Origin of the sequence: Campylobacter concisus ATCC 51562 (assembly GCF_000466745.1) — a bacterium.
Classification (GTDB): Bacteria; Campylobacterota; Campylobacteria; order Campylobacterales; family Campylobacteraceae; genus Campylobacter_A; species Campylobacter_A concisus_B.
This window is the reverse complement of sequence record NZ_ANNI01000009.1, coordinates 1-115343: the sequence shown is the minus strand read 5'-3', so window position 1 is coordinate 115343 and position 115343 is coordinate 1. Positions and strand designations below refer to the sequence as shown.

The following is a 115343-nucleotide window of genomic DNA, read 5'->3' as shown; positions in this document are numbered from 1 at the left end:
CATAAATGAAGATCTAAAAGAGATAAAACGAATTTACTCGCATCCGCAAGGGTATAATCAATGCCGTAAATTTTTAGAAGATCACTTGTTAAATGAGGTCGAATTTGTCCCAGCAAAATCAACTGCAGCAGCCGCATACATGGCCTCTATGGATAGAAATTCAGCCGCCATTTGTTCAAAGATCGCAGCTAAAATTTACAACGTGCCGATCATTTACGAGACGATCGAGGACAATATGGCAAACAGAACGAGATTTCTCATTCTTAGCGACTTTAAAAACGCAAGAGTTGAAAACTCAAAAACTTCGATCCTAGCAAAGACTGATCACAGTCCAGGACGTCTTGCTGATCTACTTCAAATTTTTAAAAATGAAAATATAAATATCACAAAACTTGAGTCACGCCCTATCAAACAGCGTGAATTTAAGTCAATGTTCTATCTTGATTTTGAGGGGCATATAGACGATGAAAAGGTACAAAATGCCTTTGAACTTGCAAAAGAGAGCGGCGCTGAGATAACGTGGCTAGGAAGCTATTTGAATGGAGATGAGTGATGAAATTTAATGATTTTTTAGATGATTTAGTTAATTATGAGGCTGGAAAGCCGATCGAACTTGTAGTTAGAGAATTTGGTATCGAGGCAAAAGATGTGATAAAGCTAGCTAGCAACGAAAACCCTTTTGGCACGAGCAAACGCGTAGAGGAGGCGCTAAAAGAGGTCGCTAAAAAAGCACATCTCTATCCAGACGATAGCTACTTTGAGTTAAAAGAAGGACTGGCTAAGAAATTTGGCGTAACTAGCAAAAATTTAATCATTGGCTCTGGAAGTGACCAGATCATAGAGTATGCACTTCATGCGAAGGCAAACAAACAAAGTGGCGTTTTGATGGCTGGCGTGACATTTGCTATGTATGAAATTTATGCAAAACAAACCGGAGCTAAAATTTACCGCACAAAGAGCGTAGAGCATAATTTGAGTGAGTTTTTAGAAATTTATAATGCACATAAAGATGAAATTTCTGTCATCTTTCTTTGCTTGCCGAATAATCCACTTGGTGAGTGTTTGGACGCAGATGAGGTCTTTAAATTTATAAAAAGCATTGATGAAAACACGCTTGTTGTGTTTGATTGTGCTTACAACGAATTTGCAAAATTTAAAGATAGCAAAAAAGAGATAAAGCCAAGCGAAGTGGTAAAATTTAAAAATGCTATCTATCTTGGAACATTTTCTAAAGCTTATGCGCTTGGTGGTATGCGCGTGGGATACGGCGTGGCAAATGAAGAGATCATAGGCGCTCTCTCAAAACTAAGAGCTCCATTTAACATCACAACTCCAAGCCTAAGAGCTGCGATAGTAGCACTTAATGATGATGAGTTCGTGCAGCAAACCATGCAGAATAATTTCGAGCAAATGAAGAGATATGAGGAATTTGCAAAGCAAAATGGCATTGAGTTTATCCCAAGCTATACAAATTTCATAACTTTTAAATTTAATGAGCCAAAATCAAGTCAGATATGCGAAAAGATGCTAAAAAAGGGTATAATTTTGCGAGATCTAAAAAGCTACGCCTTAAATGCGGTAAGAATCACCATCGGCCTTAGCTGGCAAAATGATAGAGTTTTTGAAGAATTAAAGCAAATTTTAAAGTAGGAATATGGATTTTAAAGCATTACTTCATCAAATAAGTCAAATTTATCAAAAGCTTTCATTAAAGCAAAAAATCGTTGCAGCTAGCTCGATCGTCTTGGTCGTGGCATTTTTGGTATTTTTAACACTTTATAAAAGCAAAAATGAAAATTTTGCAGGTTATAGCGTTCTTTTTGAAAATATTAGCCCAAACGATTCTGCCTTAATACTTGATCAGCTAAACAAAGATGGCATTAAATATAAATTGGCAAACGAAGGCACTATCCTTGTGCCAACGAGTGATGTCTATAAAGAGCGTATCGCTGTTGCAACTCTTGGAATACCAAAAGAGAGCAAAATCGGCTTTGAAATTTTTGACAAGCAAGAATTTGGTGCGACTGATGCCGAGCAGAGAGTAAAATTTCAAAGAGCGCTTGAGGGCGAACTAGCTAGAACGATCGAGAGTCTCTCTTCTATCCAAAAAGCGACTGTTCGTATCGCTATCCCTAAAGAGAGCGTTTTTACTGAGCGTCAAGCACTTCCAACAGCTTCTATCGTAGTCGAGCTAAAACCAGGCGTTAGCCTAAATGCTAAGCAAATTTTTGGTATTAAAAACCTTGTTGCTGCCTCTGTTACAAACTTGAGCACAGAAAATGTAAAGATCGTAAATCAAGACGGCGTCGCACTTGGCGATGAAGATGGTGAGTTTGATAGTGACGCTATAGCTCAGCAGATACGCTATAAACGTGAATTTGAAAATAATTACGAGCAAAAGATCGTAAATGTGCTAGCTCCTATCGTGGGCGGTGTGGACAAGGTCGTAGCAAAGGTAAATATCGACTTTGACTTTGATAAAAAAGATACAAAAAGCGAGGTTTATGACCCAAATAACGTCGTAAGAAGTGAAAGCAATATCGAAGAAAAGCGCCAAGGCTCAGCACCAAATGAAGTAGGTGGTGTCCCAGGTGCAGTTAGCAACATAGGCCCTGTTCAAGGGCTAGATGACAGCACTTTAAAAGAGCAGTACAACAAAAGCTCACAGCAGACAAACTATGAAATTTCAAAGAAAGTAACAAATGTCAAAGGGCAGTTTGCTAGCATAAATAGAGTGAGTGCGGCTGTCGTTATAGACGGACTTTATCAGAGCAAAAAAGACAAAGACGGCAAGCCAACTGGCGAGCTTGAATTTGCCCCACTTACCAAAGAGCAAAGAGAGTCAATCACAAATTTGATCAAGCAATCAATCGGCTATAACCAAAATAGAGGCGATGAAGTAAGCTTAGATAACTTTGAGTTTAAAACTGGCAAAGATATAAGCACTAGCGAGAAGATGGATGGCTTTGTGAATAACTATGTAGTGCCATTTATGCCGCTATTAAAATATATTTTTGCAGCATTGTTGCTTTATATTTTTTATAAAAAAGTCATTGTGCCATTTATGCAAAAGATGCTTGAAGAGACAAAAGAAGAAGAGGAGCAAGTTCAAGATGGTCTTGAGGATATTGAGGTAGATGCTGAAGATACGCTTGAGAAATTTAAAGCTGCTCGCAAAAAGGTCGAAGAGCAACTAGGGCTTAGTGGCGAGTTTAATGAAGATGAACTAAAATACGATGTTTTACTTGAGAAAATGAGAGCGGTCATCACAGAAAGAAATGAAGAGATAGCAATGCTACTTCAAGATATGGTAAAAAATGACAGCGACTTTAATATGCGTAAGGAAATTTGATGTCAATAAAGCTAAATGACAAGCAAAAAATGATTTATGATGATCTATCGATGCCTGAAAAGATTGCTATTTTGCTGATTCAGCTTGGCGAAGAGGCAACTGCTCTTATATTTTCTCACATGGATGTTGATGTCATCACTGAAATTTCAGGCTATATCGCAACCGCAAAAAACATAGACAAACAAGTCGCAAGTGCTGTGCTAGAAGAATTTTACGCGCTAATGCAGTCAAATCAATATATGAGAAGTGGTGGTTTAGAGTATGCAAAAGAAATTCTTTACCGCACATTTGGTCCAGAGGCTGCTCAGAAAATTTTAGACAAGCTTGCAAAAAGCATGGAAAACTCAAAAAGCTTTGGCTATCTTGATAAGATAAAACCACAACAGCTTGCAGACTTTATCATAAAAGAGCACCCTCAAACCATCGCGCTAATACTAGCTCACATGGACTCAACGAGCGCTGCTGAAACGCTTAGTTTTTTCTCAGATGAGTTAAGAAGCGAGGTTGTCATTAGAATGGCAAATCTTGGTGATATTAGCCCATCGGTAATTAAGCGTGTTTCAACTGTACTTGAAGGCAAGCTTGAAAGTCTTACATCTTATAAAGTCGAAGTTGGCGGTCCAAGAGCTGTGGCAGAAGTGCTTAATAGACTTGGACAAAAAGCCAGCAAAAGTACGATCGAACGTATCGAACAAAGTGATGATAAGCTTGCAACAACGATTAAAGAGCTTATGTTTACATTTGAAGATATTATCAACCTTAACGCAACTGCGATTAGAGAAATTCTTAAAAATGTCGATAAAAAAGACCTTATGGTCGCATTTAAGGGCTCAAGCGATGGCATCAAGGATAAATTTTTATCAAATATGTCTCAGCGTGCAGCAGAAGCCTTTAAAGAGGAGATGCAATATCTTGGTGCGGTGCGTGTAAAAGATGTTGAAGAGGCCCAAAGGCGCATAGTAGAGACAGTGCAAACTCTAGCTGATCAAGGTGTATTCCAAGTCGGCGAAGCAGATGAGATGATAGAATGAAAAGCAGCGTAATAACCAGTGAAACTTCTCCAGCTCACTTTATAGAAAACTACAGATTTAAAGTACTTGGAGTTGGAGAGCGAGCCGCAGATAGTGCTCCTGTATTGATAGAAGAAAATAATCTTAGTGAAGAGCTAAGCGAGCAAAATTTTGGGCAAAAGGGTGAAAATTTTGTTCCTCAAGCTAGCCACCAAACGCAGACAAACTCACAAAATCACTTTGCTCCTCAGGCTCAAAGTCCACAAATACAGCAAGGAGGTGAGTCGAGCTTCGTCGAAGAGTTGCTTAAAAAAACAGATGAGCTAAGCAGCAACATCATTAAACTTCAAATGCAAATAGAAAATCAAGAGAGCGAATTTGCTAAACGCCTTGAGGCTGAAATTTCTCGTGCTAAAGAAGATGGCAAAAATGAGGGTATCGCCCAAGCAAATGCGGCAAATGAAGCAAGGATAAATGAGTTAGAGGCTAGATTTAGCACTTCAGCTGCAAAGTTAGATGAGCAGTACGTTAAATTTGATGAGTTTTTAAAGAAGATCGAAGAAGAGCTTGGACAAACTGCTATAAAAATCGCAAAAGAAGTAATCGATAAAGAAATTTCAACCTCTTCAAATCAGATCGCTCATCATCTAGCAAGCTCGCTTATAAAAGAGCTAAGTAATGTTAAAAATATAGAAATTCGCGTAAATCCAGAAGATAGCGACTATCTAAAAGAGCAATTTAGTAAAAACGAACGCGTAAAAGTAAGTGCTGATGATGCTATAAGTAAAGGTGGTGTGGTTATTATAAGTGATGGTGGCAATATCGATGCGACTATGCAAACAAGGCTAGAAAAACTAAAAATGCTGGTAAATAATGAATAAAGACGTTAAAAGTTTAGATGTTAATGAACTAAACGCACTTTGTCATGACATCAGGGATAAAATTTTAGCCACTGTTAGCAAAAATGGCGGTCATCTTAGCTCAAATATCGGCGCAGTTGAGATCATTGTAGCGATGCATAAAATTTTTGATGTGACAAAAGATCCATTTATTTTTGATGTGAGTCATCAAAGCTATGCACACAAGCTACTAACTGGACGCTGGGAGAGCTTTGATACGCTTAGGAAATTTAATGGTATCAGCGGCTATACAAAGCCAAGCGAGAGTAAATTTGACTACTTTGTAGCAGGGCATAGCTCGACGTCCATATCTTTAGCAGTTGGTGCTGCAAAGGCGATAAAACTTAAAAACGAAGATCGTATCCCAGTGGCTGTCATAGGAGATGGCTCGCTAAGTGGCGGAATGGCGTACGAGGCGCTAAATGAGCTGGGCGATAGAAAATATCCTTGCGTCATCATCCTAAACGACAACGAGATGAGCATAAGCAAACCAATAGGCGCACTTAGCAAGTATCTCAGCCAGATGATGGCAGGGCAGTTTTATCAAAAATTTAAGGGTAGGGTTGAGAAATTTCTAAGTTATATGCCAGATTCGGCCGCCTATATGGCTAGACGTATCGAAGAGGGCATTAGACTCATCACCCCTGGCATGTTTTTTGAAGAGCTTGGACTTGAGTATATAGGCCCAGTCGACGGACATGACCTTTCAGCGCTTCTTAGTACATTTGAAACTGCCAAAAACATGAAAAAACCAGTCATCGTTCACGTACAGACACTAAAGGGCAAAGGATATGAATTTGCTGAGGGGTGCTATGAAAATTGGCACGGAGTTGGGCCATTTGATCTAAAAAGTGGCGAATTTATAAAAAGACAGTCAAACAAGTCAGCCACGGCGATCTTTAGCGAGCAGCTTTTAAAGATGGCAAGAGAGCACAGCGACATTGTTGGCGTAACGGCTGCGATGCCAACAGGCACTGGCATGGATGCCTTGATACAAGAATTTCCAGATCGTTTTTGGGACGTGGCGATAGCCGAGCAGCACGCAGTTACATCGATGTCAGCCATGGCAAAAGAGGGCTTTAAGCCATTTGTCGCGATATACTCGACTTTTATGCAAAGAGCCTACGATCAGGTCATTCACGATGCTTCTATTTTAAATTTAAACATCACGTTTGCGATGGATAGGGCTGGCATCGTGGGCGAGGACGGCGAAACGCATCAGGGTGCTTTTGACATTAGCTTCTTAAACGCTGTGCCAAACATGGTTCTTTTTGCCCCAAGGTGCGAAGAGAGCATGAAAAATGTTATGGAATTTGCCTACTCTTACAAGGGTGTTAGCGCATTTAGATATCCGCGTGGGGCATTTATCTTAAGAGATGAGTTTGAAGCTCAGCCACTTGAGTTTGGCAAGGGTGAAATTTTAGCTGACGCAAAGAGTGATATCGCATTTTTAGGCTATGGTAACGGCGTTGGTAGGGCAAATTTGGTCAGAAATTTACTTGCTGACAAGCTTGATGTGATATTGGTTGATCTTGTCTTTGCAAAACCACTTGATAGTGAGCTTTTACTAGGTCTTGCAAAACGCACTAAAAAGTGGTACATATTTAGCGATAGTGCTAAAAAAGGCGGTATTGGCGATATAGTAAGTGCATTTCTACAAGAAAATAAAATCTCAAATATAAGCGTCATTAGCTTCGAGTATGAAGATAAATTTATCCCACATGGTTCAACTGCTGATGTTGAAAAGTACCTTGGTATAAGTGCCGAGCAGATTACCAAAAATTTACTAGAAAATAATTAATATCATTTAATAAAGTAACGTTTAATATTATTTTTGCTAGCATAAGCCAAAATAAAAACAAGGAAAAGCACTATGCAATACGTATCATTATTAAAGCAATCTGGGCTAAAAGTCACGCCACAACGCCTTAGCGTTTTAAGAATTCTTGATCGCCACACGCATCCAACGATTGATGAGCTTTATGATGAAATTTTAAAAGAGAGTCCATCGGTTTCTCTTGCGACAGTTTATAAAAATTTAAATACTTTAAAAGACGAAGGTCTCGTAGTTGAAGTAAATATCGTCAATCAAAAGGCTAGATACGACATCTACGAATATCCACATATTCATGTTGTCTGTGAAAGCTGTGGAAGCGTCGAGGACGTGAGCTACGATGATGCTGAGCTTGGCAAATATCAAGAGGCACTAGAAAAGAAGATCGGAAATATAATAGAACGTCTAAACATCGTAGCTAGCGTAAAAAGCTGTAAATACTGTAAATAAAAATTTATGTTGCTATTTAGCAACATAAATTTCATCTTTCTTCTTGTAAAAATACTTTTAAAATAAGCCTAAATTTAGCATTTTTCTCATTGTTTTAAGCACTAACTTGCTAAAATGAACAAAAAATTTTGGAGAAAAATGTGAGTTTGGAGATAGAGCGTAAATTTTTACTCAAAAATTCTCAAATTCTAGATTTTTTAAAAGAAGCTGGAGTAGTCTTTAAGCATCTTGAAATTTCTCAATTTTATACCAAGATAACGCAAAATGAAGAGACCCGCTTCCGAAGTGAAGAGGATAAATTTATAAAAACTGTAAAGATTGGCAAAGATCTAATCAGAGAAGAAAATGAAGAATTTTGCGAAAAAACGGAGTTTAAAAAGGCTCTTAAAAACCGCATCGGTAGCGTCATCTTAAAAGATAGATATATTTTTAAACTAAATAACAATCCTTGCAATATCGATATTTTTAAAAATGAGCTAAACGGGCTTTGTACATTTGAGATCGAATTTAGCGATGAAAATGAGGCCGTCTTTTTCAAGCTGCCACCATTTTTAGAAAATTTTTGCCTAAGTGACGTAACTTGTGATAAAAGATATAAAAACAAATTTCTTGCCATCCATGCTAATGAAAATGAACAAATCGACTACAAAAGAGCCTATAAGATCATAAAAGAAAAAGAAATTCTGCCAAATTTTGCTGCAAATCTAAAAAGCGGCGAGGCGCTAAGAGTCCTTTTTGTTAGTATTTTTAAAGTAATAATAAGGCTAAAAAACCAGTATTTGATAGATAAAGATGAAGAGGTTTTGCATGAGCTTCGCGTAAATTTAAGAAAGGTTAGATCGATCCTTAAAATTTTTAGTGGCGTTTTTGATGAGAAAGTGACACTTTTTTTTGGCGAGAATTTTAAAATGCTTGCAAACTCGACAAACAAAAAGCGAGATTTGGATGTATTTTTGAGCTTTTTAAACGAGCAAAAACATGCAAATGAGCCTATCTATTTTGTGCAAAAGGCTCTAGATTTAGAGTATGAAAATGTAAAAAGCTACCTTGGTGACGAAGAAAACTATGCATTTTTAAAAGAGTGGGAGATATTTTTAAACGAGGGTGAATTTTATAAGTCAAAACTCTTTGACGTAAGTCTTTCGCGCCTTGGTTCGTTTAAGCTTAGAACGCTTTTGGTTTTAGCTCAAAAAAGGCTAAAAAGCCTTAATCAAGACTGCCCAAACGAGAGCTTTCATGATCTTAGGATAGAGCTTAAAAAGATTAGATATACATACGAGTTTTTATGTGAAATTTTCTATTTTGAAGGGCTTAAAAAGTATGAAGAGAAGCTAAAACAGATGCAAGAAATTTTTGGTAATCTTCAAGACTATGACGTCTGGCTCGGTATCCTTAAAAGACTTCCAGAAATGCCAGATAAAGAGAGACTCGAGAGTAAAATTTACAAGCAAATTTATAAAAGTAGAGAAGAGATACTAAAAAAGCGTCTTAAATTTATAAAAGCAACTCGCAAAATTTCAAGAAATTTAAAAATTTACTACATATAAAAGGGCAAATTTATGCAAAAACAAGAAAAAATCGTTGATATGTTTAACCAGATCGCTCCGACTTATGACGTCGCAAACAGAGTGCTAAGTCTTGGCGTGGATGTGAGCTGGAGGAAATTCGCCTGCAGATATATGCTAGAAATTTTTAAAGAAAGAAGCATAAATATCGTCGACGTGGCTTGTGGTACTGGCGATATGATGGGGCTTTGGAGTGAAATCTCAAAAGAATTTGGCGTGCAGATAAAAAGCCTTACTGGCATCGATCCATCAAGTGGCATGCTAAAAGAGGCGAGGGCGAAATTTCCAAATTTTAAATTTATAGAGGCCTACGCTAATAATACAACGCTTGCAAGCGGTGAGGCTCAAATTTTAAGCATAAGCTATGGCATTAGAAATGTGGTTGAGCGAAAGGCTGCGCTTAGAGAGTTTAATAGAGTGCTTGCTCTAAATGGCTACGTAGTCGTACTTGAATTTACAAAACGCCAGAAAAAGGGGCTTATAACCTCGCTAAGAGATTTTTACCTAAGTAAAATTTTGCCAAAAATTGGTGGCTTTATCTCAAAAAATAAAGAGGCGTACGAGTATCTGCCAAGCTCGATAGAAAATTTCTTGGACGCAAAGAGCTTTTGCGACGAGCTAGCCACGGCTGGTTTTGAGATAGAGCTTTGCAAGGGCTTTAGCATGGATATCTCAACACTATTTATCGCTAAAAAGGTAAGAGAAATCAATGCTTAGTGTTTCTGAGCTAAACGAAAAAGCAAAGGCGCTGCTTGAAGCGACACTTGACTACGTCGAGGTAAGTGGCGAAATCTCGCGCCTTACTAAGCATGCTTCTGGGCACTGGTACTTCACGCTAAAGGATGAGAAGTCAAGCATCTCAGCTGTGATGTATCGCATGAACAACCAAAAGGTGAAATTCTTACCAAAAGATGGCTTGAAGGTCAAAATTTATGGCAAAGTGACCATTTATTCGCCAAGCGGGTCGTATCAGCTAGTGGCTAGTGCGATGCTGCCTGATGGCGAGGGTGAGCTTGAGCTTGCGTTTAGGCAGCTTAAAGAAAAGCTCGAAAATGAGGGCCTTTTTGACATTGCTGCAAAAAAAGAGATACCAAATTTACCTAAAAAAATAGCCCTTGTCACAAGCGCTACTTCAGCGGCACTTCAGGATATGTTAAAGGTCGTGACGAGTCGTTGGAAATTAAGCGAAATTTATATCTTTGATGCCTTAACTCAAGGTGAAAATGCCCCAAGCTCGCTCATAAAGGCTTTAAAAAGAGCTGATAGATACGGCGTTGATGTGATCGTTTTAGCTCGTGGAGGTGGTAGTAAAGAGGATCTTTGGTGCTTTAACGACGAGGACTTAGCACGTGAAATTTACGCTACAAAAACGCCAGTCATAAGTGCTATCGGACACGAGATCGACTATGTTATAAGCGACTTTGTGGCAGATCGTAGGTCGCTTACGCCAAGTGCAGCTATGCTAGATCTTTTGCCTGATGAAGAGGCGTTTTTTCAGTATCTTGATAGGCTCAGCGACGATCTTGATAGCGCTTTAAGCTTAAAGATCACCAAAAAGCAAAATCTGCTAAATTTACTACTTTCTAAATTTTCATCAAATGCCCTAAAAGCTAGGATCGAGCTAAAATTTAGCGAGGTAGCAAACAAGCAAAACGCTCTAGTAAATGCCGTGCAAAGAAAAATTTTAGTCCTTGGCTCGGCCCTTGGCTCGCTAGAGAAGGCTTATGAGATGAGAGAGCTCTTTTTTGAGAGCACGAAGGGGCTTATCGAGGTTAGAAAAGATGGCAAGAGAGTTGATCTTAGGGATTTAAAAATAGACGATGAGATAGAGCTTGTCTCGCAAAATACACATAAAAAAGCAATTATCAAGGAGTAAAAATGAGTAGAAAAATTAACTTTAGCGCAGGTCCAAGCGCGATACCACTAGATGTTTTAGAGCACGCAAAGGCCGAATTTACCGACTACAGAGGCGAGGGCTACTCGATCATGGAGATCAGCCACAGAAGCAAGACCTTTGAGGAGATCCACTTTGGCGCGATGGATAAGATAAGAAAGCTTTACGGCATCGGCGATGAGTATGAAATTTTATTTCTTCAAGGTGGTGCACACTTGCAATTTAGCATGATACCGATGAATTTATATCAAGGCGGCAGGGCCGAGTACGCAAATACTGGCGTTTGGACAAACAAAGCGATCAAAGAGGCAAATGTGCTTGGTGTAAATGTGGATGTCGTAGCAAGCAGTGAGGATGAAAATTTCTCTTACATCCCTGATGTAAAATTTAGTGACGATGCCGACTACGCCTACATCTGCTCAAACAATACGATTTATGGCACACAGTATAAGGCTATGCCAAAGACTAAATCGCCCCTTGTTGTCGATGCTTCGAGCGACTTTTTCGCTAGGCCGCTTGATTTTAGCAGTATCGGCTTGCTTTACGGTGGCGCTCAGAAAAATGCAGGCCCAAGTGGCGTGACTATCGTCATTTTAAGAAAAGACCTAGTTGATCGTGTGAGCAGCCAAAATATCCCTATGTTTTTGCGCTACAAAACGCACGTAGAGGCAAACTCGCTTTACAACACACCGCCAACTTTTGGAATTTATCTTTTAAATTTAACTATGCAGCACCTACTAGATCTTGGCGGACTTGCCGAGGTTGAGAAGATAAATGCCAAAAAAGCAAGCACGCTTTATGACATCATAGATAGCTCAAATGGCTTTTACGTAGGCCACGCTAAAAAATCAAGCAGATCAGATATGAACGTGAGCTTTACGATACCAAAGGATCATGCACTTGAGCCAGTTTTTGTCGAAGAAGCGCTAAAAGAGGGCATGCTAGGGCTAAAAGGTCACAGACATCTTGGCGGTATAAGAGCCTCTATCTACAATGCCGTTAGCCAAAGTGATGTTGAAAAACTTGGTGAGTTTATGAGAGAATTTGCAAGAAAACATAGCTGATGAATAAAACAAAGAAAGCTTACGATGAAATTCCTTATTTCTCGGCCGCATTTAGCGACTGCTCGCCAGTTAGGATAGAAGCGGTTGCTAAATTTCTGGGACTTAAGGCAGCTGGCTTAAAAGAGGCTAGAGTGCTTGAGCTTGGCTCATCATACGGTGGCAATATCTTGCCATTTGCCATTTCGCATAAAAACGCAAAAGTTGTTGGTATCGACATCTCAAGCCATCAAGTGGCTGAAGGTAACAAAGTAGCAAAGCAGGTAGGTTTAGAAAATTTTACTCTGCTTGAGCGAAATTTTTTACACATGAACGAAAGCGATATAAAAGAGCTTGGAAAATTTGACTATATTATCGCTCATGGCGTTTATAGCTGGGTGAGCCCAAATGTAAGAGATGCGTTGCTTGCAACGATTAAGGCACTACTTAGCAATGACGGCATCGCTTATGTTTCGTATAATACCTATCCTGGTTGGAAGAGTCTTGATATTTTAAGAGATTTTATGCTTTTTGTAAGCTCAGGCAACGATAGCAAAGAAGCACTTGCTCGCGTAAAAAGCGAGTTAAATTTCTTGCAGGATTATTTGAAATTTAGCCTGCAAAGCCAAAGTGATGTCGTATACAAAGATAGCATGAAGCTGCTTTTAACACAGCTAAATTTCTTACAAAGCATCATCGCAAAGGGCAATGATTATTATATATTGCATGACTTTTTAGAGGCTAGCAACGAGCCAATCTACTTTCATAAATTTGCTAAACATATCGACAAGCACGGACTTTGCTACGTAATAGATGCTTCGCTAAATGATATCTTCGCAAGCTCGACTGGGATTTACCGCTTTGACGCGCACATCGAGCAAAATTACAACTCTCGTATTAAAAAAGAGCAGCTAAACGACTTTTTGTTTAATAGATCATTTAGAAAAAGTCTCATCGCTCACAAAGAGAGGCTTGGCGGTGCTGAGGACTTTGAAGCGGTACTTGGAGAGAGCGAGCTTGATAAGATTTATTTTGCATATTTTAGCGAGCAGCCAAGAACAAAAACGCAAGAAATTTTAAGCAAAAGATATCCACAAAGCCTAAATTTAAGCGAAGTAAAAACGGCACTTGGTGAGAATGCAGATGAAGCTTTTGTGGGACTGCTTGAAATTTTAAATGATCAAAACACTAAAATTTCTTCTTCAAAACTCAAAGCACTTATCTATGAGCCTGGCAAAACTAGACTAAAGCTTAGAGCTGCTGCGTATCTTGAGTATTTTTTAAATGCTAGCTCACCAGTTATCTCTTTGGCAAATGAGCTAAATGGCAAGCTAAGCTTAAGCCATGAAGAGATCAAAATTGCTTTAAAATTTGATGGCAAAGCTAGTTTAAAAGATATCGCAAAGAGCGTAAATTTAAGCAAAGACGAGCTAGATAAGCTTGCTTTTAAATTAAGTGAAGCCTACTTTTTTGAAGAAATTTAAGACTAGCTAGCCTAGCCTTAAATTTTTGATTTAGCCAAATATCATATCCTTTAAGATTAGAGTTATCATCGCTATGTAAAAGAGTAAAAACCACTTTTTAAGTGCTTTTTTATCCATGGCTTGTGTCTTTTTGGTGCCAAAGTATGCGCCTATTAGCGAGCCAAGACCTAGAAAGGCACCTTCTAAATAAGAAATATGGCCGCTTAATGAAAGTGAGATAAAGCCAGAGAAGGCTGCAAACATCACAAAAAATACTCCCATTGAAACGGCTTTTTTTAGCTCATAGCGTAAAAAGCCAACCAAAATAGGAGCGATAAAGACGCCCCCGCCGATGCCAATACTAATGGCAAGAGCACCCACAAAAAGACCAACTAAAAATAGTAAAAAAAGTGAGTTATTTGCGTTTGAGCCGTCGCTATTTGGCATAAAATATAACTTTAAAAGGGATAAGATAAATGTTGCAAGCAAGAGTGACTCAAGTAAAATCGCTGGCGCATATGAAACAATAATGCCACTAAAACTAGCTCCAACTAAGCCTCCAAACCCTAAAACTACGCCACGATTTAGTTTTAAAAAACCAGCTTTGTAGTTTAGATACGAGCCAAAAGTCGCACTAAATATCATTTGCATGACGCTTATGCCAATAGCGGTTTTTATGTCATATCCAAAGGCGACCATTATAGGAACAACGACTGTGCCGCCACCGATACCAAAAAAGCCAGCGATGTATCCAACGCCGATACCGATTATAAAAAGTTCAACAAAAAGCATAAATTTCCTTTTATGAGTGCCAAATTTTAGCCAAGCGGTGTTAAAAAAATAGTAAAAAGGTGAAATTTGGGCATAAATTTATAAATTCGATAAAAATTTTAAAAACTAAAAGCGAACTTTTTTTATAATCATCAAAAATTTAAAGGAAAAAAATGCTCTTAGAACAACCACTGTTTTATTATGAAGTGATTAGAGAAAAATTTAAAAATAGCTACCTAGCCGAGGATAAGACACAAACGATTATAGGCATTGATTGCGAATACATCGATGAAAAGGACATGGATTTTTATGGGCTTAGAAGTTATTTTGATACAAATCGTAATAAATCATTAGCTCCATTTGCAGGTCTCTTTGGTGTTTTTGCTTATGATGGCGTGAGATATTTTGAATATATCGGAGAAGAGAAAGCTAAAAAGTATGAATTTCCAAAATTTATCTATGCCGATGCTAAGGCCTATCTGCACTTTGATAAGATGAGTAAAATTTATACATTTTATGGAGATAAGAATAAATATTATGACTTTTTGCTTGATGCAAAAGTTGAATGCAAAAGCAAAGAGCAGAGTAAATTTAGTATAAAAACTGATCTTGGTAAAGAAAAGAAACACTTTGAGGATATGGTTGAATTAGCAAAAGAGTATATAAGAAGTGGCGATGTCTTTCAGGTGGTGCTTGGTGAATTGCTTGAAATTTCAACGAATATGAGTAGTCTAGACTTTTATAAAAAGCTCTCACTTACAAATCCAAGTCCATATATGTTTCATTTTCCTACACCTTATGGCGATGTGGTTGGCTCTTCGCCAGAGCTTGTTTTTGAGATGAAAAGTGAGCAAATTTTTGTAGCTCCGATCGCAGGCACAAGACCTAGAGGAAGCGATGCAAATGCAGATGCGGCACTTGAAAATGAGCTTTTAAGTGACGAAAAGGAGCTGGCTGAACATAAAATGCTAATCGATCTTGCTAGAAATGACATTGGCAGGGTTTCAGAGCCAAAAAGTGTATCCGTAAAAAATGCGATGCATATCCAAAAATATGAAAAAGTAATTCATATTGTAAGTGATGTCTATGGCAAGTGCGCCAAAGGTTTTGATCTTTTTGATGTCTTAGCTAGCATATTTCCGGCTGGCACGCTAAGCGGAGCCCCAAAAATAAGAGCTATGCAGATAATCAATGAGCTTGAAATTTCTGAGCGAAATATCTATGGCGGCGGCATTGGATTTTTACATTTTAATGGCGATGCTCAGGTTGCTATTCTTATTCGCTCGGCCATCTTTGTGTCAGGTGAAAATGGATTTAGTGATGTATTTGTAGGGGCTGGAGCTGGTATAGTTTATGACTCAAAGAGCGAAAGAGAATACGCTGAAATTTGCCATAAGCGAGCAAGCGTGCTAAATGTATTTAAAAATAACGCAAAAGAGTTTTAAGCGTTAAACTTAATAAATTCATAAGAGCTTTTAGCGTAGCTAGTGCCCATAGAATCGATTTGTTCCCTTACGGTAGCTGAAAGCTCTGCTTTTGTGATATTTTTAGCTAACACTTTTACAAAAGAAAATTCACTTCTTTCTTGTGCGCCAAATATCAGCACTCTTGTATCAGCCTTTTGGCTTTGTCTTATCTTATCAACAACTCTTGTTAGCTCTTCGTAGTTGAAGTCTTTTACATTTTCATCTATAAGAACGATGCCGTAAGTTTTGGTTTTTATCTTTGTTAATAGCTCATCAAAGCTATTTGTGGTTTCAAGTGTGTTGTAAAATTCTCCTAAAGCTGAGCTAAATATTTTATTTTCCATTGGCGATTTCTTAAATAAAATAATATTTTCGCTTTTTGCTAGATAGCTTTCGTCTATTGCGATCTCGCCAAAATTTGGTAAAAATTTTCTAAAAATTTGAGCCAGTTCGTCGCTATTTATTGGCGTTTTTATATAGGCATTGAAGTATTCTTTGACACTGTCTCCATCTATATTTGAAGTATTTGAAAGCATTAGTATAATTGGAATTTTTGCATTTTGTATGGCTGTTTTTATAAGATCAAGATTTTTTTGAATGCTATTTTTTTCAGCTTCAAAAAATTTCGAGCCAACAAATATAAGGTCAAAATCGCCCTGCTTTATGGCTTGTTTTAGATCTTTTTTATTGCAAACTCCAACAACTTCGCAGTTAAATTTACTAAAACCACTTGCTGTTATATCTATGTAAATTTCATTAGTATCGCAGATTAAAATTTTTGGTTTATCGTTTAAATTTTTATTCATAATATCAGCTTCGCCTAAGCAAAGTAGCCTTGTGATGCTTAATGGAGTTAGCGGATCTTTTAAAATGAGCGGATTTTTAATATCTTGACCTTGCTTATTGGTGTTTCTTAAAAATATAGCATCATAATTTTTTGTAATAGATGGACTCGTGCTTGTTAGCATATCCACTTTGAGCCCAAGGTCTTTTGTAGTTTGTTTAAAAGCTTCGTTGTAAGCGACATTTGCGTCTTGTAAGAATGCTAATTTATGATTGCATTTTATATCAAAGTCTTTATAGTTTGATGTTGTCTTAAAGATGACTACAAATTTAAACTCATTGCCAATACTTGGAAACGAGTTAATCTCCAGCTTACTTTCTAAATTTTTTAAATAAATTTGAGCGATTTTTAGATAAAACTCGCTCTCATCATTATTTAAACTATTCTCATCATCTGAAAATATATCTGAAATTTGCTTTTCGCTCATGGCAGCTGAGCTATTTTTTATGCTAAAGCTTACAGAACAAAGTCCGCTTCTATCAAACTCTTTTTGAACTTTTTTGATAGCGATGATAATGTTTTGATGTCTTAAAGACATTGATAAAGACGCCAAAAAGATAGAGTTGAATGCGGTTTTTAATGAATTTAGATTTCCTTCTAGTTCATTTGTAAGGCTTGGATCAAGATAGCTTATAAAATTTATCTTTTTGCTTTGCGAATAGACGATATTTGCTTGCAAAATTTCTTCAAAGCTTTTTTGAGGATCAAATATCTCGGTTTTATTGCATTCGCTATATTTTTTAACATTTGAGATATTTTTAGCATTGTTATAAAGCGAAGTCATGATATTTGCATTTTTTTCTATCGTGTCTATAAATACTTGCTTTTTGCTATTATTCGTTTCTATTTTTAAAGCCGCAGTCGATGTAAAAATTTCCTTATTGATAGACTCTAGCTTCTTGCTCACGGATAAAATATATCTATCTTTTATCTGAAAAAAGCTGCTATCTTTTACATAGGTTTCTTTTAGATCTTCATAAGTTTTTATGAGCTTTGATATAGCATTATCCGCACTTGTCTCTTTTGATGATAGGATATAACTCGATATGTATTTTGATTTATCGATAAGCACCTTTAAAAATTTCAACCTAGCAGAAATACCAAGCAAAGACAAAATGAGCAAGCCACAAAGCAAAAACTCAAAAAAGGTCTTTATGCCAAAGCTTATTTTTTCACTCTTGGTAAGTTCTATTAGCTCATTTTTTATGTTTATGGCACTATCTAATAAAAGTATAAATTTATCATCTTCATACTGTTTGATTAAGATAATATCTTCGATATTTAGCTTTTCAGAAAATGCGATCTTGGCTTTATCTTCTCTTATCTTTTTAGCTTGATAGTTGGCTTCAAACTGGTTAAAGTCTTTGTAAATATTCTCTTTTAACTTACTTTTTGGAAGCATATCAAGATTTGGCGTGCTGTCTTTTACGGAATATATATTTTCCCTCACATTACTGTTTATTGAAAATAAAGGGCCATTTATAAAGATGTTTTTTACGTAGTATTTAGTGTTGTTTGCTAAAGAGAGTTGATTGTAAATTTTACTTAAAGTTGTGGCATAAGCTTTTATTATAAGCGGAAAGTCTCGGTCTAAGTCTTGTTTAAAATCGCTATCTATTTCTCCATTTATATTTTGGAAAAATTCGTAAAATAGTTCATCAAATTTATCATTTTGGTTTAGATTTGCTAGCAATTCTTTTAATTTATTTATATTTCGTATCTCAGTGCGATCGTCTTTTCTTATAGAATTTATAAATTTTTGTGTATTTTTTAAGGTGTTATCCCGCAACCTTTTTATATCTTCTTGGCTTTTGCCTATTAGCGTATCGTGCTCTTGTATTACGGATTTTATAGTTTGAAATACTAAGGACTGCTTATATAATTTTTCATTTAAATCTTTTAGATCTGTGAATTTTTTATAGCTTTCATTTCCGCTATATGCGCAAAAGATCGCTGAAATTATTATTGGCGCTAACAATATATAAAATTTATTATTTTTCATGGATACTCTTTTTGCTATATTTTTTGACAATATTTTCTATCTCAATTAGTCTTTTGGTAAAAAGAGACATCTCTTTCATTTTTCCATTTTGATTGTTATCTAAAAAAGCGTTAAGCTCATTTGCAAGGTTATTAAGCTTTAAATTTAATGCAGCTTCCCTTATCTCATCTACGTATTTTTTGAGCATTATCTCATCTTTTGCGATTATGGCTGATTGGATTTGGATAAGAATTTCTCTTGCGTTGCGTAAAAATATATTTAAATAGGATGCAAAATCTTTTTTATTTAAATTTAGTATTTTAAGCGATGTTTCAAACCAGGAATCATCGATAAGTGATTGTGTCTGTGTATCAAAAAGATACCATGCGTTTAGTTTAAAAACAGGCAGTCTTAATGTAGGTTTTACTTTTACTGCTGCTATTAGGTTTTGGTTGTTTATTATGTCTTGCCTCTCTAAAAGCACGATAAAAAATTTCTCACCATTTTTTAAAATGGCATTTTGCAATCTTGCTTCTAGTAAGATCGCACCACCATCTTTTCTTTTTAAATTTACTCTAGCGCTATTATCTTTCGTATTTTGTAAAAATTCCAAGAAGCTGTAGTTTGTACTTTCTTGGCTTGTTATGACTAGCTCACTTATATCTTTGTATTGCAACAAAAAGTCATCCAAACTATCAAAACCTAATAGCTCAAGTGAATCTTGCGTTATCGCAGATATTTTTAAATTTTCATCATATATTATCACTTCAAATTTCCTTCTTTGAGCACTGCAAGCTTTTCTGCTACGCTTTTGTTTGTTATTTTTGCCACTTCATCTAAATTCGCTTCGCTGATTTTATCAAAACTTCCGTAAAAGCTGATTAATTTCGCGATACTTCCTTCAGATACGCCAGCTTGCTTTAGAATTGATCTTTGCATATCGTTTTTCTGCCTTGTTTTTCTGTGAAAGCTGATGACAAATCTATGGCTCTCATCACGCATTTTTTGGAAAAACTGAAGCTTTTTATCGCTCGTACTTAGGCTAAAGCTACCATTTTTTGTGTAAATTTTATCCTTTGCCTCGCCTTTTGCGCGGTGAGCTTTGGCATCGATCTTCTCTTTTGAAATGGCTATCACATCGACATTTGCGCCACTGCTTGCTAAAATTTCACAGGCTAAGTTTAAAAGCATTTCACCACCATCAATGACCCAAAGATCAGGTGGGCTAAGCTTGTCAAATCTAAGCGCTCTGGCTGTCAAACTCTCTTTCATCTGATCGTAGTCGTTTTTGGAGTTTAAGTGCATGTGGCGGTAGTTTTGCTTTGCCCACTCGCCATGCTCGTAGCGCACCATCGCTCCGACACTTGCCTCGCCAAAAAGGTGTGAGTTGTCGTAAGCCTCGACCACGTAAGGCGTGTGAGCTAGGTCAAAGTACTCTTTTATCTCGTTTAATAGCACGTTATCGTGCGTTTTTAGATATTTTTCGATGCTAACTTCAGCGTTTTTTGTAGCGATCTCACAAATTTTACGCTTATCGCCTATTTTTGGGCATGTGATGCTAAATTTACGCCCAAATCTCTCGTTTAAAATTTCCTCCACCAGCTCGCTATCTTCAAAGCTCTCATGCACATAAATTTTGGTGCTAATTATCGGCTGACCAGCGATAAAGCTTTTTAAAATGGCTTGCTTATAAGCCTCGTTTATCTCATCTTTTTGAGCGTTTTTGGCCTGCGTGATGTCAGTTTTTACGCCAGTTATCTTGCCACTTTGCACGCTAAATCTCACCGCACAGATCATATCGTGCACGCAAGCGACCGAGTAGGCTTCAAAGTCCTCAAGTTTAGCAAGATCAACTTCAACCTTTGTTTGCATATTTTTAAGTGTTTGTATCTTATCTCTAGTCGCAGCTGCTTGCTCGTAGTCTTCAGCTTTGGCGTAGTTTAGCATGAGCTCTTCAAGGCGAGCGATGAGCAAATTTGGATTTTGTAAGGCTGCGATAGCTTCGTTTACGATCTTAGCGTAGTTCTCTTTTGAAATTTTGCCTTCACACGGGGCGTAGCAGCGTTTTAGCTGATAAAAAAGGCAAGCTTTTTTGCCTTTGATGCAGGACTTTTTCTGAACGAGATTGTAATTTAGATAAAGCGCCTCAAGTAGCTCTCCTGCTCCACTAAAATATGGCCCAAAGTAGCGTATATTTGAGCCTTTTACTACCTTTCTAGTGATCTCAAATCTTGGAAAATCATCATTTAAATTTATAAAGATATAAGGGTAGGTCTTGTCGTCACGAAGCAAGATGTTGTACTTTGGTTTTAGCTGCTTGATGAAAGAATTTTCAAGTATGAGTGCATCTGCCTCGCTTGGAGTGACGATGTATTCAAGATGCACAGCTTCGCTTATCATCTTTGAAATTCTTGGGCTTAGTTTTTCAGCCGGAGCTAGACTTGGGGTAAATTTAAAGTAGCTTTTGACCCTGTTTTTTAAAATTTTGGCCTTGCCAACGTATAAAAGTCTATTTTGCGCGTCAAAATACTGATATACTCCAGGCTCGTTTGGAAGCGTTCTTATCTCGTCTATTAGCATCTTGCCTGCTCATTTTTCTTGAGCAAAATTTCTCTTAGCTCTTCAAATTTTTGGTGTATTTGTTCGTCTTTTGCTAAATTTTTAAACTCGCCTTTACTAGCTGGCGCATAAAAGATGGTACTTTGCTCTTTTTGATTAAAAAATTTTAAAAATTTGCTCACGACAAATCTTATATTTTCTTCTTTTTTGTTTTTTGTATAGTTGATTTCGTTAATGGGCTTTGGAGTAAGAATGCTGTTAAAAACGCTATTTTTATTAAAATTGCAAAAGGTTTTTAATAACCTTTTTATATCATTTATACTACTATCACGCCTAAGCTCTAAAAGCCCAGTGGGATGAGTAAGAACAAAGGTCAAAACACCTTCTCTAACGTAGCAAAAAGCTATGTAAAATCGTTTTGCTTTCCCCATAAGCTCTAAAAGCTGTTGGCACTCATTTGCCATGCTTAATTTTTCTTTATACAAAGGATTTTCGTGAATAGTATTTATCAAAAATTTAGCGTTTTTCATGGGCTTATCTTATCATCTTTTATTTTAATTTTTACTCTTTTTGCATTTAGCGGTTGTGGCTATAAAGATGATCCATTTTATGGAAATGCTCCCGTAAAAGAGAAGAAAACTGATAAGATAAACAAAATCTAGTAAAATTTTTCGTATTTAAATAAAAATGTAATGTAAGCTTAATAATTTTAACTAACCTAATTTTTAGGCTCATTTAAGTAATATACCAAGATTTTTTATTCTACAAGGAGAGTATAATGAGGTTTTTTGGACTTCTAGGCTTGTTTTTCGCGATGGCTTTTGGTGCTGATGGAGAAACCGCAGCTATTGACTTAACTACTACGTGGGCAGGAATTTTATCACTTATAATTTTTGTTGTTGGATATTTTTTCATAGCAGCAGAAGAAAATTTCCATATCGACAAAGCAAAACCTGCTATCTTTATCGGTACGTTTATGTTCCTGCTTATCGGCGTTTATATGCTTATAAATGGCATGGATGTGCATTCGCTTGAACATGAGGTAAATCACCTGATTTTAGAGATCGCTCAGATCGTATTTTTCTTGATGGTGGCGATGACATTTATCGAAGCACTTATCGAAAGAGATGTATTTAATGCACTTAAATATAATCTCGTATCAAAAGGTTATACTTATAGAAAACTATTTTGGCTAACTGGTATTTTGGCATTTTTCATAAGCCCAGTAGCTGATAACCTAACAACTGCGCTTATTCTTTCAACCGTTCTTTTAACGATAGATAGAAATAATACAAATTTCTTAGTTGCTGGCGCGATAAATATCGTCGTTGCAGCAAATGCAGGTGGAGCATGGAGCCCATTTGGCGATATCACTACGCTTATGGCTTGGGCTGCTGGAAAAGCACCATTTGTCGACTTTTTCGCACTTTTCCCAGCATCTATCACTGGCTGGTTTGTAACGGCATTTTTACTTTCTCGCGTGGTGCCAAGTACTGCACCGCATTTTGATGTAGCAAACGAGCCAAAAGTGGTTATGAAAAAAGGTGGCAAAGCGGTTATCTTTATAGGCGCATTTACTATCTTTTGTGCAGTTATGATGCATCAGCTTTTCCACTTGCCAGCGATGTGGGGCATGATGTTTGGTTTCTCGCTGCTTAGTCTTTATACTTACTATTTCAAAAAAGCTCACAAAAATGAAGAACCAATGCATGTATTTCACTATATGTCAAAGATTGAAAACAACACACTATTTTTCTTCTTTGGAATTTTAGCTGCAGTTGGCGCCCTTCATTTTGCTGGATTTTTAAATTACGCTGTATCACTTTATGATAAATTTGGCTCAACTGCTGTAAATATCGGCGTTGGATTCCTTTCAGCGATCGTTGATAATGTTCCAGTTATGTCAGCTGTTTTAAAAGCAAATCCAGCAATGGGAGCTGATGCAGGCGAGGCAATGAGTCAGTGGCTATTAGTGACACTAACTGCTGGTATCGGTGGTTCGATGATCAGCTTTGGCTCAGCAGCTGGTGTTGGAGTAATGGGTAAATTAAAAGGAATTTATACCTTTGGCGCACATATGAAATACGCTTGGATGGTGGTTCTAGGATATATCGTATCGATCATTGTTTGGTATGTGCAGTTTGAAATTTTTCATATCTATTTTTAAAAGGTTATAAATGAACAATACGATTATAGTTTTGGATTTTGGTTCGCAATACACTCAGCTAATAGCTAGAAGGCTAAGAGAAGAGGGTGTCTACACTGAAATTTTGCCATTTAATGCAAAGCTTAGTGAGATAAAGGCGAAAGAGCCAAAAGGTATCATTTTAAGTGGCGGTCCAGCTAGTGTTTATGCTAAAGATGCTTATTTTTGCGATAACGGCGTCTTTGAGTTAAACATCCCTATACTTGGCGTTTGCTACGGCATGCAACTACTTGCTCACACACATGGGGCTGAGGTTTTAGCAGCTGATCAAAAAGAGTATGGCAAGGCAGAGCTTAACGTTATTAAAGAGCATGAGCTATTTAAAGATACACCTTCAAAACAAATCGTATGGATGAGTCATAGTGACTATGTAAAGGACTTGCCAGAAGGCTTTGAAGTGATCGCTGTTAGTGAAAATTCGCCTTATTGTGCTTTTGGCGATGATAAACGTAAATTTTATGCGATCCAGTTTCACGCGGAGGTACAACACAGCGAATATGGCACGCAAATTTTAAAGAATTTTGCTAAATATATCTGCGGCTGCGAGAGCACGTGGAACATGGGAAGCTTTGCTAAAAATAAGATAGAAGAGATAAGAAAAACAGTAGGTACTCACAAGGTACTTTGTGCAGTTAGCGGTGGCGTGGATAGCTCTGTAACCGCGGCACTTTTAGCAGCTGCTGTGCCTGAAAATTTGATCCTTGTCTTTGTTGATAACGGACTTCTTAGAACAAACGAAAAAGAGCAAGTTGAAGCTACATTTAGAACAAAACTTGGCGTTGAGCTAGTTAGCATAGATGCGAGCGAGATCTTCCTTGGGCGCTTAGCTGGCGTCGTCGATCCTGAGAAAAAACGCAAGATCATAGGCGAGACATTTATAGAAATTTTTGAAAAAGAGGCTAAGAAGCACGGCGATGTGAAATTTTTAGCTCAAGGCACCCTTTATACTGATATCATCGAAAGCTCAGTAGTTGGCTCAAGTAAGACGATAAAGAGCCACCACAACGTTGGTGGTTTGCCTGATTGGATGACATTTGAGCTAATAGAGCCACTAAGAGAAATTTTTAAAGATGAGGTTAGAAAGCTTGGTCTTGAGCTTGGGCTAAGCCGTGATTTAGTATTCCGTCATCCTTTCCCAGGACCAGGCCTTGCTATCCGCATAATGGGTGAAGTAAATAAACCAAGCCTAGAACTACTTCGCAAAGCTGATGTGATCTTACGCGATGAGCTAAAGAGTACTGGCTGGTATAACAAAACTTGGCAGGCGTTCTGCGTACTTTTAAATGTAAATTCTGTTGGCGTTATGGGTGATAACCGCACTTATGAAAACGCTGTTTGCGTGCGCGTGGTCGATGCGAGCGATGGCATGACTGCTAGCTTTTCAAGACTCCCTTATGATTTACTTGAAAATGTAAGCCGCCGCATTATAAACGAGGTAAATGGCATAAACCGCGTAGTTTACGATATCTCGAGCAAGCCACCTGCAACGATAGAGTGGGAATAGTGCATATTAAGCAATCTATAGTTTTGTAGGTTGCTTCTTGCTGGTTTAGTGGGAGTTATGGTTATGAAAAAAAATAGTAAAATTTTATCCATAATAGCCTATTACTTGTCTGAATATGACTCACGAGCAATTAATGACTTGGGGTTTAAGAATACGGCTCAGGCTTTTGAAGAAATTTCTTTACTTTTTGGTAGAAATAAAAATTATATAAAATTAAGAAGAGATGAATTTGATGCTTTGCCTGATAGTTCAAGTCACCGTAGGGGTTGGAAAAATAGACCACCTGCCAAAGAAGTTATTAGTATTGCAGGGTATTTAAAGGGATTTTCATATACTGAATTAACTCAACTTGCAAAATCTTTTTTAAAATATGAAATCAATTTAGAAACAGTCGTTGTAGAACAATGCGATGTTTTATGCGATTCTGAAACTGATGTAGAAAATATTATAAATTTTAAAGATAATGCTTCTGTAATTAAGCTAAAAGAAGGACTGACGGCTGTAAGGTTTTATAATAGGAATATAATAACCAGTCTAAAGCTTTTATATAAAGGTAAATGCCAGATTTGCAATAAGGTACCATCTGATTTAACTGATATTTCCGAAGCTCATCATATAGAATATTTTTCTATAACACAAAATAATGATGCAAATAATATAATAATTCTATGCCCAAATCATCACAGATTAATACACAGATTGAATCCAAAATTTGATTATGAAACTTTAAGTTTTTTATTTCCAAATGGAGCAGTAGAGAGTGTTGCAATAGATTTTCACTTGGGTCATTTGAAGTGAGGATTTAATTTTGCCAAAAATAGATAACCCTTATCAACAAATCGTCCAAAAATTTTTACTACAATGACGTGTAAATTTACGAAAGGAAGAAAAATGAGTAAAATTTACAATCTAAACGCCGATACGAAAGTCGTCGCGAAAAGTGTTGTTAGTAAGAGAATTTTTGATTGCGAGAATGCTCATGTCGATGTATTTGCTTTTGATACGGGCGAGGAGCTAGATCATGAGATGCTGTTTTGTGATAGCCTTGCATGGGTTGTAGAGGGCGGCGCTAGCCTATACTACGGCGAAAAGCAGATGCATATAGGCAATGAGCAAGCTTGCCTGATAGAGAAAAAAGTGTGGCGCAAGCTAGTTTTTAACGAACCAACGAAATATATTTCAATTGATTTTAAGGAGGATTTAGTGATAGATCATTTACCTAAGGCAGCTATTTTTAGCTTAGTTGATGCAGTGGAATACGAAAAAGGCAAAATCGTGAGCAAAACGCTCGTAAAGAACGAAAACGGCTCAATGTCATTACTTAGTTTTGACACAGACCAAGAGCTCTCAACTCACGCAGCTCCAGGCGATGCACTACTTATCGCACTTGATGGTGAGATGAAGCTAACTATTGGTGATGAACATTTTGATATCAAAAAAGGCGATACTATCGTGCTTCCAGGTAAAATACCACACGGATTAAAGATAAAAGATAAATTCAAAATGCTGTTAATTGTGACCAAAGACAAAATGTAATACCAAGCCCTATATTTAGGGCTTTTTCTCTATAATAACAATAGTAAATTTATACTTAATAAAGCAAAAAGTAAAACCATAATATAATCGCTCCAAAAAAAGAAAAACTATGAAAAAAGAAAATTCCAAACTATTTTTATTGCTATTTTTAGGCGCTCTCTCTGCCTTTGGACCATTTGTTACAGACCTTTATTTGCCAGCACTTCCGGCTATTACTGAGTGGTTTAAAACAAGCGTCACAGCTACACAATTAACGATCACGACATCGATGGCAGGCTTAGCCATAGGTCAGCTCATAGTTGGCCCAATAAGTGATAAATTTGGCCGAAAATTGCCCCTTACCATCTCGCTCATCGTCTATACGATAAGCACTATTTTTATATTTTTCTCGCAAAATATCCAGTTTTTTATCTTTATGCGCATCATCCAAGGACTAGCAAGTGCCGGCAGTTTGGTTATTTCAAGGGCTGTTGTTAGTGATCTTTATAAGGGTCATGAGATGACTAAATTTTTTAGCCTTATGATGGTCGTAAATGGTCTAGCCCCGATACTCTCGCCAATAGGCGGCAGCTTGCTACTTAAATTTACCGACTGGCGTGGTATCTTTATGGCACTTACTATCATTGGTATCTTGCTTTTTATCGCAAATTTTTATTTCAAAGAGAGCTTGAGTCAGTCAAATCGCTTAAAAATGCCTTTGCTAGTGACTTATAGTGTTTTTGGCAAAATTTTAAGAAAGAAAAAATTTATGCTTTTCGTAAGCATTCAGACATTTTCGATGGCTGCGATGTTTGCTTATATAGCGTCATCTTCGTTTATTTTTCAAGAATTTTATTCTCTAAGTCCAGTAAGCTACAGCTTTTGTTTTGCTTCAAATGGTTTAGGGCTTGTTGTAGGAGCAAGACTTGCCAGTCTTTTAAATGAGAGAAAAGCGCTTAAAACCGGGCTTTTTGGCACCTTGTTTGCTAGCATTTTTATTGCTTTCATGCTTTGTTTTAAATTTGAAGTGATCGGCGTCATTATCGCATTTTTCTTATTACTTCTTTTTACAGGATTTGTCTTGCCAACTGCTTCATCGCTAGCTATGAACGAAGGCAGAGAATACGCAGGCTCAGCCTCAGCGATACTTGGATTTTGCCCATTTTTCTTAGGTGGCGTCGTCTCTCCGCTAGTTGGGCTTGGTGATATATTTTATTCGACTTCTATTGTTATTTTAGCCTGCACATTACTTGCTCTGATGTCTTTTTTAAGGTTAAAAAGAGTTGCGTAAAATTTATCTTATTTCAAACACAAAAACGACTGATGAGAGTGTTATAAATTTAAGCGTTAGCAAGATCGAGTTTTTAAAATTTGAACTAAATTTAAGTGACTATGGCGTACTGGTAGCCACTTCTAAAAATGCTTTTAATGCATTAAAATTTAATGGCATTTTGCCTATAAATTTACTAGTTTTTGCCATCGCAAATAGTTGTGCGGCAGCCGCAAGAGAGTTTGGATTTAGCGAAATTTATACCGGAAAGAACGCTCACGGAGATGACTTCGCAAGGGAAATTTTGCCACTTTTAAAAGGTAAAAATGTTCTTTATCTAAAGGGTAAAGATAGTGCTTCAAATTTCTTAGAAATTTTGCAAAATGGCGGAGTAAATATAAAGGCAATTGTCGCTTATGAAAATGTCTTAAATCCTTGTAAAATGGAGCTAAAACCACCAAAAAACAGTATCTTGATCTTTGCTTCTCCACTAAATGTCAAAAATTTTCTTAGTAATTTTGGCTGGGATGAGAGCTATCAAGCGATAAGCATTGGAAAGGTCACTGCAAGAGAGCTAAAATTTACCGAGCCAATAGTGAGCCAAAGTCAAGATATAAACGCCTGTATCGCGCTTGCCAAAACATTACTTTAAGCAAAAAATTTATATAATTTTATTGCCTGAGTGAAGCGAGTCAGCATTTTACGGGGTCCAACACTTTTTTGTTAGCGAAAAGGTATGGGTGCCTTGTGATGTGGCTTCGTTTGAGTCTGAAAAGGCGAGAAGTTGCAACCGTTTGGTATCCATCTATTTGCAAGATTGGCTTTGTTTATGGGCCACTCTTCTATGCGACGCCCACTCGGGTTTTTTAAATTTACGGAGATAATATGAACATTCTCATAATAGGAAGTGGCGGCCGCGAATACGCCATTGCTCTAAAACTAAAAAGCGAAAAAAATATAAATTTATACTTTGCGCCCGGAAATGGTGCGACCTCACGCCTTGGTGAGAATTTAAACATAAAAGACTTTCATGAGCTAGCAAATTTTGCCAAAAAAAATAGTATCGAGCTAACTATCGTGGGACCTGAAGCGCCTCTTAGCGAAGGCGTGGTGGATATCTTTAAAAAAGAGGGCTTGCTTATATTTGGACCAAGCAAAGCAGCTGCTAGACTTGAAGCCAGCAAGGCCTATATGAAGGACTTTTTAGCTAGAAATAATATAAAAACTGCAAGATATTTAAATACAGATGATAAAGAAAAAGCATTTAAATTTATTGATACCTTAAGCGCTCCGATGGTCGTAAAGGCCGATGGTCTTTGTGCTGGAAAAGGCGTAATAATCGCAAACTCTAAAGATGAGGCCAAAGAGGCAGTTAGTGACATGTTAAGCGGAGCCAGCTTTGGCGAGGCTGGTAAATTTGTGGTGGTTGAAGAGTTTTTAGATGGCTTTGAGCTGAGCTTTTTTGCTATTTGTGACGGCGAAAATTTTGTAAGCTTGCCAGTGGCACAAGACCACAAACGCTTGCTTGATAATGACGAAGGTCCAAATACTGGCGGTATGGGCGCTTATGCTCCAAGTCCACTTGCTTCAAAAGAGCTGATAAAAATGGTCGAAGAAGAGATTGTAAAGCCAACTTTAAAAGGGATGAAAAACGAGGGCAGTCCGTTTTGTGGAGTACTTTTTGTGGGACTGATGATCGTGAAAAATGAGCCTTATGTACTTGAGTTTAACGTGAGATTTGGCGATCCTGAGTGCGAGGTATTGATGCCATTAATTGACGGAAATTTAAGCGAAATTTTACTAAATGCTGCAAAGGGCGAGCTAAAGCCTATTAGCTTAAAAGATGAATTTGCAGTTGGCGTTGTGATGTCTAGTAAGGACTATCCGTATAAAAGCAGTCCAAAAGCTAAAATTTCAGTTTTAAATGATGTAAAAGATGCTCACATCGCTTATGCTGGTGTTAGTGAGCAAGATGGAGAAATTTATGCAGATGGTGGCAGGGTATTAGTCTGTGTGGCCACTGCCAAGAGCATAAAAGAGGCACGTGATAGAGCTTATGAGCTTTGCGAAAATGTAAAATTTGACGGAGCGCACTATAGAAAAGATATTGCCTGGCAGGCATTAAAATGAGTATGCAGTTAGTTGAAAAACTTGAAAAAGAAGAAATTTCGCTAGCGCCATTTTCAAAAAGAGTGCTAGCCTACTCAATTGATGAATGTATCGTTTCTTTTTTGTTTTTGATCATTTACTGGGATACCTTTTTGTCGGTTATGAGCTATGATGAAGCCAGAAATTTGACTTTAAATTTCTTTTGGCAAATAGTCGCACTAAAGATTATTTATCATACATTTTTTGTTTGGTATTATGGCGCGAGTCTTGGGCAAATGCTAACAAAGACGATGTGCATTAATGTAGAAATTTTAGATAGACCAAATTTTATTTCAAGCTTAGTAAGAGCGATTTTTAGGTTGGTTAGTGAAGCTTGTTTTTATCTTGGTTTTGCATGGGCATTTGCAAATCCAGCTAGGCAAACTTGGCAAGACAAAATAGCAAGAACAGTGGTGGTAAATGCGTAAAATTTTATTTTTAATTCCAATTTTTGTTTTAAGCTTAAGTGCAGATATGCAAGATGTGCAGCTTTTAGCCGATGATGTAAAGCAAGATAAAGGCATCGTAACGGCCAATAAAAATGTTGTTGTATATTCACAAGATTATCTTGTGACAGCTGATTGTGCAGTTTATGATCAAAATAATTCGGTTATCGAGCTATTTGGTAACGTCAACATGATGAAGGGCAAGAGTGAAGTCTCTCGCTCAAACTATGCAAAGCTAAATTTAAAAAATAATGATACTGCTTTTGAATCGCTTTTTATGATGAATAAAGACATGGAAGTATGGATGAGAAGCGATGAGAGCAACTCTGATAGTGAGTACTATAGAGTAAAAAAAGCGATGGTTTCAAGCTGTAATGTCCAAGATCCTGACTGGAGTATCACTTCAAGCTCAGCTATGCTAAATAAACAAAGCAAATTTTTACACCTTTTTAACCCAGTCTTTCGTATAGCTAATGTGCCAGTTTTTTATTTGCCATATTTTGGTTTTTCAACAGATACCACAAGAAGAACAGGTCTTTTGCCGCCTGAGCTTGGATACGGAAAATCTGAAGGTTTTTATTACAAGCAGCCGATTTATTTTGCACCTTATAATGAATGGGACTTCGAGCTTGATCCGCAGATAAGAACAAACAGAGGTGCTGGAATTTATGGTGCGTTTAGATTTACTGAGTCGCCTGATTCAAGTGGCGAAATCAGCTTTGGTATGTTTGACGATAAAAAAAGCTATCAAGATAGACAAAGAAGTAAGATTTCAAATAAGGCTGAACTAAAAAATAAAACACATAAAGGCATTGGACTAAAATACGAAAGAGATAAGCTTATAAGATACCTTAGTGAAGCGGATTTACAAGAGGGAATTTGGATAGACGCAACGAAGCTAAATGATATAGATTATTTAAATTTAAAGGGCAGGGATGATGATTATGATTCGCTTGTAACTTCTAAATTTAACTACTTCATCGCAAATGACGATCATTATTTTGGTGCTTATGCAAAATACTACATAGACACTGAAAAGATTGGCTCAAAAAATGAGAACAAAGACACGCTTCAAGAGCTTCCATCGCTTCAGTATCATAAATTTACAGATGATATTGTCTTGCCAAATATCTTATATTCACTCGATCTTCAGTCACATAGATATGATAGAAAGATAGGCGTTAGAGCGACTCAGTATGAATTTACACTTCCAGCTTCAGTGCATGTGCCACTGCTTGATGATAGCTTAACATTTTCATTTTATGAGTATCTATACGCTTCAAGAATAAATTACGAGAATAAGATAAATTCATTTGATGATAAAAGAGAAGATAAACATACAAATTTTGTAAATAATTACCACAAATTTACCCTTCACACTGACCTTGCAAAAGTGTATGAAAGCTTTTATCACACTCTAAATTTCGGGGCCGAATACCTGCTGCCAGGCTATAGAAAAGGAAATTTAGATGATGAGTTTATCTATGATAAAAATCTAAATGAGTATGAAAATTTCTTGACTCAAGAGCAGAGTAAGGAAGAAATTTCTGGTTATCTGACTCAGTATTTCTTTAACTCTAATGGTAGAAAGATTATAAAACATAGTATTTCTCAAGGATATTACACAAAAGAAGATGAATATTCGAATTTAAAAAATGCTATCTATCTATATCCATTTGAAAATTTAAGCCTTTATAATAAGCTTGAATATTCACACAAGAGCAAAGAGCTTAAAAAGGTACAAAGTGGATTTTCATACACAAATGATCTATTCTGGCTAAATATGCTTCACACCATGAAGAAAAATGATAGCAAAATAAAAAATAGTGCGACAAAAGATAGCTATTTTACAAGTGGTCTTGGAGTAAAATTACCTCATCAATACAGCCTTATTGGCGGCTGGCAATATGATATTGAGCGAAGCTACACAAAAAGCTGGAGAGTTGGCGTACTTCATCAAAGAAAATGCTGGAATTACGGGATAATTTATCAACAAGATGTCGAGCCAACAACAACAATAAATGGCTCAGCATCAACTAGAAAAAATGGTATTTATTTCACGATAAATTTCTATCCAATGGGCGGTTTGCACTATGACTTTTCGCAAAGCAGCACAAAATCGAGTGCCAACTAAATGATAACGGCTAAATTTAAGGATCAATTAGAAGCAGCTAGCAAGCTAATTGAAATTTTGCCAAAAAAAGAGCTCGTAGATAAAAAGACGATAGTTGTTTGTATGTCGCTTGAGTCAGTTATACTCACAGATGCGGTTTGTAGAAGTTTAAATTTAAGCTACGAGATGCTCTTTAGCGAGCCAATACCTGCGCCAAATAATAGCGAATGCGACGTTGCAATAGTTAGCGAGACAGAAGATATAGTATTAAATGATAAACTTATAAAAGCTTTTAATATAAGCTATGACTATATTTACGGCGAAGCACATAGAAAATATGAAGAGAAAATTTTAAAAAACGTTTATAAATACCGAAAAGGAAATTTGATAGGAGAGCTAAAAGATAAAAATATTTTACTAATCGATGAGGGGTGCGAGACTGGTATGACGGCACTCATTTGCATAAAGACGTTGCTTGATGTGAAGGTAAAATCCATCTCATACGCAACGCCAGTGATTGCTACTGATGTCTTTACAAATTTAAATGATATGGTTGATGAAATTTACACGATAAACAAGATCGTTGATTTTATCGATGTGGATTCGTATTACGAGAAAAAGATCGAAGCTACGAGTGAGCGTATCATGTCAATATTAGAAGAGAGCCCTTATTATTTGCCGTTACAAAAACAACAAGGAGATAAAAATAATGCAATATAGTATAGAAGTCAATAATCAGGTTGAAATTTTTGACCTTAATAAAGTAGCAAAACAAGCTAGCGGAGCGGTACTTTTAAGGGTAAAAAATACCGTAGTTTTAGCAACTGTTGCAAGAGAAGACACGCAAGTTGAGGAGGATTTTTTACCTCTAACGGTGCAGTATATAGAAAAAGCCTACGCCGCTGGTAAAATTCCTGGCGGTTACGTTAAGCGCGAGACAAAGCCAGGCGACTTTGAAACGCTAACAGCTCGCATCATCGATAGATCTCTTAGACCGCTCTTTCCAAAAGGTTACGCATATCCAACTCAAATAGTTGTAATGGTGCTTTCAGCTGATCCTGAGGTTGATTTGCAAGTTGTAAGTCTAAATGCGGCTTCAGTTGCGTTGTATCTTAGCGACATCCCAGTAAATCGCCCAGTTTGTGGCGTGAGAGTTGGCTATATAGATGAAAAATTTGTGATCAACCCAAGCAACTCTGAACTAAAACAAAGTGCGATCGATCTTTATGTAGCTGGAACAAAAGATGAGCTTTTGATGATTGAGATGAGAAGCTTACCTCAGCAAACTACGCAGCTCATCCCTATGGTTGCGATTGAGCCGATGATAGATCCGAGCTTAAGTGATAGCATGGCTCAAAAACAGCTGATGAATGAATTTAGCGAAGATATGATGGTTGAGGCGATTGATTTTGCTGGTAAGGCGATACTAAGAGCTAGCAGTGCTTACGAAGAAGCTTTCAAAGAGCATAAGAAAGAGGACGCTGCGCTTGAGCTAAAACCTGAGATAGAAAATGAAAATATCGCTATTTATATCGATAAATTTTATAAAGCTGAAGTCAAAAATGCTATCAACCAAATGGCAAAAAGCGAGCGCGCGAGCGAACTTAGCAAGATCGCAAAACAAATTTCAAGTGATGAGGTCGCTCAAAAAGAGGGCTGGGATGAGGCTGTCATCACAAATGTCCTTGGCAAATATAAAAAGAAAATCGTTAGAGAGCAGATCATAAACGAGGGCGTAAGGGCCGATGGACGTGGTCTTGAAGAGGTTAGGCCTATTAGTATCGAAACAAATGTGCTTCCAAATGCACATGGCTCATGTCTCTTTACAAGAGGACAGACACAAGCCCTAGTTGTCACTACTCTTGGCACTGACAGCGACGCTCAAATGTATGACATCCTCACTGAAAAAGTACCTTTTGTAGAGAAATTTATGTTTAACTACAACTTCCCAGGCTTTAGCGTAGGTGAGGCAAGCCCACTAAAAGCTCCTGGTAGACGTGAGCTTGGACATGGAAATTTAGCCAAACGTGCCCTTGCACCAAGTATCGATCTAGCTTCACCATACACAATAAGAGTTGTTTCAGAAATTTTAGAGAGCAACGGCTCAAGCTCGATGGCTAGCGTTTGTGGTGGCTCGCTTGCACTTAGAGCAGCTGGCGTAAATACTTTAAAACTTGTCGCAGGTGTCGCTATGGGATTAATATTTGAAGGCGATAAGCATGCAGTGCTAACAGATATCATGGGACTTGAAGATCACGATGGCGATATGGACTTTAAAGTAGCAGGCACAAGTGATGGCATCACAGCGCTTCAGATGGATATTAAGCTTGGTGGCATTAGCTTAGAAGTGCTAAAAGAGGCACTTTATCAAGCAAAACGTGGTAGAGAGCATATCTTATCTTTGATGACAGAAGCGGATAAAAATATAGAAATAAATGAAGATGTGCTTCCAAAACTTGAACTATTTAGTGTTGATCCAAGCAAGATCGTAGATATCATCGGGCAAGCTGGCAAGACTATAAAAGAGATCATTGAGAAATTTGAAGTTTCAATCGATCTTGATAGAGAAAAAGGTGAAGTTAAAATCGCAGGTGGTGCAAAGAAAAATGTCGATGCTGCAAAAGACTACATCATCTCTATCACTTCAAAAGATAATGGACGCTCATTTGGCAAAAAGCCGTTTAAACACGACAAAGAGCGTTCAAAACCAAATTTTAATATCGGTGATGAGTTTTTGGGAACGGTAAAGAGCGTAGTTGATTTTGGTGTGTTTATCGAGCTAAAAGATGGCATTGATGGCTTGCTTCATATCTCAAAGATAAAAACTCCATTAAATGTAGGTGATCAGGTCAAAGTGTGTGTGAGCGAGCAAAAAGGAAATAAAATTTCGCTCTCTTTAGTTGAATAAATTTTAAAGGACAGATGATGAAATACAAAAAGTTGCTTTTTCCAATAGGAGCTGGAGACGATATCGAGCCAAGAATTTATGGTGCCCTAAAGGTTGCTCAGTGGTTTAACACACACATGGAAATTATGACTTGCCAGCTTGATCCAAGCGTAGTTTATAATATGAAAATGACGCTTCGTGGAGGAGTGCTTTTTGAAGAATTTCTAAAATCAGCTAAATCTGAACTAGCTGTAGAGCATGAAGAGAATGAGAAAATTTTTAATAAAATTTGTGCCGAACTTGGCATAAAAGTAACTAGTGAAATCATTGAAGATGTTTGCACTGCAAATTTTACTATTCACAGTGGCAAAAGAAGTGCGATAGTGGAGCAAGAGAGTAAATTTTGCGATCTAGTGGTGGCTGCTGTGCCGCTTGATGGAAAAATCACTGGCACATTTGAGTCAGCTGTTTTAAAAAGTGGTAAAAATGCGATTGTAATCCCTAGAAAAATGCGTGAGTTTAAAGCCGATAATATCCTTGTGAGCTGGACTGGCACGACGCAAAGCTCAAGGGCATTAACAGGCTCGATAGATCTTTTAAAAAAGGCGAAAAAGGTTCAGTGCATTACCTCAAAAGCAAGCCTTGGCGATAATGCTGAACTAAATCTTAAAAAGCTTGAAGAGTACTTCAAAATTCATGGCATATCAGCCACTTTTGAAGTGATCGCTACTACGATGATACCTGGTGAAGCGCTTTTAAAAGCAGCTATTGATAGAAATGCTGATCTAATCGTTGCTAGCAGATATGGTGAAAATGGTCTTATGGAAATGGTGCTTGGTGGCACTTCAAGATTTTTCTTGGAACACACAAATATCCCAGTTTATCTATAATGGATTGCGGCTTAGTCCGCGATCTAATTCTTTTTCATTTTATAGATTTTAAATTCCATTCACTCACAAGAATTGACTACTAAATTTTGGCTTCACTGACCGCTTAGCTCAAATTTTAGAGCCGAAATTACTCGTTTATAAAAATTTAAAATTTACAAGACCTTGATAGCATAGTGCGTCAGATGGCAGCGCGCTTCGTTCTTAGCCACAGACTGAAAAATATCTAAATTTTAAAGCTCCCATTAAGTTTTCATCAAGCACCTTATTAGCCAAAATTTTGTAAAATCCACTCATTAAAAAAGGATAAAAAATGAGTGAAAATTCTAGCTTTACGCACCTACATTTACACACCGAATACTCCCTACTTGACGGAGCGAACAAGATAAAAGAGCTAGCTCACGTGCTTCATGATAGAGGCGACACAGCAGCGGCGATTACTGATCACGGCAATATGTTTGGAGCGATAGATTTTTACAAGGCGATGAAAAAAGAGGGAATAAAACCGCTAATTGGCATCGAAGCTTATGTGCATAATGGCGAGCAGCTTGATGATAAGAGTACTAAGCAGCGCTTTCACCTTATACTAATCGCCAAAAACGAGACTGGCTATAAAAATTTAATGTATCTTAGCTCCATGAGCTACATCGAGGGCTTTTACTACTATCCTCGTATAAATAAGAAAATCTTAAAAGAGCACAGCGAGGGCTTGGTTTGTAGCTCTGCTTGCTTGCAGGGCGAGGTAAGCTGGCATCTAAATTTAAGCGATCGTAACGTCAAATTTGGCGCAAAGGGCTACGAGAGAGCAAAAGAGGTCGCGCTTGAGTATAAAGAAATTTTTGGAGATGACTTTTATCTTGAGATCATGCGTCACGGCATCGGCGATCAAAAACGCATTGATGATGACATTTTACGCATCGCCAAAGAGACTGGCATAAAGGTCATCGCCACAAACGATACTCACTACACTTTTAAAGAGCGAGCTGACGCGCATGAGGTTTTTATGTGTATCGCGATGAACAAAACTTTAGATGATCCAAACCGACTTCGCCACAGCGTCCATGAGTTTTTTGTAAAAAGCAAAGAGCAGATGAATGAGCTATTTTTAGATATCCCTGAAGTGATAGAAAATACCCAAGAGATCGTGGATAAGTGCAATCTTGAGATCAAGCTTGGCAACCCAACTCCGCCAAATTTTAAATTTACACTTGAGTATGCTAAAGAGAGAAATTTAACACTTCCAGAGCCTGAAAATAGATATAGCTTTAAAAACGATGCTGTTTTTTTTGAGTATGAATGTAGAAAAGGTCTTGAAGAGAGGCTAAAATTTGTCCCTGAAAATTTACATGACGAATACAAAAAGCGCCTTGAGATAGAGATTGGCATAATCAATAAAATGAATTTCCCAGGCTATATGATGATCGTTTGGGATTTCATAAATGAGGCCAAAAGTAGAGGTGTGCCAGTTGGTCCAGGACGTGGTTCTGCGGCTGGTAGCTTGGTCGCTTACTCGCTAAAGATCACTGACCTTGATCCAATCCCATACAACCTACTTTTTGAGAGATTTCTAAACCCAGAGCGTGTTAGTATGCCAGATATCGACGTGGATTTTTGTCAAAGTAGGCGTGGCGAGATTATCGACTATGTTACACAAAAATATGGAAAATTTAACGTTGCTGGCGTTATTACATTTGGTAAATTGCTTGCAAAAGGTGTTATAAGAGATGTTGCTAGGGTTTGTGATATGCCTTACGCCGAAGCCGATGCGATGGCAAAGCTAATACCTGATGAACTTGGTATTACGCTAAAAGATGCTTATGAAAAAGAGCCAAAGATAGCTGAGCTAATAAACCAAAATCCAAAGGCAGCTAAAATTTGGAAATTTGCCCTTGATCTTGAGGGGCTAAACAGAAACGCCGGTCAGCATGCAGCAGGTGTCGTTATCTCAAATGAGGAGCTGTGGAATAAAACTCCGCTATTTCGTCAGCCAAACAGCCCAGAAGATCGATATGTTACGCAGTATAGCCTTAAGTATCTTGAGGATGTGGATTTAATTAAATTCGACTTTCTTGGACTAAAAACACTAACGGTTATCGATAATGCCATAAAGCTGGTAAAACAACGAACTGGCAAGGATATCATTTGGGAGCAGATCGATAAAAACGATTCTAATGTTTATAAAATGATACAAAGCGGACAAGCGATAGGAATTTTCCAAATCGAGGGCGAGGGCATGAGAAAGCTAGGAACTAGTTTGCGTCCAGACTGCTTCGAGGATATCGTCGCGATGCTAGCGCTCTACCGTCCAGGACCGATGGAGAGTGGTATGCTTGATGACTTTGTCAAAAGAAAACATGGCGAGGCCGAGATAACCTACTCATTTAAAGAGCTTGAGCCAATCCTTGCGCCAACATACGGTGTCATCGTCTATCAAGAGCAAGTTATGCAAATCGTTCAAGCCATAGGTGGCTTTAGCCTTGGTGGAGCGGATCTTGTGCGCCGTGCGATGGGTAAAAAGATCAAAGAAGAGATGGACAGGCTAAAGGGTGAGTTTGTAAAAGGTGCTGAGGCAAAAGGGCTAAATGGACAAAAAGCAGATGATCTTTTCGAGCTAATTGTAAAATTTGCAGGATATGGCTTTAATAAATCTCACTCCGCAGCTTACGCCTACGTCACATTTCAGACGGCTTATCTTAAGGCCTATTATCCGGCTGAATTTATGGCAGCACTTCTTACAAGTGAAGAGAGCAACGTCGATAAGATCGTTCGCTATATCGATGAGATAAAACGCATAAATATAGATACTTTACCGCCATCTATCAACAAATCAACTAAAGAATTTAGCGTCGTTAAAAATGGCGATCATGACGGCATTATCTTTGGGCTTGGTGCGATTAAAGGTGTTGGTGGAGCGGCTATTGAAAACATTATCACTGAGCGTGAAGCAAATGGCGAATTTAAAAGTATGGACGACTTTGTCTCAAGGATCGATCCATTTAAAGTAAATAAAAAGGTTTTTGAAAGCCTTATAAAAGCTGGATGTTTTGATGAGTTTGGCTTTAGTCGCAAGATGCTTATGCAAAATGTAGAAAATATCATAGAAGCTTGCAAAAGTGCTGCTCAGATCCGTAAAAATGCAGTTGAGAGCTTGTTTGGCGAAGATGAGAGCATGAACGATGTGAAGATAAATTTTGTCACTATAAATGACGAATTTGACATCAAACAAATTTTAAAATTTGAGCAAGAGAGCGTTGGTATCTACCTCTCAGGCCACCCGCTTGATGATTATAAAGACGAGATCAACAAGATAAAATACACTCTAAGTTCAGAATTTGAGAGCTTGCCGCAAAGTGCAGAAATTTTAGTCGTTGGCAAGATCGAAGACTTTAGCACAAGGATAACCAAAAGTGGCAAGAAAATGGGCACTATAAATGTGCTTGATTTTCATGGAAATATCGAGATCGCAGTCTTTGAAAGAGAGCTTGGCAACATCGAAGATATAGTAAAAGATGAAGCAAAACGCGACCTGCCTTATGCTTTTAGGATAAATATCACAAAAGATGATCAATTTGTAAGGACAAATTTAAACGAGGTTTATAGCCTAGAAGATGCACAAAATCTTGATTTTAAGACAAGAAAGCTAAAACAAAACTATAAATTTAGTAAAAATGAAGAGGCGAGCGCGCCTCAAAAAGCAAGAGAATATGCCGAGCTAGAGGTACTTTTATGCCTTAGTGAGCTTAGCAAAGATAAGATCACTAACCTTTATAATCTTGGCTATAACGAACATATAAAAAGTGGTACAAACAATGATAAGCGTCTTGTTATTAAGATAAAAAATGAAAATACGGCTCAAATTTTTGTCTATAAGACAAAATTTGTTGTAAATGACAGCTTTAAAGAAAAAGCACTTCAAGCAATAGCTTGCTAAGACCTCGGTGAAGCGATGTTTTTAGATAAGCTTGGCGTAGATAAAAGTAACTGGAGCGAGCTTTTTAGCGCATGTGTTGGCAAAGCGACATTACTTCAAAAACGTGCATTTAAGCTACTTGTTGAAGGTAGCAATTGGCAGGTTGATTTTGATAGTGGTAAAATTTACTTTGATGGGCGTGAGTTTGACATGCAGTTTATTGGCTCTGAAAGCTTCTCGTCAAATACGTGGCTTTGGGGTTATGAAAATATAAATGGCTTTGATGAGCGGCTACTTGAGCTTGCAAATAAAGCACGTGCGTTTGGCGAGAAATTTGGACTTAGCGCATTTAGCACGCCACGATTTGAGCTGGATGAAAATTTTAATGGTTATACGATTAGTATGGTTCTTTGCACCGCTTTTGATGAGCAAAATTATTATAGGATAGAGTACGAGGGAGGAGCGGCGTATGTGGCTTTTAGAGCGGATGTGGTCTTTGAAGAGCCAGTGCTAGCAAATGAGATTTTGAGCGTAGTAAATGAGTGTATAAGCAGTTACGAGCTAGATCACAAAATCTTTATAAAAGGACTTTTGCTAAGCTGTGATATGAAATTTAGCGAAAGTCCTAATGAAATCGTAGCGAATAAATACGAGCTTAGCTTTAAATTTGACGAGCTAAATAGGCTCATAAATATTTCAAGTAAGCTTTAAAATTTAATACTCTTTACCACATCAGCGCCAAGTGCTAGCTTCATATGAAGAGAAAACATCTCGTGGTAAAAATCGCCATTGTGTCCTGGTATGTCATATGTTTGTGTAAGATCAAACGGCACGATAACTCTTGCTTTTTTATTGTATTCATTGGCTCGTAGTTTAAGATAACTAACACACTGATAAACGCACATATCAGTGCAATCTCCGGTAATAACAAAAGTGTCAATTTGTGGGTTTTGCTCTAAAAATTTCTCAAATTCTTTATTAAACGCAATGCTTAAAGAGTTTTTATAAAATGTCTTGAACTCTTTAAAAAAGCTTAGATTTTCTATCTCTTTTACGGTTTTTATCTCATTTGTATCAAGTATAGCATGTGGCAAAAAGTTTTCAAATTCTTTTGAATCACTGGTGTGCCTATCTTCTATAAGGATAAAATTTCTAAAGCCAAAATCTCTCCACGCTCTATCAAAAAGTGTCGCGATCCCTTTTGATAAGGCGGCTACTCTTTGACTAGCGAGCGCGCCACTGCCAGCAAATGCTTCTATCATATCAATACAGATAAATGCAACGTTTTTTGCTCCATTGTTTGAAATTTCTCTCAAATCAAGCGTTTGAAGAGATTTTTTAAAAGCCTCAAGTTCGTTTTGTATGTTCATTCTTACTCCTTTATTGGTAAATTTATGCAAAATGTTTTTGGATTTAGTGTGATCTCGATACTGCCTTTGTGAGCCTCTATGATCTGTAAGCAAAGATGTAGTCCAAGGCCGTTTCCTTTTAGCTTGCTACTTTTAAATGGCTCAAAGACTATGGCTTTATCTTTGATAGGCTCGCCACTATCATAAACGATAAATTTATGCTCACTTGGTGTTTTTTCATAGCTTAAAATAATCTCTCCTTCATCATCATCGCTCTCTTCGATGGCATCAATAGCGTTAAATAAAATATTTTGAAAGACGATGGCTAGTAGATCAAGGTCGCCCATATATTTGCCATCTGGAAATTCTAGGCTAAATTTAATATCCTTTGAATAGTCGTAAAAATTTATAGCCTCTTCGCACTCTTTTTTAAGCTGCGAAAAGTCAAAAATTTGTGCATTTATGTTAAGTCCCTTTGTAAAAAGTAGAGTGGCTTTGATTATGCGTTCGACTCGCCATGTAGCTTTTTGTATTTGATTTACGATAGGCTTTGTGCGTTCATCAGCTCTTTTAAGTAGAGTTGAAGCTAAAAGCGAGATAGAGCCTACTGGATTTCTGATCTCGTGGGCTAGGTGAGCTGCTACTTGACCCATAGAGGCAAGACGCTCGGTGCGTTTTTCTACTGTTATGTTTGTTGCAGAGATTATTAGTTTATTGTCTTTAGAGCTTGTTTTAAAAAGATAAATTTGCCCATCTACATTTATCTCGCCCTCTTTTTTTGGTATCTCTTTAAAAATTTTACCAAGTCTTACTGCTTCCGAGTTTTGTAAAAAAATCTCATCATTTTCATCTAATACCCAGATAGCATTTGGCAAAATTTCTACAATATCTTTAATGAAATTTTGCAAGTTTGCATAAGATGATGTTAAATTTTTATATTCATTTTCTATCAGATAAGTCTGCTCTATCAGGCTTTTTAAGCCAGCTTGGATATCGTGTTCGTTCATTTTAAAAGTTCCTCAAAATCGCTAATTTCATAAAGCTTTAGCCTTTCATCCTTTAAATTTCTTAGCTCGCTACTAAATCCACTCTTTGAAAAAAGAGCAATAATATCTGGCTTAATATTTAGTTTTTCGCATTTTTTTAATAGTAAATTTAGCACGTTTTTACAAACCTTTCTCTCTTTGTATTTTGCCTCGCCGACTATGATCTTGCCGCCTATATTTAATAGCATATCAAGCTCTATATTCCTGCTCCAAAAGCTACTTAAAAATATGCCATTAATCAGAAATTTTTTTGCCATGAGTTCACCGCATAAAATTTCAAATCCAAGGCTTGCATATTCGTCAAATTCCTTTTTTATAATGGCTAAAATTTCATCATTTTTACCAGCTTTTAGCAAGCTTAAATTTGGCTCTATAAATCTAAACCAAAACCTTGAAAAATGGCTATTAAAATGTATTTTATCCTCAACTTTATAGCCCCTTTCTTCTTTTTTTAGCATTTGGTTTTTTGATCTTTTTGGAAGTACTTCTCTACTTTTTTCAAGCAGTAAAAAATTCTTTTCAAAAAGCTTTGCGTAGACTTTGCTAGCTAGGCTTTGAGGTAAAATTTTATTTACGCTAAATTTTTTTCTATCGCTTCGTGCGAGTTTTATGAGGGCAGATTTTATAGCATCGTTTGTATCGGACTCGAAGTAAAATTTTGGCATTAAGGCTAAGAAATTGTTTAAAATTTCAGCCTCGATTGCTTCAAAAACATCATAATATGAGTGCTTTAAATCAAACTCATCAAAGACGAGATGAAATTTAATAAGTTCATTTATATCAAGGTGTTTCATTCGCTCAAATGTTGATTTTAAAGCTTTTATATCGGCTCCTTTATTTGGGCATTGTAGTATATTTTAGCTAAAGTATTCTATAATGCTACGCAAAAAACAAGGGTTGTGAATTGGTAAATTTAGAGCATATTAGAGAAAATATAATTTTAAAAAATGGCATTTATTATTTTGACTTTACAGCTTCAGGACTAGCTTATAAACCTATCGAAGATGAGATGGTAAAAATACTCCAAACATACGCAAATACGCACTCTATCAGCTCATCAAACGCCTATAAAACCGCTCAAACTTATGAAGATTCAAGACGTGAATTAAAAAGCTTGCTAGGACTTGATGATAGTTTTTATCTTTTTGCTTGTGGCAATGGATCTACCGGTGCGATAAAGAAATTTCAAGAAATTTTAGGAATCTATGCATCGCCAGCGCTCAAAAAAAGATATGCCCTAAAGCCAGATGAAAATTCTCCGCTCGTAGTACTTGGACCTTATGAGCATCATTCAAATGAGATAAGCTTTAGGCAAGCACTTTGTGAGGTTGAGCGTATCAGGCTTGATAAAAATGGAGGGATCGACTTTAATCATTTGGAGCAAATTTTAAGGATAAATGTCGGTCGTGAGATCATCGCAACTTTTAGTGTGGCTTCAAATGTGACTGGGGTTTTGAGCGACTACCGCAAAATTTATACTCTTATAAAATCTTATGGTGGCATTGTGGCATTTGATGCTGCAAGTTTTAGCGCTTATGGAAATATTGATTGTGACTATTTTGATGTTCTTTTTTTATCTCCTCATAAATTGCTCGGTGGAGTTGGAAGTTGTGGGCTTCTTGCTATAAAAAAGATACTTGCAAACTCAGATGAGCCGACATTTGCTGGTGGTGGAACAGTAAGTTATGTCAGCAAAAACTACGCTATATTTGTAAAAGATAGTGAGCAGCTAGAGGAGGCCGGCACTCCGCCTATTTTAGGGCTTATAAGGGCAAATTTGGCTTATAGGCTAAGAAATGAGATAGGATTTGAGGCAATATATGAAAACGAGAGCGAGCTTGGAGAGTATTTGGAAAAAAGACTAGCAGAAATTCCTGAGCTTACCTGCTATCATCCAAATAACATAAAGCGTTTGCCGATATTTTCTTTTAATGTGACTGGTGTTTCGCCTTATGAATTAGCCAAAGTTTTAAGCAAAGAATATGGCATTCAAACGCGTGCAGGATGTTCTTGCGCTGGGCCATATGGACATGATCTGCTTCATTTAAAAGAAGATGCACTTTTTACTCATAAGCCAGGCTGGGTAAGGGCTGGCCTCCACTATACGCATACGCTAAAGGACGTGGATTATTTAGTAGATGCATTAAAAAATAGCATTAAGAAGTATTCAAGTATTTGGAAAGTCGATGATCCTTTTAGTGTTGATAAAATTTCAGGTTGTATGGGAGATAGATGAAAAATATATTAATCATTGCAGGAAGTGATAGTGTTGGTGGCGCTGGCGTGCAGGCTGATATTAAGACATGTGAGGCATTTTCTTGCTACGCAGCGACAGCTATTACGGCTCTTACGGCACAAAATACAAATGGCGTTAGCAATATCTTTGCTACAAATGTTACAAATCTAAATGAACAGATCAAAATGGTAGACGAGGAGCTAAACATAGATGCCATAAAGGTTGGTATGCTTTTTAATAAAGAGCTTATATCTTGCGTTGGTTCTTGGCTTGAAAAATTTCATAAGCAAGGCATTAAAATAGTAATAGACCCAGTTTGCGTAGCAAAATCAGGCTCAAAGCTTCTTGAGGATGATGCGATAGCAAGCTTAAAAGAGCTTTTTAAATTCGCAGACATTATTACGCCAAATATCGATGAAGCCAAAGTTTTGGAACTTGATAGCAAAAATTTACCTTGCGATATGATCTTAAAGCGAAGCATGGTTGCAGAAATTTGTGAAGATACTCTTTTTAAAAAAAATGGTGACGTGCTTAAATTTAAAGAGCCACTAATAAAACCAGAGATCATGCACGGGGCTGGATGTAGTTTTGCAAGTGCGCTGGCCTGCTTGCTAGCAAATGGACACACAAAAGAAGAGGCTATAAAACTAGCCAAAAAATATATTTTAAATGCTATTAAAAATGCAATTACGACAAAATTTGGCAAACGTCTACTAAATCATAAAGTTGGCATAAGTGATTGAAATTTACGCGATTAGCGACGATGTGTTGATGCCTGAAAATTTAGCCTTGCAATACACTAAAGAAATTTTAGAGTGTGGGGTGAAATTTTTTCAATTTCGCTCTAAAAAAATACCCAAAGATGAGAGGCTAGCCGGTGAAATTTTCAACCTATGCGAAAAATTTGGAGCAAGATTTATCGTAAATGATGATATTTTATTTGCTGCTCATATAGGGGCAAAGTCCGTGCATTTGGGAAAAGATGATGCGAGTATAAAAGAAGCGTTTGAAATTTTAGGAGATGATGCTTACGTGGGAGTTAGCTGCTATGATAGCTTGGAGCTTGCCCTTAGGGCAAAACAAAATGGTGCTAGATATGTGGCTTTTGGAGCAATGTTTAAAAGCCCAACAAAACCAAATGCGCCACTTTGCAAGGCTCAAACTATATCACAAGCAAAAGAAATGGGAATGAAAGTGTGTGTTATAGGAGGCATAAACTCTAGTAACATTGCAAGTGTCGCTAGAGTAAAGCCAGACATGATCGCCTTAATATCCGCTATCTATAAAGATGGCATGATAAAGAAAAATATAGAAAATTTACAAAGAAATTTATTGCTTTAAAAGATACTTGTTTTGCAAGATTTTTTATGAAAATTTAATTATAATCCCTGCTTTAAATAAAAGGAAAACATTGCTAAATATCGATGAAGTAAGAAAAAATATCATTTTAAAAGAGGGCCTTTACTATTTTGACTACACGGCTTCAGGTCTTGCTTATAAGCCCATTGAAGATGAAATTTTAAAATTTTTAAAAACCTACGCAAACACTCACTCAGATAGTAGTTCAAGCGCGGTATTAACGCAAAAATGCTATGAAAATGCAAGAGCTGAGCTAAAAAGCTTATTAGGCCTTGATGATAGTTTTTATCTTATTGCGACTGGTCAAGGAGCAACGGCTGCGATAAAGAAATTTCAGGAGATAGTGGGAATTTATATCTCACCAGCTACAAGAGCTTTGGTCGGCGAAGCAAATTTAAGAAATTTAAACTTGCCATTAGCGATCATTGGCCCTTATGAGCATCACTCTGTTGAAGTTAGCTTAAGAGAAGGGCTTTGTGATATAAAACGTATAGAGCTTGATGAAAACAATGAGATAGATTATGCGATGCTTGAGAATACATTAAAGCAAAATGCAAAAAGAAAGATAATAGCTAGCTTTAGTGCCGCCTCAAACGTCACTGGCATTAAAACTGATTATAAAAAAATTTACTCGCTGATTAAAAAATATAATGGCATTTTAGCACTTGACGTGGCCACTCTTAGCGCTTATGAAAATGTTGATTGCAGATATTTTGACGCGTTATTTCTATCGCCTCACAAGCTGCTTGGTGGAGTTGGGAGTTGTGGGCTTTTGGCTATCAAAAAAGAGCTTTGTAAAAATTTGCCTACATTTGCAGCAGGAGGCACAGTCAAGTACGTAAGCAGGACATCACATGTTTTTACTAATGAAGTTGAAAATTTAGAAGAGGGTGGCACGCCACCGATAATACAGCTAATACGTGCAAATTTAGCCTACAAGCTAAGAAATGAGATCGGGCTTAATAAGATAAAAGAGGCTGAATGTGAGCTAGGCGAGATGTTTTGTAAAGAACTAGAAAAGATAGATGAGGTGATAAATTATTGTCCTGAAAATTTAGACAGATTGCCTATTTTTGCATTTAATGTAAAAGGCATTTTGCCTTATGATTTTGCTGCTAGTTTAAGTAGCGAATTTGGCATCCAAACACGTGCAGGCTGTGATTGCGCTGGGCCGTATGGACATGATTTGCTTAATCTAAAAGATAATACCATTTTTGACGCAAAGCCTGGTTGGGTACGTGTTAGCATTCACTACACACATACAAAAGAGGATATAAAGTATCTTATAAATGCTATAAAATCTTGCATCAAAAAACACAAAGAAATATAGAGTAAAAACTATAAGCTTGATACTTGCAGAGAAAATTTTAGAAGTGAATTTTTATAAAGCTATAAGTTCTATCAAATCTAAAAGTTAGCAAATTTTGCAAAATTCCAAAAAGTACCATAAATGTAACAAAGCTGCTTCCACCGTAACTAAAAAATGGCAGTGGCACGCCCACAACTGGTGCAAAACCGATCGTCATCGAGACATTTACACCCACATAAACGAAAATAAGTGCAGCAATCCCCGTGGTGGTAACTTGTGTAAAATAGTCATTTTTTAGGCCGTAATTTAAACTTAAAAGATGTGTTATAAGCGCCCCATAAAGCCCAAGCAGAAACAATCCACCATAAAAGCCAAAACGCTCGATATTGTAGGCAAAGATAAAGTCGCTAGTGGCGATTGGTAAAAATTTAAAGTGCGTCTGCGTCGCCTCATCTTTTGGCTTGCCTTTTAGTCCGCCGCTGCCTATGGCGATGATACTTTGTTTGACGTGATAGCTTGGCTCTTCAGCTATGAAATCGTGAATCCTCTTTTTTTGATAGTCATGTAAATTTTCATACAAAACCGGTGCCAAAAAGCCTATCGCAAGGATGATAGTGATCCAAATTTTCTTATTTACGCCGATGACAAAAAGAATAGTGTAGCCAACTATCAGAAGTATGAGTGCAGTGCCAAGATCAGGCTCTTTCATGATGAGCACAAATGGTAAAAGTATATAAAAACTAAGTCTTAAAAAATCTTTTACTCTGTATCCATTAGCTTCTGGAGGACGCTGTTTAATGAGATAGGCTAGCATCAGCAAAAATGCTGGCTTCATGAGCTCCGAGGGCTGAAGTGTGAAGTGAACGAAAGGAATTTCTAGCCAGCGCCTAGCTCCTAGTTTGCTAACGCCAAAGAGATCGACACTTAAAAGTAGCACGATACAGACCCAGTAAAACATCGGAATGATCCAGTCGATACGTCTAATGGGCAGTAAAAATGCTACACAAAACGATGCAAAACCTATACCAAAATACACAAGCTGTTTGTTTGCTAAAATGTCGTTTGCTTCGGAAACTAGGATGTATGAAATTATGATAATTGGGATTATTAAAAACGGCTGAATAAAATCAAAATGTGTTAAAATACGCCGATCTAGTTTTATCAAGAAGCAAACCTTAATTTTTGGGCTAGATTATATCACAAACAAGGCTTTGATTTTGGTTAAATTTAACGTTTTAAACAGCTCAAGACTCGACATAGCAGTAGCACATGAGCTTCAAATTTCACGTAATCAAGCTTTAAATTTGATAAAAGACTCCCTTGTAAGCGTAAATTTAAAACCAATCTCAAAACCAAGCTTTTTGTTAAGTGAAAACGATGAAATTTGCGTAAATTTTGCCCCAAAAAAAGAGATACAAAACGAGTATGAAGTAAATTTTGATATCCCAATCATCTACGAAGATGACGATCTCATAGTGCTAAACAAGCCCCCACAAATCGTCGTTCATCAAGCTCCAAGTGTAAAAGAGGCGACACTTGTTGAATGGCTAAATAAAAAGGGCTTTATGCTCTCAAATTTAAATGGCGACGTAAGAGCTGGCATCGTCCACCGACTAGATAAAGGTACTAGCGGTGCTATAGTCGTTGCTAAAAATAACTTTGCTCACGCAAAACTTAGTGAGCAGCTAAGTGATAAGAGTATGGGACGAATTTATCTAGCGCTAACCGACCTGCCATTAAAAGAGGATGTCATCATCGATAAGCCAATCGGTAGAAATCCAAATAACCGCCTAAAAAAGGCGATTGTCGCAGATGCTAAATTTGCAAAAAGCGCTTTTGTAAATTTGCTAAGCGAAAATGGCATAAATTTAATAGTAGCAAAACTTTTCACAGGTAGGACTCATCAGATAAGAGTGCACCTATCTAGCATAAACCGCCATATTTTAGGCGATGATTTATACGGATTTAAGAGCCAAGGCGATAAAATAAGCAGGGTTATGCTTCACGCTTATATGCTCTATTTTATCCATCCAAGAACTGGCAAAAGGGTAGAATTTACCGCAAAAACGTATGATGACTTTAACCAGATAATTTACAAAAAAATTCCCAAGGAGATTTTTGATGAAAAAATTTGCCCTACGCATATTGACACCATTTTTAGCAGCTTTTTTAGCGGGATGCGGCTCTAGCGTACCGACTCAGCAAAGCATGTCACTACCTACGATTACAAGTTTAAAAACTATTTCAGATATGACAGAAGTTGGCTTCGAGTGGAATCCAGTGACCGATGAGAGCGTTGTTGGATACTATCTCTACCGCTCAAATCCAAATGATGCGAACTCAAAAATGCAACTAGTTGCAAACATAAAAGACCGTTTTGCAACGCACTACGTGGATCGCAACCTAGCTCCAGAGACAACTTACTCGTACCAAATGAGAACCTACTCAAGTAACGCCATCTCTCAACCGGGCACGATCGCAACAGCAACTACAAAGCCACTGCTTGGCTCAGTACCGTTTTCGCAAGCTATCACAGGGCTTCCAGGACGTGTGAAAGTGATCTGGAGACCACATCCTGATAGCACAGTGGCAAGCTATATCATTCAAAGAAGCGATGCAGGAGCTAATAAATTTAGCCAAATCGCAGAGGTAAATGGCAGACTAAATGCCGAATATATCGACACAGAGGTAAAACCTGGCAAGTCTTATGAGTATAGAATTTTAGTTAAAACTTCTTCAGGCGTTGTCTCAAAACCAAGCCAAAACATAAGTGCAACGACAAAGGAGTTACCCTAAATCAGTAACGAATCTTCAGGCAACAAAAAATGCACCAAAAAAGATAATTTTAACTTGGGATTACGTGCCGGCTGAGGATTTTGCTTATTTTAAGGTTTATAGAACAGTGAGTAAAATTTTGCCTTACACATATCTGGCAAAAACGACTAGCAACACCTATGAGGATCTCATAAACACAAATGCAGCGACGAGGTATTACAGAGTCACGGCAGTCGATAAAGACGGCCTTGAGAGCTTAAAACAAGAAGAGCCAATCGTGGGGATAACGCTTGGTGCACCAAAGACTCCAAATATTGGCGCTAGCTACGATGGTAGCGGAGTAAATGTAAATTGGAGTGCAGTTGATAGAGCTAGTTCGTACACTGTTTATAGAAGCGGTGCAAGCGAGAAAATTTTTAGTGGCATAGATGGTACTGGACTTAGAGATGATAGCGTGCAAAAAGGGGCTAGCTATTCTTACAGCGTCGTAGCTATCGATGAGTACGGCATCGCCTCTGATAAGTCATCAAAAGCAGAAGTTAGCATAAAATAATGCCAAATTTCATAGCTTCGTCCTTAAAAGAGCTCTCGTTTCCATTTGGTAATGACAAAGTCAAATTTCTTTGGCAGGCAAATGGTCGAAACGAGAGGCTCATCTACACAAAAAATGAAGAAGATAGCTTTTTTCTAGTCGTAAAGCATGGTAAAAATGGCGTCGTCGTAAAGGGAGAAAAGCTTACAAAACCAGCTAAAGTTGGTCTTTTGCAAGAGGCACTGGAGCTTTTTAAGGAGCAAAATTGCAATGACGTAATCAGCCAAGCATTTGCTGTAAAAAAGACAAATTTGACTAAAAAAGTGAGTGAAATTTTAAGCCTTGAAGAATTTGTGCCAGCGTTTTACGAGCTAAAAGATAAATTTAAAGAGATTTTCATAGAGATCGGCTTTGGTTCTGGCAGACACTTGCTTTATCAAGCTAAAAATAATCCAAATACCCTAGTTATCGGAATAGAAGTCTATAAACCGAGCATCGAGCAAGTAGCAAAGCTAGCCAAGACAAATGCCCTAGAAAACGTACGTCTAATCAATACTGACGCCAGACTTTTACTCTCGCTTATTGGCTCAAATTTAGTTGATAGAGTCTTTTTACACTTTCCAGTGCCGTGGGATAAAGCAGAGCATAGACGCGTGGTCTCATCGGCGTTTGCGCTTGAGTGCGAGAGGATATTAAAAGTAGGCGGCAAATTTGAGCTAAGGACTGATAGCAAGGAGTATTGCGATTTTAGCTTGAGTAAATTTTTAGAGCCTACAAACTCAAAAATAGAAGCTTTCAAAAATAGAAATTTAGAGGTAACTAGCAAGTACGAAGACCGCTGGAGACGCCAAGATAAGGATATTTATGATGTCATTTATACTTGTGAGGTCAAAAGTAGCGAGAGTGTTTTAGCTGGAGATTTTAGCTTTAAAGAAAAGACAAACGTAAAAAATATCATTAAAAATTTTAAAAATTTCATCATTAAAAAAGAGGATTATTTTTTACATTTTGAAGAAATTTACACCATAAATGAGGGTGAAATTTTGCTAAAAGTTGCTTTTGGAGCATTTAATAAACCTGAGCAATGTTTTATCAAAATAAGCGATGAAAAAAGCGAATATTTTATAAAAAAACCGATCTTAATTCGTGAGAATTTAGCAGCACACGAGCTTTTGAAGGAGTATTTGGCTGATGCAAGAGATAATTAGTGCAAGGAATTTGAGCCTAGCTTATGAACGCGATGAAATCGTAATTAATAGCGTCAATTTAGATATTTATGCAAATGATTTTGTCTTTATCACAGGCAAGAGCGGAAGTGGAAAAAGCACACTTTTAAAATCATTTTATGGAGAAATTTCACCTCTTGCTGGAGAGCTAAATGTCTGCATGACGCAAATGGATGATATCGATGACAAAAGACTTTGTGAGCTTAGGCAGCGAGTTGGCATTATATTTCAAAATTATCGCTTGATAAATGAATGGAATGTGGAAAGAAACGTCATGTTGCCCCTCATCATCAAAGGTATCAATCAAAATGTGAGTAAAAAGCAAGTGGCTAAACTTTTAAAACATGTAAATATGCTTCATAAAGCTGATAAATACCCTCGTGAGCTAAGTGGCGGTGAGCAGCAAAGAGTTGCCATGGCAAGGGCTCTAGCACACAATCCAAATTTGCTCTTATGCGACGAGCCAACTGGAAATTTAGACGAATACTCAAGTGATGTCATCTGGTCGCTTTTAAAATCAGCTAGGGAATTTTTAGGCACAAGCGTCGTTGTGGTGACTCATCACATTCCCTCAACGCTTCGTATCCCATACCGTCACTTTGTTATAGAAAATGGAGGCGTGCATGAGATCGCTTAAAAATCATCTTGGATTTATCCTGCCGCTAATCGCGCTTTTGTTTTCAGTGCAGTTTAGTCTCACTGCCGATAAGGTTGTGAGAGATTATGAAAGGCTCATGGGAAATGACTACAACATCGTCATAGTTTCAAGTAAAGAGCTTAGTGATACTATTTTAAAGCCTGTGGTTAGCAATCTATCTAGCCTTGAGCCACTAAGCCCGCAAAAGATCATCGACCGCCTCTCAAATGACATCTCTGCTAAAAATTTATCCATACTGCAAAATGCGCTACCTAAATTTTACTCACTAAAACTTAGTGAATTTCCGACACCGCAGTACATGGATGAGCTAAAGCAAAAACTTTTAAAATTTGATGGAATCACAAAGGTTGAGACATTTTCAAAGACTCACGATAAGGTCTTTAAAATGCTAAATTTAGCAAAAAGCATATCGTATGCTTTTATGGCGATACTTTGTGTGGTTGGGCTTATGCTTATGCTAAAGCAGGCTAAAATTTGGCTATTTGAGCATAGAGAGCGCATTGAGATTATGACACTTTTTGGAGCACCTTTTTGGCTAAAATCAGCCATGCTCTATAAATCAGCCATGGTTGATAGCCTAGTTGCTACCATTGCAGTCGGTGCATTTTTCTTTTTCTTGCCCAGCATTGAAATTTTTAGAGAAAATGCCGCAAGCATCGATGTGGTTTTGCCTAGCCTTGATCCTTCAAGGGATATTTTTATTTTATTTGGCGTGGCTATGTTTTTAAGCATTTTTGCTGTTAGTTTGGTGATGAGTAAGGCTAGAAAAAGCACGATATGAGAAAAGGAATTTTTATATTTTTGCTAGCTTTTAGCTTAGCTTTTGCGTCAAATACCAAAGAGAAGATCAAAGACTCCAAAAACTCGCTAAGATCGAGTCAGGCGATGAGTGAGCAGCTTAGTAAAAAGCTAGATGATTTGGCTGGTGATATCGTAAATGGCGAGAAAAAACTTCGTGGTATAAGTGGCGATATCACAAATTTAAAGGGTCAAATTTCAGTCCTTGAGACAAATGCTTCAAAAGCACTTCTTGAACTTGATGATCTAACGAAACAAAACAAAGAGCTAGAACGCACACAAAAAGAGCTAGAGCAAAATATGATAAGGATCATCGCAGAAGATTTGTCGTTTGATCTTTTGATGTCTGCAACTGAGGGCAAGCAAAGCGAGGAGAGCATTATCTCATCTCAAATTTTAACCAAGCTAAATGCTATTACAAAAGAGGATTTTAAAAGACTTAGCCAAAACTATGAAGATACGATCGAAAAGATAAAAAATAAATCAAACAAAATAAGCGAGATAAACTCAAGCATCAAAAACTATAGACGCAAGCAAAGTGACTTGCAAATTTTAGAAAATACACAAAAAAATACTATAAACGGACTAAAACGAGATAAAGAAATTTATAGCAAAAAGCTAGCCAAGCTTCAAGCCCAGCAAGATGAGCTAAGAAAGACGCTAGAGCAGCTTGCTATCATGCAAAAACAAGAAGATGAAGCCGCACGTGCAGCTAGAGAAAAACAAGAAAAAGCAGCTGCAAGCAAAGGTGGTAAAAAAGGCGAAAAAAGCCAGCCAATGGGTGGAGGCTATCAAACAAGCTCAGTCAAAAAATATTCAGGTGCAAAGACAATCGCTCCTCTTGATAGCTACACTGTAAAGCAAAAATTTGGTAACTATGTAGATCCAATATATAACATCAAAATTTTTAATGAGTCAGTCACGCTTCGCTCAACCACGCCAGATGCCAAGGTCAAAAGCGTGCTAAATGGCAAAGTGGTCTTTGCAAAAGCAACTCCAATGCTTGAAAATGTAGTCATTATAGAAAACGAAAATGGCATCCACACGATCTACGCTCACCTAAGTCAGATCGCACCGACGGTTAAAGTAGGCTCAGTTGTGCAAAAAGGCTACGTTATAGGCCGAGTTAGAAACGATCTAACCTTTGAAGTAACGCAAAGAAACTACCACATCGATCCACTTGAGATGATCTCAAAATAGCCACTTTGCAAGTGCTATTAACTAAATTTAAAGCCTTTTTGGCTAGAATGCGTGAATTTTAAGGAGCAAGACAATGAGTAAAAGAAAACGCGTATTGGTTAAATTTTCAGGCGAAGCTTTAGCGGGGGAGAATGGTTTTGGCATAGATACGGCGGTGCTTAAATTTATAGCAAATGAGATAAAAGAGCTTGTCGAAAATGGTATCGAGGTTGGCATCGTAATAGGTGGTGGTAATATTATACGTGGTGTGAGTGCTGCAAAAGATGGCATTATTAAACGAACGAGCGGTGATCACATGGGCATGCTAGCAACTGTTATCAACTCAATCGCGATGCGTGAAGCTTTAGAGCGAAGCGGGCTTGAAGTAAGAGTGCAAAGCGCGATCAAAATGGAAGCGATCTGTGAGACTTTCATCGTTGGACGTGCACAGCGCCATTTGGAAAAAGGTAGAGTTGTCATCTTTGCTGCAGGTACTGGCAATCCATTCTTTACAACTGATACAGCAGCCACATTAAGAGCTATTGAAATTGGCTCAGATATGATCATAAAAGCTACAAAGGTTGATGGCGTTTATGATAAAGACCCTAAAAAATTCAAAGATGCAAAACTTTTAAAATCACTAAACTACGAAAAGGCAATGAGCGATGATATCAAGGTTATGGACGATACTGCTATAGCTTTAGCAAAAGATAACTCACTGCCTATTTTGGTTTGTAATATGTTTAAGGCTGGAAATTTATTAAAAATAATAAATAAAGAAGAAGCAGCCCTATATTCAGTAGTAAAATAAATTTTAAAAAGGATAAATATGAGAACAGAACAAATAACAGCAAGAGCGTTAAAGCAAGTTGGTGATGATAGATATAAACTTTCACTTATCGTAGCAAAGCGTGCAGAAGCACTAGCAAATGGAGCAGTAGTGCTTGTAGAAGCCGATACTTCAAAGATGAAATTTGCTGACATTGCGCTACTTGAAGTAGCTGAGGGTAAAATAGGCTTAGAGGCAATAGTTGAAGGAAAATAGTCTTTTTTTAGAGCAGCTAATAGAACAAATTTTACCTTGTAAAAATGTTTCAGAAGCTATAACGCTGCTCTTTTCTCTTTGCGAACGAAGCGAGAAATTAGACAAAGCTATAGATAGCTGTGTCACATCTCATGCCGGTCAATATCGCAAAAGTGGCGAGCCATACGCAATCCATCCTATATTGGTAGCATCAATAGTAGCAAATATGGGTGGAGATGAGAGTATGGTCATAGCTGCACTACTTCACGATGTAGTTGAAGATACTGAAGTTACGCTTAGTGAAGTCCAGGCTGAATTTGGCGATGAAGTGGCAAAGCTGGTTGAGGGGCTTACAAAGATAGTTGCTATAAGAGAAAACAAGCTTGCAAGCTCAAGTAGTAACGAAAAACTAGCAAGTTCGGCGCTAACTTTTAGAAAAATGCTTTTAATCTCCATTGAAGATGTTAGAGTTCTTGTGGTTAAGCTTTGTGACAGACTTCATAATATGCTAACCCTTGATGCGTTAAAGGTAGAAAAACAAAAACGAATTGCTGAAGAGACGCTTATGGTCTATGCTCCGATCGCTCATAGGCTTGGAATTTCATCGATTAAAAATATACTTGAAGATCTAAGCTTTAAATATGCGATGCCAGAAGAATACGCCAAGATCGATAGCTTTTTAAATAAAAATAAACAGCAGCTTAGCCTTAAACTAAATGCTTTTTACGAAAAAGTAAATCAAATTTTACTTGAAAATGGCTTTATTGAGGGTACTTTTGAGATTCAAAAACGTATAAAGCATTACTATTCTATTTATTTAAAAATGCAAAGAAAAGGTATTTCGATTGATGAGGTGCTTGATTTGCTAGCTATTAGAATTCTTGTGCAAAAGCCGCTTGATTGCTACCTTGCGCTTGGAAATTTGCATATAAATTTTAATCCTCTTATTTCGAGATTTAAGGATTATATTGCACTTCCAAAGCAAAATGGTTATCAAACGATACATACAACTATTTTTGATAATAAGAGTATTTTTGAGGCACAAGTTCGTACTTACGATATGCACAAAACCGCTGAATACGGTGTCGCAGCTCATTGGAAGTACAAAAATGGTGAGGGCAGTTTACTTAATCCAAAGCTTGACTGGCTAAACGACATTGGTATGCAAAACAATGAAGCTGAAAGTAACGTCGAAGAGCTTTATGAATATGCAAAAGATAGTCTTTATATAGAAGATATTGCGGTCTATTCGCCAAAAGGTGAGGTTTTTACACTTCCGCGCGGGGCTACTGCACTTGATTATGCTTATGAGATTCACACAGAGATCGGACTTTACGCAAAAGAAGCTTATATAAATCGTGTCAGGATGCCACTTTTAACGGAGCTAAAAAACGGCGATATTGTAAGGATCGTAACTGGTGAAGAGGCAAAATTTCGCTGTTCGTGGATAAATAGCGTTCGAACTGGTAAAGCAAGGGCTACGATAAGGACATACTGCAAGCAAAAGATAAAAGATATAAATTATAAAATCGCAGTTGATATTTTAAAGTCGGTTTTTGGCGTTTCGAAAGATAGAATTTTAGACTGGATAGAGCATGAAAATTTAGGCAAAAAAGTTTTTCGTGCTGCAACTGAAAGCGAATTTTTGCAAGAGGTCGTAAATATGCTTAAAAAGTATATAAAAAAAGAGCGTCCTTTTATGATCTCTTTGGGCGACAAATATCAGGTTAAAAAGCAAAAATTTGAAAATATCGTAATCTATTCAAATCATAAAATTTCAAATGTCGAGTTTGACTATTGTTGTAACCCAAAAAGAGGCGATAGTATAGTTGGCTTTAAAAATGGGCACAATGTGACAGTGCACCACAAACTTTGTGAGCGTGCCGGGAAACTTATGGATAAGGGCAATGAGATCATCTTTGTCAAATGGACTAGAAATGCCCCACATAGATATAAAATTTTATTAAATCTTGAGAACCGAAAAGGCGCGTTGGCTGAATTTTTAACATATCTTGCTAGACTAGATGTAAATTTGGCTACAATCTCGCTAAATGAAGCAAATGACCTTAGCGGCGATACATTTGAAATAAGTGTTGAGATAGCCGAAAATATCGATGCAAACGAGCTAAGGGAGAAGATCAAAGATAGATATAAGATTATAGATTTCGTTTCGCAAAGCGATCCATACCATAACTAGGAGAAAGATAATGCAAGATATAGCTGAAATTTTACAAGAGATAAAACGCGGTGTTGCCGAGATTATTGATTTTGAAAGAATTGAGACTTTAATAAAAAACTATTATGAAAAAGGTGAAAATTTCTATGTAAAGGCTGGTTTTGATCCAACTGCTCCAGACCTTCACTTAGGACACACAGTCGTTTTAAGCAAGATGGCTTTGCTTCAAAAACATGGCGCGATCGTACAGTTTTTAATAGGCGACTTCACTGCTCAAATAGGCGATCCAACCGGTAAATCAGTAACTAGAAAGAAGCTAGATCAAGAGACGGTTTTAAAAAACGCTAAAACCTATGAAGAGCAAGTTTTTAAAATTTTAGATCCAAAAAAGACCGTGATAATGTTTAACTCAAAATGGTCAAATGAGCTTGGAGCTGCTGGAATGATAGAGCTAACTAGCACATTTTCAGTCGCTAGAATGCTAGAGCGCGATGATTTTGAAAAAAGGATAAAAGCTGGCAGTCCAATTTCAATTTGTGAATTTATGTATCCGCTTCTTCAAGGTTATGATAGCGTTGCGATGAAGTGTGACATCGAGATGGGCGGTACGGATCAAAAATTTAACCTTCTAATGGGTAGAACCTTACAGCGGACATATAATGTTGGCAAAGAGCAAGCTGTCATCATGATGCCACTTCTTGAGGGGCTTGATGGTGTAAATAAGATGAGCAAAAGTCTTGGAAACTATATCGGTGTAACTGAAAACGCAAATGATATGTTTGCAAAAACGCTTAGTATAAGCGATGAGCTAATGTGGCGTTGGTACGAGCTTTTAAGCACAAAAAGCCTTGGCGAGATAGAAAATTTAATGAACGATGTAAAAAACGGCAAGTATCATCCAAAAAAAGCAAAAGAGGACCTTGCGTACGAGATAACAGCGAGATATCACGGCGAGGAAGCTGCAAAAGCTGCGATGGCTGAGTTTAATAGCGTACACTCTCAAAATCAGCTCCCAACTGACATCAAAGAATTTAGTCTAAAAGCACCAGTTTGGATCGTGGAAGCTTTATCGCAGTGTGAGTTAAGTGAGTCAAATTCTCAAGCAAGACGCGACATAAAGGCAAATGCGGTTAGCATTAATCAAGAAAAGATTAGTGATGAGCAGTTAAAATTAGAGGCAGGTGAATATATCTTGCAAGTCGGTAAGCGTAAATTTGCAAAAGTAAAGGTTGAATAGATGGAGTTAAAGCCATTAAAAATAGGAAAATATGAGATAAAGTATCCGATATTTCAAGGCGGTATGGGGCTTGGTATCAGCTGGGACAAACTAGCTGGCAATGTCAGCTTAGAAGGCGGCCTTGGAATAATCAGCTCAGTTGGCACAGGATATTATGAAAATCGTAAATTTATAAACAAAGAGCTAAATGCAAAGCCATTTGGAAGTGAAAATTTCTACTCAACAAGAGGTCTTAGAGCAATTATTGAGAATGCACGAAAAATTTGTGGAGATTTGCCACTTGGCGTAAATATAATGTACGCTGCAAATGACTACGCAAGAGTGGTAAAAGATGCTTGTGAAGCCGGTATAAATATCATTGTGTCAGGTGCTGGACTACCTACGAATTTGCCAGAATTTACACAAAATTTTAAAGAGGTTGCACTAGTTCCTATTATCTCAAGCGCAAAAGCACTAAAGATCATCTGCAAACGTTGGCTACAAAGATATGACCGTTTACCAGATGCTGTCGTGCTTGAGGGGCCACTAAGTGGTGGACATCAGGGCTTTACTTACGAGCAGTGCCTTGATCCTGAGTTTTCGCTATTTAATCTAATCCCACAAGTAAAAGCCGAGATAAAAGAGTGGGGCGACTTTCCGCTCATAGCAGCCGGCGGAATTTGGGATAAAAATGATATCGAAAAAGCAATATCGCTAGGTGCAGACGGCGTTCAGATGGGTACACGCTTCATCGGCACTCATGAGTGTGACGCGGATATTGGCTTTAAGGAAGTGATACTAGCAGCCGAAGAAAAGGACATAGAGCTTATAAAAAGTCCAGTTGGCTATCCAGCTCGTGGGATTAGAACAAATTTGATAAATTTGGTAGAAAAAAGGATGGGACCAAAGATCCAGTGTATAAGCAACTGTGTGAGCCCTTGTCAAAGGGGCAAAGGTGCTAAAGAGGTTGGATATTGCATCGCTGATAGGCTGTTTGACTCATTTAGTGGCAAAAAAGAGACAGGGTTATTTTTCACGGGAGCAAATGGGTATAAACTAAAAGAGCTAATAAGCGTAAAAGAGCTAATGCACAAGCTGGTACATGGTGAATGAAACGAGCGATAATTCTCTTTTGTATTGTTTGTAATTTTCTTTTTGCTGCGACAAATTCTGATATATTTGCAAAATTTGATAAAAATTTTGCCAGCTCAAGCAGAAGCGCAAAGATCAAATTTCACAACGATATAAAAGATATTTATGTCGACGCGATCATCAAAAATGACAAAAATATAAAAAAACAAGCACTCACAAGACTCATAACTAGCTCAAAATCGCTTGGTTTTGATTCAAGTGGGTATATAAAAGATCTAAATGCATTAAATGGCGTAAAGAGCGCTAGCATGCCTAGTACTGCTACTTTGACGCTGCTTAGTGCAACCAAGGTAAATGACACTTTAGTACTTAAGTTTAATACAAAAATCGATACTGCAAAACTAAAAACATCCTTTTTAAAGCAGCAAAATACATATAAAAATATTATGGATATTGATGGTAGATTAAATGGCAATCCGCTAACTTATAAAAATTTCATATCTGATTACATTCACATCTCGCAGTATGATAAAAACACTGTTAGAGTTATTTTTTCTGATAAGATCCAAAAGACTATAAAAGCAAATGTAACAGGTGATCTGCTTGTAATCAGCGCTCAAAATTTTATCTCAAACGAAAATGTAAAAGCACCACTTCATAAAACTAAAAACAAAAATGAAGAAGTGCCACACAAAGAGCCTGAGCCAAATTTAAAGCCTCAGCCTGCACAAAGTGAGCCAGTGGCAGCACCTTTGCCACCAGTTGCGACTGGTAAATTTTCACGCAACAAAACGATCGTCATCGATCCGGGTCATGGTGGCACTGATCCAGGTGCAGTAAATGGCAAACTGCAAGAAAAAACAGCCGTTTTAGGCGTAGCCAAAAAGCTTGGCGACATACTAAAAGCGCGTGGCTACAAGGTCTTTTTTACCAGGTCAACCGATGTCTTTATAAATTTAAGAACAAGAACAAAATTTGCAAATGATAAGATGGCTGATCTATTTGTTTCCATTCACGCAAATGCCGCTCCAAATGCCACAAAGGCAAAGAGCATGCATGGCATCGAGACATTTTTCTTATCGCCTGCAAGAAGTGAACGTAGTAAAAACGCAGCCGCGCTTGAGAACAAATCAGATATCGAAGAGATGAATTACTTTTCACAGCAGACATTTCTAAATGTACTAAATCGCGAGAAGATCATCGCGTCAAATAAGCTTGGCATCGATATCCAAAAAGAAATTTTAGCAAGTGCTAGAAAGGTCTATGCTGCAAGTGATGGCAGTGTGAGAGAGGCGCCGTTTTGGGTACTTGTTGGCGCTCTTATGCCAGCAGTTCTTGTTGAGATTGGCTATATCACGCATCCAGTCGAGGGCGAAAATCTCTTTAATGATGCATATCAAAATGCCCTTGCAAACGGCATCGCGAATGGCATCGATGGATATTTTGCAAAAAATAGATGAAAAATGCAAATTTAAGCTTTAAAGGACAAATTCCATTTAACGAGGAGTTTGGCGATATATATTTCAATACCGACAAACCTTGGCTTGAGAGTGAATTTGTCTTTGCAAGTGCACTTGATGAAATTTGGCAGAGCAAAGATAGCTTCATAGTCGCTGAAACTGGCTTTGGTGCTGGGTTAAATTTTTTCACGCTTTGTAAGAAATTTAAAAATAGCTCTAAAAAACTTCACTTCGTTAGCATCGAAAAAAGCCCCATAAAAAAAGAAGATATTTTAAAAATTTATGAAAATTTAGGTATTTTTAAAGCTTATGCTAAAAAGCTGGTCTCGCTCTATCCACCGCTAATTTCAGGCATACACCGTATAAATTTTGCTCTAAATATCACACTTGATCTTTGCTACGGCGAGGCTAAAGAAATTTTACCTGAGCTTGATTTTAGTGCTGACATCTGGTTTCTAGACGGCTTTGCTCCAAGTAAAAATGGCTCGATATGGAGCGAAGAAATTTTTAGACAGATCGCAAGACTAAGTAGGGTTGGCACGATTGCTAGAACCTACTCGTGTGCAAAAATAGTAAAAGACGGGCTAAAGGGCGCTGGCTTTTTGCTAAGCCTAAAAGAGGGTTATGCTAGAAAACGCCAGATGAGTAGCGCCGTGCTAGAGAAAAAGGATGAAAATTTAAAGGATGCTTGGTTTGCGAGATGCGAACCAGTTGCTAGTGTAAATGGTAAAACAGCGCTTATCATAGGAGCTGGCGTGGCTGGACTTGCAACAGCTGGCGAGCTAGCCAAAAATGGCTTTAAAGTGGTGATCGCCGAGGCAAATGGTGAAGTGGCTACAAATGGCTCAGGCAATCACTGTGGTGCTTTGATGCCACTAGTTACAAAGCCCGGGGTAAATTTAGGCCGCATGCACTTAAACGCATTTTTGCAAGCAGTGAGATTTTACAAGGCAACTTTGCCAAAAAGCCTTATTAAATTTAGTGGCTGCATCGACTACGCATTTGATGATGAGCTCATCAAAAGATATGGCTCGTGGCAAACTCAAAGCGTAGAGGATATTTTTAAATTCGATGAGAACTTAAAGCCATATCCTGGGGTATTTATAAAAGATGGTGCATACGCTAGACCAAGAGAAATTTGTAAATTTTTATCAGGTAGTTTTGAAATTTTACTTAATCACGAGTATGAGAGCAGAGCACATCTGCAAAACAGCAAAATCAGCGTTAAATTTAAAAATGGTAAAAATTTAGAGACCGATATTTTAGTCTTTTGCACTGGCAGTAAGAGCAGTGAAATTTTTAAGGGCTACGACATGCAAATAAGCAGTGTCCGAGGCCAAGTAACCCACTTAAAACCAGTGCTAAAAAATGCCATGCCGCTAAGCGCAAAAGGCTACATCTGTCCAGCCGTAAAAGGTGTGCAAGTTATCGGCGCTACTTATGCCAGAAATGAAATTTGCGATACGCCTAAAGTTGAGGATAACGCTAAAAATTTAAGCGATGTAAGCGAGTTTTTTGACACCACAAAAGCCGCCATTATCGGCTCACGTGTGGGATATAGGAGCTATAGTGGAGACAGATTTCCGATAATTGGCGCCTTGCATGATGAGGAATTTTACAAGCAAAACTACAAAGGGCTATTTTGGAGCAAAAATAAAGATAACAATCCAAAAGCAAGCTACGAAAAAAATGTCTTTGTAAATTTTGCTCACGGCTCGCGAGGTCTTTGCACAGCGATACTTGGAGCAAATTTGATAGCTGATCTTGCGCTTGAACGCCCACTTTGCATAGAAAGATCGCTATTTCACGAGCTTCATCCAGCTAGATTTTTGATAAGAAAACTAAAAAAGGGATTAAAATTTTAAGAAGGAATTAGCAGAAATTCCTAGCACAAGATACTAGGAATTTCTTGTAAGTTTAGGCTTAAAGCCTTGTTTTCATCTTTTCAAATTCATCTTTTATGACTTGCTCGTGAGGTTCGCTCGTCATTTTATTTATCGCGTCTCCCCAGATACTTACGCTAACGATCGCTATGCAAGACGCTATGATGCCAGGTAAAATTTCATAAACATAAACGTTTAGCCCTGACGTGATCCAAAATATTACGGTCGCGCCTCCAGCTATCATACCGGCTAATGCTCCAAGTGCACTCATGCGCTTCCAGTAAAGGCTAAAAAGTAGCACTGGTCCAAAGCTCGCACCAAATCCAGCCCAAGCGTTGCCAACGACTTTTAGAACATTATCTGTTGAGATAAAAGCAAGCATAGTAGCAACTATAGCCACTACTACGACAGCATAGCGACTGATCGCTGTTTGTGTATTTTGACTAATCTCTTTTTTATAGAATGCAAAGATAAAATCCTTTGTTACCGAGCTAGATGTAACTAAAAGCTGACTTGAGATAGTACTCATGATCGCTGAAAGCACAGCTGAGATGATAATGCCTATAAAAAATGGTGGGAAAAGTAGCTCGCCAAGCTTTAAAAACACCGTCTCAGGATCACTAAGCCCGCCCCTTTGACTAAAGTAGACAAAGCCGATAAGTCCGCTCATAATCGCACCAAGCAACCCAATGCTCATCCAACCAATGCCTATTCTTCTTGCTTTAGCAAGCTCTTTTGAATCGCGTATCGCCATAAATCTAACAATGATATGTGGCTGGCCAAAATAGCCAAATCCCCAAGCCATAAGTCCTAAAATTCCCCAAAAAGTTTGATCTCTAAATGGATTTAGGTGATTTGCATCAAGCTTGCTTATCTCTTTTAGTAAATTTGTATCACTTGGCAAGTCTAAATTTAGATATGCTACGACTGGGATCGAGACTAGGACACAAAACATCAAAAGCCCCTGAAATGCGTCAGTTATACTAACTGCTTTAAATCCACCAAAAAATGTGTAAAAGACCACAATAACAAGTGTAAAGACCGCTCCGTAGGCAAATTTTAAACCAAAAAAGCTCTCAAATGTCTTTCCTCCAGCGATGATGCCGCTACTTACATAAAGTGTGAAAAATATCAAAATGATAAGACCAGAGATGATTCTTAAAATTTTAGTCCTATCTTTAAAGCGATTTTCTAAAAAGTCTGGTATCGTGATGCTATCACTCGCAACCTCAGTATAAATTCTAAGCCTCTTTGCTAAAAATAAATAGTTGCAGTAAGCTCCAATGATAAGACCGATTATCATCCACACATTTGCTATGCCAGTTGCGTATAATGCTCCGGGCACGCCAAGTAGCATCCAACCACTCATATCAGAAGCACCAGCACTAAGTGCAGTAACCACTGGACCCATTCGACGGTTATCTAGCAGATACTCGTTCATACTTGCATTTTTATCGTAGAAATATCGTCCGATAAAGAGCAAAAAGCCAAAATAGATGGCGATGGCTAAATAAGACCCAAAGCTCATAAATTTCCTTTCAAATTAAGATAAATGGCTTATGTTAATATAAATTTTTTTAAATTACAACATTCGGCGCCGATCCTTAAACGCTTTTAAGCAAAATGATATAAATTTTTTCGTATTATTTAAAGCCATATTTTAAAGAGAAGGACGAAGTTGAAGGCTCAAAATTTAGCTAAATTTCTATTTTTTATAATTATCGTTTCACTTGGAGCATATTTTTTCTATCCAAGAGATCTTAGTGAGGCTCAAGAGATCGCTTATATCAAAAGTTACGGAGTGACTTTAGGACTTACGATAGGTGGTATTGCCATAGGCATAACACTTGGATTTACCTTGGCGTTTATTAAATTTTTAAATATCAAAGTCTTAAATTTTATAATTGATGAATATATCGATATCTTACGTGGAACACCTGTAATACTTCAACTTTTAATATTTTCAGTTGTCATTTTTGCAACATGGAGTGATAATTTTTATGTAGCTCTCATCGCACTTGGACTAAATAGCTCTGCTTATGTGGCCGAGATCGTGCGAAGTGGCATAAATAGCGTCGATAAAGGACAAATGGAAGCGGCTCGTGCGATGGGCCTAAACTACTATGTTTCGATGCGCGAGATAGTTTTTCCACAAGCTACAAAAAATATCTTGCCAGCTCTTGCAAATGAGTTTATATCGTTATTTAAAGAGACATCAGTCGTTGGTTATATAAGTGTCGTTGATATTACGATGCAAAGTAAGAGCTTGCAAGCGGTCTTTTATAGTCCAGAGCCAGTCATTTTTACAGGCATTGTCTATTATGTGAGTGTTAAATTTTTTACACTTTTGACAAAACTACTTGAGAGGAGATTAAACCGCCATGATTGAGATTAAAAATTTAAACAAAAGTTATGGCGATTTGCGAGTTTTAAATGATATTAGTGTAGATATAAAAAAAGGTGAAGTTATAGCGATAATTGGTCCAAGCGGTGGCGGTAAAAGTACGTTTTTACGTTGTATAAACCGCCTTGAGGAGCCAGATAGCGGGCACATAAAGATAAATGGCGAAGATATTTTAGATAAAAAATCAGATATAAATAAAATTCGCCAAAAAGTGAGCATGGTTTTTCAGCACTTTAATCTTTTTGCAAATAAAAACGTCTTGCAAAATTTAACCCTAGCTCCAATAAAAGCTGGGATTTTGGATAAAGAAAGTGCAGAAAAAAGAGCTGATGAGTTGCTAAGAAGTGTTGGACTAAGCGATAAGAAATTCGCCTATCCACACAAGCTTTCAGGCGGACAGAAACAACGTATTGCGATCGCTAGAAGCCTAGCGATGGAGCCAGAAGTGATACTTTTTGATGAGCCGACAAGTGCGCTTGATCCTGAGATGATCGGAGAGGTGCTTGATATTATGAAAGATGTTGCCGCAAGGGGCATAACGATGCTTGTGGTTACCCATGAGATGGGCTTTGCAAGAAATGTGGCAAATAGAATTTTCTTTATGGATAAAGGCAAAATCGCAGTTGACGATACACCGAAAAATGTCTTTACAAATCCGCAACATGAGCGCTTAAAAGAGTTTTTAGGCAAAATTTTAAATCATTAAAGGGGTAGAAAATGAGTAAAATTTTAAAATTTTTGATGGCAAGCTTGGTTTTATTTTTACTAGGTTGTGGCGATGACGCTAACAAAAAAAATGCAGTAAATAATGCCGAAGAAGCTAGTAAAAATGTAGTTTATAAAGTTGGCTCGAGCGCTGATTATCCACCTTTTGAATATCTTGATGAAAACAATAAAATTGTTGGCTTTGAGATAGATTTATTAAATGAGATCACCAAAAAAACTGGAATAAAATTTGATGTTGCAAATATGAGCTTTGATGGACTGATATCAGCATTAAAAATCGGTAAAATCGATATTGCTATAAGCGGAATGAGTGCAACTGACGAGAGAAGAAAATCGGTTGATTTCACCAAGCCATATTATTTTTCAGAAAATTTATTTATCCGCAAAAAAGGCTCAGATGTAAATAAAGACAACCTTAAGGATAAGAAAATTTCAGCCCAAGTAGGAACATTGCAAGAAGAAGCAGCCAAAAGCATAACTGCCAAGGCGATACCTGCTGAAAATGTAGCAGCTGCTATCATGTCACTAAACGCTGGTAAAATCGACGTTGTACTAACTGATAGTCCGATAGGGGTTGAATATTTAAAACAAAATCCAGATTTGGAAGAATTTTTAAGAGTTCCTGATGGCACGGAAGGATTTGCGATGGCGTTTGATAAAGGCAAACATACTGAGCTTATCAAGAAGATAGACGCAGCGATCGATGAGCTACAAAAATCTGGTGAATTTGACAAAATGCTAGATAAATATGGATTAAAGAAATAAATCTAAATACAAAATTTGCAGAGAAGCAGGAATTCTCTGCAAAAACTCACTTTTTTCTAATTTTTAAAATTTAATATCTTTTAAAAGTAAAATTAATAAAATGACTTAATTATTTTCAAGGAGAAAAAATGAAGCTTCTCAGGATGAGAACGGCATTTATTTTAAATGTGCTATTTTCTATTTGCATGTATCACAATTTTGTTAAAAAATTCTACACTAGCATAGATAAAGAGAAAAAATTCCTACTATTTAGTAAAGTCAAATATAAAATAAAATTTTACATAAATAGACTAATCAATATTTTTTATAAAAACAACCAAATGCATTTTTTGGTTGATAAATTTTAAGTATTAAAGTCGTATGACTTTATTTTTGAAGCAAATATTAAGAAAAACTAAAAGGAGAGAAAATGAATAATCTAGGTATTAAATCAAAGATTATGGCGATAGTTATCGTCAGTCTTATTGGCCTTGGTATCATGAGTGCATACATGCTAAATGGTATCTTAAAGACTCGCTCAAAAGCAGAGTTTAGCGAGAAAATCGTGGATACAATAATAAATCAAAATAATTTTATCCATGAGATGCAAAAAGAACGTGGATTTAGCTCAGGTGTGTTAGCAGGAGGGGATAATAAAAATTTATTAGAGCAACGTAAAAAAGTAGATGCTGCGCTTGATAAGCTTGAGGAGAAAAATGAAATAGTTTCAGAGATAAATAGTATCCGCTCAAATGTAGATCAAAAAAGTGGCAATGATCTAATTAGTCGTATAACAAAAATTTTAAGAAAAGAGGTTATCGCTATAAATGGATATAGCGATAAGCTCGAGCCTAGCTTGGTAGATGATCTAAAGCGTATCATTATTGTTGGTGAGATAAAAGAGTCTTTTGGTATTTTGCGTGCTGCTTTAAATGGGGTTTTTACTAAAAAGAGCATAAGCAAAGAGGACTACAATAAAGTAGTTGCACTAAATAGCGTTATAAATAAATTTATGCAGGACTTTGACGAATACAATCCAAAAGAATTTAGTGATGAATTTGATGCCATCGCTAGAAAAAAGGCAGATTTTATAGATGCTATAAATATTATTAAAAATGTAGTTGCCACTGAAGATGCATCTTATGATGCAGCGAGCTGGTTTTCAAAGATAAGCATTTCAATAGATGCATTGAGAGAGCTTGAACTTAAACTACTTGATAATATGCAAAAAGATGCAAGACGTATTAAGGGCGATGCAAATACCGAACTTATTATAAGTTCTATTGTGATTGCGATTTGTATTTTGCTTATGTTGCTAGTATCTACATTAATAGGTAAAAACCTGATCTCTGGTATAGATCAGACTAAAAATGGCTTAGTTAGATTTTTTGACTTCTTAAATTATAAATCTAATAAGGCTGAATTTTTAGATCGTAGTGGTAGCGACGAGATCGGACAGATGAGTGCACTGATAAATGAGAATATCAAACAAATCGAGGCAAATTTATCTGAACAAAATAATTTCATTAAAGAAGCAAATACTTTTGTAAATCAAATCGGCAAAGGTAACTACGTAGCTCAGCTTAACGCAGATACTTCAAATCCTGCACTTAGCCAGCTAAAACAAACTTTCAAAGACTTACAAATCGCACTTAAACATGCTATTGCGGAAAATGGCGATGATGTGTTAAATCTACTAGAAAGCTTTAAAAAACAAGACTTTACTAAAAGGCTTGAAGATGATGGCAAAATGGCGGTTGGTATAAACGCTCTTGGTGAAGAGATAGCCAAGATGTTAAGAGCAAATTTAGATCAAGCTCATGTGTTAGAAGAAAAGGCTGAGGCTTTAAGTCAGTCAATGAAAGAACTAACTCAAGGCGCAAATGTACAAGCAAACTCACTTCAGGAGTCTGCTGCCGCAGTAGAGCAAATGTCAAGCTCAATGAATGCAATATCTCAAAAAACATCTGATGTTATTAGACAAAGTGATGAGATCAAAAACATCATAACTATTATTAGAGATATAGCTGATCAAACAAATTTACTAGCTCTTAATGCTGCGATCGAGGCAGCACGTGCAGGAGAACATGGTAGAGGCTTTGCGGTTGTTGCAGATGAGGTTAGAAAACTAGCTGAAAGAACTCAAAAATCTCTAACAGAGATCGAAGCAAATACAAACGTACTAGCTCAATCAATCAATGAAATGAGTGAATCTATAAAAGAGCAAAGTGAAGGAATCAATATGATAAATCAATCAGTTGCTCAAATAGACACACTTACAAAAGAGAATGTAGTAATTGTCAATAAAGCAAATGAAGTAACATCTGATGTTGACGACATGGCTAAGGCGATAGTAAACGAAGTTAGAAAAAATAAATTTTAATCTTTGACTTACTCTTAGAGCTCCTACTATTCTATCCCTTAAAATAATTAAGGGATAGAACTTATCTATAAAAATTTATATGCTACTTTGCTATACGATTATTTATAGCATTTTTCTTTTATTACGGATTTAAACAATTTTTAATAGAGAAATACTGATAATTAAGCCACTAAATCACCTTAAAGGACACTATTATGAAAAAGATCTTTGCTCTTTTACTCACAGCTTTTGTTGCTCTTTGTGCAAATGAGCTAAAATTTGGCACAGCGGCGAACTATCCGCCATTTGAATATATCGATGAGAACAACAAAATAACAGGCTTTGATATCGAGCTAATTGATGAAATTTCAAAGCGTGCAGGCTTTTCATACAAGATCATAAATATGAGTTTTGACGGCCTCATCCCAGCACTTAAAGCCGGCAAAATAAATGGCATTATAAGTGCGATGAGTGCGACTTCAGATAGACTAAAGTCGATTGATTTTACAAAGCCATACTATCTAACTGAAAATCTTTACCTAAAGAAAAAAGGTAATGACGCACTAAAGGCTAAAGAAGAGCTAGCTGGCAAAAGAGTTGGCGTGCAACAAGGCACCGTCCAAGAGCTAGCAGCAAATGCTATAAATGGCGTAAAAGTAGTGCCTTCAGAAGATACTGTGCCACTCATCATGGGATTAAAAGTTGGTAAATTTGACGCAGTCATCCTTGATAGCTCTATCGGATATGGCTTTATCAAGAAAAATCCAGAACTTGAAGCATTTTTCAAAGAAGTTGATGGTAGTGAGGGCTTTTCAATAGCTTTTGATAAAGGAAAAGAGAGTGCGTTAATAGAAAAAATAAATCAAATTTTAGATGATATGAAAAAAGACGGAAGCTGCGAAGCTTTACTTAAAAAATACGATCTAAAATAATCTTCTAGCCTGCAAATTTGCAGGCTTATGCTAAATTCTGCTTTGTCTATCGATTAAAATTTAAAAGGAAAATAATGAGAAAAATTTTGTTGCTTTTTTGCCTAGTAATGGGTCTTTTTGCGCTTCAAAACGATAAAGATATGTTAAATGGAGAGCTAAAAAACGGGCTAAAATACTATATCAAAGAGAATAAATTTCCACAAAAAACAGCTATTTTTTATCTTGTTATAAATTCTGGTTCAACTGATGAAAAAGATGGCGAGCAAGGTCTTGCTCACTTTTTGGAGCACATGGCGTTTAATGGCAGCCGTGACTTTAGTAAAAATGAGCTCATTAAACAGCTTGAGAGCCTTGGTGTGAAATTTGGAGCCGATCTAAACGCGCAGACGAGCTACGATCAGACGAGTTATGTCTTAACGATTAATGTAAATGAGAAAAATTTACAAGATACGTTTAAAGTCTTTTCGAATTGGATAGATGGCGTTAAAATCGATCCTAAGGAGCTTGATAAGGAGCGTGGCGTCATAATGGAAGAAGAGCGTCAGAGAAATACGCCAGGATATAGGCTTTATTTGGCTCAAGTAAAGGATATTTTTGAGGGCAGCATCTATCTAAAAAGAGTGCCAATAGGCGATATGAACGTCATCAAAAGCGTAGATGCTAAGCACATGCAAGAATTTTACGAGAGGCTTTATCAGCCAAGATTTATGAGCTTTGTCGCTGTTGGCGACTTTGATAAAAATGAGATAAAAAACTTAATCGAAAAAAGCTTTAGCCAAGCAAAAAATACAAATTCTTACATTCATCCAGAAAAAAATATCAGCTTTAAAAGTGGTTTAAATATTTTTAACTATGACTCAAATGAAACTGGAATGGAGATAGTTAGGCTTAGCTATTTTGATAAATTTAGTCCGGTTTTAAATGAGGCTGACGCAAAGAGAAATCTAGAAGATGCACTTATCGCAAGCCTAATAAATATGCTTTATGAGCAAAAAAATGCAAATAATTCATCAAATTTAAGTACTGATTTTATAGCTCAAACACTTCAAGCAAAGCAGAAAATTTATAGTTTTGAAACAAATGTGCTTGGAGGCGATTTTAACGCAAGCCTTAAAGATATGCTTGGCGTTATAAAAGGCATTAAAGAGTTTGGCTTTAATAAAGATGATTTTGAAGATGTAAAAAAGGCGTTTGCGGCAAATGTATATGCAAAATTTAAACGCTCAAAGACTAAAAAGTCAAGTGCTTACGCAGGACAAATTTTAAATATGATAGAAAATGGTGGCTTTGTGTTAAGCGATGAAGATGAAAAAGAGCTTAGTTTAAAGCTGTTAAACGAGGTTACATTAGCTGACGTGAATGCTAGATTTAGAGAAATTTTGGCCATTTCTGATGAGCGTGTAAGAATTTTTAGCAAAGATGGCTTTAAGCTTAGCAAAGATGAGTTTTTAAAGCTTTTTGCCAAAGCGCCTGCTTATAACACAAACCTATCTGCTAGCAACAACGGCAAGAGCCTAGGCAATGAAAATTTAGAGCCAAAAGAGATAAGCTCAAGAAACTTTGATGAAAAAAATGGAATTTATACCTATAAAATGCAAAATGGCTCGCAAGTTATCTTTAAGCCACTAACTACCAAAAAAGATAGCGTTTTGTTTGCGGCCATCAGCAAAGGAGGCACATCAAATTTGACTGATCCAAAGCTTGGTAGCTTCGCGGTGGCGCTCACAAATGAAAGTGGTGTTGGTAAATTTAATAACTATGAGCTCTCAAAGGCACTAAATGGAAAGATCGTAAGCTATGAAAAGGGCATAGAAGTGCTCACACAGGGCATTTATGGCTCGTCAAGTACAAACGACCTTGACTCGCTGCTAGCTGTTATAAATTTAGAATTTAACGCTCCAAGAGCCGACTCGCACGTGCTTGAGAGGATAAAGCAAAGAGCAAAGGATGAGCTAAGCAAAGAGCAAAATTTGCCTGAATATAAATTTAGTACCGAATTTAGCAAGTTTTTTTATAAAAACAATAAACGTGTCGCGCCGCTTGAGATGGCTGATATCGATGCGTTAAAGCTAAATGAGCTAAAAGAGATCATCAAAGATAAATTTACAAACGCGGCCTCATATACTTTTGTAATCATCGGCGATACCGACGAGCAGAGGCTTTTGCCACTTGTTAAAAAGTATATCGCCACCTTGCCAAAGCTTGGCGAAGCTGAAAATTTTAAAGACGATGGCGTGCGAAGTATCAAGGGTCAGCACACCTTTAAAAGGGAGTATCAAAGCACAAAAAGAAGCGATGTTGGCATAAATATCATAAATTCTGATGCGAAATATAGCTTTGAAGGAGTGATTAGGCTAAGGGCATTAAGTGAAATTTTAAAAACGGCGCTTCGAGAAAAGATCAGAGAAGATAAGGGCCAAACATATGGCTTTAGCCTAAATACCAAGCTCGCACGCTATCCTTTTGAGCATTCAGATATGCTAATTAGTTTTACTTGTGATCCTACAAACACGGACAAGATCATCACCGAGATAAAGCAGATAATAGCTAGCATCAAGAGTAGTGGCGCGATCTTGCCAAAGCATTTGGAGGATTTTAAGGCACAGAGTGAAATTTCTATAAAAAAAGATTACGAAAAGCCTGAATTTTGGCAAAAGCTCATCATCTCAAATAAAATTTTTAACACGCCACTTTATACGGCTGATGAGTACATAAGTGCGGTAAAAGCCATCACAAATGACGACATCAAAGAGGCTGCAAAGCTATATCTTGATGAGAAAAATATGGTGATAAGTATAAATAATCCAAAGTAGAAAATTAAGGGGCAAAGCTGGCTAGCTTTTTAATTTAGCCTGAGTAGAAATTTGGTGAGCCAAGCTGGCTTCAAGAAATTTAAATATAAATAGAATTTTAAAGAGCAAAGCTAACTCTTTAAAATTTAAGACTAAGCAGAAATTTGAGAAGTCAAGTTAGCTCTTTAAATTAAGCCTAAGTGGAAATTTAGCGGATCAAGTCAGCCCCTAAAATTTCAGCCTAAAGCCAAAGCTAAGCGAGAATATCCTTTGGCTTTAGCTTGTTTAGCTTTTGCACTAGATCATCAAAGCTCGCTCCATTTTCGACCTCTCGCCTAATAAATTCCTCAAAAAACTCACGTTTTATATCTTTATCGGTGTATGTCACGCTCTTTTTGGTAACTTGCATAGGCTTAAATTTCTCTTCTTCTATCTCTTCATCGCCATTTTCTCTAACTGGCGTAAGAGCGATATTTTGAAGCACATCGGCGATGCTCTCGCCCTTTTTATAACTTGTTTTTAGAAATTTTAAAAACTCATCTTTGCTATTTTTATCAGCGTAGCTCACACGGTGTAACATAGGCTGACCTAAGAATTCTATACGTTTTTTATCCGAGCTTTGTTCGTAATGTAAAGCCCCGTCTTTAAAAGAAATTTTCACATTTGCGTGCTCGCCAAGTATCCTTTCGGCGGTAAATTCCAGCCATTTATCTTTAAACTCATCGATACTTAGATCAGAGTCTAGCAAATTTGTAGCCTCGCGGCTTAGATAAAGAGCACCAAAAGCATTGTTAGTTATTTTGTTATTTACGTTCATTTTGTGATTTTTGATGAACTCATCTACGCTAAAGCCGTTTTTCTCGCTAGTGGTGATGGAATTTAGTCGCCAAAGCTTCGTGCTATCAATGAAATTTTTAAGGCTAGAGATTTCATCTTTGCTCGCTCCGCTATCAAGGCCATTTATCTTGCCCCAGATAGAAATTTTATCATTTGATGAGTAGCCAGAGAGTGGTAGATGCTTGATGTCCGCAGTTTTGGTGGGAATTTCTACTTTATTTAAATTTGCATTTGTGGCTTGGCGCTTACTAAAAGTGTCTTGATAGTTAAAGCTTTGATTAAGTCCATTTAGTGCGTTTATCATGTCAAATCCTTTAACACAATATCGGCAAACAGATTTAAATTTTAAGTGGATTATTTTTTATTGCGGTATTTTTCAAAAATAGCGATCATTTGGTATGAGTTTTGGGCGATTTTAAATTTATTTGGATTTTTACCAAGTAGCTCTTCTCTTAAAGAGTCGATAAATTCCCTATCTTTTTTGCAAGCCTCAAAGCTTACTCGTCCCCTAAGTACGGCCATAAATATAATATCAGCAGTCGCATTTATCATCTCAAGCATTTTTTCTTCGCTCATTTTTGTGGATTTTGCCCTTTTTAAAGCAAATATTATTCCTTTACGCTTACAAAATTTACTATTTTTACATCTTGGCTCTCTTTGCAAGCCTCCAGCGCGGCTGCATTTTTCACCATATGAGCGCTTTTCATATGCTCTTTTTGGCTTGCAAGATCTTCCCAAATTTCCATAAAGCAGTATTCGTTTTTACCACCCGCAACTATGCCACACTCGTAGCTTATGCAGCCTTTATCTTTTCTTGAAGCTGGCACGATCTCTTTTAAAATTTCTTCAAATTTTGCTTCACACCCAGCTTTTAACTTTACATTTACATAAAATCCAATCATCTGCCCATCCTTTAAAAATTTTTGGCTAAAATAGCGCAATTTAGACGCAAGTTTGCGTATTACATTACAAGGCCTTTAAACGATGAAATGATACAAAACCCTAAATTTATAATTTCTAAAACCAACCAAAAACAATAAATTTAACCAAAATTGGAGAGAAAATGAAAAGACGAGACTTTTTAAGATTAAGCGCATTAGGCGCGGCTAGCCTTCAAGCAAACGAGCTTGGAAGTGCAGAACAAGCGTTATTTGACAAAAAAAGCGGACTAAGCGCAAATAAATTTGGCGCATTTTATGTAAGAACTATCGCAGGGCGCGTGGTCGAGACCGTGCCATTTGAGGGCGATGCGTGCCCAAATGAGCTAAATAACGCAGTCATTGACTATATCCAAAACGAGAGCAGAGTAAAATATCCATTTGTTAGAAAGAGCTTTTTAGCCAATCCAAACAACCCAAAACCAGAGCTTCGTGGCAAAGAGGAATTTGTGCGTGTGAGCTGGGACGAGGCTATAAAGCTAAGTGCAAAAATTTTAAAAGAAAATTTTGATAAATACGGCGCTGAAGCGATCTATGGGCAGGTTTATCAGTGGGGTAGCCTTGGTAAGGTTGGTCACAGCCAAAAGACCGCAAAAAGGCTACTTAACGTGCTTGGTGGCTACGTAAATGAGCTAGGTGGCTACTCCTACGGCGCAGCGACTGTCATCATGCCTCACGTCACTGGCTTTGTCGATCCTGCGCTAGCGCCAACAAAGTGGGAGGCGATCTTAAAAAATGCCAAAACGATCGTATTTTGGGGCACAAACCCAGTAGTTTCAAACAAGATCGCCATTGGCGTGCCGCTTCACAACTCATATAAATACTATGATGAGATCAGAAAAAAGGCAAGAGCGGCGAGATGAAAATTTATAGCGTCGATGTTTATCACAACGATAGCGCAAAATACTTTGACTCAAAATACCTTGAAGTCGTGCCTTGCACCGATACGGCGATGATGATAGGTATGTGTAACTACCTTTATGAAAAGGGACTTTACAGCAAAGAATTTATAGAAAAATACACAGTTGGCTTTGATAAATTTAAAGAGTATATGCTTGGCAAAACTGATGGGGTAAATAAAAATTTAGCTTGGGCAAGCAAAATTTGTGGTGTGAGCGAGCAAGATCTTGCGAAATTTAGCGAGGATCTAGCTAAAAATGATTCAGTGATAATTAGTGGCTACGCCATTCAAAGACAAGATCACGGCGAGATGGCATACTGGGCGCTTGTGACGCTAAATGCGATGCTTGGCCACATCGGCAAAGAGGGTTGTGGCTTTGTCACAAATGACGGCATGCACAAAAACGCTGATGAAAGCTTCATAGCGCCTAAACTAGCGGCGTTTGAGACGAAGGTACCTCAAAAATTTATTGATAGCGGGCTGGTACCAAAGACAAAGGGCTACGAAATGCCAAACTCAAGGCTAATAGATGCACTTCTTAAGCCAGGCAAAGAGATAACAAGAAATGGCAAGAGCTATAAACTGCCAAAGATCAGAGTGATGTTTAACGCAAATGGCTCGACTTTCACAAGGCATCCTGACGCAAATAGAGCGATAAAAGCTATGCGAAATGTTAATGCTATCATCACTTGCGAGCCATTTTGGACGAGCACGGCTAAATTTAGCGACATCGTCTTGCCAGCTGCGCTTGAGTACGAGCGAACAGACATCGAAATGGCAAACTCTACAAGTGAGTATCTATTTGCGATGAAGCCACTTGTTAAGCCATTTGGTGAGAGTAAGAGTGACTTCGAGATCGCAAGACTGATCGCCAAAGAGTGGGGCAGAGAAGAGGCATTTAGCGAGGGCAAAAGCGAGCTAGAGTGGGTCAAGACAATATATGAAGATGCCGTTAAAAAGGCTACCGAGCTTGGGTATGAGAACATGCCTAGCTTTGAGGAATTTTGGGAGAAGGGATATTTTAGATTTGACAAGGTCGATGAGAAAAAACGTTACTTTACAAACTACAAGAAATTCCGCGACGATCCAGTGGCAAATCCGCTAAAAACGCCATCTGGCAAGATAGAAATTTACTCTGAGACGGTTGCTGGCTTTGGCTATGATGACTGCCCACCGCATGCAGCTTGGCTTGAGCCATTTGAGTGGCTGGGCGCAAAAAATAAAAAATATCCTATCGCAATTAGCGGCGCGCACTCTAAATTTAGGCTTCACTCACAGCTAAATAACTCCGTGCTTCGCAACTTTAACGAGATCGCAGAGCGCGAGCCAGTGCTTATAAATCCAAAAACAGCTGAGGCTAGAGGGATAAAAATGGGCGACGTGGTGCGTGTGTTTAATGATAGGGGTGAAATTTTGTGCGGTGCCTTTGTGACCGAGGATGTACCACAAAATGTCGTGATAGTAAGCGAAGGTGCTTGGTACGACCCTGAAAAACCGGGCGAAAAGAGCCTTTGCTTGCACGGAAATTTAAATGTGCTCACAAAAGATGTGCCATCAAGCAAGATGAGCCAGAGCAACACCGCTCACACAAGCCTTGTGAATGTTGAGAAATTTAAAGGCGTGCCAAAGCGCGTGACTGCATTTGACGCACCAAAGATCGGCATAATGCACGCATAAAATAAAAGCTATCCTTAAATGGATAGCTTCTAAGCTTTAAAAATTTTTATTTATCTTAGTAATAATGAATTTTCACAAAGCTCTTCGATCTTTGAAATTTGCTCTTTAACTCTTTCTTTTAAGCCATCAAGCATTGCTATTTTTAAAGTATAAATTTCATTAAAATCTCTTTTTATATCAAGCAAAATTTTATTTAAAAACGAGCTATTTGAGCACATTAAAGCTTCAAATTCATAAAGGCTAAACGCATCAAGCATACGCTCATAGACGTCTTTTGCACTTGGAATATAAAGTGGCGTATTCATCTGCAGATGCGATTCTAGCGTCTTTTCTATCTTTTGTTTTATAAAATAAACCGCGAGTTTGAGTGCGTTTTCATAGTTTGAGGCTAGCTTTATATCAAGCTTTTCAAAAAACAAAGAGACCTTTTGTATAGCCTTAAATTTGGCAGTTTCATACTCTCTTAAAAAATTTTCATATGTCCGTCCGGCATAGGTGTTTATGGATTTTGTTTCATAAGCCAAGACTTGATCATCAAAGCTAGCGTAATTTTCATAGCGAGATTTATATATTAAAAATTTATCCTCTAAATTTTTATAAAGCTCATTAAATGCTGAGGTTATTGCATTTTCTAGCTCTTTTAGATCTTTTTTGTAGCGTTTAAAAAATTTATTAAAAACTACATCTTCGTAGATAAGTTTTGAAAAGACTTCGTCGCTATCAAGACTTATTACCTCAAAATTTTCACGCTTATAAATTTCTTTGTTTAAAAGCGTCTTTGAAGCGTTAAATTTTGTCTTTGAAAATGGCTTAAGTAGCTTAAATACCTCATCGGCGGCAAGTTTTATGACTTCACTCATTTGACTATATCTTAAAGCGATCTTTGGTTTAAACTCCTCTTTTATCGCATCTAGCCTCTCATCTAATGAGCCATTAAATTCATCTAAAATCAACCGCGCATTATCATAAATTTCTAGATGTTTTTCTTGCTCGTTAGTTAGGAGTTTTACGATCTTTTTTGCCCTTGCTTTTATGAAATTTTCTTTAAAGCTCTTGTCTAAAAAGTATTCTTTAATAGCCTTTAGAGCTTCGTTAAAATTTGAAGCTTCAAGTAAGCTTTTGTCATTATTTGTGATGCCAAGGAGTGCTTGCTTTGATGAGATAGCGATGATATCCTCAAAAAGCTCGCCATAAGTTTGCCTAGCGTGCTTTAGCAAACTTTCAAGCTCCTCCTCGCTTAGCTTGTCTTTTTGGTTGATTAGGCAGATCGCTTTTAGATCATTTGCTTTTAAAATTTCTTTGATACTTTCAAGCTCGCTTGCCTTTGCGGCGTTATTTGCAAGGCTTAGCCATATCGTGCCACTAACCTTTTTTAGCGTATTTTTTGTCTCTTTTGTATCAGCATCTCTTAGCGAGTTTAGGCCAGGAGTGTCGATGAAATTTATCTCTTTTAAAATTTCACTTGGCGCATAAAGCGTCATACCAGAAACTTGCTCGCCTAACTTATTTAGCTCGGCTAGATCGCTACTTGCTAGTAGGCTTTCGCTACCATTTATAAATTTCACGCTTAGAAGTGGCATCTTTGCAAATTTTAGCCTCACAGCTTTTGCGGTGACTGGAGTTAGTCCTGATGGCAAGATATCTTGACCAAGAAGTGCGTTTAAAAACGTTGATTTTCCACTTGAAAATTGACCGATAACAGCTATTAGTGGTGGCTCATTTAGAGTGTCTATTAGTAAATTTAAGCTCTCTTTTATCTGCTCGCTTATATGCAAGCTAGGATCGTTTAGATCATTTACGAGCCTAGCTAGCTCGCCTTTAAAATCATTTGTAAAAACCTTAAAATATCTCGCTTTGTAGGCATTTATAAACTCATTAAACATTTTTAATATCCTCTAAAAGTGAGTAAATTTCATCTTGCAAGGAGGTCTTTTGTTTAAGCTTTGAAATTGAGCTTTGATTTTGTAAATTTAGCTCATTAAGTTTTTCATTGAGCACTAAAAGCCTTTGGTTTAAAGCCTCTTTTTGACTCATTTCATAAATCTTTACTCGCTCTTTTAGCAGCTTTTTTTCATGTTCTGTTAGCGTCTCACAAAACTGCGATATGCTTTTATTGTTAAGTAAATTTTGTCTTAAACTCAAAAGTGCCTCATCTGGCTCATTTTTGCTTAAAATTTTAGCTTCAAGCTCATCTAAAAGCTCACTAAAATCAAGCTCCACGCCCATTTGCTTTAAAAAGTCATTTATACTAAAAATTTTATTTTCACTTACCTTAAAGCCATCAAAGCTTAAAGCAATATTTTGCTCGCATGACTTTGTCTGCACCAAAGTTTCATTTCTGGCCTCTCTCATAAGTGCCGCAACTCCGTCACAAAGTGTAGTTTTTGCTATTTGTGTAAGACGTTTTAGGTTTAAATTTTCTCTTTTATTTTTGCAGTAAGCGATCTCACTTTTAATCTTTTCGTTTAGATTTTGAAGTAATGCTTCAAGTCCCATTTTATAGATATCTTTTGCATTTTTATCATCTAGTTTTTTTAGCTCGCTTTCTAAAAGCCTTTCAAGTTTTGTGAAATTTTCATTAAGAGAATTTTTGATATTTGCTTGCTCGTTTTGCAAAGCTTCTAGCTCTAAACCAAATGCTTTAAGCTCTAAAATTTCAGCCTTTGCGGCTTCGAGTTTTGTTTTTAAAATATTTTGCAATTCTTTTTGATATGAGCTTAAAATGAGAGCTGATTTTTTAGAGTCTTTACCAAAAAGCACATCGTAAAGATACTCTTTAAACTCCGGCACGCCACTATTTAAAGCACCATCAAGATAAGCCTTTGCACTAAGGGCAAAATAATCTATCTTAATGTCATTTATCTGCTCGCCAATCGCCTTTTTTGCGTAGTTAAGCGTTTCATTAATATCCTTTGCGTCTAACTCATCAGCGTGAGTTAGCACGATAGCAACTCTTACGATGTGCGAGTTTTCAAGGCATTTTTTCAAAAATAGTGCGTCTTTTTGCGTTGCACTTTGTGAGGCATTCATGAGATGTGCTAAAAGGTCGCACTCTTTCATAAAATTTGTAGTTATTTGCTCTCTTAAAACGATCGCATCGTCTATGCCCGGAGTGTCTATAATGCAGACATTATCTCTTAAAAGCTCCAAGTCATCATAAAGCTCAACGCTTTTTACGAGATTTGCTGTTTTTGAGCTTGAAGATGTATAGTTTTTGATCTCATCTAGGCTGATCTCTACGCTACTAGCTGGTAAATTTTCGCTTGAAAGTCCAAGCTTTTCTAGCTCGTCTTGGCTATAAAAATTTACCTTTGCATGGCTATTTGATGCGTGCTTTAAGATGGTTAAATTTATGGTCTCAGGTACATTTGAAGTGCCAAGGACGGATTTATTTAAAAGCGCATTTAAAAGCGTTGATTTGCCAGAGTTTATGACGCCACTTACTGCGATATTAAAAAGCGTTTCATTTGATCTTTTCTTGGCATTTTTCAAAGCTAGTAAAAATTCTTTATCTTCATCAAGCATGCTTGCTTTTTCATTTATCTCATTTAGAAAATCCAAGCTCTTGTGAAAGTGATCTTTTGGCTTTACATTAGAAATTTTTGCTTTATTTTGATTTGAGTTTTTGCTTATAAATTTTATTAAAAAATCAAATTTTTCATGGCCAATTATCTTTTCATCACGTAGCTTTTGTAAGCGGGTTACAAGTTCATCGCTTGAAATTTTTGCCTCATTTAGCGCTTTTAGCGTGGCTAGCTGAGCACTTTGTATGCTAAAGATATCAAGTCCAACGCCTAGCTTTTTTAAGATAGTTCTAAACTCGGCAAGAGCCATAAACTCATCTAAATTTTTCTCATCGCAAGATAAAAGAAGTGCCAGTAGATCCGGGTAAAAAGGTACGCTTGCATCGGTATTGGCGTAAATTTTATTTAAATGCCAAGCGTGATTTAAAAACTCGTCCATTAAAGATTCTTTTTTTGAAATTTTTTAGATTTTATTACGTTTTTACTTACGAAGCTATCAAGATTTAGACGCAAAATTTTATGTTTTTAAAAAGTTTAATTTAACTCAAGCTTTTTAAAGCTAACTCTTGGGTTTATATTTAGCTCGCTATGGTTTACAAACTCGCCTTTTAGGTACTTCTCACGCCCCGCTCTTGCTATCATCAAGGCGTTATCAGAGCAAAACTCAAGTGGAGCTAGCAAAAGCTCGCACTCGTTTTTTTGACAAAGTATCTCAAGTCTTTTTCGTAAATTTAGATTTGCACTTGCGCCGCCAACTACACCAAAACGCTTAAAATCTCTTAAATAAAAGACCTTTTCAAGCTTGTTTAAAATGTGCTCACAGGCAGTATTTTCAAATGCGTAGCAGATGTCAGAAATATCTTTTTTAGTGATACTATCTAGCTTTGAAATTTCAACCCTGACTTGATTTTTAAGCCCTGAAAAACTATACTCAAGACGTTTATCGTGAAGAAGTGGAATGGTAAAATGAAACCTCTCTTTGTCTTTACAAAGTATGGCATTTTGCTGAACTACGGCACCGCCTGGATAGCCAAGATCAAGCATTTTAGCAACCTTATCAAAGCTCTCACCAAAGCTATCATCGCCAGTACTTGCAAGCTCAGTGATTTCACCATTTTCGCTTACTTCTAAGATCATCGTATGCCCGCCACTAACTAACAGGACGCCAAGTGGAAAGGTGGCTTCACGATCTAAAAATAGTGAGTAAATGTGGCCAACTAAATGATTTACGGCAATTAGCGGGATATTAAGAGCAACGCTTAATGCTTTTGCCATGCTGACGCCACCTATTAGGCTCACACTAAGACCCGGCTCATTTGTTACAGCGATCGCTTTTATTTCTTTAAAATTTGGCAAGATATCCTCTAAAAGTGCTGGCAGTGCCTTTGTATGAAGCCTAGCTGCAAGCTCAGGAACCACGCCACCAAAGATAGCGTGCTCCTCCTCTTGAGAAATTTTTTTATAATAAATTTTCTCTAAAGTGCGTTCATCTATTAGTGCGACCGAGCTATCATCGCAGCTACTTTCGATGCCAAGTATCATTTAAACTCCGCTAAGATCATGCCAGCAAATTTCTCTTTGCCATCTTCGTTTTTATAAAACTCGACTCTATAAATTTTGCCATCTTTGTCGATGCTGTAGCTTTTATTTAGGCTATTTTTAGTCACTTCTTGCTCGCTCTCATCTATACTTTTTGTGCCATATCCTATGACATTTACGCGCACGTTTTTGAGTGATTTTATTTTAAAGCTCTTTTTCACGCTAAATTTATCGCCACTTTTTAATGTAAGCTCGCTACCGTCACTTATTAGTGAAATTTCATCAAGTGGTTTTGCAAACTCAAAATATTGTGGCTTTAGCCTAGTAACAAAGCGGTTGCCGTACTGCACTTTGAAGCTACCATTTTCTTTTATAACAGCTATTAGCGGATTTGGTGAGCTGTAATTTAACTCGCTTTTTTTAAGTGGGACAAAATTTATTAAAGGCTTTAGATTTTTAAGACTTATCGCGTATGAATTTTCAAGTTCAAGTCTGATCTCTTTCTCGATTGCTTTTTTTACGCTTTTAACATCAAGATTAAACGGCCTAGTAAAGCTGATGCCAGCCTTTTTCATATATTCTTCAATGGCGATTAGATGGTAATAAGTCCTTTGCTCGGCGTTTAAATTTTTACTAGCTTCGTTTGCAAAGGCTGACTTATTTTGCGTAATAGCATAGTAAGTTAGGCTTTTTAGCATCTCTTTATCACCCATCGCAGTGTGCGTGTTTTTGATGTGATACTGGTGTTTTTGATCTATTAGATGCTTATTTAGCACATCTTTTACGCTTGAGGCGATACTTTCAAGCTCTGGATATTTTGAGCCAGGAAGCGTGCTTTGATCTATTATGCAAGTATTGCCCCATTTGTCTGGATTTTCGTCTTTGTTTATAAATTTATCTCTGTAATAGCCACTTCCATCGTGTAAATTTAAGATGAGCGTGACGTTTTTATCAGTGATGACATCTTTTATCTTCATTACTGAGTTATAGTCTGGATCATTTTTATCTACATGGGCAAATTTTCTATTCATATCGCCTTTTGTGCCACGACTTCGCTCGATTATGCTTGGGAAATTTAAATTTGGCACGACCCAAAGCGAGCCTTTTGTGATGTTATAGTCAGTTGCCACGATAGAGGCTGCCAAAAATCCACCCGGCTCATCGCCTTGAATACCGCCGATTAACAACATCGTGTTTTCGCTTGGCTCACCTTTTTTGATAAGCGCATAGTCTAAAGTATTGGCTAAACTAGCAGTGGTAAAGGTTAGTAAAAAAAGTAAAAATTTACGCATTAATATCCTTCATAATGCTTTGTCTTTGGTAAAAGCAAATTTAAAACTATACCAGTAACCGCACCAAGCCCTATACCTGAAAATTTAACCGCTCCAAGGTCAAGCACCATGCCGCCGATGGCAAAGATGAAGATGAGGGCTACGATTATCATGTTTCTAGGGTCTGCAAGGTCAACTTTATTTTTTATAAGCGTCTCCATGCCAACGCTTGCGATGATGCCAAAAAGTAGCAGCATGATACCGCCGATGACTGGGGCTGGGATAGTTGAGAGCACAGCTCCTAGCTTGCCAATGAAGGCTAGCACGATGGCAGTGATCGCCGCAAAGGTCATGATTGCTGGATTATAAGCTTTTGTAAGGCTAACTGCGCCTGTGACCTCTGAGTATGTAGTGTTTGGCGGGCCACCAAAAAAGGCAGCAAGCGAAGTAGCAAGTCCATCTCCAAGGAGCGTATTTTTAAGGCCTGGATTTTTTAGAAAATCCTCTTTTGTGACATTTGAGATAGCAAGCATATCGCCTATGTGCTCGATCGCTGGAGCTATGGCGATAGGTATCATATAAATGATTGCTTCAAACTCAAATTTTGGTGTAGTGAAATTTGGCATTCTAAACCAAGGTGCATTAAAGATAGGGGTAAAATCAACCATGCCAAAGCAGTAAGCTACGATGTATCCGACGATAATACCAAGTAAAATAGGTATAAGCCTAAACATGCCACGTCCAAGCATCATCACTAAAATGGTAGCCACTAGCGAAATGCCAGCGACGATCATTGCTTCATTTTGAGTATAAATTTCAGTGGCTGATGTTGCCATTTTGACGGCATTTGGAGCAAGGATAAGGCCTATTGTCATGATGACAGGTCCAACGACAACTGGAGGCAAAATTTTATGCAAAATTTTCTCTCCGCCAAATCGGACCACGAGGCTTAAAACAACGTAGAAAAATCCAGCAAATATAACGCCCCCCATCGTCACGGCTATGCCCCATTTTTCGATACCGTACTGAAGTGGCGCGATAAAAGCAAAGGAGCTTGCTAAAAAAATAGGCGGAACATTTTTTCTAGTAATTAGCTGAAAAAGTAGCGTGCCAAGACCAGCCGTAAAGAGAGCTACATTTGCATCTAGTCCCGTAAGTATCGGCACTAATACCAGTGCACCAAAGGCGACAAATAAAAACTGAACGCCGATTAAGCTTTGTTTGGGATCAAATTTATAACCCTCATACCTTTGCATTTAACATCCTTTTTGCGTAATTTCTAACTTCTTTATCAGCTTCAAAAATTTCATCAATACTTGAAATTTTAATATTTCTAAAATTTTTAACAGAGCTTAAAACGAGCCTTGAGATATCCAAAAACGAACATTTTTTCTCTAAAAAGCTAAATACTCCAACCTCATTTGCAGCATTTATCACTACACCTAGATCAGGGTTTGCCAGGACTTTATCTTTTAGCGAAAAAATGGGATATTTTTTAAGGCTGATTTTATGAAATTTTATATTTTTTAGATCAAGTAAATTTGCGTGTGAGACAATATTTTCATTGATATTTTCAAACATAGCATGAGCGATAGCTAGTTTCATGTCAGGTTGCGAGAGGTGCATCGTGCTTGAGCCATCTATAAATTCAACTACGGCATGTATCGCAGAAGTTGGCTCTATCACAGCCTCGATCTCCTTGACGCCATAAAGCCAGTAAGCTTCCATCACCTCAAAAAGCTTATTTGCCATCGTCGCACTATCAATAGTGATCTTTGCGCCCATATCCCAGTTTGGATGCTTCAAAGCATCACTTGGTGTGGCGTCTTTTAGAAATTTGATCGGCTTTTTGTAAAAAGCACCGCCACTTGCTGTGATGATGAGTCTTTTTGGTGCAGTTTTATTTTCAAGTAGAAATTTAAGTCCAAAATGCTCGCTGTCAATGGGCAAAATTTCTCTAGTTTTTAGAAATTTGCCTCCAACAACAAGGCTCTCTTTGTTTGCAAGCGCAAGTCTTTTGCTAAGAGTTTGTGTCTTTAGACTAGGAGCAAGGCCAGCAAAGCCAACAAGGGCGTTTATTACCTTTTTTGAGCTTGAAATTTCTAGCATTTGTAGCAGTCCAGCCTCGCCAAAAAAGATATTTTTAGCTTCTATGTTTTTTACATTTTTAGCTAGCTTTTCATCGCCTACGCAGACAAATTTTGGCTTAAATTTTAAGATTTGCTCATTTAGCAAATCTACATTTTTAGCGCAGCTTAACGCCTCAACCTCTACGCCAAATTTTTCGCAAAGGTTAAGGGCGTTTTTGCCGATTGAACCAGTTGAACCAAGTATTACCACGAGAGCGACCAAAGTAGGGCAACTACACCAAATAAATAGCCATCTATCCTATCAAGCATGCCGCCGTGTCCTGGGAAGAGCGAACCACTATCTTTGACACCGCAAAGTCTTTTTAGGTAGCTCTCAAACAAATCTCCCCAAACCGCAAAGACGCAGACTAAAAAGCTTGAGAATAAAATTTGGAAAAATCCTTCAGTTACAAAATTTCCAACAATGCAGCCAATCACGGTGCCTATCGCCATACCGCCTGCTGCACCTTCGATTGTTTTGTTTGGTGAGCTTGGGCTAAATGGATGTTTGCCAAACATTTTCCCAACAAAAAATGCACCGCTATCGCTTGCAACGACGCTTAATATAAGCCATACAAGATAGCCTACGCCATACTCTGAGTAAAGCATCCACATCATAAAGATCGGCGTGGTTGGATAGACAAAAGGTGCGACTAGCTTTAAATTTTCACTTTTTATGTGAGCTAGGATCGAAGCAACTAGCATGATAGCAAGGATCGCTATGAATATTGGATTTGTAAAATATGTAAGCACGTAAAAAGCAAGTGCGGCAAAAACTAGCTGTTTGTGATCGATATTATAAAGCTTGAGCGACTCATTAAAAGCAAAATAAAGCACAGCGCCGAGCAAGATAAAATTTAAAATATAATTATCAATAAAAAAAACTACTAAAATAGCAACAAACATCAAAACGCCAGTGATTATGCGAGATTGCATACCCTCTCCTTAAAATCGTTATTTCGCTGTAATTATAACACTTAAATTTTAGACGGCGTTTATAAGAGTAAAATTTGATTTAAAAAGCATTTTAAGCTGGTAAATTTGGACTATTTTGGCGTTAGTAAAGATTTAAATTTATTTTTTAAGCACACAAATAAAGCAAGACCGAAATGATCCCAAGTAGCAACTTGCAATAAATATACACAGTAATGCTTTATGGCTTAAATTTTAAAAATTATTTTCCTCAAAAAAGTCGGTGTCGATTTTGCAAATTTCATATATTTGGCTTGTTTGAACGCCGACTTTGTATTTTATCATTAGCTCTGCAAGCTTGTCGCCGTATATCAAAACCACACTAAAATTTTGATTATCTTTGGCGAAATTTTCAGCTTCTTTAGTAAATTTTGCCGTAGTGATAAAGACGCCTTTTTTAGTATTTTTATTTGAGATGGCACCGATAAACTGCTGAATCTCTGGCCTACGGATATTACTGCCGTCTTTGTATCTTTTTGCTTGGATATAAATTTTAGAAAGCCCAAGTTCATCTTCATCTATGATGCCATCTATTCCGCCGTCTGGGCCTTTGTTCGTAAGATTTCCAGCTCCATAATTCATCTTTTCAAGTAGCTTTGTTACAAGGTATTCAAAAAATCTTGGCTCTTTTTCTAAAATGCTAAATAAAATTTCACTTTTTAGCTCTTCTTTTATTTTGCAAAGCGCTTCATCTATATTGTCATCTGGGGTATTTTCTGTGGCTTCTTTTTCCTCTCGCCTTATCTCTTGCTTGTAAATTTCATCGTACCAAGAGAGAAATTTACTCTTTTTATCCTTACTACTTACTAGCTTTTTGCCAAAATTTGTTATAGCAAATAGACTTCTACCAACTTTTTGAAGTGGCACTTTTTCTGGCCTTGATTTTATTTGAGCTGTTGTGGCCAGATAGGATAAGGCCCAATCGGTACGATTTATATAAGTTGGAGTTCCTCTTTTTATTTTTTGCAAAAGATCTTCGTCTTTTAACTTAAAATGCTTAATTATAAATTTAGAAATTTCAGCTCTATTTGCCTCTTTATTTTGCGCAACAAATTCTAAAATAGGTAGCATCATATCTTTATAGCTTGGTAACATTTTATACCCTTAAATGAAGTAAATTTTTGAAATTATATAAATTTTTTGGCTTAAAAGTTATAATCAAGACATGAGAAGTCTTGGTCTAACAAATTTTCTTTTAGAAAATATTAGCTTATTTGTAAATACCTTTGCTACGATATTTGCGCTAATTTTTTGTTTTGTTTCTGGTGTTGGAATCGTCTTTATATTTATCGTATTTCCACTTGGTTATATAATGGGCGCACTCTTATCAATCCCATTTTTGATATTTTTATTTTTCTTATTTGTATCTATTGATATCTTTTTATGCCTTTTGGCATCTATTTGCAGTCTTTTTTAACAAATTTAGAAATAAATTTGGGGCTTTTACAGCCCCTTTGCTACTTTATAGCAGCCATTTTTCTACGCATATAAGCTATGCGGCTTTGAAGTGGTAAGTGTTTAGGGCAGTTGTCTTCACAGCCTAGCAAAGTCATACAGCCAAATACGCCGTCATCGTCGCCGATAAGCTCGTAAAAGTCCTCGTCGGTTCGTTTATCGAGCGCATCGATTTTAAATCTAGCTACACGGTTAAGTCCAACCGCACCGATGAAATCAGGCCTCATGATAGCCGTACCGCATGCAGCCACGCAGATACCGCACTCGATGCAGCGATCAAGCTCAAATACCTCTTGAGCCACTTCAGGCTCAACCTTTTCCTCAAGTTTAGAGATATCTGTCTCGTGGTCTGTATGTATCCAGCTCTCCACACGCCTACTCATCGCATTCATCCAGTTGCCCGTATCTACGCTTAAGTCTTTTAGTAACTTAAATACTGGCAAAGGCATAAGCTCAATTACTCCGCTTTCAAAATCCTTAGTAAGAGTTCTACAAGCTAATCTTGGCTTGCCATTTACAAGCATGCCACAACTTCCACAAATTCCAGCACGACAAACAAAGTCAAAGCTAAGATCTGGGTCAAATTTCTCGCGAATCATATTTAACGCGATGAACAATGTCATACCATCAGTCTCTTCTAGCTCGTAGGTCGCAAAGTGCGGCTTTGAAATTTTGCTTAACGGATTATATTTAAATGCTTTTATGGTTATTTTTCTACTCATATCCTATTCCTGCTCTTTCGTTTGGTGCTTTATATTTTGGTTGAAGATCATAGTGCATTAAAGCCTCTTGAATTTCTTGTCTGCTCTTACCTTCAGCTTGCATTTTCTCACGAATTTCATCAACCTCTTTTTGGCGGATGGCACTATCTGGATGCTCAATAATATTACCTTTCGCACCATAGCCTCTAAATGCTGGTGGCATTTCCATTTTCATAATATCAAGTGGCTCATATACGATAGTCGGTAGCGTATCGCCCTCTTTCCAGCTAGTTAGAGTTCTGTTTAGCCAGTTTAGGTCGTCGCGTTTCGGATAGTCCTCGCGGCAGTGCGCTCCGCGGCTCTCGGTGCGATCAAGCGCGCCTTTTGCGATACAAAGGGCTAGTTTTAGCATCTTTGGTACGCGGTAGGCCTCCTCAAGCTCAGGGTTGCCAAATAGCGCCTTATTTGTGACTTTGACGTCCAAAGATTGCTTATAAAGCTCTTCTAGCTCTTTTACCGCTACGGCTAGACCTTCGCCTGTTCTAAAGATCGCCACGTGCTCCCACATGATGTCTTTCATCTTGTTTTTGATCTCAAATACGTTAAATTTACCCTCTTTTTCGACAAGGCTCTTTAGATAGTTTTCCTCTTTTTTAACGAATTTTTCTATATCTGCGGTATTTATATCTATCTCGTGGCTGCCGCAGTAGTCGGCAAAATAGTCTCCAACGATCATACCCGCGACGACCGTTTCCGAAACGGAGTTGCCGCCTAGGCGGTTAAATCCGTGCATATCCCAGCAAGCAGCCTCGCCGGCGCTAAATAGACCCGCTAGCGTAGGACTCTCGCCTGTAGGCTTAGTTTTTATGCCGCCCATAGAGTAGTGCTGCATAGGCAGGATCGGCGCCCAGCCTTTACCGCGCTGTCGTCCGTTCTCGTCAGTATATACTTCGGTATCGGCAGGATCGATACCGTTAAAAATTTCGCAAATTTCTTGAACATCGCGTAAATTTTTCTCTATATGCTCGCGTCCAAGGATTGAAATATCTAGCCAAACGTGATATCCGTATGGGCTAGGTACGCCCTTGCCTGCGCGGATATGCTCCATGATGCGGCGGCTTACGACGTCGCGGCTAGCTAGTTCTTTTTTCTCAGGCTCATAATCAGGCATAAAGCGATATCCGTCCACGTCGCGTAAAATTCCGCCGTCGCCGCGGCAACCTTCCGTTAGCAAGATACCGCTTGGAACGATCGGGGTCGGGTGAAACTGCACCGCTTCCATATTTCCAAGCTGAGCTACGCCCGTTTCAAGAGCGATGGCAGCGCCGATACCTTCGCAAACTACGGCATTTGTAGTATGTTTATAAACCCTTCCGTAGCCGCCCGTAGCTATTAGCGTACCTTTTGCGACGTATGCCGTGATCTCGCCGTTAACTAGATCGCGAACGATCGCGCCGTAACAGCGGTTGTTTGCGTGGATTAGCGCGATAGCTTCTTTTCTGTCATGAATTTCGACGTTGTGTTTTAGAGCTTCGTTCGCTACAGCAAAAAGCATAGTGTGACCGGTGGCGTCGGCTGTAAAGCATGTTCTCCATTTTTTAGTTCCGCCAAAGTCGCGAGAGTGGATGAGTCCGTGGACCTCTTCTTTTTCTACGATAGTCGTTTTTTGAGCGTTGATGATAGCGCTTCTCTCGCCTTTTGTTATACGAGTCCAAGGCACGCCCCAAGCCGCTAGCTCGCGGATCGCCTTAGGTGCGGTTTGACAAAACATACGTGCAACTTGCTGATCGCAGCCCCAGTCGCTACCTTTTACCGTGTCGGCAAAGTGTACGTCCTCGTTGTCGCCTTCGCTCATTTTTGAATTTCCCAAAGAGGCTTGCATGCCGCCTTGCGCAGCCGCAGAGTGCGAGCGTTTTACAGGTATTAGACTTAAAACGACGGTGCTTAAGCCCTTTTCTCCAGCAGCCACAGCAGCTCTAAGACCAGCTAGACCACCACCAATTACCAATGCATCATAATATTTTACATTCATCTTCTAGCTCCTTTTTAATGGCTGATCCACACGAAATCGGCGATTAGCGCAATTATAGCAAGTATGCCATAAACGGCAAATACAATTGTTTTTGCCTTATTTCTTTTGGCAAACATTTCGTGCTTATTTGCACCATCAATGCTTATCCATTTGACATACAAGCGGTACATACCGATACTAGCGTGAACGACCATAAAAACAAGTAATGCGAAGTAGAAAATTTCTAGTTGATGAAATGCAGCCGCTGATTTATCTGCAGTAATATGTCCGCCAAAGACTATATCCACTAGGTGTGCGCTGGCTGCGAAAAATAGAGCAAAACCGGTTAAAAACTGAAACCACCAAAGCGTAGTATCAAGGTGTTTCATGCGGTCTTTGTGACCTCTAAACATTAGATATTGTCTGTAGTTTGCTGGAAATTTTCTCATAGCTAAAAATGCATGAGCGATAAAAATGGCGAATATTACCGCAGCAATAACGTTAGTGATCCACCACGTAGCTTCTCCAAATAAAAATTTAGCTTCCGCAAACCCTACGACAGCGTTAAATGCGTCTTTGCCAAGTAGTATAGTAGAAGTAAAAACCATATGGCACAATATAAAACAGGCCAAAATAAACCCTGTAATACTTTGCCATCTATCCCAAGCGGCTGGAGTGCGACTTTTTTTGTCGTCCGACCGTTTTCCCAAAAAACCTTCTATAAGCCCGGTCATGAGCCCTCCTAAGAAATTTGAAATAAATTATCATTTCTTAATACTAATTTAAATATTAGTATTAATTGATAAAGCTAATGCTATCAGATTTTTACTTTAATATTTTTTAAACACTTATATTAGAGCTTTGAAAATTTTTTATAAAGCATGGCATAAATAAAAATTCCAAAACCACACATGATAAGTGATAAAATTTGACCCATTGAAAGATTAAAAATAATAAATCCAAGCCCTGAGTCAGGCTCTCTAAAAAACTCGCAAATAAATCTTGCAAAAGTGTATAAAATAGCATAAAGCGCGATCAGCTCGCCATTAAATTTCTTAAATTTCCTATATAAAAATAAAATAATAAAAATAACTAAACCTTCTAAGAATGCCTCATAAAGTTGGCTAGGATGCCTTGGTTGGCCAAAAACATTTATCGCCCAAGGCACATCCGTAACTCGCCCAAAAAGCTCTTGATTTAAGAAATTCCCGACCCTGCCAAATGTATAGCCAAAAGGTATGCAAACTGCACAAAGATCAAGTAGCTGCCATAAATTTTGTTTATACCTTTTGCAAAATAGATATGTCGCAAGCAAAAAGCCAACTACTGCTCCGTGGTAACTCATGCCACGAATTCCTATAAACTCGCCGTTATGAAATGGATTAAAAATTTGCCAAGGTTGCGCCAAGTAGTAGCTTACTTCGCCTGAATATACTAAAACCCAGCCAAGCCTAGCGCCTAAAATAACGCCTATTTCAACCCAGAAAAAGTAATTATCCAAGAGCTGATTTGAGATTGGGATTTTATCTTTTTTAACGAGATATTTTGCCATGGCAAGCGCCAAAACAAGGGCTAAAATATACATAAGCCCATACCAGTGCACGCTAAAGCCAAAGATACTAAAGGCTACTGGATTAAAGTGGTTATAAATGTCGTTCCAAATTTCCATTTTTACTTTCTTTTTAAAATTTTTGCGATTTTACAATGATTTAGCTTTGATGAGCGAATAAGCTCTTGCTACTAAGCGCAAGGGCTAAAAATTTAAACTCGCTTGCTTCAAATTCTTTGCAAAATTTAAATAGCTCGGCAAACTCAGCTTCGTTTAAATTTACGCTCCAGATCGCTCCAGCTTCATTAAATTCTCTTTCAAACTCACTTAAATTTTTAGTGGCAAAATAGTGCTCAAAGCGGCTCATCAGCGAAAACGGCGTAAAAAATTTGATCTCATCTTTTATCTCAAATTTCATCATGCCACCATCTTTTATCGCCTCGTTTATCGCTTCATTCACAGCCCCTGAGTAGGCTCTGACAAGCCCTCCAGTGCCAAGCTTTATCCCGCCAAAGTAGCGAACTATCAAGACCCCAACGTTTATTAGCTCAGCGCCACGCAGGGCATTTAGGCTGGGCTGGCCGCTAGTGCCCTTTGGCTCGCCATCATCGCTTTGATTTTCAACGATTTGTCCGTATTTGTTTAGCTCCCTTGTCGCCCAAACTACGTGAACAGCCTTAAAATGCTCCTCTTTTAGGTGTTCGTGCAAGCTTTTAAACGAGCTTATCGGGCATAAAAATGCTAAGAAATTTGACTTTTTTATATCAAGCTGGGCTTTAAATATCCTATCAATCGTCTGCAAATTTGCTCTTTTTTTAAAATTTTAAAAATCTTATCAATTTGCTAATTAAAGCCTTGTAAATTCAGACAAATTTATATTATTAAGGAAAAGATAGTAGAATTTTGCAATTTTTCACGAAGGACTAAAATGATACAAACTTGCCTATTTCCAGCGGCTGGATATGGAACGAGGTTTTTACCAGCTACAAAATCGCTCCCAAAAGAGATGTTGCCGATCCTTACAAAACCGCTCATTCACTACGGCGTTGATGAGGCGCTTGAGGCTGGCATGGATAATATGGCCTTTGTCACAGGACGCGGAAAAAGGGCGCTTGAGGACTACTTTGACATCAGCTACGAGCTAGAAAAAGAGATCGCAGGCAGCTCAAAAGAGTCACTACTTAGCGAAGTTAGAAATTTGATGAGCTCATGCACATTTTCATTTACTAGGCAAAATGCCATGAAAGGGCTTGGACACGCCATTTATACGGGCAAGACGCTAGTTCGAGATGAAGCTTTTGGGGTCATTTTGGCAGATGATCTATGCATAAATGAAAACGGCGAGGGCGTGCTTTCGCAAATGGTTAAAATTTATGAAAAGTATCGCTGCAGCGTCGTAGCTGTGATGGAGGTGCCAAAAGAGCAGACCAAGTCTTACGGCGTCGTAAGCGGTAGGTTTATAGAAGATGATCTCATAATGGTCGATGATATGGTTGAAAAGCCTGATCCTGCCGAGGCTCCGACAAATTTAGCGATAATTGGCCGCTACATCCTAACGCCAGATATTTTTAACATCTTAGAGCGAACAAAACCAGGCAAAAATGGCGAAATCCAGATCACAGACGCACTAAAAACGCAGGCGAAAGATGGCATGGTGCTGGCTTATAAATTTAAAGGCAAGAGATTTGACTGCGGTAGCATCGATGGGTTTGTCGAGGCTACAAATTTCTTTTACGAGCGCAGTAAATGATAGAAACTTCATTTAAATTTAACTTTGCAAGTAGCGATGTCATCGACTCCTACGCCAAACGCATAAACGACGAGTACGAAAGTGGCGAGATAGGCTACTACCACCTGCCAGTGCTTGGGCAAAATTTACTTGGCGAGATCGAGGAGTATGAAAAGGGCCTTGCTCATATCAAAAATGTAGTACTTGTTGGCATCGGCGGCAGCAGCCTTGGCGTAAAGGCGCTAAAATCGATGCTTGAAGGCACAAAGGGGATAAAAAGAGAGCTTTTATTTTTAGATAACGTCGATCCTTGCAGCTACAAAAGCACGCTTAGTGGGCTAAAATTTGACGAAACGCTTTTTATAATAAGCTCAAAATCAGGCAACACGATCGAGACGATCACTATTTTTAAGTGCTTGCTTGATGACTTTAAGCCTAAAAACTTAGGCAAAAATTTCCTCATCATCACTGATCCTGGGACAAATTTAGAAAATTTTGCCAAAGAAAATGACATTAAATTTTTTAACATCCCAAAAAACGTTGGCGGTAGGTTTAGCGTGCTAAGTGCGATAGGTCTTGTGCCTCTTGGTATCTGTGGCTACGATATAAAGGCACTTCTAGATGGCGCGCTTGCTTGCAAGAAGCAATACATCGAGCAAAAGGATAGTTCAATAGTCGCTAAAGCTTACCACTACGCCACTAGCAGAAATGCGAGCATAAATGTCATTTTTAGCTATTGCGATAGATTTTTTGAATTTAACGACTGGTACGTGCAGCTTTGGGCAGAGAGTCTTGGTAAAAAAAGAGGCTATAAAAGGGTCGGCCTTACGCCAGTTGGACTTGTCGGCAGCCGCGATCAGCACAGCTTTTTGCAGCTTATCATGGACGGCGTAAAAGATAAGAGTGTGACATTTATAAAGATAAAAGATCACGCAAGCGACAAGACTATTCCAAATTTAAGCCTAAAGGGGCTTGAAGAGTGTGATTTTGTGGCGGGTATAAGCCTAAATGAGCTTATAAATTTGCAGTGCGACGCGACTGCTATGGCGCTGGTGCAAGAGGGCATAAGTGTCGATACGATCACGCTTGAGAGGCTTGATGAGTTTCATGCTGGCTGGCTCATTTTTTACTACGAGCTACTAACCTCGGCCACTGGTATCATGCTAGGCATCAACACCTACGATCAGCCAGGTGTTGAGATAGGAAAGCGCATCTTAAAAACCATGCTTTTAAAGTAAAAATGAAGAAATTTCTACTTTTAGCTCTTTTCGCCACACAAATTTTTGCCTTTTCAGCGAGTAAATTTGTAAATGACACTAGGTCGCAGATCGGCGTGACGCTAAGTTACGATCCAAGCTACGAAAGGCTCGCCTATCCAATGGGCGACGTGGATATCAAAAAGGGTGTTTGCACCGACGTTGTGGTAAGGGCGCTACGTCATCAGGATATGGATCTGCAAAGACTTATTTTTGAAGATATGAGTAGAAATTTCGCAAGCTATCCTAAAAAATGGGGACTTAAAAAGGCTGATAAAAACATCGATCACAGGCGTGTTTTAAATATCGCTACCTATCTAAAAAGGAAAGGTTTTGAGGTGAGTGATGATAAATTTCTGCCAGGGGATATCGTCACATGGATGCTACCAAAAAATTTACCTCACATCGGTGTGATCTCAGATAAATTTGAAGGCCAAACACCGCTTGTCATCCACAATATCGGCTCTGGCGTGCAAGAAGAAAATATACTTTATAACTACAAGATCACGGGTCATTTTAGGCTAAAGTAGCAAAAATGGCTTTTTAATCAAATTTTAGGCAAAATCGCAAAAAAATAAATTCAAGGAAAAATAATGTTAGAAGTTAGGGGACTTACTCAAAGATTTGCAAGCAGTTTGCTATTTGAGGATGTAAATTTAAAGCTAAATCGCCACAACAGATATGGACTAATCGGTGCAAACGGCGCTGGCAAGTCGACATTTTTAAAAATTTTAAGCGGAGCTATCGAGCCAACTAGCGGCGAGATCGTCATAGAAAATGGACTAAAGGTTGGCGTGCTTGGGCAAGATCAGTTTGCGTTTGAAAATTTCACGCTAAAAGACACGGTACTTTATGGCAACAAACGCTTATACGACGCTGTCAAAGAGAAAGAAAAGCTCTATATGAGCGAGGAATTTACAGATGAGATAAACGAGCGCTTAAGTGAGCTTGAGATGATAAGTGCCGAGGAGGACCCAAGCTACGAGTACGAGACTAGGATAGAAAAAATTTTAAGCTCGCTTGGGTTAAATGAATTTGATAAGCTAATGAGCGAGGTCGAAAACTCAGATAAAGTTAAAGTTTTGCTAGCTCAAGTACTATTTCCAAAGCCAGACATCTTGTTCTTAGACGAGCCAACAAACAACCTTGATATAGACGCGATCGCATGGCTAGAAAACGAGCTAAACCGCCACGAGGGCACGCTTGTGGTTATCAGCCACGACAGACACTTTTTAAATAGAGTTTGCACAAACATTTTGGATGTGGATTTTAAGAAAATTCGCGAGTTTTCAGGCAACTACGACGACTGGTATATGGCTGCAAATTTGATCGCAAAGCAGCATGAGATGGAACGCGATAAGAAACTAAAAGAGAAAGAGGAGCTGGAGAAATTTATCGCGAGATTTTCAGCAAATGCGAGTAAGGCAAAGCAGGCGACCTCTCGTGCAAAACAGCTTGAAAAGCTTGACATAGCAGAGATTGCAGTATCAAGCAGGCGTGATCCAAGCATACTTTTTCGTGCAAACCGTGAGATAGGAAACGAGCTAATAGAGCTTAAAAATGTAAGTAAGAAATTTGATGATAAGGTGATATTTGAAAATTTTAACTTTAAGCTTGAAAAGGGCGACAAGCTAGCCATCATCGGCCATAACGGTGTTGGTAAAAGTACGCTTTGTAAGATCATAATGGGTGAGCTAAAGCCTGACGCGGGCGAGGTGCATATAGGCGCGACCATCGAGCTTGGATATTTTGCGCAAGATACGGTAAATAAGATAGATGGCGAGCTAAAGCTTTATGAGTACTTGCAAGATGCCAAAAACAAGGACATCGACGAGATCAGAAAGTGCCTTGGTAGGATGCTCTTTAGCGGCGCTGAGCAAGAAAAGGCAGTAGGCGCGCTAAGTGGTGGCGAAAAACACCGAGTAAGGCTAGCTCAGCTCATGCTTCATAGACCAAATTTACTTGTCATGGATGAGCCGAATAACCACCTTGATCTCGAGGCTATCATTGCACTTGGCGAGGCATTTTATAACTTTAATGGCTCAGTTATCTGCGTGAGCCACGACAGGGAGCTAATAGACGCCTTTGCAAATAGAATTTTGCATCTAAAAGGCAATGGCGAAGTGGTTGATTTTAAAGGCACATATGAAGAATACAGAGCAAATTTGGGGCTTGAGAGCTAAAATTTGTTATTTCTTGCTCCTTATTGTAGGGGCAAGATTAAAATTTATATTTACTACAAAATCTTGCAAGTATTAATCTAGCTATATAAATTAAAAATAGCTTATAAAAATTATTAAAATCCAATAAAAAGACTTTATAAATAAGAAAGAAAATTAATAAGAATTTTCTAAAGTATTAGTAAGATTTGTAAAATAAAATTTATTAAATAATATTTTTATGATGCTTAGTTTAAGGGCTCTATTTAAAAATTTAATAAATTTACTTTGCAATATGGTGATATTTACTTAGTTTTTACTTTCTAAAGTAATATTAGAAATAAAATTTAACTTTATTTTTTATATTTTTGGATATAAAAAGTGTGATTTAATATTTATTTTATGTTATTTTTCTATATATTTACCTTTTAAGCTTAAAAATTTAAATAAATTTGAGCTAATTATGAGCTTTTTATATAATAAAAAAGTGATATTATTATTAAAATAACAATTTATCTAAGCTATATTATTAAATATAGCTTAAAAGCTACTATAAATTTTTCTCCAAAAGTCGTTTTATCTAGGTTAAAAGTCAAAGCTTAAAAAAATAAAGTAGTAATTAATATTTAAAATATTAAATATCTATATAATTTCATTAATACATTTTTTTATAAGGAGAATGGTTATGGCAACCAGAAAAGAACACGATTTTATAGGTGAGTTGGAAATCTCTAACGATTTTTATTATGGTATCCAAACATTTAGAGCTACCGAAAATTTTCACATGAGCGGTAGAACTTTAAAAGAGTATCCATACTTTGTAAAAGCATTTGCACAAATCAAAAAAGCAGCTGCACTTGCAAATAAAGAGGTTGGCGTTTTAGATCCTAAGATCGCTGATACGCTAGCAAAAGCCGCTGATAGAGTAATAGCTGGTGAGTTTTTAGATCAATTTGTGGTTGATATGGTCCAAGGTGGTGCTGGAACAAGTACAAACATGAATGCAAACGAGGTTATTACAAACATCGCGCTTGAGAGCATGGGTCATAAAAAAGGTGAGTATCAATACATCCATCCAAACGATCATACAAACCTTGGACAAAGTACAAATGATACTTACCCAAGCTCAATAAAAGTAGCAACTTACGCAAAACTTACTGATTTGCTTGCTGCGATGAATCTACTAAAAGATGAACTTGATAAAAAAGCAAAAGATTTTAAAGATATCATTAAAATGGGTAGAACTGAGCTTGAGGACGCAGTTCCTACAACACTTGGAAATACATTTAATGCATTTGCAAGCTACATTAAAAGCGATATCGAAAAGATCACAGCTGCACGCGAGTCAATGACATATCTAAATATGGGTGCAACTGCGATTGGTACAGGTATTAACTGCCACCCTGATTATAAAAATGTAGTTGTTAAAAAGTTAAAAGATATCACTGGTGTTGATTTCAAAAAAGCTGATGATTTCATCGCAGCTACACAAGATACAGCAGACTTCGTTCACGTAAGTGGCGCGTTAAAAACTGCAGCTGTTAGACTTTCAAAAATCGCAAATGACCTTCGTTTGATGAACTCAGGTCCAAGATGCGGTCTTGGCGAGATAAATTTACCGCAAATGCAACCAGGTAGCTCAATCATGCCAGGCAAAGTAAACCCAGTTATCGCAGAGGTCGTAGGCGAGGCATGCTACGAGGTAATCGGCAACGACGTAACTATCATGCTTTGCTCAGAAAGAGGCGAATTTGAGCTAAATGCATTTGAGCCAGGCATCGCTTATGCGTTATTTAACTCTATATTTATCCTTGAAAACGCGATGAAAACACTAGCTGAAAAAGCTGTAAGAAAACTAACAGCAAATCCTGAAGCTTGCTTAAAATCAGTTCTAGGCTCAGTTGGTATCGTAACAGCATTTAACCCGTACATTGGCTATGAAAAATCTGCAAGCATCGCTAAAGAGGCTTTGCAAACTGGTAAAGCTGTTGGCGATATCTGCCTAGAGAGAGGCTATCTAAGCAAAGAAGAGATCGATAAAATTTTAGAGCCAAAAAATATGCTAAATCCAAGCATGGTTAGGTAGAAATTTAAGCAAAGTATTATTAAAAGCGTGTCAAAATTCTGACACGCTTAAGTAAAAATTTTAGTTATAAAATTTAATAGAGGAGTTTTCAATGGATATTTCATTGATATTACAGTTGATCGTACTCTTTGGTGCGATATTCTTGGGTGTTAGACTAGGCGGTATGGCCATTGGTTATGCTGGTGGTATTGGCGTCGTAGTTTTAACTTTAGGACTTGGATTAAAAGCAGGTAGTATACCTTGGGATGTTATTTTAATCATTATGTCCGTTATAGCCGCTATTACAGCGATGCAAGTAGCAGGTGGCCTTGATTATTTGGTACAAATAGCCGAAGGGGTGCTAAGAAAACATCCAAAATACATAAATTTCTTAGCTCCAGTTGTCACTTATCTGCTAACTGTATTTGCTGGTACTGGACACACAGCATTTTCTATGATTCCAGTTATTACTGAAGTTGCAAAGACACAAAATATTAAGCCTAGCGCGCCTCTTAGTATAGCTGTTGTTGCTAGTCAGATAGCTATTACAGCAAGCCCAGTTTCAGCAGCGGTTGTATTTATGGCTGGTGAGCATGCCTTGGGCGGACTCGGCATTAGCTATCCATTACTATTAGCTATCTGGATACCTACAACTTTTATTGGTTGTATGCTAACAGCTCTTGTTATAAATATATTTTATAATCTTGATCTAAGTAGCGATAAAGAGTATCAAAGAAGACTTAAAGAAGGGCTAATAAAAGATGTTAAAATCGAAGAGAAAAAAGAGCTTCCAAAAGGAGCTAAATTATCTGTTTTAATATTCCTGGTTGGCGTTATCTCTGTCGTTTTATATGCTACTGCTATTAGTAAAAACGTAGGCTGGATAAAACCAAGCTATGTAACAGGTTATGAAAAAATTTATGAGACCAAAAGTCCAGATAAATTTAATGAACTTGTCGCAAAAGATATAAAAGTCAAAACTGACTCAACTACTAATGTAAAATATGTAGAAGATCCAGATAAGCCTACAAAGGTGTTGGTATTAACTAGAGATAACGCTATTATGAGCTTTATGCTAGTTATCGCTACTTTAATCACACTAACTTGTGGTGTCAAGGTCGATAAGCTATTTAATACAGCTACATTTAAAAGTGGTATGACCGCGTGCGTCTGCGTGCTAGGTGTAGCGTGGCTTGGAGATACTTTTGTGGTAAATCACACCGATGCGATCAAAAATTTTGCCGGCGATTTTGTTAAAGACTATCCGTTTATGCTAGCGGTTGCGTTATTTTTTGCTAGTATGCTTCTTTATTCTCAAGCTGCTACCGCAAAGGCACTTATTCCTACAGTTATAGCTGCACTTGGTTTAACTGCTGCAAATAACGGTGACGCATATATTTTAGTTGCATCATTTGCTGCAGTTTCAGCATTGTTTGTATTGCCAACATATCCGACACTACTTGGAGCCGTTCAAATGGATGATACTGGAACAACTAGGATAGGTAAATATATATTCAACCACTCATTTTTTATTCCAGGTGTTTTAGCTATTGTTTTTTCTGTTGCACTTGGATTTTTAGTAGCTCCGATACTTTTATAAGTATTTTAAATCAGACTTAAGCCGAGATCTCTCTCGGCTTTTTTAAATCCCTTTAAAATTTTTAATTTCTATTCAAAATCCTTAATCAAAATTTTATATTTAAAATTTTTATAAGATCGCGTTAAAAATTATATTAATTAAATTTATAATTTTTAGAATTTTATTCATTTTGATATTAGAATACCCATTTTTTAAAACTAAAAATCTAAATATAAATATTAAGTAAGATTTAATTTTATTTTCAACTTTAAATACTAGAATAACTAAAGGCAAATATCTTTAAAGGGAGAAAGATGAGCTTAAATAGACGAGAATTTTTAAAATTCGGTGCTGGAGTTAGTATGGTTGCATCATCCTTGCCGGGCGGTGCTTTAGAAAATGCTGCAAAGCAAGATGAGAAGTACGTCCGTAGCTTTTGCGAGATGTGCTCTTCAAGATGCCCCATCGAAGCAAAGGTCGTTGATAATAAAATTTGCTTCTTAAGTGGTAATCCAAAAGCTGGCGGTACGGCAACTTCGCTTTGTGCAAGAGGTGGCTCTGGTTTTAGTCAGCTTTATGACGAAAATAGAGTCAAAAAGCCTTTGATTAGGGTTGGTGAGAGAGGAGAAAATAAGTGGCGTGAGGCTAGCTGGGACGAGGCACTTGATCTAGTTGCTTCAAAAATGCTTGAGATAAAGCAAAAGTATGGCCCTGAAAGCTTTGTCTTTACCTGTAAAAGCTCGCAAACACATAAGCTAATGGTAAATTTTGCCTCAGCTTACGGCTCGCCAAACTGCTTTTCACATTTTTCGTGCTGTCCGATCACCTATCAAATGGTCTGCGAGCAGATGTACGGCATAGCTAAACTAAAAAGAGACTTTGCAAATGCAAAATATGTTGTAAATTTTGGCCACAACCTCTTTGAGGGCATCGTCATAGCTGATGCTAAAAAGCTTGCTAAATTTGCAGCTAAAAAAGATACAAAGCTACTTGTGCTTGAGCCAAGATTTAGCGTGGTGGCTTCAAAGGCTGATGAGTGGCTACCAGTTAGACCTGGCACTGATCTAGCTTTTGTTCTAGCTATCATAAATACATGGATACAAAATGGCACTTACGATAAAGAATTTATTGAGAAATTTACAATTGGCTTTGATGAGATCGTTAAAAGTGTAGAGGGCAAAACGCCTGAATGGCAAGAGGCAATCACTGGCATAAAAGCAAGTGATGTTAGACGCATTGCTGATGAAATTTATAAAGCTGCTCCAAGAGTTATTTTTGATTTTGGACATAAGACAACCACCACAAAAGCTGAATATATGAGGACAAAGGCCATCATGGTGGCAAATGCGATGATGGGTAACTGGGAGGTTAAAGGTGGTCTTTTTGGTGGCAAAAATGCAAAAACCTTTAACAAGCTAGTTGGCGAGGATAAATTCCCAGTTCTTAAAAATCCAGATGAGAAATTTAAAGTACCAAAAGTCACTAGACTAGACTTTGCTGGCGAGACTGGTAGGCATAAATTTGTAAGTAGAAAACATGGCGTTTTGATGGATATAAATGACGCTATCTTAAGCGAGAAACCATACGCCATAAAAGGCTGGTTTAACATCCGCTTTAATCACCTAATAAACGTTGCTGAGACGATGAAGAGTATAGAGGCGATGAAGAAACTTGATTTTATAGTGGTAAGCGATGTTTATCTAAACGATATGGCGACATTCGCTGATGTTATCTTGCCTGAGAGTAGCTACCTTGAGCGCGACGAGGGCATAGAGGATAAGTCAGGTCTAAAACCAGCTTATATGATAAGAAATAAAGTTATTGATCCAGTTGGTGACACGAGAGACGGGGCATTTATCTTTAGGGAGCTAGCACGCCGCATGAAGATAGATGAGCTTTATACTTGGAACGACATACGTGAGTTTAGGATGCAACAAGCTGGCGGAGATGTAAATTTACTTGCTACGCTGGAAAAAGATGGCTTTATCACGTGGGATGAGCCGGGAATTTTGTTTAGAGAAAAAGGCATGATCGATAAATTTATCGCTAAATATCCAGTAGCTGCTAAATTCGTAGGCGAAAATGGCCTAATGGATGATATGGCTAAGCTTAAAACAAAAAGCGGCAAGATAGAGCTATTTTTGCCTGATGTCGAAGCGCAGTTTGTAGGATATGGCGCGCTAAATGATAAAGATATGGATACATTTGACGGGCATGATCTTTGTCTAACTTGTGGCAAAACGCCTATTCATACCAATGGACATACTCAGGCGGTGCCGTCGCTTCATGATCTTATGAGTGATAGCCCTATCTGGATAAATCCAAAAACAGCTAAACGTAAAAATTTACGTGATGGCGATATGGTCGTGGTGAAAAATAAATTTGGCGAGCAAAAAGGCAAGCTCATGGTGACCGAGGGCATTAGGGAAGATACACTCTTTATCTATCACGGCTTTGGGCACATCACTCCAGCTCTTAAGAGTATAGATCACGTGGGACTAAATACAAGCGTGCTTCTTAATCCAGCCGAAGGGCCAGTGGCTGCGACTATGGTTACAAATGTTGGCGTTAGCATAAGTAAAGCGTAAGGATAGAAAATGAAAAAATATATGATGATACATGATGAAAATTTATGCATCGGCTGCCAAGGCTGCTCGGTAGCTTGCAGAAGTACAAACAACGTACCAAGGGGACTTTACCGCTTGCAGGTGCATGCAAAGATGAGTGGGACATTTCCAAATTTAAAGACTGACTTTTTGCGTCAAAGCTGTGTTATGTGCGAAGATGCACCTTGTGTTGAGGTTTGCCCAACTGGTGCTAGCTTTAAAACAGCTGATGGCGTGACGCTGCTTGATCATAGAATTTGTGTTAGTTGCAAGTACTGCATCCTGGCCTGTCCATACGACGCTCGCTACGTCTTGCCAAATGGTGAGATAGGCAAATGCACATTTTGCTATGAGAGTAGGCTAGAAGAGGGCAAAGAGCCAGCTTGCGTTAGCGTCTGCCCTACAAATGCCCTAACTTTTGGCGACGTAAATGATGAAAACTCTAAAATTTCAAAGAAATTAAAAGAGAGTAAATACTACTTGCCAAAAGCGGAGTTAAACACAAAACCTTCACTTGCGATGATCGCAAATACAAAAGGAGCACACCATGAATAACATGTCAGGAAGCCTAGCTCAATACTCTGAAATTTACTGGGGTTGGCCGATAGCCGTTTATCTATTTTTAGCAGGACTTAGTGCGGGTGCTAGCATCGTTGCTGTGCTCATTTCAAAAAAATATGGTAAAGAGAATTATTACTTTAAAGCAGCCACTCTTGTCGCTCCATTAGCGATCATTCTTGGACTTGCTCTTTTGGTGCTTGATCTTGGCAAACCGCTTAGCTTTTACTGGATACTATTGCTTTACAACTTCGACTCAGTCATGTCAATAGGTGTTGCGCTACTTCTAGTTTATACGCCTCTTAGCGTTATATATGCAGTTGGTGCATTTAAAAACGAGATCGCAATGCTTAAAATTTCTCTTTTTGACGTGGTTGCAAATTTTGCTAGCAAGCTTTCAAGCCTACTTGAAATTTTACTTTTTATCCTAGGCATTGGCGTTGGTGCATATACAGGCTTTTTGCTAAGTGCAGCTCACAAGATCGCACTTTGGAATACATCAGTCTTGCCGGTATTATTTTTAGTATCAGGCTTGAGCTGTGCTGGTGCATTTACGTTACTTGTTGGCGTGCTAAAAGATAAGGCAAAAAGGCAAAACGATATTGCACACTATTTATTAAAATTTGATTTTTTTGCGATTATTGCTGAGTTTTTGCTCATAGTTGCTCTTTTTATGGTTGTAAAAGGTGCAAGCACAAGTGGTGCAGAGAGCGTAGCAAACGCACTTAGCGCAAATTCTCTTGGGCTGATGTTTTATATTGGTGTCATTGGTTTTGGTATGGCTTTGCCTATCATTTTAGACTTAAGCGTTTTAAAGGTGCATGATTTTAAACGCGAATTTGCCGTGATCAACGCATTATTCGTAATATGTGGCGTCTTTTTGCTAAGGTGTTACATTGTCTATGCGGGGCAAATTTTTATTTAATGCTTAAAAAATAATTTTAATTTTGAATTTACCTATTAAATATTACAATAGGGCTAAATCTTAATAAGACTTATTTTTTAGGAGAGAGATTTGAAAATTTTGCTTTTAGAAGATGATTTAGGGTTTCAAGAGAGCGTCTGTGAGTTTTTGCAGACGCTTGGTTATGAAGTTACAGCTGTAAGCGATGGCCAAGAAGCGTGTGATCTGATAGAGAAAAATTTCTATCATCTTTTTATACTTGATATAAAAGTCCCTGGCGTAAATGGGCATGAGGTTATCAAATACATAAGGAGTTTAAATCCAAACGCTCCTATCATGATAACAACATCTTTAGTTGATATAGGCGATATGGCGATTGGCTACGAGCTTGGCTGTAACGAATACCTAAAAAAGCCATTTGAGCTTGCTGAGCTTAAATTTAGAGTAACTGAGCTTATGAGAAAATACTATGGAACTGACGATAAAAACATAGTAAAGATCAATGACGAGTTTAGCTTTAATCTAAACAAGCGTGCGCTATTTAAAAACGGCAAAATGGTCGATCTTAGTGCAAAAGAAGTCGCACTTGTTGAGTGTCTAGTTTCACATCTAAATTCTTACGTCAGTATGGAAGAGCTAAGAGATCTTGTCTGGAATGACAAAGAGATAGAAGGCGCTGATATTAGAATGCACGTTTTAAAGATAAGAAACAAAACAACTAGTGACTTTATCACTTCAAAGAGGCGTATAGGCTACAAGATAGATGCACAAGAGCTTTAAGATCCAGATCATAGCGACATTTGTCATAATGTCGCTTTTTTGTTTTCAAAGCTTTGTGATCTTAAATTTAAGCCAAAAAAATAGCACTTCAAAAGCTCTTTTTGGTGCGATGAAGCATGAAACTATTATCAAAAATTCGTTTTTAAAAAATGAAAATATAACTCCTTCTTTAAAGTATAAATTTGCAATCTATGATGTAAATTTTAATCCAATTATTTCAAATCTTACCAAGCAGCCAAGCAACTTTAAATTTGTAACACTTGAAGAAAATGGCTTCTTGTTTTATAAAAGCTTTTTTATAAAGGATAAAACGCCTTATTACATTGTCGTTGAAAAAGAGCTTGATAATGAAAAAAGCATATTTCTAGCGGCACTTATGCTCATTGTCATCCTTGTGGCGGTGCTTTTTATCGTCTATTTTTTATATCTAAGCAGTGTTAAGCCTTATAAAGAGTTTCAAAAATATATGAACAACTTCTTTAACGACGCCATGCACGAGCTAAAGACTCCACTTGGCGTAGCTGGCATGAACCTTGAGATGCTTGGACTTGAAAACAAGTATATAACCCGTATCAAAAATGCCCTAAAACAGATGCAAATAACCTACGAAGATGTCGAATACTTCATAAAGCGAGGCTATATAAAATTCCCACTTGAGCGGCTAAATTTAGGCGAATACATAATAGAGCGAGTGAAATTTCTCTCAAGCGTGGCCGATGTCAAACACATCGAGATAAAGACAAATTTAGAAGGCGATGCATTTACTATGCTAAGCAAGGTCGAAGCTCAGCGCATCATCGATAACACCATCACAAACGCCATAAAATACAGCCCAAAAGAGAGCGAGATAATAGTAAATTTAGAGCTTGAAGCAGACCGCATAAATCTTAGCGTGCAGGACTTTGGCAAGGGGATAAAGGACGTCAAAAAGGTCTGGAAACGTTATGTAAGAGAGGATGAAATCCAAGGCGGCTTTGGCCTTGGGCTAAATATCGTCAGTGAAATTTGCCAAAAACATAACATTTTATACGGCGTTGATAGCGTCTACGGCGAGGGCAGCACCTTTTATTATAAATTTAAACGAGCTTAAATTAAGCATAAAAGCGTAAAATGAAGCCTTAAATTTAGAAGGAAAAACTTTGGATAGAATCGTTGAAATCGAAAAAGTAAGCTTTGAAAATGACTTTGAAGTCTCGCTTAGACCGACAAAATTTGAAGACTACATCGGACAAGAAAAGATAAAACAAAATTTAGATGTCTTTATAAAAGCAGCCAAAAAGCGAAATGAGTGCCTAGATCACGTGCTATTTTACGGCCCTCCAGGGCTTGGCAAAACCACCCTTGCTCACATCATCGCAAACGAAATGGGTGTAAGCATCAAAATGACCGCAGCGCCGATGATAGAAAAGAGTGGCGACCTTGCAGCGATCCTTACAAATTTACAAGAGGGCGACGTGCTTTTTATCGACGAGATACACCGCCTAAGCCCAGCTATCGAAGAGGTGCTCTATCCTGCGATGGAGGACTTTAGGCTAGACATCATCATAGGCTCAGGGCCGGCTGCCCAGACTATCAAGATAGACCTGCCAAAATTTACACTTATTGGCGCAACGACGCGTGCTGGCATGATCTCAGCGCCTTTAAGAGACCGCTTTGGGATGGATTTTAGACTGCAGTTTTACACAAGCAGCGAGCTAAGCCGTATCGTGCAGATAGCCTCTGCCAAGCTTGGCAAAGAGTGCGACAAAAACGCCTCGCTTGAGATCGCCAAACGCTCACGTGCCACGCCTAGGATCGCTCTTAGACTATTAAAGCGAATTCGCGATTTTGCCGAGGTAAATGACGAGCTAATCATCAGCCACGAGCGCGCAAAAGAGGGGCTTAACGCGCTTGGGGTAAATTCGCTTGGATTTGACGAGATGGATATTAGGTATTTAGAAATTTTGATGCAAGCAAGGCGCCGTCCTATGGGACTTAGCACGATCGCAGCGGCACTTAGCGAGGATGAGGGCACGGTTGAGGACGTCATCGAGCCATATCTGCTTGCAAATGGCTTTATCGAGCGCACCGCAAAGGGCAGGATCGCTAGTGCGAAGTGCTTTGAGACCTTTAACGTCAAGATCGACATCGAAAAAGGGCTTTTTGAGTAGCGAAATTTAAATTTGGAGCAAAAATGAGCGAGCCACATCTTTGTCCTAAGTGCAAGCAAAGGACGATTTACTTTGATGGGATCTGCTATGATTGCAGGCAAAAAGAGAAGCTGGAGTTTTATCAAGGTTTAAGCGAAGATGAGATCAAACAAAAGCTAAAAAATGTCCTAGCTCACACAGATGAGATAGGCAAATACGATGAAATTTATAGCGATCTTGTCTATATTTTCTACCTGCATGGCATTTGCGACGAGCAGATAATAAGAGAAGTGACAAAAGAGCGTGAATACTACCCATTTGAAATTTACAAAAACGCCCCAAGCGACGTGAGAGATGAGCTCATAAATAGGCTTAATGGCGCTGAAAATATCGTAAAAATAAATCACATCCTTTGTGCACTTGCATGGCAGGGCGATGAGGTGGTGAGGGAGCTATTTTTTAAGCTCTATAATGCGCCAAAGCCTTGGAAGGCAAAGCTTCACGTCGATACTGATGCATACGCTCAGGTTGCTGGCTGGAGCTTTGACGAGAGTGGTAAGAGAAAAAGCCTAGTTTTTGATAGGTGTTTTACATGTGAGCCAAGCCAAAACGCAGATGCAGACGTTAAATTTAAAGCACTGAGCGATGAAAAATGTAAATTTTGTAGCGGTGAGATGCTGGAATTCACCATCAAAAAAGAGAGTCTAAAGCGACTTGGGCTAGAGCTTAAAAACGATGCTGTGCTTAAATTTTGCCCAACATGCGTTGTCCTTGTGCAGTATTTTTGCCAAAATGATGGCAATAATGTGCAAACAGAGGTAGTAGGCGAGGGTGAGAGTGAGGACTATTTAAGAGATGCTGTGGCAACGCTTGATGGGCAAAATTTTGAGCTAGCCAGCGAGGTTTGCGCTCACTACTCGTATATGATAGATAGTGAAATTTTGCTTGGTGGATATCCACAGTGGGAGCAAGATGCTGAGTATTTAAAATGTCCAAAATGTAGCAAAAGCATGAAATATCTAGCACAAATTCCTCTTGGAAGTCTAGTAGATGGCGAGGGAACTATATATGTTCAAATATGTGATGAATGCGAGATCGTCGGGGCAAATTTTCAGTGCACGTAAAAGTCTAAATTTGTAGGAGCTTTTGAGCTAGAAATTTTGCGTAAAACTATAAATTTATCTAAATTTACTAAGCGCCAGTAGCATGCTAAAAATGCCAAAAGCCTAGCCGTACTTGCTAGCTTTGCAAGCTTGATGGCAAAGAGATTGAGCAAATTTGGGAAGCAAATGAGCAGCTTTGATAAATTTGCTATAATTACCCCATTTTAAGGGAGCAAGATGAACAATAGACTATTTTTTGGAATTTTTGTACTTTGTGCTTTGGCTTTAGTGGTCTATCTTTTTAAACCATATCTGCTTGATATTTTTATCGCTGCACTGCTTGCTGTCGCGGTTTCAAATGTCCAAATCGCATTTTTATCGCTCACTAAAAACCGCAAGACGCTTTCATCAGCTCTTACCACGTCTGTGCTTCTTTGCTTATTTATCGCCCCACTTCTTTATGCGGTAGTTGAGATCGCAAAATACGCAGCTGGCTTTGATATAAACAATGTCACAAAGACTATCGAATTTATCAAAAATTATGATTTTAGGATGCCTGAGTCGATAAATTTTTTAGAGCCAAAGATAAAAGAATTTATCGGCGGACTTGATATTAAAATGCTTTTTTCTCAAATTGCGGCAAATCTTGCAAGCCTGGGTAAGTTAAGCCTTAAATTTGGCGTTGATATGATTATTATTTTGGTCTTTTTCTTCTTTTGCAATCTTTATGGCAATGAACTCATCAGCTATCTAAAATATGCACTTCCGCTAAAGCAAGATGATACAGAGTCTATTTTAAGCGAAGTTGGCAACGTGATGAGTGTCGTTTTTTACTCAACCATTGCAAATATGATAATCCAAGGCTTTTTATTTGCTATTGTCACAAGCTTTTACGGCTATGATGGCGTGCTAACTGGCATCTTTTTTAGCTTTGCTTCGCTTATTCCAGTTGTTGGCGGTATTTTGGCATGGGCGCCTATTAGTATTTATGAGTTTGCAAATGGCAACACAGCAGCAGCGATAACTATCGCAATTTATACGATCGTAGTGATCTCATTTGCAGCTGATACGCTTTTAAAACCACTTGTTATTAAATTTATAAACTCAAAGCTGGTTAAAATACCAACAAAGATAAATGAGCTTCTTATATTCTTTGCGATGCTTGCAGGTATCACGACATTTGGGTTTTGGGGCGTGATCCTTGGACCAGCGATCGTGACATTTTTTATCTCGACTATCAAGCTTTATACGCTTTTAAGAGAGAGAAATTTCGTATAAAAATAGGAACAAATATGATCTATGAAGATAAATTTATAAAAATCGAGCGTGAAGACAACGAACTTCCATGGATAAAAATTTTTACCATTAAGCCATTTCGTGAGCTAAGCGATTGCGATGAAGCGAGTAGGGCAAGGCTTTTTGAGGCGATGCTTATAAGCGAAAAGGCTATGCTTGAGTTTTATAAACCAACCAAAATAAACATTGCAAGCTTTGGAAACTACGTGCCACACGTGCATATTCATGTCATTGCTAGATTTAGTGATGACGCATTTTTCCCAGATAGTGTTTGGGCTAATCCAAAAAGAAAAAGCGAGCTTGCATTACCAGAATTTGATAAATTTGCAAAATTTTTAGAAGAAAAGTTAAGGGCTAGTTTTGAATAAATATAAAAAATATCTTAATGTCTATATCGTTTTTATCTTTATCATAGTACTTGGATGGCTTTTTTACTTTCTTTATAGCTCTTATATGGCTGAAAAGATGCAAAATAATATGCGAGTCTTTTTTGATTACCAGGTAAAACAGCTTAATAAAAGTATAGATGATGAGAAATTTTCATCAATGGCGATCTCTACCTTGCTTGCTCAAAATGAGTCTATACAAATGTGCTTGCTAGGGCAAAGTCGCGATGAATGTATAAAAAATATCGAAAATTTAACCAAAACCCTTGGCGCAGCATTGATGTATAACAACATTAAGCTTCATATTTATGATAAAGATCTAAAAAGCTATGTAAGGAGTTGGGATCTAAACAGATATGGCGATATGATCGCTAGTAGTAGGTTTTTAGTGCAAGAGTCAAGGCATCAAAACAAGCCCATGGTCGGCATCGAGGCGTGGTATGCTGGAACGCATATAAGGGCTGTCTCAAACGTAATACGTGATGGTAAAATTATTGGCAACATCGAGGTTTTGTTAAATTTTGACTCACTTGGAAATTATTTTAAAAAGCAAGGAATTGATCTATTTGTTCTTTTGGCAAAAGACAAGATGCCATCTCGTAAAAGCATTCCAAGTAATCAAATTTTAAATGATTACTACATCGAAAATTTAAGCAGTGCAAATTTAAATATTGTAGGTTTTTTGCGTGATATTAATTTTAAAGAATATGAATTTTACGTTTATAAAACGCACTACTTTTGCGTGGTACCATTAATAGACGCTAGCAACACACAGATAGGCTATTATGTGCTTCATGTAAATACTAATGAAAAAGAGCAAAATATTTCACAAAATTATTTTGAGTCAGAAGAACTCTTTTAGATTCTATTTATCTGATAAATTTTTGTATTTATAGTGTAAATAAAAAGAATGGTGGAAGCGAGGGGGATCGAACCCCTGTCCAAAAACAAAATGTATACAGCCTCTACACGCTTAGCAAAAGTGAAAATTTCATCTAAAAAGGCTCACTTTCCAAAACCAAAATTTAGACTAAGACTAAAATTTCAGCTAGCAAGCAGTCACTTTACGAGCCTACTCTAGCTAAATTACTTGCTTTTGTCCTAGCTAGAATTAGACTAAGCAAGGCTCAACTGAACTTACGCAGCTTTAGCGTAAGCAGGAGCGAAATTAACGTTGTTTGCGTTTAAATTTAATTTGAGCTTTTTACGCTTTGCTCAAAGCGACGTGCCACCGTACACACTCTGCTCCTGTCGAAGCCAAGTCGCTCCCAAAAAATAAAATGGTTAGTGAATTATTTAGTTAAGTTTTGCAGGCACATCAATGATTTTTGGCTCAAGAACGCTAAAATATTCAAAATCGTTCTCGACATCATCTTTATATTTATTAAACTGATCGCTAATAAGCAGCAACCAATCTATAAATTTATCATTTGCTGGTCCTTTTAGACTTCTTGCCTCTTGAGTTATCTCTTCAGCTAAAGTTGTAAGCTTTAATATCGGATCAAGATGCATGAACCCTGCTGCTGATTTAATATTATGAAAAATCCTAGTAAGCTCTAAGATACTATCTTTATATTTATCAGCTCTTCCTAAATTTATTATCAAAGGCTCGAGTAAATCGCACATTAAAGCATAGTGAGATAAAAATTCTTCAACTATATCATAAGAGTAATCTATTTCAAGCCTTTTTAATATACCCATTTTTATGTCCTTAAGAAATTGGCGTAATTGTAGCAAAAATTTGATAAAATTGTTAGCCTTTTAGCTAAAAATCCTTGGAGCTTGCAATGAAAAATGAAAAAACTCAGAAGAAAAAACTAAGCATAAATGATATAAAAAATAAAAAAGGCATTGAGCCTATTGTAATGATAACTGCCTATGATGCGCTATTTGCTAAGCTTTTTGATGATTATGCTGATATTATTTTGGTTGGCGATAGCTTAAATATGAGTTTTAATATGCAAGAAAGTACGATAAGTGCGGACATGAACGCCATGCTTTATCATACAAAGGCAGTTTGTAATGGAGCTAAAAATACTTTTATCATGGCTGATATGCCATTTGGTAGCTACACAAATGAAAAGCAAGCAATAAAAAATGCGATGAAATTTTTTAAACAGACAAATGCCGATGCGGCAAAGCTCGAAGTTGGCATGCACCAAGTAAATTTAGTAAAGCGCCTTTGTGAAGAGGGCATAAACGTTATGGCTCACATTGGCTTAAAGCCTCAGTTTTATAAATTTGAAGGTGGATATAAGATAAAAGGCAGAAGCGAGATAGAGGCAAAAAGGCTAGTTGAAGAGGCTTTGGCATTTGAGCAAGCTGGAGCGTTTGGTATCTTGCTTGAAGGTACGATGAGTAGTGTGGCTAGCGAGATAACAAAGCAAGTTCATGTACCAGTTATTGGTATCGGATCTGGAGTAAACGTCGATGGACAAGTGCTTGTATGGTCTGATATGCTTGGGTTTTTTGAAGACTTTAAACCAAAATTTGTAAAACGCTATCTTGATGGAGCGGATATTGTAAGAAAGAGCGTGCAATCCTACGCAAATGATGTAAAAGGCAAAATTTTCCCAAGTGAAGAATTTTGCTATTAGGATGATTAATATCCGCGTTAAATAAAAAGCGCCAAAAGGCTATCTATTTAAATTTCTTTATAGCCCTTTATATCAAGACCAAAACCTGCAAGGCTTACAAATTCTTTATTTTTATTTGAGCTTAAAAGCTCAATTTCGCTTATGCCAAAATACTTTAAAATTTGTGCCCCAATGCCATAATCTTTTTGTGAGCTTGCATCGCTTTTATTGCTGTCTAAAAATAGCAACACTCCGCCATTTTTACTTAAAAAATCCAATGCCTTTAATAAATTATCAAATTTATCTCCACTTAAAAGCTCATGATCTTTTCTTATTTTTTGAAATTTTACATTAGTTTGCGCTTTTATCTCTCCGAAAACATAGGCAGCGTGATTTTTATTTTCGTGATCTTTTATGTCATATCTTTTTGCTTCAAAACCACAGATTTTTACATTCTTTGCGGGCGAAACCTCTATTAAGCTTTCGTGGCTAAGTCTGTATTCTACTAATTCAGAAACGCTTATCATATTTAGGTTAAATTTTTTACAAAATTCCTCCAAATAATCACGTCTTGCCATTGTGCCATCTTCTTTTACGATCTCGCAAATCGCTGCCATTGGACTAACGCCAGCGAGTTTGCAAAGATCAACTGATCCTTCAGTGTGACCTGTACGAACGAGGACACCACCTTTTTTTGCAATAAGCGGAAATATATGCCCAGGCCTTACAAAATTTTCAGGCACTGAATCAGTACTAGCAGCAAGTCTAATCGTCATATCTCGCTCATAAGCACTTACGCCTGTCGTTGCTTCCTTTGCGTCAATTGTGACAGTAAATGCGGTTTCATGACTAGATGTATTTTTAGAAACCATTAGCGGCAAATCAAGTCTTTTTGCATTTGCTTCATCCATTGCAAGGCAAAGCACACCTTTTGCATGAGTGATCGCAAAATTTACCTTTTGCATATCGCTGCTTGCCGCTGAAAAGACCAAGTCTCCTTCATTCTCACGGTCTTCGTCATCGACCATAATTACCATTTTGCCATTTTTTATATCTTCAATCGCTTTTAATACATTTTCAAATGCCATAAATTTCCCTTATTAAATTTTTACGATTATATTGATTTTTTGATAACTTAGAGATAAAAATATTAATTTTAATTTGTCTTGTATCAATTATTTAGAAATTTTAGAAAAAGATTTATTTTTAAATATATGCGATTTGGTGGTGATAACTTAGGTTTTATTTTTTAATTTGTCTTATGCATAGATTTTTAAAGCATAAATTTTAATAAAATACACTATTTCTAAGAATTTCAGTAACTAGGAAAAATAAAAGTCAAAGAATGAAAGATGGCGCAGCGGACGGGGCTCGAACCCGCGACCTCCGCCGTGACAGGGCGGCATTCTAACCAACTGAAC

Annotated in this window: 97 protein-coding genes, 1 other RNA gene and 1 pseudogene (1 of these 99 running past the window's edge); 70 read left to right on the top strand and 29 right to left on the bottom strand. The window is 37.6% G+C overall.

What is annotated here, in order from left to right; translation table 11 throughout:
• From pheA to ATCC51562_RS07560, 12 genes are all read left to right on the top strand, one after another.
• Positions 1 to 553: the 3' portion of a prephenate dehydratase gene (gene pheA / locus ATCC51562_RS07615; RefSeq protein ID WP_021091791.1), read on the top strand. It extends 527 nt beyond the left edge of the window; 553 of the gene's 1080 nt are visible here — the last part of the coding sequence; the start codon falls outside the window, past its left edge; the stop codon is at positions 551 to 553.
• Positions 553 to 1650, top strand: a complete 1098-nt coding sequence (gene hisC / locus ATCC51562_RS07610; protein ID WP_021091638.1) for a histidinol-phosphate transaminase — start codon at positions 553 to 555, stop codon at positions 1648 to 1650. Before pheA ends, hisC begins: the two co-directional genes overlap by 1 nt.
• Before the next feature lie 4 nt (positions 1651 to 1654).
• Positions 1655 to 3352, top strand: a complete 1698-nt coding sequence (gene fliF / locus ATCC51562_RS07605; RefSeq protein WP_021091727.1) for a flagellar basal-body MS-ring/collar protein FliF — start codon at positions 1655 to 1657, stop codon at positions 3350 to 3352.
• Entirely contained in the window at positions 3352 to 4383 is a 1032-nt protein-coding gene (fliG, locus tag ATCC51562_RS07600; RefSeq protein WP_021091747.1) for a flagellar motor switch protein FliG, read from the top strand. Before fliF ends, fliG begins: the two co-directional genes overlap by 1 nt.
• Positions 4380 to 5243, top strand: coding sequence for a flagellar assembly protein FliH (fliH, locus tag ATCC51562_RS07595; RefSeq protein WP_021091838.1), 864 nt, complete (start codon positions 4380 to 4382; stop codon positions 5241 to 5243). The genes fliG and fliH overlap by 4 nt, the downstream gene beginning before the upstream one ends.
• The gene (dxs, locus tag ATCC51562_RS07590; RefSeq protein ID WP_021091610.1) at positions 5236 to 7062 is read left to right on the top strand and encodes a 1-deoxy-D-xylulose-5-phosphate synthase; all 1827 of its coding nucleotides are present in this window, start codon (positions 5236 to 5238) and stop codon (positions 7060 to 7062) included. The genes fliH and dxs overlap by 8 nt, the downstream gene beginning before the upstream one ends.
• A gap of 72 nt (positions 7063 to 7134) precedes the next feature.
• The gene (locus ATCC51562_RS07585) at positions 7135 to 7545 is read left to right on the top strand and encodes a Fur family transcriptional regulator (protein WP_021091694.1); all 411 of its coding nucleotides are present in this window, start codon (positions 7135 to 7137) and stop codon (positions 7543 to 7545) included.
• A gap of 140 nt (positions 7546 to 7685) precedes the next feature.
• Positions 7686 to 9092: a CHAD domain-containing protein gene (locus tag ATCC51562_RS07580; protein WP_235044196.1), complete on the top strand. Its 1407-nt coding sequence runs from the start codon at positions 7686 to 7688 to the stop codon at positions 9090 to 9092.
• 12 nt (positions 9093 to 9104) lie between these two features.
• On the top strand, positions 9105 to 9827 hold the full coding sequence (gene ubiE, locus ATCC51562_RS07575) for a bifunctional demethylmenaquinone methyltransferase/2-methoxy-6-polyprenyl-1,4-benzoquinol methylase UbiE (protein ID WP_021091612.1): 723 nt from the start codon (positions 9105 to 9107) through the stop codon (positions 9825 to 9827).
• Positions 9820 to 10986 carry an exodeoxyribonuclease VII large subunit gene (gene xseA, locus ATCC51562_RS07570; RefSeq protein ID WP_021091782.1) on the top strand — a complete coding sequence of 389 codons (1167 nt, stop codon included), beginning with the start codon at positions 9820 to 9822 and terminating at the stop codon, positions 10984 to 10986. Before ubiE ends, xseA begins: the two co-directional genes overlap by 8 nt.
• A gap of 2 nt (positions 10987 to 10988) precedes the next feature.
• Entirely contained in the window at positions 10989 to 12068 is a 1080-nt protein-coding gene (gene serC, locus ATCC51562_RS07565; protein ID WP_021091646.1) for a phosphoserine transaminase, read from the top strand.
• Positions 12068 to 13528 (top strand): class I SAM-dependent methyltransferase, encoded by a 1461-nt coding sequence (locus ATCC51562_RS07560; protein ID WP_021091604.1) that lies wholly within the window; start codon positions 12068 to 12070, stop codon positions 13526 to 13528. Before serC ends, ATCC51562_RS07560 begins: the two co-directional genes overlap by 1 nt.
• A gap of 30 nt (positions 13529 to 13558) precedes the next feature.
• Here ATCC51562_RS07560 and ATCC51562_RS07555 read toward each other — a convergent pair whose 3' ends face one another.
• Positions 13559 to 14299 (bottom strand): sulfite exporter TauE/SafE family protein, encoded by a 741-nt coding sequence (locus ATCC51562_RS07555; RefSeq protein ID WP_021091544.1) that lies wholly within the window; start codon positions 14297 to 14299, stop codon positions 13559 to 13561.
• Between the two features lie 152 nt (positions 14300 to 14451).
• Between ATCC51562_RS07555 and ATCC51562_RS07550 the strand changes: the two genes are divergently transcribed.
• Positions 14452 to 15723 (top strand): anthranilate synthase component I family protein, encoded by a 1272-nt coding sequence (locus tag ATCC51562_RS07550; RefSeq protein ID WP_021091848.1) that lies wholly within the window; start codon positions 14452 to 14454, stop codon positions 15721 to 15723.
• Here the strand turns inward: ATCC51562_RS07550 and ATCC51562_RS07545 are convergent.
• From ATCC51562_RS07545 to ATCC51562_RS07530, 4 genes are read right to left on the bottom strand one after another with little or no spacing between them, the layout of a single operon-like run.
• Entirely contained in the window at positions 15720 to 18590 is a 2871-nt protein-coding gene (locus ATCC51562_RS07545) for a response regulator (RefSeq protein WP_021091846.1), read from the bottom strand. The two genes, ATCC51562_RS07550 and ATCC51562_RS07545, sit on opposite strands and share 4 nt — an antisense overlap.
• On the bottom strand, positions 18580 to 19335 hold the full coding sequence (locus ATCC51562_RS07540) for a hypothetical protein (RefSeq protein ID WP_021091708.1): 756 nt from the start codon (positions 19333 to 19335) through the stop codon (positions 18580 to 18582). The genes ATCC51562_RS07545 and ATCC51562_RS07540 overlap by 11 nt, the downstream gene beginning before the upstream one ends.
• Complete coding sequence (gene uvrC, locus ATCC51562_RS07535; RefSeq protein ID WP_021091827.1) at positions 19332 to 21149, bottom strand: excinuclease ABC subunit UvrC; 1818 nt, start codon at positions 21147 to 21149, stop codon at positions 19332 to 19334. The genes ATCC51562_RS07540 and uvrC overlap by 4 nt, the downstream gene beginning before the upstream one ends.
• On the bottom strand, positions 21143 to 21592 hold the full coding sequence (locus ATCC51562_RS07530; protein ID WP_021091740.1) for a hypothetical protein: 450 nt from the start codon (positions 21590 to 21592) through the stop codon (positions 21143 to 21145). The genes uvrC and ATCC51562_RS07530 overlap by 7 nt, the downstream gene beginning before the upstream one ends.
• A 30-nt stretch (positions 21593 to 21622) precedes the next feature.
• Here ATCC51562_RS07530 and ATCC51562_RS09750 point away from each other — a divergent pair, with 30 nt between their 5' ends.
• The 15 genes from ATCC51562_RS09750 (at position 21623) to ATCC51562_RS07455 (ending at position 40725) form a co-directional block, all read left to right on the top strand.
• Positions 21623 to 21790, top strand: coding sequence for a hypothetical protein (locus tag ATCC51562_RS09750; protein ID WP_021091736.1), 168 nt, complete (start codon positions 21623 to 21625; stop codon positions 21788 to 21790).
• Between the two features lie 116 nt (positions 21791 to 21906).
• Positions 21907 to 23295 carry a sodium:proton antiporter NhaD gene (gene nhaD / locus ATCC51562_RS07525; protein WP_021091705.1) on the top strand — a complete coding sequence of 463 codons (1389 nt, stop codon included), beginning with the start codon at positions 21907 to 21909 and terminating at the stop codon, positions 23293 to 23295.
• Positions 23296 to 23305: 10 nt separating this feature from the next.
• Positions 23306 to 24838, top strand: coding sequence for a glutamine-hydrolyzing GMP synthase (gene guaA / locus ATCC51562_RS07520; RefSeq protein ID WP_021091834.1), 1533 nt, complete (start codon positions 23306 to 23308; stop codon positions 24836 to 24838).
• Positions 24839 to 24901: 63 nt separating this feature from the next.
• On the top strand, positions 24902 to 25636 hold the full coding sequence (locus tag ATCC51562_RS09465) for an HNH endonuclease signature motif containing protein (protein WP_021091749.1): 735 nt from the start codon (positions 24902 to 24904) through the stop codon (positions 25634 to 25636).
• Between the two features lie 93 nt (positions 25637 to 25729).
• Positions 25730 to 26374, top strand: a complete 645-nt coding sequence (locus tag ATCC51562_RS07510; RefSeq protein WP_021091675.1) for a cupin domain-containing protein — start codon at positions 25730 to 25732, stop codon at positions 26372 to 26374.
• A gap of 109 nt (positions 26375 to 26483) precedes the next feature.
• Positions 26484 to 27644 (top strand): multidrug effflux MFS transporter, encoded by a 1161-nt coding sequence (locus ATCC51562_RS07505; protein ID WP_021091671.1) that lies wholly within the window; start codon positions 26484 to 26486, stop codon positions 27642 to 27644.
• Positions 27637 to 28275, top strand: coding sequence for a uroporphyrinogen-III synthase (locus tag ATCC51562_RS07500; protein WP_021091569.1), 639 nt, complete (start codon positions 27637 to 27639; stop codon positions 28273 to 28275). Before ATCC51562_RS07505 ends, ATCC51562_RS07500 begins: the two co-directional genes overlap by 8 nt.
• Positions 28276 to 28508: 233 nt before the next feature.
• On the top strand, positions 28509 to 29753 hold the full coding sequence (gene purD / locus ATCC51562_RS07495; protein ID WP_021091576.1) for a phosphoribosylamine--glycine ligase: 1245 nt from the start codon (positions 28509 to 28511) through the stop codon (positions 29751 to 29753).
• Positions 29750 to 30199, top strand: coding sequence for an RDD family protein (locus ATCC51562_RS07490; protein ID WP_021091862.1), 450 nt, complete (start codon positions 29750 to 29752; stop codon positions 30197 to 30199). The genes purD and ATCC51562_RS07490 overlap by 4 nt, the downstream gene beginning before the upstream one ends.
• The gene (locus ATCC51562_RS07485; RefSeq protein WP_021091706.1) at positions 30192 to 32351 is read left to right on the top strand and encodes an LPS-assembly protein LptD; all 2160 of its coding nucleotides are present in this window, start codon (positions 30192 to 30194) and stop codon (positions 32349 to 32351) included. The genes ATCC51562_RS07490 and ATCC51562_RS07485 overlap by 8 nt, the downstream gene beginning before the upstream one ends.
• A complete protein-coding gene (locus ATCC51562_RS07480; protein WP_021091548.1) occupies positions 32352 to 33050 on the top strand; it encodes a hypothetical protein in 699 nt (232 codons plus the stop codon). It abuts the gene before it with no gap.
• Positions 33040 to 35238: a polyribonucleotide nucleotidyltransferase gene (locus tag ATCC51562_RS07475; protein WP_021091746.1), complete on the top strand. Its 2199-nt coding sequence runs from the start codon at positions 33040 to 33042 to the stop codon at positions 35236 to 35238. Before ATCC51562_RS07480 ends, ATCC51562_RS07475 begins: the two co-directional genes overlap by 11 nt.
• A gap of 17 nt (positions 35239 to 35255) precedes the next feature.
• Positions 35256 to 36107, top strand: coding sequence for a universal stress protein (locus tag ATCC51562_RS07470; RefSeq protein ID WP_021091781.1), 852 nt, complete (start codon positions 35256 to 35258; stop codon positions 36105 to 36107).
• 310 nt (positions 36108 to 36417) lie between these two features.
• Positions 36418 to 40035 carry a DNA polymerase III subunit alpha gene (gene dnaE, locus ATCC51562_RS07460; RefSeq protein ID WP_021091676.1) on the top strand — a complete coding sequence of 1206 codons (3618 nt, stop codon included), beginning with the start codon at positions 36418 to 36420 and terminating at the stop codon, positions 40033 to 40035.
• Positions 40036 to 40050: 15 nt separating this feature from the next.
• Positions 40051 to 40725 (top strand): DUF6882 domain-containing protein, encoded by a 675-nt coding sequence (locus ATCC51562_RS07455; protein ID WP_021091829.1) that lies wholly within the window; start codon positions 40051 to 40053, stop codon positions 40723 to 40725.
• On the opposite strand, the gene ATCC51562_RS07450 is transcribed toward ATCC51562_RS07455, so the two are convergent.
• Genes ATCC51562_RS07450 through ATCC51562_RS07440 form a run of 3 tightly spaced genes read right to left on the bottom strand, consistent with a single transcriptional unit; the run spans position 40722 to position 43203 of the window.
• On the bottom strand, positions 40722 to 41384 hold the full coding sequence (locus tag ATCC51562_RS07450) for a cysteine hydrolase family protein (RefSeq protein WP_021091613.1): 663 nt from the start codon (positions 41382 to 41384) through the stop codon (positions 40722 to 40724). The two genes, ATCC51562_RS07455 and ATCC51562_RS07450, sit on opposite strands and share 4 nt — an antisense overlap.
• 2 nt (positions 41385 to 41386) lie before the next feature.
• Entirely contained in the window at positions 41387 to 42370 is a 984-nt protein-coding gene (locus ATCC51562_RS07445; protein WP_021091858.1) for a sensor histidine kinase, read from the bottom strand.
• Positions 42367 to 43203 (bottom strand): DUF234 domain-containing protein, encoded by an 837-nt coding sequence (locus ATCC51562_RS07440; RefSeq protein WP_021091619.1) that lies wholly within the window; start codon positions 43201 to 43203, stop codon positions 42367 to 42369. The genes ATCC51562_RS07445 and ATCC51562_RS07440 overlap by 4 nt, the downstream gene beginning before the upstream one ends.
• A gap of 110 nt (positions 43204 to 43313) precedes the next feature.
• On the opposite strand from ATCC51562_RS07440, the gene ATCC51562_RS07435 reads away from it, so the two are divergent.
• The 4 genes from ATCC51562_RS07435 to ATCC51562_RS07420 all read left to right on the top strand — a co-directional run bounded on the left by ATCC51562_RS07435 (position 43314) and on the right by ATCC51562_RS07420 (position 47334).
• A complete protein-coding gene (locus ATCC51562_RS07435) occupies positions 43314 to 44645 on the top strand; it encodes an aminotransferase class V-fold PLP-dependent enzyme (protein ID WP_021091626.1) in 1332 nt (443 codons plus the stop codon).
• Entirely contained in the window at positions 44642 to 45388 is a 747-nt protein-coding gene (locus tag ATCC51562_RS07430) for a hydroxymethylpyrimidine/phosphomethylpyrimidine kinase (RefSeq protein WP_021091693.1), read from the top strand. The genes ATCC51562_RS07435 and ATCC51562_RS07430 overlap by 4 nt, the downstream gene beginning before the upstream one ends.
• Complete coding sequence (thiE, locus tag ATCC51562_RS07425; RefSeq protein ID WP_021091631.1) at positions 45381 to 45986, top strand: thiamine phosphate synthase; 606 nt, start codon at positions 45381 to 45383, stop codon at positions 45984 to 45986. Before ATCC51562_RS07430 ends, thiE begins: the two co-directional genes overlap by 8 nt.
• A 70-nt stretch (positions 45987 to 46056) precedes the next feature.
• Positions 46057 to 47334 carry an aminotransferase class V-fold PLP-dependent enzyme gene (locus ATCC51562_RS07420; protein ID WP_021091803.1) on the top strand — a complete coding sequence of 426 codons (1278 nt, stop codon included), beginning with the start codon at positions 46057 to 46059 and terminating at the stop codon, positions 47332 to 47334.
• 37 nt (positions 47335 to 47371) lie between these two features.
• Here the strand turns inward: ATCC51562_RS07420 and ATCC51562_RS07415 are convergent, their stop codons facing one another.
• Complete coding sequence (locus ATCC51562_RS07415) at positions 47372 to 48478, bottom strand: FtsW/RodA/SpoVE family cell cycle protein (RefSeq protein WP_035167567.1); 1107 nt, start codon at positions 48476 to 48478, stop codon at positions 47372 to 47374.
• 52 nt (positions 48479 to 48530) lie between these two features.
• Here ATCC51562_RS07415 and ATCC51562_RS07410 point away from each other — a divergent pair, with 52 nt between their 5' ends.
• The 14 genes from ATCC51562_RS07410 to mnmC all read left to right on the top strand — a co-directional run bounded on the left by ATCC51562_RS07410 (position 48531) and on the right by mnmC (position 63314).
• The gene (locus ATCC51562_RS07410) at positions 48531 to 49502 is read left to right on the top strand and encodes an RluA family pseudouridine synthase (protein WP_021091567.1); all 972 of its coding nucleotides are present in this window, start codon (positions 48531 to 48533) and stop codon (positions 49500 to 49502) included.
• Complete coding sequence (locus tag ATCC51562_RS07405; protein ID WP_200862432.1) at positions 49435 to 50109, top strand: fibronectin type III domain-containing protein; 675 nt, start codon at positions 49435 to 49437, stop codon at positions 50107 to 50109. Before ATCC51562_RS07410 ends, ATCC51562_RS07405 begins: the two co-directional genes overlap by 68 nt.
• Positions 50110 to 50215: 106 nt before the next feature.
• Complete coding sequence (locus ATCC51562_RS07400; RefSeq protein ID WP_235044195.1) at positions 50216 to 50641, top strand: hypothetical protein; 426 nt, start codon at positions 50216 to 50218, stop codon at positions 50639 to 50641.
• Positions 50641 to 51828, top strand: coding sequence for a tRNA (guanosine(46)-N7)-methyltransferase TrmB (gene trmB, locus ATCC51562_RS07395; RefSeq protein WP_021091670.1), 1188 nt, complete (start codon positions 50641 to 50643; stop codon positions 51826 to 51828). Before ATCC51562_RS07400 ends, trmB begins: the two co-directional genes overlap by 1 nt.
• Positions 51812 to 52483: a cell division ATP-binding protein FtsE gene (locus ATCC51562_RS07390; protein ID WP_021091805.1), complete on the top strand. Its 672-nt coding sequence runs from the start codon at positions 51812 to 51814 to the stop codon at positions 52481 to 52483. The genes trmB and ATCC51562_RS07390 overlap by 17 nt, the downstream gene beginning before the upstream one ends.
• Positions 52470 to 53285: an FtsX-like permease family protein gene (locus tag ATCC51562_RS07385; protein WP_021091574.1), complete on the top strand. Its 816-nt coding sequence runs from the start codon at positions 52470 to 52472 to the stop codon at positions 53283 to 53285. Before ATCC51562_RS07390 ends, ATCC51562_RS07385 begins: the two co-directional genes overlap by 14 nt.
• The gene (locus tag ATCC51562_RS07380; RefSeq protein ID WP_021091566.1) at positions 53282 to 54502 is read left to right on the top strand and encodes a murein hydrolase activator EnvC family protein; all 1221 of its coding nucleotides are present in this window, start codon (positions 53282 to 53284) and stop codon (positions 54500 to 54502) included. The genes ATCC51562_RS07385 and ATCC51562_RS07380 overlap by 4 nt, the downstream gene beginning before the upstream one ends.
• A gap of 73 nt (positions 54503 to 54575) precedes the next feature.
• Positions 54576 to 55292 (top strand): UMP kinase, encoded by a 717-nt coding sequence (pyrH, locus tag ATCC51562_RS07375; protein WP_021091652.1) that lies wholly within the window; start codon positions 54576 to 54578, stop codon positions 55290 to 55292.
• 18 nt (positions 55293 to 55310) lie between these two features.
• The gene (locus ATCC51562_RS07370) at positions 55311 to 55526 is read left to right on the top strand and encodes a DNA-directed RNA polymerase subunit omega (RefSeq protein ID WP_021091717.1); all 216 of its coding nucleotides are present in this window, start codon (positions 55311 to 55313) and stop codon (positions 55524 to 55526) included.
• Positions 55513 to 57702: a RelA/SpoT family protein gene (locus ATCC51562_RS07365; protein WP_021091842.1), complete on the top strand. Its 2190-nt coding sequence runs from the start codon at positions 55513 to 55515 to the stop codon at positions 57700 to 57702. The genes ATCC51562_RS07370 and ATCC51562_RS07365 overlap by 14 nt, the downstream gene beginning before the upstream one ends.
• 10 nt (positions 57703 to 57712) lie before the next feature.
• Positions 57713 to 58918, top strand: coding sequence for a tyrosine--tRNA ligase (gene tyrS, locus ATCC51562_RS07360; RefSeq protein WP_021091575.1), 1206 nt, complete (start codon positions 57713 to 57715; stop codon positions 58916 to 58918).
• The gene (locus ATCC51562_RS07355) at positions 58919 to 60010 is read left to right on the top strand and encodes a nitronate monooxygenase (RefSeq protein ID WP_021091713.1); all 1092 of its coding nucleotides are present in this window, start codon (positions 58919 to 58921) and stop codon (positions 60008 to 60010) included. It begins immediately after the preceding gene.
• Positions 60007 to 61449 (top strand): N-acetylmuramoyl-L-alanine amidase family protein, encoded by a 1443-nt coding sequence (locus tag ATCC51562_RS07350; RefSeq protein WP_021091645.1) that lies wholly within the window; start codon positions 60007 to 60009, stop codon positions 61447 to 61449. The genes ATCC51562_RS07355 and ATCC51562_RS07350 overlap by 4 nt, the downstream gene beginning before the upstream one ends.
• Positions 61446 to 63314, top strand: a complete 1869-nt coding sequence (mnmC, locus tag ATCC51562_RS07345; protein ID WP_021091878.1) for a bifunctional tRNA (5-methylaminomethyl-2-thiouridine)(34)-methyltransferase MnmD/FAD-dependent 5-carboxymethylaminomethyl-2-thiouridine(34) oxidoreductase MnmC — start codon at positions 61446 to 61448, stop codon at positions 63312 to 63314. Before ATCC51562_RS07350 ends, mnmC begins: the two co-directional genes overlap by 4 nt.
• A gap of 58 nt (positions 63315 to 63372) precedes the next feature.
• Here mnmC and putP read toward each other — a convergent pair whose 3' ends face one another.
• Positions 63373 to 64860 (bottom strand): sodium/proline symporter PutP, encoded by a 1488-nt coding sequence (gene putP, locus ATCC51562_RS07340; RefSeq protein ID WP_021091668.1) that lies wholly within the window; start codon positions 64858 to 64860, stop codon positions 63373 to 63375.
• Between the two features lie 150 nt (positions 64861 to 65010).
• On the opposite strand from putP, the gene ATCC51562_RS07335 reads away from it, so the two are divergent.
• The 6 genes from ATCC51562_RS07335 to ATCC51562_RS07305 all read left to right on the top strand — a co-directional run bounded on the left by ATCC51562_RS07335 (position 65011) and on the right by ATCC51562_RS07305 (position 73313).
• On the top strand, positions 65011 to 65721 hold the full coding sequence (locus tag ATCC51562_RS07335; RefSeq protein WP_021091602.1) for an amino acid ABC transporter permease: 711 nt from the start codon (positions 65011 to 65013) through the stop codon (positions 65719 to 65721).
• The gene (locus ATCC51562_RS07330) at positions 65714 to 66442 is read left to right on the top strand and encodes an amino acid ABC transporter ATP-binding protein (protein WP_021091800.1); all 729 of its coding nucleotides are present in this window, start codon (positions 65714 to 65716) and stop codon (positions 66440 to 66442) included. Before ATCC51562_RS07335 ends, ATCC51562_RS07330 begins: the two co-directional genes overlap by 8 nt.
• A gap of 11 nt (positions 66443 to 66453) precedes the next feature.
• Positions 66454 to 67227, top strand: a complete 774-nt coding sequence (locus ATCC51562_RS07325; RefSeq protein WP_021091597.1) for a transporter substrate-binding domain-containing protein — start codon at positions 66454 to 66456, stop codon at positions 67225 to 67227.
• Between the two features lie 409 nt (positions 67228 to 67636).
• Complete coding sequence (locus ATCC51562_RS09930; RefSeq protein WP_021091549.1) at positions 67637 to 69589, top strand: methyl-accepting chemotaxis protein; 1953 nt, start codon at positions 67637 to 67639, stop codon at positions 69587 to 69589.
• A gap of 194 nt (positions 69590 to 69783) precedes the next feature.
• Positions 69784 to 70500, top strand: a complete 717-nt coding sequence (locus ATCC51562_RS07310) for a transporter substrate-binding domain-containing protein (protein WP_021091561.1) — start codon at positions 69784 to 69786, stop codon at positions 70498 to 70500.
• Positions 70501 to 70574: 74 nt separating this feature from the next.
• Positions 70575 to 73313, top strand: a complete 2739-nt coding sequence (locus ATCC51562_RS07305) for a M16 family metallopeptidase (protein WP_021091704.1) — start codon at positions 70575 to 70577, stop codon at positions 73311 to 73313.
• A gap of 232 nt (positions 73314 to 73545) precedes the next feature.
• On the opposite strand, the gene ATCC51562_RS07300 is transcribed toward ATCC51562_RS07305, so the two are convergent.
• The 3 genes from ATCC51562_RS07300 to ATCC51562_RS07290 are packed head-to-tail and all read right to left on the bottom strand — an operon-like array spanning position 73546 to position 75031.
• Entirely contained in the window at positions 73546 to 74433 is an 888-nt protein-coding gene (locus ATCC51562_RS07300) for a hypothetical protein (protein ID WP_021091817.1), read from the bottom strand.
• Between the two features lie 50 nt (positions 74434 to 74483).
• Positions 74484 to 74705, bottom strand: coding sequence for a hypothetical protein (locus tag ATCC51562_RS07295; RefSeq protein ID WP_021091847.1), 222 nt, complete (start codon positions 74703 to 74705; stop codon positions 74484 to 74486).
• A 32-nt stretch (positions 74706 to 74737) separates the two neighbouring features.
• Positions 74738 to 75031, bottom strand: coding sequence for a putative quinol monooxygenase (locus tag ATCC51562_RS07290; RefSeq protein WP_035167564.1), 294 nt, complete (start codon positions 75029 to 75031; stop codon positions 74738 to 74740).
• A 161-nt stretch (positions 75032 to 75192) separates the two neighbouring features.
• On the opposite strand from ATCC51562_RS07290, the pseudogene ATCC51562_RS07285 reads away from it, so the two are divergent.
• Positions 75193 to 77645, top strand: a pseudogene (locus ATCC51562_RS07285) (molybdopterin-dependent oxidoreductase).
• A gap of 50 nt (positions 77646 to 77695) precedes the next feature.
• Here ATCC51562_RS07285 and ATCC51562_RS07280 read toward each other — a convergent pair.
• The 13 genes from ATCC51562_RS07280 to ATCC51562_RS07215 form a co-directional block, all read right to left on the bottom strand.
• Entirely contained in the window at positions 77696 to 79528 is a 1833-nt protein-coding gene (locus ATCC51562_RS07280; protein ID WP_021091797.1) for a dynamin family protein, read from the bottom strand.
• Positions 79521 to 81608, bottom strand: coding sequence for a dynamin family protein (locus tag ATCC51562_RS07275; RefSeq protein ID WP_021091702.1), 2088 nt, complete (start codon positions 81606 to 81608; stop codon positions 79521 to 79523). Before ATCC51562_RS07275 ends, ATCC51562_RS07280 begins: the two co-directional genes overlap by 8 nt.
• Positions 81609 to 81703: 95 nt before the next feature.
• Positions 81704 to 82711, bottom strand: a complete 1008-nt coding sequence (gene tsaD / locus ATCC51562_RS07270; protein WP_021091751.1) for a tRNA (adenosine(37)-N6)-threonylcarbamoyltransferase complex transferase subunit TsaD — start codon at positions 82709 to 82711, stop codon at positions 81704 to 81706.
• Positions 82708 to 84000, bottom strand: coding sequence for a M99 family carboxypeptidase catalytic domain-containing protein (locus tag ATCC51562_RS07265; protein ID WP_021091624.1), 1293 nt, complete (start codon positions 83998 to 84000; stop codon positions 82708 to 82710). Before ATCC51562_RS07265 ends, tsaD begins: the two co-directional genes overlap by 4 nt.
• A complete protein-coding gene (locus ATCC51562_RS07260) occupies positions 84000 to 85235 on the bottom strand; it encodes a uracil-xanthine permease family protein (RefSeq protein ID WP_021091743.1) in 1236 nt (411 codons plus the stop codon). The genes ATCC51562_RS07265 and ATCC51562_RS07260 overlap by 1 nt, the downstream gene beginning before the upstream one ends.
• Positions 85222 to 86331 carry a 1-deoxy-D-xylulose-5-phosphate reductoisomerase gene (dxr, locus tag ATCC51562_RS07255; RefSeq protein ID WP_021091617.1) on the bottom strand — a complete coding sequence of 370 codons (1110 nt, stop codon included), beginning with the start codon at positions 86329 to 86331 and terminating at the stop codon, positions 85222 to 85224. The genes ATCC51562_RS07260 and dxr overlap by 14 nt, the downstream gene beginning before the upstream one ends.
• Positions 86313 to 87044, bottom strand: coding sequence for a phosphatidate cytidylyltransferase (locus tag ATCC51562_RS07250; protein WP_021091854.1), 732 nt, complete (start codon positions 87042 to 87044; stop codon positions 86313 to 86315). Before ATCC51562_RS07250 ends, dxr begins: the two co-directional genes overlap by 19 nt.
• Before the next feature lie 231 nt (positions 87045 to 87275).
• Entirely contained in the window at positions 87276 to 88175 is a 900-nt protein-coding gene (locus ATCC51562_RS07245; RefSeq protein ID WP_021091547.1) for a restriction endonuclease, read from the bottom strand.
• Positions 88176 to 88537: 362 nt separating this feature from the next.
• Positions 88538 to 89257, bottom strand: coding sequence for a fumarate reductase iron-sulfur subunit (locus tag ATCC51562_RS07235; RefSeq protein WP_021091811.1), 720 nt, complete (start codon positions 89255 to 89257; stop codon positions 88538 to 88540).
• A complete protein-coding gene (locus ATCC51562_RS07230; protein ID WP_021091883.1) occupies positions 89250 to 91268 on the bottom strand; it encodes a fumarate reductase flavoprotein subunit in 2019 nt (672 codons plus the stop codon). The genes ATCC51562_RS07235 and ATCC51562_RS07230 overlap by 8 nt, the downstream gene beginning before the upstream one ends.
• A 14-nt stretch (positions 91269 to 91282) precedes the next feature.
• Positions 91283 to 91981 (bottom strand): fumarate reductase cytochrome b subunit, encoded by a 699-nt coding sequence (locus tag ATCC51562_RS07225; protein WP_021091688.1) that lies wholly within the window; start codon positions 91979 to 91981, stop codon positions 91283 to 91285.
• 119 nt (positions 91982 to 92100) lie between these two features.
• Positions 92101 to 92916 (bottom strand): prolipoprotein diacylglyceryl transferase, encoded by an 816-nt coding sequence (lgt, locus tag ATCC51562_RS07220; protein ID WP_021091564.1) that lies wholly within the window; start codon positions 92914 to 92916, stop codon positions 92101 to 92103.
• A 40-nt stretch (positions 92917 to 92956) separates the two neighbouring features.
• Positions 92957 to 93598 (bottom strand): IMPACT family protein, encoded by a 642-nt coding sequence (locus ATCC51562_RS07215; protein WP_021091792.1) that lies wholly within the window; start codon positions 93596 to 93598, stop codon positions 92957 to 92959.
• A gap of 126 nt (positions 93599 to 93724) precedes the next feature.
• Between ATCC51562_RS07215 and galU the strand changes: the two genes are divergently transcribed.
• The 16 genes from galU (at position 93725) to ATCC51562_RS07135 (ending at position 112208) form a co-directional block, all read left to right on the top strand.
• A complete protein-coding gene (gene galU, locus ATCC51562_RS07210; protein WP_009294249.1) occupies positions 93725 to 94546 on the top strand; it encodes a UTP--glucose-1-phosphate uridylyltransferase GalU in 822 nt (273 codons plus the stop codon).
• Positions 94543 to 95763, top strand: coding sequence for a glucose-6-phosphate isomerase (locus tag ATCC51562_RS07205; protein WP_021091595.1), 1221 nt, complete (start codon positions 94543 to 94545; stop codon positions 95761 to 95763). The genes galU and ATCC51562_RS07205 overlap by 4 nt, the downstream gene beginning before the upstream one ends.
• 2 nt (positions 95764 to 95765) lie before the next feature.
• Positions 95766 to 96311: a DUF1287 domain-containing protein gene (locus ATCC51562_RS07200; protein ID WP_021091555.1), complete on the top strand. Its 546-nt coding sequence runs from the start codon at positions 95766 to 95768 to the stop codon at positions 96309 to 96311.
• Between the two features lie 63 nt (positions 96312 to 96374).
• Entirely contained in the window at positions 96375 to 97964 is a 1590-nt protein-coding gene (gene abc-f, locus ATCC51562_RS07195) for a ribosomal protection-like ABC-F family protein (protein WP_021091837.1), read from the top strand.
• Positions 97965 to 98625: 661 nt separating this feature from the next.
• Entirely contained in the window at positions 98626 to 100026 is a 1401-nt protein-coding gene (locus ATCC51562_RS07190) for an aspartate ammonia-lyase (RefSeq protein ID WP_021091738.1), read from the top strand.
• Positions 100027 to 100117: 91 nt separating this feature from the next.
• On the top strand, positions 100118 to 101605 hold the full coding sequence (locus ATCC51562_RS07185) for an anaerobic C4-dicarboxylate transporter (protein ID WP_021091863.1): 1488 nt from the start codon (positions 100118 to 100120) through the stop codon (positions 101603 to 101605).
• Positions 101606 to 101898: 293 nt separating this feature from the next.
• Positions 101899 to 104172 carry a thiosulfate reductase PhsA gene (gene phsA, locus ATCC51562_RS07180; RefSeq protein ID WP_021091605.1) on the top strand — a complete coding sequence of 758 codons (2274 nt, stop codon included), beginning with the start codon at positions 101899 to 101901 and terminating at the stop codon, positions 104170 to 104172.
• A 9-nt stretch (positions 104173 to 104181) separates the two neighbouring features.
• Positions 104182 to 104745 carry a 4Fe-4S dicluster domain-containing protein gene (locus tag ATCC51562_RS07175; RefSeq protein WP_021091584.1) on the top strand — a complete coding sequence of 188 codons (564 nt, stop codon included), beginning with the start codon at positions 104182 to 104184 and terminating at the stop codon, positions 104743 to 104745.
• Positions 104738 to 105673: an NrfD/PsrC family molybdoenzyme membrane anchor subunit gene (gene nrfD / locus ATCC51562_RS07170; RefSeq protein WP_021091559.1), complete on the top strand. Its 936-nt coding sequence runs from the start codon at positions 104738 to 104740 to the stop codon at positions 105671 to 105673. The genes ATCC51562_RS07175 and nrfD overlap by 8 nt, the downstream gene beginning before the upstream one ends.
• 90 nt (positions 105674 to 105763) lie before the next feature.
• Entirely contained in the window at positions 105764 to 106432 is a 669-nt protein-coding gene (locus ATCC51562_RS07165; RefSeq protein ID WP_021091644.1) for a response regulator transcription factor, read from the top strand.
• On the top strand, positions 106416 to 107522 hold the full coding sequence (locus tag ATCC51562_RS07160; RefSeq protein WP_021091804.1) for a sensor histidine kinase: 1107 nt from the start codon (positions 106416 to 106418) through the stop codon (positions 107520 to 107522). Before ATCC51562_RS07165 ends, ATCC51562_RS07160 begins: the two co-directional genes overlap by 17 nt.
• Before the next feature lie 49 nt (positions 107523 to 107571).
• Positions 107572 to 108582 carry a Holliday junction branch migration DNA helicase RuvB gene (ruvB, locus tag ATCC51562_RS07155; protein ID WP_009294236.1) on the top strand — a complete coding sequence of 337 codons (1011 nt, stop codon included), beginning with the start codon at positions 107572 to 107574 and terminating at the stop codon, positions 108580 to 108582.
• A gap of 23 nt (positions 108583 to 108605) precedes the next feature.
• The gene (locus tag ATCC51562_RS07150) at positions 108606 to 109685 is read left to right on the top strand and encodes a hypothetical protein (protein ID WP_021091719.1); all 1080 of its coding nucleotides are present in this window, start codon (positions 108606 to 108608) and stop codon (positions 109683 to 109685) included.
• Positions 109686 to 109901: 216 nt separating this feature from the next.
• The gene (locus ATCC51562_RS07145) at positions 109902 to 110942 is read left to right on the top strand and encodes an AI-2E family transporter (RefSeq protein WP_021091758.1); all 1041 of its coding nucleotides are present in this window, start codon (positions 109902 to 109904) and stop codon (positions 110940 to 110942) included.
• 14 nt (positions 110943 to 110956) lie between these two features.
• Positions 110957 to 111328, top strand: coding sequence for an HIT family protein (locus ATCC51562_RS07140; protein WP_021091771.1), 372 nt, complete (start codon positions 110957 to 110959; stop codon positions 111326 to 111328).
• A complete protein-coding gene (locus ATCC51562_RS07135; RefSeq protein ID WP_021091618.1) occupies positions 111321 to 112208 on the top strand; it encodes a cache domain-containing protein in 888 nt (295 codons plus the stop codon). The genes ATCC51562_RS07140 and ATCC51562_RS07135 overlap by 8 nt, the downstream gene beginning before the upstream one ends.
• 49 nt (positions 112209 to 112257) lie before the next feature.
• Here the strand turns inward: ATCC51562_RS07135 and ssrA are convergent.
• Positions 112258 to 112616, bottom strand: a transfer-messenger RNA (tmRNA) gene (gene ssrA / locus ATCC51562_RS09570).
• Between the two features lie 26 nt (positions 112617 to 112642).
• Entirely contained in the window at positions 112643 to 113047 is a 405-nt protein-coding gene (locus ATCC51562_RS07130) for a histidine phosphotransferase (RefSeq protein WP_035167557.1), read from the bottom strand.
• An 86-nt stretch (positions 113048 to 113133) separates the two neighbouring features.
• Here ATCC51562_RS07130 and panB point away from each other — a divergent pair, with 86 nt between their 5' ends.
• Complete coding sequence (gene panB / locus ATCC51562_RS07125; protein WP_021091824.1) at positions 113134 to 113943, top strand: 3-methyl-2-oxobutanoate hydroxymethyltransferase; 810 nt, start codon at positions 113134 to 113136, stop codon at positions 113941 to 113943.
• Positions 113944 to 113990: 47 nt separating this feature from the next.
• Here panB and ATCC51562_RS07120 read toward each other — a convergent pair whose 3' ends face one another.
• Positions 113991 to 115010, bottom strand: coding sequence for a bifunctional 3,4-dihydroxy-2-butanone 4-phosphate synthase/GTP cyclohydrolase II (locus tag ATCC51562_RS07120; RefSeq protein ID WP_035167554.1), 1020 nt, complete (start codon positions 115008 to 115010; stop codon positions 113991 to 113993).
• Positions 115011 to 115343 lie beyond the last annotated feature (333 nt).

Bases quoted from the DNA above. Each gene is read 5' to 3' on its own strand.
- ATCC51562_RS07385 (WP_021091574.1), top strand. From the start codon at position 52,470: ATGAGATCGCTTAAAAATCATCTTGGATTTATCCTGCCGCTAATCGCG.
- ATCC51562_RS07505 (WP_021091671.1), top strand. From the start codon at position 26,484: ATGAAAAAAGAAAATTCCAAACTATTTTTATTGCTATTTTTAGGCGCT.
- ATCC51562_RS07290 (WP_035167564.1), bottom strand. From the start codon at position 75,031: ATGATTGGATTTTATGTAAATGTAAAGTTAAAAGCTGGGTGTGAAGCA.
- ATCC51562_RS07390 (WP_021091805.1), top strand. From the start codon at position 51,812: ATGCAAGAGATAATTAGTGCAAGGAATTTGAGCCTAGCTTATGAACGC.
- ATCC51562_RS07585 (WP_021091694.1), top strand. From the start codon at position 7,135: ATGCAATACGTATCATTATTAAAGCAATCTGGGCTAAAAGTCACGCCA.
- ubiE (WP_021091612.1), top strand. From the start codon at position 9,105: ATGCAAAAACAAGAAAAAATCGTTGATATGTTTAACCAGATCGCTCCG.
- pyrH (WP_021091652.1), top strand. From the start codon at position 54,576: ATGAGTAAAAGAAAACGCGTATTGGTTAAATTTTCAGGCGAAGCTTTA.
- ATCC51562_RS07480 (WP_021091548.1), top strand. From the start codon at position 32,352: ATGATAACGGCTAAATTTAAGGATCAATTAGAAGCAGCTAGCAAGCTA.
- ATCC51562_RS07280 (WP_021091797.1), bottom strand. From the start codon at position 79,528: ATGTTTAATGAGTTTATAAATGCCTACAAAGCGAGATATTTTAAGGTT.
- ATCC51562_RS07470 (WP_021091781.1), top strand. From the start codon at position 35,256: ATGAAATACAAAAAGTTGCTTTTTCCAATAGGAGCTGGAGACGATATC.
- ATCC51562_RS07140 (WP_021091771.1), top strand. From the start codon at position 110,957: ATGATCTATGAAGATAAATTTATAAAAATCGAGCGTGAAGACAACGAA.
- ATCC51562_RS07225 (WP_021091688.1), bottom strand. From the start codon at position 91,981: ATGACCGGGCTTATAGAAGGTTTTTTGGGAAAACGGTCGGACGACAAA.
- ATCC51562_RS07510 (WP_021091675.1), top strand. From the start codon at position 25,730: ATGAGTAAAATTTACAATCTAAACGCCGATACGAAAGTCGTCGCGAAA.
- ATCC51562_RS07275 (WP_021091702.1), bottom strand. From the start codon at position 81,608: ATGGACGAGTTTTTAAATCACGCTTGGCATTTAAATAAAATTTACGCC.
- ATCC51562_RS07550 (WP_021091848.1), top strand. From the start codon at position 14,452: ATGCTCTTAGAACAACCACTGTTTTATTATGAAGTGATTAGAGAAAAA.
- putP (WP_021091668.1), bottom strand. From the start codon at position 64,860: ATGAGCTTTGGGTCTTATTTAGCCATCGCCATCTATTTTGGCTTTTTG.
- ATCC51562_RS07190 (WP_021091738.1), top strand. From the start codon at position 98,626: ATGGCAACCAGAAAAGAACACGATTTTATAGGTGAGTTGGAAATCTCT.
- xseA (WP_021091782.1), top strand. From the start codon at position 9,820: ATGCTTAGTGTTTCTGAGCTAAACGAAAAAGCAAAGGCGCTGCTTGAA.
- ATCC51562_RS07230 (WP_021091883.1), bottom strand. From the start codon at position 91,268: ATGAATGTAAAATATTATGATGCATTGGTAATTGGTGGTGGTCTAGCT.
- serC (WP_021091646.1), top strand. From the start codon at position 10,989: ATGAGTAGAAAAATTAACTTTAGCGCAGGTCCAAGCGCGATACCACTA.
- ATCC51562_RS07475 (WP_021091746.1), top strand. From the start codon at position 33,040: ATGCAATATAGTATAGAAGTCAATAATCAGGTTGAAATTTTTGACCTT.
- ATCC51562_RS07430 (WP_021091693.1), top strand. From the start codon at position 44,642: ATGAAAAATATATTAATCATTGCAGGAAGTGATAGTGTTGGTGGCGCT.
- dxs (WP_021091610.1), top strand. From the start codon at position 5,236: ATGAATAAAGACGTTAAAAGTTTAGATGTTAATGAACTAAACGCACTT.
- ATCC51562_RS07185 (WP_021091863.1), top strand. From the start codon at position 100,118: ATGGATATTTCATTGATATTACAGTTGATCGTACTCTTTGGTGCGATA.
- ATCC51562_RS07145 (WP_021091758.1), top strand. From the start codon at position 109,902: ATGAACAATAGACTATTTTTTGGAATTTTTGTACTTTGTGCTTTGGCT.
- ATCC51562_RS07405 (WP_200862432.1), top strand. From the start codon at position 49,435: ATGAAAAAATTTGCCCTACGCATATTGACACCATTTTTAGCAGCTTTT.
- ATCC51562_RS07205 (WP_021091595.1), top strand. From the start codon at position 94,543: ATGATAGAAACTTCATTTAAATTTAACTTTGCAAGTAGCGATGTCATC.
- ATCC51562_RS07250 (WP_021091854.1), bottom strand. From the start codon at position 87,044: ATGCAATCTCGCATAATCACTGGCGTTTTGATGTTTGTTGCTATTTTA.
- ATCC51562_RS07265 (WP_021091624.1), bottom strand. From the start codon at position 84,000: ATGCGTAAATTTTTACTTTTTTTACTAACCTTTACCACTGCTAGTTTA.
- ATCC51562_RS07325 (WP_021091597.1), top strand. From the start codon at position 66,454: ATGAGTAAAATTTTAAAATTTTTGATGGCAAGCTTGGTTTTATTTTTA.
- phsA (WP_021091605.1), top strand. From the start codon at position 101,899: ATGAGCTTAAATAGACGAGAATTTTTAAAATTCGGTGCTGGAGTTAGT.
- ATCC51562_RS07350 (WP_021091645.1), top strand. From the start codon at position 60,007: ATGAAACGAGCGATAATTCTCTTTTGTATTGTTTGTAATTTTCTTTTT.
- trmB (WP_021091670.1), top strand. From the start codon at position 50,641: ATGCCAAATTTCATAGCTTCGTCCTTAAAAGAGCTCTCGTTTCCATTT.
- uvrC (WP_021091827.1), bottom strand. From the start codon at position 21,149: ATGCTAATAGACGAGATAAGAACGCTTCCAAACGAGCCTGGAGTATAT.
- mnmC (WP_021091878.1), top strand. From the start codon at position 61,446: ATGAAAAATGCAAATTTAAGCTTTAAAGGACAAATTCCATTTAACGAG.
- panB (WP_021091824.1), top strand. From the start codon at position 113,134: ATGAAAAATGAAAAAACTCAGAAGAAAAAACTAAGCATAAATGATATA.
- ATCC51562_RS07450 (WP_021091613.1), bottom strand. From the start codon at position 41,384: ATGAACATACAAAACGAACTTGAGGCTTTTAAAAAATCTCTTCAAACG.
- ATCC51562_RS07560 (WP_021091604.1), top strand. From the start codon at position 12,068: ATGAATAAAACAAAGAAAGCTTACGATGAAATTCCTTATTTCTCGGCC.
- ATCC51562_RS09465 (WP_021091749.1), top strand. From the start codon at position 24,902: ATGAAAAAAAATAGTAAAATTTTATCCATAATAGCCTATTACTTGTCT.
- ATCC51562_RS07200 (WP_021091555.1), top strand. From the start codon at position 95,766: ATGAAGAAATTTCTACTTTTAGCTCTTTTCGCCACACAAATTTTTGCC.
- hisC (WP_021091638.1), top strand. From the start codon at position 553: ATGAAATTTAATGATTTTTTAGATGATTTAGTTAATTATGAGGCTGGA.
- ATCC51562_RS07160 (WP_021091804.1), top strand. From the start codon at position 106,416: ATGCACAAGAGCTTTAAGATCCAGATCATAGCGACATTTGTCATAATG.
- ATCC51562_RS07235 (WP_021091811.1), bottom strand. From the start codon at position 89,257: ATGAGTAGAAAAATAACCATAAAAGCATTTAAATATAATCCGTTAAGC.
- ATCC51562_RS07440 (WP_021091619.1), bottom strand. From the start codon at position 43,203: ATGAAACACCTTGATATAAATGAACTTATTAAATTTCATCTCGTCTTT.
- ATCC51562_RS07530 (WP_021091740.1), bottom strand. From the start codon at position 21,592: ATGGCAAATGAGTGCCAACAGCTTTTAGAGCTTATGGGGAAAGCAAAA.
- ATCC51562_RS07245 (WP_021091547.1), bottom strand. From the start codon at position 88,175: ATGTTACCAAGCTATAAAGATATGATGCTACCTATTTTAGAATTTGTT.
- ATCC51562_RS07545 (WP_021091846.1), bottom strand. From the start codon at position 18,590: ATGAAAAATAATAAATTTTATATATTGTTAGCGCCAATAATAATTTCA.
- ATCC51562_RS07445 (WP_021091858.1), bottom strand. From the start codon at position 42,370: ATGAACGAACACGATATCCAAGCTGGCTTAAAAAGCCTGATAGAGCAG.
- galU (WP_009294249.1), top strand. From the start codon at position 93,725: ATGATACAAACTTGCCTATTTCCAGCGGCTGGATATGGAACGAGGTTT.
- ATCC51562_RS07380 (WP_021091566.1), top strand. From the start codon at position 53,282: ATGAGAAAAGGAATTTTTATATTTTTGCTAGCTTTTAGCTTAGCTTTT.
- ATCC51562_RS07120 (WP_035167554.1), bottom strand. From the start codon at position 115,010: ATGGCATTTGAAAATGTATTAAAAGCGATTGAAGATATAAAAAATGGC.
- ATCC51562_RS07150 (WP_021091719.1), top strand. From the start codon at position 108,606: ATGAGCGAGCCACATCTTTGTCCTAAGTGCAAGCAAAGGACGATTTAC.
- tyrS (WP_021091575.1), top strand. From the start codon at position 57,713: ATGCAAGATATAGCTGAAATTTTACAAGAGATAAAACGCGGTGTTGCC.
- ATCC51562_RS07130 (WP_035167557.1), bottom strand. From the start codon at position 113,047: ATGGGTATATTAAAAAGGCTTGAAATAGATTACTCTTATGATATAGTT.
- fliF (WP_021091727.1), top strand. From the start codon at position 1,655: ATGGATTTTAAAGCATTACTTCATCAAATAAGTCAAATTTATCAAAAG.
- ATCC51562_RS07305 (WP_021091704.1), top strand. From the start codon at position 70,575: ATGAGAAAAATTTTGTTGCTTTTTTGCCTAGTAATGGGTCTTTTTGCG.
- abc-f (WP_021091837.1), top strand. From the start codon at position 96,375: ATGTTAGAAGTTAGGGGACTTACTCAAAGATTTGCAAGCAGTTTGCTA.
- ATCC51562_RS09930 (WP_021091549.1), top strand. From the start codon at position 67,637: ATGAATAATCTAGGTATTAAATCAAAGATTATGGCGATAGTTATCGTC.
- ATCC51562_RS07555 (WP_021091544.1), bottom strand. From the start codon at position 14,299: ATGCTTTTTGTTGAACTTTTTATAATCGGTATCGGCGTTGGATACATC.
- nrfD (WP_021091559.1), top strand. From the start codon at position 104,738: ATGAATAACATGTCAGGAAGCCTAGCTCAATACTCTGAAATTTACTGG.
- ATCC51562_RS07300 (WP_021091817.1), bottom strand. From the start codon at position 74,433: ATGATAAACGCACTAAATGGACTTAATCAAAGCTTTAACTATCAAGAC.
- ATCC51562_RS07260 (WP_021091743.1), bottom strand. From the start codon at position 85,235: ATGCAAAGGTATGAGGGTTATAAATTTGATCCCAAACAAAGCTTAATC.
- lgt (WP_021091564.1), bottom strand. From the start codon at position 92,916: ATGGAAATTTGGAACGACATTTATAACCACTTTAATCCAGTAGCCTTT.
- guaA (WP_021091834.1), top strand. From the start codon at position 23,306: ATGAACAATACGATTATAGTTTTGGATTTTGGTTCGCAATACACTCAG.
- ATCC51562_RS07370 (WP_021091717.1), top strand. From the start codon at position 55,311: ATGAGAACAGAACAAATAACAGCAAGAGCGTTAAAGCAAGTTGGTGAT.
- ATCC51562_RS07455 (WP_021091829.1), top strand. From the start codon at position 40,051: ATGTTTTTAGATAAGCTTGGCGTAGATAAAAGTAACTGGAGCGAGCTT.
- dnaE (WP_021091676.1), top strand. From the start codon at position 36,418: ATGAGTGAAAATTCTAGCTTTACGCACCTACATTTACACACCGAATAC.
- ATCC51562_RS07310 (WP_021091561.1), top strand. From the start codon at position 69,784: ATGAAAAAGATCTTTGCTCTTTTACTCACAGCTTTTGTTGCTCTTTGT.
- ATCC51562_RS07175 (WP_021091584.1), top strand. From the start codon at position 104,182: ATGAAAAAATATATGATGATACATGATGAAAATTTATGCATCGGCTGC.
- fliG (WP_021091747.1), top strand. From the start codon at position 3,352: ATGTCAATAAAGCTAAATGACAAGCAAAAAATGATTTATGATGATCTA.
- purD (WP_021091576.1), top strand. From the start codon at position 28,509: ATGAACATTCTCATAATAGGAAGTGGCGGCCGCGAATACGCCATTGCT.
- tsaD (WP_021091751.1), bottom strand. From the start codon at position 82,711: ATGATACTTGGCATCGAAAGTAGCTGCGATGATAGCTCGGTCGCACTA.
- ATCC51562_RS07485 (WP_021091706.1), top strand. From the start codon at position 30,192: ATGCGTAAAATTTTATTTTTAATTCCAATTTTTGTTTTAAGCTTAAGT.
- ATCC51562_RS07355 (WP_021091713.1), top strand. From the start codon at position 58,919: ATGGAGTTAAAGCCATTAAAAATAGGAAAATATGAGATAAAGTATCCG.
- ATCC51562_RS07295 (WP_021091847.1), bottom strand. From the start codon at position 74,705: ATGAGCGAAGAAAAAATGCTTGAGATGATAAATGCGACTGCTGATATT.
- ATCC51562_RS07490 (WP_021091862.1), top strand. From the start codon at position 29,750: ATGAGTATGCAGTTAGTTGAAAAACTTGAAAAAGAAGAAATTTCGCTA.
- ATCC51562_RS07330 (WP_021091800.1), top strand. From the start codon at position 65,714: ATGATTGAGATTAAAAATTTAAACAAAAGTTATGGCGATTTGCGAGTT.
- nhaD (WP_021091705.1), top strand. From the start codon at position 21,907: ATGAGGTTTTTTGGACTTCTAGGCTTGTTTTTCGCGATGGCTTTTGGT.
- fliH (WP_021091838.1), top strand. From the start codon at position 4,380: ATGAAAAGCAGCGTAATAACCAGTGAAACTTCTCCAGCTCACTTTATA.